Source organism: Geobacillus sp. FSL K6-3411 (genome assembly GCF_037965715.1).
Taxonomy (GTDB): domain Bacteria; phylum Bacillota; class Bacilli; order Bacillales; family Anoxybacillaceae; genus Geobacillus; species Geobacillus thermodenitrificans.
Genome location: NZ_CP150187.1, coordinates 951,627 through 1,065,696 on the forward strand (window position 1 = coordinate 951,627; position 114,070 = coordinate 1,065,696).

Annotated in this window: 107 protein-coding genes, 6 pseudogenes and 3 riboswitches (2 of these 116 only partly in view); of the genes and pseudogenes, 77 read left to right on the top strand and 36 right to left on the bottom strand. The window is 48.2% G+C overall.

Annotated elements, in window-relative coordinates:
* A protein-coding gene (locus NSQ22_RS04860) for a VC0807 family protein (RefSeq protein ID WP_008878870.1) crosses the window boundary here: on the top strand, nucleotides 1-221 show its 3' end. 406 nt of this gene lie to the left of the window's left edge; the window shows 221 of its 627 coding nt (coding positions 407-627); the start codon falls outside the window, past its left edge; it ends in the stop codon at nucleotides 219-221.
* A 186-nt stretch (nucleotides 222-407) separates the two neighbouring features.
* Here the strand turns inward: NSQ22_RS04860 and NSQ22_RS04865 are convergent, their stop codons facing one another.
* On the bottom strand, nucleotides 408-575 hold the full coding sequence (locus NSQ22_RS04865) for a hypothetical protein (protein ID WP_155121004.1): 168 nt from the start codon (nucleotides 573-575) through the stop codon (nucleotides 408-410).
* Between the two features lie 279 nt (nucleotides 576-854).
* Between NSQ22_RS04865 and NSQ22_RS04870 the strand changes: the two genes are divergently transcribed.
* The 5 genes from NSQ22_RS04870 to menC all read left to right on the top strand — a co-directional run bounded on the left by NSQ22_RS04870 (nucleotide 855) and on the right by menC (nucleotide 5,227).
* On the top strand, nucleotides 855-1,601 hold the full coding sequence (locus NSQ22_RS04870) for a threonine/serine exporter family protein (protein WP_008878868.1): 747 nt from the start codon (nucleotides 855-857) through the stop codon (nucleotides 1,599-1,601).
* A 19-nt stretch (nucleotides 1,602-1,620) separates the two neighbouring features.
* Nucleotides 1,621-2,046, top strand: a complete 426-nt coding sequence (locus NSQ22_RS04875) for a threonine/serine exporter family protein (protein WP_008878867.1) — start codon at nucleotides 1,621-1,623, stop codon at nucleotides 2,044-2,046.
* Between the two features lie 104 nt (nucleotides 2,047-2,150).
* Nucleotides 2,151-3,311, top strand: a complete 1,161-nt coding sequence (locus NSQ22_RS04880) for a M20 peptidase aminoacylase family protein (RefSeq protein ID WP_008878866.1) — start codon at nucleotides 2,151-2,153, stop codon at nucleotides 3,309-3,311.
* The gene (locus NSQ22_RS04885; protein ID WP_339264258.1) at nucleotides 3,286-4,110 is read left to right on the top strand and encodes a GNAT family N-acetyltransferase; all 825 of its coding nucleotides are present in this window, start codon (nucleotides 3,286-3,288) and stop codon (nucleotides 4,108-4,110) included. Before NSQ22_RS04880 ends, NSQ22_RS04885 begins: the two co-directional genes overlap by 26 nt.
* Nucleotides 4,100-5,227 (top strand): o-succinylbenzoate synthase, encoded by a 1,128-nt coding sequence (menC, locus tag NSQ22_RS04890; protein WP_339264259.1) that lies wholly within the window; start codon nucleotides 4,100-4,102, stop codon nucleotides 5,225-5,227. Before NSQ22_RS04885 ends, menC begins: the two co-directional genes overlap by 11 nt.
* Nucleotides 5,228-5,437: 210 nt before the next feature.
* On the opposite strand, the gene NSQ22_RS04895 is transcribed toward menC, so the two are convergent.
* Together NSQ22_RS04895 and NSQ22_RS04900 are read right to left on the bottom strand one after the other, a co-directional pair.
* On the bottom strand, nucleotides 5,438-6,973 hold the full coding sequence (locus NSQ22_RS04895) for a cation acetate symporter (RefSeq protein ID WP_060475693.1): 1,536 nt from the start codon (nucleotides 6,971-6,973) through the stop codon (nucleotides 5,438-5,440).
* On the bottom strand, nucleotides 6,973-7,314 hold the full coding sequence (locus NSQ22_RS04900) for a DUF485 domain-containing protein (RefSeq protein ID WP_008878862.1): 342 nt from the start codon (nucleotides 7,312-7,314) through the stop codon (nucleotides 6,973-6,975). Before NSQ22_RS04900 ends, NSQ22_RS04895 begins: the two co-directional genes overlap by 1 nt.
* A gap of 317 nt (nucleotides 7,315-7,631) precedes the next feature.
* Between NSQ22_RS04900 and NSQ22_RS04905 the strand changes: the two genes are divergently transcribed.
* The 3 genes from NSQ22_RS04905 (at nucleotide 7,632) to NSQ22_RS04915 (ending at nucleotide 11,357) form a co-directional block, all read left to right on the top strand.
* Nucleotides 7,632-9,047, top strand: coding sequence for an amino acid permease (locus tag NSQ22_RS04905; RefSeq protein ID WP_060475694.1), 1,416 nt, complete (start codon nucleotides 7,632-7,634; stop codon nucleotides 9,045-9,047).
* A gap of 301 nt (nucleotides 9,048-9,348) precedes the next feature.
* Nucleotides 9,349-10,089 (top strand): RNA polymerase sigma factor SigI, encoded by a 741-nt coding sequence (gene sigI / locus NSQ22_RS04910; RefSeq protein WP_008878860.1) that lies wholly within the window; start codon nucleotides 9,349-9,351, stop codon nucleotides 10,087-10,089.
* Nucleotides 10,086-11,357, top strand: a complete 1,272-nt coding sequence (locus tag NSQ22_RS04915) for an anti-sigma factor domain-containing protein (protein WP_035499080.1) — start codon at nucleotides 10,086-10,088, stop codon at nucleotides 11,355-11,357. Before sigI ends, NSQ22_RS04915 begins: the two co-directional genes overlap by 4 nt.
* Nucleotides 11,358-11,369: 12 nt before the next feature.
* On the opposite strand, the gene NSQ22_RS04920 is transcribed toward NSQ22_RS04915, so the two are convergent.
* Complete coding sequence (locus NSQ22_RS04920) at nucleotides 11,370-11,570, bottom strand: alpha/beta-type small acid-soluble spore protein (RefSeq protein ID WP_029760354.1); 201 nt, start codon at nucleotides 11,568-11,570, stop codon at nucleotides 11,370-11,372.
* Nucleotides 11,571-11,747: 177 nt separating this feature from the next.
* On the opposite strand from NSQ22_RS04920, the gene NSQ22_RS04925 reads away from it, so the two are divergent.
* The 8 genes from NSQ22_RS04925 (at nucleotide 11,748) to NSQ22_RS04960 (ending at nucleotide 19,149) form a co-directional block, all read left to right on the top strand.
* Nucleotides 11,748-12,764 (top strand): LacI family DNA-binding transcriptional regulator, encoded by a 1,017-nt coding sequence (locus NSQ22_RS04925; protein ID WP_008878857.1) that lies wholly within the window; start codon nucleotides 11,748-11,750, stop codon nucleotides 12,762-12,764.
* Between the two features lie 183 nt (nucleotides 12,765-12,947).
* Nucleotides 12,948-15,044 (top strand): amylo-alpha-1,6-glucosidase, encoded by a 2,097-nt coding sequence (locus tag NSQ22_RS04930; RefSeq protein ID WP_008878856.1) that lies wholly within the window; start codon nucleotides 12,948-12,950, stop codon nucleotides 15,042-15,044.
* 60 nt (nucleotides 15,045-15,104) lie between these two features.
* Nucleotides 15,105-16,370, top strand: coding sequence for an ABC transporter substrate-binding protein (locus tag NSQ22_RS04935; RefSeq protein WP_008878855.1), 1,266 nt, complete (start codon nucleotides 15,105-15,107; stop codon nucleotides 16,368-16,370).
* A 125-nt stretch (nucleotides 16,371-16,495) separates the two neighbouring features.
* Complete coding sequence (locus NSQ22_RS04940) at nucleotides 16,496-17,395, top strand: sugar ABC transporter permease (RefSeq protein ID WP_060475696.1); 900 nt, start codon at nucleotides 16,496-16,498, stop codon at nucleotides 17,393-17,395.
* A 14-nt stretch (nucleotides 17,396-17,409) separates the two neighbouring features.
* Nucleotides 17,410-18,237: a carbohydrate ABC transporter permease gene (locus NSQ22_RS04945; protein ID WP_008878853.1), complete on the top strand. Its 828-nt coding sequence runs from the start codon at nucleotides 17,410-17,412 to the stop codon at nucleotides 18,235-18,237.
* A gap of 447 nt (nucleotides 18,238-18,684) precedes the next feature.
* Nucleotides 18,685-18,837 (top strand): hypothetical protein, encoded by a 153-nt coding sequence (locus NSQ22_RS04950; protein WP_008878852.1) that lies wholly within the window; start codon nucleotides 18,685-18,687, stop codon nucleotides 18,835-18,837.
* Nucleotides 18,837-19,004, top strand: a complete 168-nt coding sequence (locus tag NSQ22_RS04955) for a hypothetical protein (RefSeq protein WP_029760356.1) — start codon at nucleotides 18,837-18,839, stop codon at nucleotides 19,002-19,004. Before NSQ22_RS04950 ends, NSQ22_RS04955 begins: the two co-directional genes overlap by 1 nt.
* Nucleotides 18,997-19,149: a hypothetical protein gene (locus NSQ22_RS04960; RefSeq protein WP_190300622.1), complete on the top strand. Its 153-nt coding sequence runs from the start codon at nucleotides 18,997-18,999 to the stop codon at nucleotides 19,147-19,149. The genes NSQ22_RS04955 and NSQ22_RS04960 overlap by 8 nt, the downstream gene beginning before the upstream one ends.
* Nucleotides 19,150-19,539: 390 nt before the next feature.
* Here NSQ22_RS04960 and NSQ22_RS04965 read toward each other — a convergent pair whose 3' ends face one another.
* Nucleotides 19,540-21,312: a B12-binding domain-containing radical SAM protein gene (locus tag NSQ22_RS04965; RefSeq protein ID WP_081157181.1), complete on the bottom strand. Its 1,773-nt coding sequence runs from the start codon at nucleotides 21,310-21,312 to the stop codon at nucleotides 19,540-19,542.
* 193 nt (nucleotides 21,313-21,505) lie between these two features.
* Between NSQ22_RS04965 and NSQ22_RS04970 the strand changes: the two genes are divergently transcribed.
* Together NSQ22_RS04970 and NSQ22_RS04975 are read left to right on the top strand one after the other, a co-directional pair.
* Nucleotides 21,506-23,722 (top strand): PAS domain-containing sensor histidine kinase, encoded by a 2,217-nt coding sequence (locus NSQ22_RS04970; RefSeq protein ID WP_008878848.1) that lies wholly within the window; start codon nucleotides 21,506-21,508, stop codon nucleotides 23,720-23,722.
* Nucleotides 23,712-24,203, top strand: coding sequence for a methylated-DNA--[protein]-cysteine S-methyltransferase (locus NSQ22_RS04975; protein ID WP_029760359.1), 492 nt, complete (start codon nucleotides 23,712-23,714; stop codon nucleotides 24,201-24,203). Before NSQ22_RS04970 ends, NSQ22_RS04975 begins: the two co-directional genes overlap by 11 nt.
* A gap of 80 nt (nucleotides 24,204-24,283) precedes the next feature.
* Here NSQ22_RS04975 and NSQ22_RS04980 read toward each other — a convergent pair whose 3' ends face one another.
* The 6 genes from NSQ22_RS04980 to NSQ22_RS05005 all read right to left on the bottom strand — a co-directional run bounded on the left by NSQ22_RS04980 (nucleotide 24,284) and on the right by NSQ22_RS05005 (nucleotide 31,414).
* Entirely contained in the window at nucleotides 24,284-25,297 is a 1,014-nt protein-coding gene (locus NSQ22_RS04980) for an ABC transporter permease (RefSeq protein ID WP_008878846.1), read from the bottom strand.
* Nucleotides 25,239-26,789 (bottom strand): sugar ABC transporter ATP-binding protein, encoded by a 1,551-nt coding sequence (locus tag NSQ22_RS04985; protein WP_081157179.1) that lies wholly within the window; start codon nucleotides 26,787-26,789, stop codon nucleotides 25,239-25,241. Before NSQ22_RS04985 ends, NSQ22_RS04980 begins: the two co-directional genes overlap by 59 nt.
* Nucleotides 26,786-27,934, bottom strand: coding sequence for a sugar ABC transporter substrate-binding protein (locus NSQ22_RS04990; protein ID WP_081157178.1), 1,149 nt, complete (start codon nucleotides 27,932-27,934; stop codon nucleotides 26,786-26,788). Before NSQ22_RS04990 ends, NSQ22_RS04985 begins: the two co-directional genes overlap by 4 nt.
* Nucleotides 27,921-28,988 (bottom strand): S-methyl-5-thioribose-1-phosphate isomerase, encoded by a 1,068-nt coding sequence (mtnA, locus tag NSQ22_RS04995; RefSeq protein WP_008878842.1) that lies wholly within the window; start codon nucleotides 28,986-28,988, stop codon nucleotides 27,921-27,923. Before mtnA ends, NSQ22_RS04990 begins: the two co-directional genes overlap by 14 nt.
* A gap of 74 nt (nucleotides 28,989-29,062) precedes the next feature.
* On the bottom strand, nucleotides 29,063-30,253 hold the full coding sequence (gene mtnK / locus NSQ22_RS05000; RefSeq protein WP_011887033.1) for an S-methyl-5-thioribose kinase: 1,191 nt from the start codon (nucleotides 30,251-30,253) through the stop codon (nucleotides 29,063-29,065).
* A gap of 83 nt (nucleotides 30,254-30,336) precedes the next feature.
* A riboswitch (SAM riboswitch) is annotated at nucleotides 30,337-30,504 on the bottom strand.
* 94 nt (nucleotides 30,505-30,598) lie between these two features.
* Nucleotides 30,599-31,414, bottom strand: a complete 816-nt coding sequence (locus NSQ22_RS05005; protein ID WP_029760362.1) for a carbon-nitrogen family hydrolase — start codon at nucleotides 31,412-31,414, stop codon at nucleotides 30,599-30,601.
* A 99-nt stretch (nucleotides 31,415-31,513) separates the two neighbouring features.
* Between NSQ22_RS05005 and NSQ22_RS05010 the strand changes: the two genes are divergently transcribed.
* The 5 genes from NSQ22_RS05010 (at nucleotide 31,514) to NSQ22_RS05030 (ending at nucleotide 36,067) form a co-directional block, all read left to right on the top strand.
* A complete protein-coding gene (locus NSQ22_RS05010) occupies nucleotides 31,514-32,689 on the top strand; it encodes a pyridoxal phosphate-dependent aminotransferase (protein WP_100660343.1) in 1,176 nt (391 codons plus the stop codon).
* 97 nt (nucleotides 32,690-32,786) lie between these two features.
* A riboswitch (SAM riboswitch) is annotated at nucleotides 32,787-32,893 on the top strand.
* Nucleotides 32,894-32,962: 69 nt separating this feature from the next.
* The gene (gene mtnW / locus NSQ22_RS05015; RefSeq protein WP_060475700.1) at nucleotides 32,963-34,204 is read left to right on the top strand and encodes a 2,3-diketo-5-methylthiopentyl-1-phosphate enolase; all 1,242 of its coding nucleotides are present in this window, start codon (nucleotides 32,963-32,965) and stop codon (nucleotides 34,202-34,204) included.
* Nucleotides 34,201-34,863, top strand: a complete 663-nt coding sequence (gene mtnX, locus NSQ22_RS05020; protein ID WP_011887037.1) for a 2-hydroxy-3-keto-5-methylthiopentenyl-1-phosphate phosphatase — start codon at nucleotides 34,201-34,203, stop codon at nucleotides 34,861-34,863. Before mtnW ends, mtnX begins: the two co-directional genes overlap by 4 nt.
* Nucleotides 34,860-35,495, top strand: coding sequence for a methylthioribulose 1-phosphate dehydratase (locus NSQ22_RS05025; RefSeq protein WP_060475702.1), 636 nt, complete (start codon nucleotides 34,860-34,862; stop codon nucleotides 35,493-35,495). The genes mtnX and NSQ22_RS05025 overlap by 4 nt, the downstream gene beginning before the upstream one ends.
* A gap of 29 nt (nucleotides 35,496-35,524) precedes the next feature.
* Nucleotides 35,525-36,067 carry a cupin domain-containing protein gene (locus tag NSQ22_RS05030; protein WP_008878834.1) on the top strand — a complete coding sequence of 181 codons (543 nt, stop codon included), beginning with the start codon at nucleotides 35,525-35,527 and terminating at the stop codon, nucleotides 36,065-36,067.
* Nucleotides 36,068-36,212: 145 nt separating this feature from the next.
* Here NSQ22_RS05030 and NSQ22_RS05035 read toward each other — a convergent pair whose 3' ends face one another.
* On the bottom strand, nucleotides 36,213-36,944 hold the full coding sequence (locus NSQ22_RS05035; RefSeq protein ID WP_008878833.1) for a ZIP family metal transporter: 732 nt from the start codon (nucleotides 36,942-36,944) through the stop codon (nucleotides 36,213-36,215).
* A 215-nt stretch (nucleotides 36,945-37,159) separates the two neighbouring features.
* Here NSQ22_RS05035 and NSQ22_RS05040 point away from each other — a divergent pair, with 215 nt between their 5' ends.
* Nucleotides 37,160-37,621, top strand: coding sequence for a MarR family transcriptional regulator (locus NSQ22_RS05040; protein WP_008878832.1), 462 nt, complete (start codon nucleotides 37,160-37,162; stop codon nucleotides 37,619-37,621).
* 209 nt (nucleotides 37,622-37,830) lie between these two features.
* Complete coding sequence (locus NSQ22_RS05045; RefSeq protein WP_008878831.1) at nucleotides 37,831-38,034, top strand: PduL/EutD family phosphate acyltransferase; 204 nt, start codon at nucleotides 37,831-37,833, stop codon at nucleotides 38,032-38,034.
* A gap of 61 nt (nucleotides 38,035-38,095) precedes the next feature.
* On the opposite strand, the gene NSQ22_RS05050 is transcribed toward NSQ22_RS05045, so the two are convergent.
* The 3 genes from NSQ22_RS05050 to NSQ22_RS05060 all read right to left on the bottom strand — a co-directional run bounded on the left by NSQ22_RS05050 (nucleotide 38,096) and on the right by NSQ22_RS05060 (nucleotide 42,227).
* On the bottom strand, nucleotides 38,096-38,647 hold the full coding sequence (locus NSQ22_RS05050; protein ID WP_008878830.1) for a short-chain dehydrogenase: 552 nt from the start codon (nucleotides 38,645-38,647) through the stop codon (nucleotides 38,096-38,098).
* Nucleotides 38,648-38,665: 18 nt separating this feature from the next.
* Complete coding sequence (locus tag NSQ22_RS05055) at nucleotides 38,666-40,684, bottom strand: S9 family peptidase (RefSeq protein ID WP_339264273.1); 2,019 nt, start codon at nucleotides 40,682-40,684, stop codon at nucleotides 38,666-38,668.
* A 118-nt stretch (nucleotides 40,685-40,802) separates the two neighbouring features.
* Nucleotides 40,803-42,227, bottom strand: a complete 1,425-nt coding sequence (locus NSQ22_RS05060; protein ID WP_081157174.1) for an amino acid permease — start codon at nucleotides 42,225-42,227, stop codon at nucleotides 40,803-40,805.
* 88 nt (nucleotides 42,228-42,315) lie between these two features.
* Nucleotides 42,316-42,494, bottom strand: a riboswitch (Lysine riboswitch).
* Between the two features lie 393 nt (nucleotides 42,495-42,887).
* Here NSQ22_RS05060 and NSQ22_RS05065 point away from each other — a divergent pair.
* From NSQ22_RS05065 to NSQ22_RS05085, 5 genes are all read left to right on the top strand, one after another.
* Entirely contained in the window at nucleotides 42,888-44,582 is a 1,695-nt protein-coding gene (locus NSQ22_RS05065) for a M3 family oligoendopeptidase (RefSeq protein ID WP_081157173.1), read from the top strand.
* 96 nt (nucleotides 44,583-44,678) lie between these two features.
* Nucleotides 44,679-45,197: a GNAT family N-acetyltransferase gene (locus tag NSQ22_RS05070; RefSeq protein WP_060475706.1), complete on the top strand. Its 519-nt coding sequence runs from the start codon at nucleotides 44,679-44,681 to the stop codon at nucleotides 45,195-45,197.
* Between the two features lie 133 nt (nucleotides 45,198-45,330).
* The gene (gene ccmA / locus NSQ22_RS05075; protein ID WP_008878823.1) at nucleotides 45,331-46,059 is read left to right on the top strand and encodes a heme ABC exporter ATP-binding protein CcmA; all 729 of its coding nucleotides are present in this window, start codon (nucleotides 45,331-45,333) and stop codon (nucleotides 46,057-46,059) included.
* Nucleotides 46,056-47,081 carry an ABC transporter permease gene (locus NSQ22_RS05080; RefSeq protein ID WP_008878822.1) on the top strand — a complete coding sequence of 342 codons (1,026 nt, stop codon included), beginning with the start codon at nucleotides 46,056-46,058 and terminating at the stop codon, nucleotides 47,079-47,081. Before ccmA ends, NSQ22_RS05080 begins: the two co-directional genes overlap by 4 nt.
* An 11-nt stretch (nucleotides 47,082-47,092) precedes the next feature.
* On the top strand, nucleotides 47,093-47,746 hold the full coding sequence (locus NSQ22_RS05085) for a TetR/AcrR family transcriptional regulator (RefSeq protein ID WP_008878821.1): 654 nt from the start codon (nucleotides 47,093-47,095) through the stop codon (nucleotides 47,744-47,746).
* A gap of 366 nt (nucleotides 47,747-48,112) precedes the next feature.
* Here the strand turns inward: NSQ22_RS05085 and NSQ22_RS05090 are convergent, their stop codons facing one another.
* Nucleotides 48,113-50,248 (bottom strand): ATP-dependent Clp protease ATP-binding subunit, encoded by a 2,136-nt coding sequence (locus NSQ22_RS05090; protein ID WP_008878820.1) that lies wholly within the window; start codon nucleotides 50,246-50,248, stop codon nucleotides 48,113-48,115.
* 284 nt (nucleotides 50,249-50,532) lie between these two features.
* Here NSQ22_RS05090 and NSQ22_RS05095 point away from each other — a divergent pair, with 284 nt between their 5' ends.
* The 11 genes from NSQ22_RS05095 to NSQ22_RS05145 all read left to right on the top strand — a co-directional run bounded on the left by NSQ22_RS05095 (nucleotide 50,533) and on the right by NSQ22_RS05145 (nucleotide 59,831).
* Nucleotides 50,533-51,276, top strand: coding sequence for a FixH family protein (locus tag NSQ22_RS05095; RefSeq protein ID WP_008878819.1), 744 nt, complete (start codon nucleotides 50,533-50,535; stop codon nucleotides 51,274-51,276).
* Between the two features lie 111 nt (nucleotides 51,277-51,387).
* Nucleotides 51,388-52,425, top strand: coding sequence for a membrane protein (locus NSQ22_RS05100; protein ID WP_008878818.1), 1,038 nt, complete (start codon nucleotides 51,388-51,390; stop codon nucleotides 52,423-52,425).
* Between the two features lie 78 nt (nucleotides 52,426-52,503).
* Nucleotides 52,504-52,692 (top strand): hypothetical protein, encoded by a 189-nt coding sequence (locus NSQ22_RS05105; protein WP_011887047.1) that lies wholly within the window; start codon nucleotides 52,504-52,506, stop codon nucleotides 52,690-52,692.
* A gap of 95 nt (nucleotides 52,693-52,787) precedes the next feature.
* Nucleotides 52,788-54,299 carry a spore germination protein gene (locus tag NSQ22_RS05110; RefSeq protein ID WP_041264294.1) on the top strand — a complete coding sequence of 504 codons (1,512 nt, stop codon included), beginning with the start codon at nucleotides 52,788-52,790 and terminating at the stop codon, nucleotides 54,297-54,299.
* Between the two features lie 12 nt (nucleotides 54,300-54,311).
* Nucleotides 54,312-55,397 carry a Ger(x)C family spore germination protein gene (locus NSQ22_RS05115; protein WP_029760374.1) on the top strand — a complete coding sequence of 362 codons (1,086 nt, stop codon included), beginning with the start codon at nucleotides 54,312-54,314 and terminating at the stop codon, nucleotides 55,395-55,397.
* A 26-nt stretch (nucleotides 55,398-55,423) separates the two neighbouring features.
* A complete protein-coding gene (locus NSQ22_RS05120; protein WP_008878814.1) occupies nucleotides 55,424-56,536 on the top strand; it encodes a GerAB/ArcD/ProY family transporter in 1,113 nt (370 codons plus the stop codon).
* A gap of 170 nt (nucleotides 56,537-56,706) precedes the next feature.
* Nucleotides 56,707-57,378 carry a 7-cyano-7-deazaguanine synthase QueC gene (queC, locus tag NSQ22_RS05125; protein ID WP_011887050.1) on the top strand — a complete coding sequence of 224 codons (672 nt, stop codon included), beginning with the start codon at nucleotides 56,707-56,709 and terminating at the stop codon, nucleotides 57,376-57,378.
* Nucleotides 57,375-57,812 carry a 6-carboxytetrahydropterin synthase QueD gene (gene queD / locus NSQ22_RS05130; RefSeq protein ID WP_008878812.1) on the top strand — a complete coding sequence of 146 codons (438 nt, stop codon included), beginning with the start codon at nucleotides 57,375-57,377 and terminating at the stop codon, nucleotides 57,810-57,812. Before queC ends, queD begins: the two co-directional genes overlap by 4 nt.
* Nucleotides 57,812-58,546: a 7-carboxy-7-deazaguanine synthase QueE gene (gene queE / locus NSQ22_RS05135; RefSeq protein WP_008878811.1), complete on the top strand. Its 735-nt coding sequence runs from the start codon at nucleotides 57,812-57,814 to the stop codon at nucleotides 58,544-58,546. The genes queD and queE overlap by 1 nt, the downstream gene beginning before the upstream one ends.
* Before the next feature lie 48 nt (nucleotides 58,547-58,594).
* On the top strand, nucleotides 58,595-59,092 hold the full coding sequence (gene queF, locus NSQ22_RS05140; protein WP_008878810.1) for a preQ(1) synthase: 498 nt from the start codon (nucleotides 58,595-58,597) through the stop codon (nucleotides 59,090-59,092).
* A 52-nt stretch (nucleotides 59,093-59,144) separates the two neighbouring features.
* Entirely contained in the window at nucleotides 59,145-59,831 is a 687-nt protein-coding gene (locus NSQ22_RS05145; protein ID WP_049756677.1) for an oxidoreductase, read from the top strand.
* A gap of 28 nt (nucleotides 59,832-59,859) precedes the next feature.
* Here NSQ22_RS05145 and NSQ22_RS05150 read toward each other — a convergent pair whose 3' ends face one another.
* Nucleotides 59,860-60,039, bottom strand: coding sequence for a DUF2187 family protein (locus NSQ22_RS05150; RefSeq protein ID WP_013145942.1), 180 nt, complete (start codon nucleotides 60,037-60,039; stop codon nucleotides 59,860-59,862).
* A gap of 435 nt (nucleotides 60,040-60,474) precedes the next feature.
* On the opposite strand from NSQ22_RS05150, the gene NSQ22_RS05155 reads away from it, so the two are divergent.
* The 4 genes from NSQ22_RS05155 (at nucleotide 60,475) to NSQ22_RS05170 (ending at nucleotide 64,615) form a co-directional block, all read left to right on the top strand.
* Complete coding sequence (locus tag NSQ22_RS05155) at nucleotides 60,475-61,611, top strand: tyrosine-type recombinase/integrase (protein ID WP_042409702.1); 1,137 nt, start codon at nucleotides 60,475-60,477, stop codon at nucleotides 61,609-61,611.
* Nucleotides 61,608-63,716: a tyrosine-type recombinase/integrase gene (locus NSQ22_RS05160; protein WP_042409700.1), complete on the top strand. Its 2,109-nt coding sequence runs from the start codon at nucleotides 61,608-61,610 to the stop codon at nucleotides 63,714-63,716. Before NSQ22_RS05155 ends, NSQ22_RS05160 begins: the two co-directional genes overlap by 4 nt.
* Complete coding sequence (locus tag NSQ22_RS05165; protein WP_042409697.1) at nucleotides 63,709-64,089, top strand: DUF6262 family protein; 381 nt, start codon at nucleotides 63,709-63,711, stop codon at nucleotides 64,087-64,089. Before NSQ22_RS05160 ends, NSQ22_RS05165 begins: the two co-directional genes overlap by 8 nt.
* Nucleotides 64,090-64,243: 154 nt before the next feature.
* Nucleotides 64,244-64,615 carry a DUF3888 domain-containing protein gene (locus NSQ22_RS05170; protein ID WP_052510034.1) on the top strand — a complete coding sequence of 124 codons (372 nt, stop codon included), beginning with the start codon at nucleotides 64,244-64,246 and terminating at the stop codon, nucleotides 64,613-64,615.
* A gap of 96 nt (nucleotides 64,616-64,711) precedes the next feature.
* Here the strand turns inward: NSQ22_RS05170 and NSQ22_RS05175 are convergent, their stop codons facing one another.
* The 3 genes and pseudogenes from NSQ22_RS05175 to istA (NSQ22_RS05185) form a co-directional block, all read right to left on the bottom strand.
* Nucleotides 64,712-65,521, bottom strand: coding sequence for a hypothetical protein (locus NSQ22_RS05175; protein ID WP_223812827.1), 810 nt, complete (start codon nucleotides 65,519-65,521; stop codon nucleotides 64,712-64,714).
* A gap of 362 nt (nucleotides 65,522-65,883) precedes the next feature.
* A pseudogene (gene istB, locus NSQ22_RS05180) lies at nucleotides 65,884-66,641 on the bottom strand (IS21-like element helper ATPase IstB).
* Nucleotides 66,634-67,923: an IS21 family transposase gene (gene istA, locus NSQ22_RS05185; protein ID WP_108437782.1), complete on the bottom strand. Its 1,290-nt coding sequence runs from the start codon at nucleotides 67,921-67,923 to the stop codon at nucleotides 66,634-66,636. Before istA (NSQ22_RS05185) ends, istB (NSQ22_RS05180) begins: the two are co-directional and overlap by 8 nt.
* Before the next feature lie 340 nt (nucleotides 67,924-68,263).
* On the opposite strand from istA (NSQ22_RS05185), the gene NSQ22_RS05190 reads away from it, so the two are divergent.
* The 3 genes from NSQ22_RS05190 (at nucleotide 68,264) to NSQ22_RS05200 (ending at nucleotide 69,408) form a co-directional block, all read left to right on the top strand.
* Entirely contained in the window at nucleotides 68,264-68,722 is a 459-nt protein-coding gene (locus NSQ22_RS05190) for a LytTR family DNA-binding domain-containing protein (protein ID WP_015864899.1), read from the top strand.
* The gene (locus NSQ22_RS05195; RefSeq protein WP_015864898.1) at nucleotides 68,719-69,129 is read left to right on the top strand and encodes a DUF3021 domain-containing protein; all 411 of its coding nucleotides are present in this window, start codon (nucleotides 68,719-68,721) and stop codon (nucleotides 69,127-69,129) included. Before NSQ22_RS05190 ends, NSQ22_RS05195 begins: the two co-directional genes overlap by 4 nt.
* Before the next feature lie 114 nt (nucleotides 69,130-69,243).
* Nucleotides 69,244-69,408: a hypothetical protein gene (locus tag NSQ22_RS05200; RefSeq protein ID WP_015864897.1), complete on the top strand. Its 165-nt coding sequence runs from the start codon at nucleotides 69,244-69,246 to the stop codon at nucleotides 69,406-69,408.
* 311 nt (nucleotides 69,409-69,719) lie between these two features.
* Here the strand turns inward: NSQ22_RS05200 and NSQ22_RS05205 are convergent, their stop codons facing one another.
* From NSQ22_RS05205 to istA (NSQ22_RS05215), 3 genes and pseudogenes are all read right to left on the bottom strand, one after another.
* The gene (locus NSQ22_RS05205; RefSeq protein ID WP_015375695.1) at nucleotides 69,720-70,853 is read right to left on the bottom strand and encodes an IS4-like element IS5377 family transposase; all 1,134 of its coding nucleotides are present in this window, start codon (nucleotides 70,851-70,853) and stop codon (nucleotides 69,720-69,722) included.
* 411 nt (nucleotides 70,854-71,264) lie between these two features.
* A complete protein-coding gene (istB, locus tag NSQ22_RS05210; protein WP_009361858.1) occupies nucleotides 71,265-72,020 on the bottom strand; it encodes an IS21-like element IS5376 family helper ATPase IstB in 756 nt (251 codons plus the stop codon).
* A pseudogene (gene istA, locus NSQ22_RS05215) lies at nucleotides 72,017-73,024 on the bottom strand (IS21-like element IS5376 family transposase); the annotation flags it as partial. The pseudogene istA (NSQ22_RS05215) and the gene istB (NSQ22_RS05210), both read right to left, overlap by 4 nt.
* Before the next feature lie 121 nt (nucleotides 73,025-73,145).
* Between istA (NSQ22_RS05215) and istA (NSQ22_RS05220) the strand changes: the two are divergent.
* The 3 genes from istA (NSQ22_RS05220) (at nucleotide 73,146) to NSQ22_RS05230 (ending at nucleotide 76,290) form a co-directional block, all read left to right on the top strand.
* Nucleotides 73,146-74,735: an IS21 family transposase gene (gene istA / locus NSQ22_RS05220; protein ID WP_311088183.1), complete on the top strand. Its 1,590-nt coding sequence runs from the start codon at nucleotides 73,146-73,148 to the stop codon at nucleotides 74,733-74,735.
* A complete protein-coding gene (gene istB, locus NSQ22_RS05225; RefSeq protein WP_081157650.1) occupies nucleotides 74,732-75,496 on the top strand; it encodes an IS21-like element helper ATPase IstB in 765 nt (254 codons plus the stop codon). The genes istA (NSQ22_RS05220) and istB (NSQ22_RS05225) overlap by 4 nt, the downstream gene beginning before the upstream one ends.
* Before the next feature lie 443 nt (nucleotides 75,497-75,939).
* Entirely contained in the window at nucleotides 75,940-76,290 is a 351-nt protein-coding gene (locus NSQ22_RS05230) for a DUF3221 domain-containing protein (RefSeq protein ID WP_008881771.1), read from the top strand.
* A gap of 158 nt (nucleotides 76,291-76,448) precedes the next feature.
* On the opposite strand, the pseudogene NSQ22_RS05235 reads toward NSQ22_RS05230, so the two are convergent.
* From NSQ22_RS05235 to NSQ22_RS05250, 4 genes and pseudogenes are all read right to left on the bottom strand, one after another.
* Nucleotides 76,449-77,549, bottom strand: a pseudogene (locus tag NSQ22_RS05235) (IS1634 family transposase); the annotation flags it as partial.
* Nucleotides 77,550-78,200: 651 nt separating this feature from the next.
* Nucleotides 78,201-79,001 carry an AAA family ATPase gene (locus tag NSQ22_RS05240; protein WP_011230382.1) on the bottom strand — a complete coding sequence of 267 codons (801 nt, stop codon included), beginning with the start codon at nucleotides 78,999-79,001 and terminating at the stop codon, nucleotides 78,201-78,203.
* Nucleotides 78,994-80,247 (bottom strand): IS481 family transposase, encoded by a 1,254-nt coding sequence (locus NSQ22_RS05245; RefSeq protein WP_021292743.1) that lies wholly within the window; start codon nucleotides 80,245-80,247, stop codon nucleotides 78,994-78,996. Before NSQ22_RS05245 ends, NSQ22_RS05240 begins: the two co-directional genes overlap by 8 nt.
* Nucleotides 80,248-80,387: 140 nt before the next feature.
* Entirely contained in the window at nucleotides 80,388-81,023 is a 636-nt protein-coding gene (locus NSQ22_RS05250; protein WP_339264282.1) for a DUF6431 domain-containing protein, read from the bottom strand.
* Between the two features lie 16 nt (nucleotides 81,024-81,039).
* Here NSQ22_RS05250 and NSQ22_RS05255 point away from each other — a divergent pair, with 16 nt between their 5' ends.
* From NSQ22_RS05255 to NSQ22_RS05270, 4 genes and pseudogenes are all read left to right on the top strand, one after another.
* The gene (locus NSQ22_RS05255; RefSeq protein ID WP_339264284.1) at nucleotides 81,040-82,275 is read left to right on the top strand and encodes an IS256 family transposase; all 1,236 of its coding nucleotides are present in this window, start codon (nucleotides 81,040-81,042) and stop codon (nucleotides 82,273-82,275) included.
* Between the two features lie 216 nt (nucleotides 82,276-82,491).
* Nucleotides 82,492-82,941, top strand: a pseudogene (locus tag NSQ22_RS05260) (transposase); the annotation flags it as partial.
* Nucleotides 82,934-83,314 (top strand): DUF6262 family protein, encoded by a 381-nt coding sequence (locus NSQ22_RS05265; RefSeq protein ID WP_008881762.1) that lies wholly within the window; start codon nucleotides 82,934-82,936, stop codon nucleotides 83,312-83,314. The pseudogene NSQ22_RS05260 and the gene NSQ22_RS05265, both read left to right, overlap by 8 nt.
* 91 nt (nucleotides 83,315-83,405) lie before the next feature.
* A complete protein-coding gene (locus NSQ22_RS05270; protein ID WP_087959914.1) occupies nucleotides 83,406-83,831 on the top strand; it encodes a GNAT family N-acetyltransferase in 426 nt (141 codons plus the stop codon).
* A gap of 211 nt (nucleotides 83,832-84,042) precedes the next feature.
* Here NSQ22_RS05270 and NSQ22_RS05275 read toward each other — a convergent pair whose 3' ends face one another.
* Nucleotides 84,043-84,630 carry a cell wall hydrolase gene (locus NSQ22_RS05275; RefSeq protein WP_008878807.1) on the bottom strand — a complete coding sequence of 196 codons (588 nt, stop codon included), beginning with the start codon at nucleotides 84,628-84,630 and terminating at the stop codon, nucleotides 84,043-84,045.
* A 193-nt stretch (nucleotides 84,631-84,823) separates the two neighbouring features.
* A complete protein-coding gene (locus NSQ22_RS05280; protein ID WP_008878806.1) occupies nucleotides 84,824-85,018 on the bottom strand; it encodes a hypothetical protein in 195 nt (64 codons plus the stop codon).
* A gap of 170 nt (nucleotides 85,019-85,188) precedes the next feature.
* Between NSQ22_RS05280 and NSQ22_RS05285 the strand changes: the two genes are divergently transcribed.
* The 4 genes from NSQ22_RS05285 (at nucleotide 85,189) to NSQ22_RS05300 (ending at nucleotide 88,497) form a co-directional block, all read left to right on the top strand.
* A complete protein-coding gene (locus NSQ22_RS05285; protein WP_060475710.1) occupies nucleotides 85,189-85,833 on the top strand; it encodes a hypothetical protein in 645 nt (214 codons plus the stop codon).
* Nucleotides 85,834-86,101: 268 nt separating this feature from the next.
* Nucleotides 86,102-86,851: a glucose 1-dehydrogenase gene (locus NSQ22_RS05290; RefSeq protein ID WP_035499108.1), complete on the top strand. Its 750-nt coding sequence runs from the start codon at nucleotides 86,102-86,104 to the stop codon at nucleotides 86,849-86,851.
* Nucleotides 86,852-86,918: 67 nt separating this feature from the next.
* A complete protein-coding gene (locus NSQ22_RS05295; protein ID WP_008878803.1) occupies nucleotides 86,919-87,164 on the top strand; it encodes a YueH family protein in 246 nt (81 codons plus the stop codon).
* A 55-nt stretch (nucleotides 87,165-87,219) separates the two neighbouring features.
* On the top strand, nucleotides 87,220-88,497 hold the full coding sequence (locus tag NSQ22_RS05300; protein ID WP_081157282.1) for an ATP-binding protein: 1,278 nt from the start codon (nucleotides 87,220-87,222) through the stop codon (nucleotides 88,495-88,497).
* Nucleotides 88,498-88,554: 57 nt separating this feature from the next.
* On the opposite strand, the gene NSQ22_RS05305 is transcribed toward NSQ22_RS05300, so the two are convergent.
* The 3 genes from NSQ22_RS05305 to NSQ22_RS05315 all read right to left on the bottom strand — a co-directional run bounded on the left by NSQ22_RS05305 (nucleotide 88,555) and on the right by NSQ22_RS05315 (nucleotide 90,178).
* Nucleotides 88,555-89,193, bottom strand: coding sequence for a nitroreductase family protein (locus NSQ22_RS05305; RefSeq protein ID WP_008878801.1), 639 nt, complete (start codon nucleotides 89,191-89,193; stop codon nucleotides 88,555-88,557).
* 65 nt (nucleotides 89,194-89,258) lie between these two features.
* A complete protein-coding gene (locus tag NSQ22_RS05310) occupies nucleotides 89,259-89,387 on the bottom strand; it encodes a hypothetical protein (protein WP_008878800.1) in 129 nt (42 codons plus the stop codon).
* A complete protein-coding gene (locus NSQ22_RS05315) occupies nucleotides 89,357-90,178 on the bottom strand; it encodes an alpha/beta hydrolase (RefSeq protein ID WP_008878799.1) in 822 nt (273 codons plus the stop codon). The genes NSQ22_RS05310 and NSQ22_RS05315 overlap by 31 nt, the downstream gene beginning before the upstream one ends.
* Before the next feature lie 158 nt (nucleotides 90,179-90,336).
* Between NSQ22_RS05315 and NSQ22_RS05320 the strand changes: the two genes are divergently transcribed.
* The 4 genes from NSQ22_RS05320 to ptsP all read left to right on the top strand — a co-directional run bounded on the left by NSQ22_RS05320 (nucleotide 90,337) and on the right by ptsP (nucleotide 95,545).
* On the top strand, nucleotides 90,337-91,194 hold the full coding sequence (locus NSQ22_RS05320) for a transcription antiterminator (protein ID WP_008878798.1): 858 nt from the start codon (nucleotides 90,337-90,339) through the stop codon (nucleotides 91,192-91,194).
* 239 nt (nucleotides 91,195-91,433) lie between these two features.
* Nucleotides 91,434-93,449 (top strand): glucose-specific PTS transporter subunit IIBC, encoded by a 2,016-nt coding sequence (gene ptsG, locus NSQ22_RS05325; RefSeq protein WP_081157281.1) that lies wholly within the window; start codon nucleotides 91,434-91,436, stop codon nucleotides 93,447-93,449.
* A gap of 111 nt (nucleotides 93,450-93,560) precedes the next feature.
* Nucleotides 93,561-93,824: a phosphocarrier protein HPr gene (locus NSQ22_RS05330; RefSeq protein ID WP_008878796.1), complete on the top strand. Its 264-nt coding sequence runs from the start codon at nucleotides 93,561-93,563 to the stop codon at nucleotides 93,822-93,824.
* A complete protein-coding gene (gene ptsP / locus NSQ22_RS05335; RefSeq protein ID WP_008878795.1) occupies nucleotides 93,824-95,545 on the top strand; it encodes a phosphoenolpyruvate--protein phosphotransferase in 1,722 nt (573 codons plus the stop codon). The genes NSQ22_RS05330 and ptsP overlap by 1 nt, the downstream gene beginning before the upstream one ends.
* A gap of 46 nt (nucleotides 95,546-95,591) precedes the next feature.
* On the opposite strand, the gene yyaC is transcribed toward ptsP, so the two are convergent.
* The 4 genes and pseudogenes from yyaC to NSQ22_RS05355 all read right to left on the bottom strand — a co-directional run bounded on the left by yyaC (nucleotide 95,592) and on the right by NSQ22_RS05355 (nucleotide 98,521).
* Complete coding sequence (yyaC, locus tag NSQ22_RS05340) at nucleotides 95,592-96,143, bottom strand: spore protease YyaC (protein WP_008878794.1); 552 nt, start codon at nucleotides 96,141-96,143, stop codon at nucleotides 95,592-95,594.
* Nucleotides 96,144-96,302: 159 nt separating this feature from the next.
* A complete protein-coding gene (locus tag NSQ22_RS05345) occupies nucleotides 96,303-96,599 on the bottom strand; it encodes a hypothetical protein (protein ID WP_008878793.1) in 297 nt (98 codons plus the stop codon).
* A gap of 163 nt (nucleotides 96,600-96,762) precedes the next feature.
* A pseudogene (locus tag NSQ22_RS05350) lies at nucleotides 96,763-98,240 on the bottom strand (IS1182 family transposase).
* 83 nt (nucleotides 98,241-98,323) lie between these two features.
* Nucleotides 98,324-98,521, bottom strand: a complete 198-nt coding sequence (locus NSQ22_RS05355; protein WP_008878792.1) for a YbxH family protein — start codon at nucleotides 98,519-98,521, stop codon at nucleotides 98,324-98,326.
* 163 nt (nucleotides 98,522-98,684) lie between these two features.
* Between NSQ22_RS05355 and NSQ22_RS05360 the strand changes: the two genes are divergently transcribed.
* The 13 genes and pseudogenes from NSQ22_RS05360 to NSQ22_RS05420 form a co-directional block, all read left to right on the top strand.
* Complete coding sequence (locus NSQ22_RS05360) at nucleotides 98,685-100,661, top strand: methyl-accepting chemotaxis protein (RefSeq protein ID WP_008878791.1); 1,977 nt, start codon at nucleotides 98,685-98,687, stop codon at nucleotides 100,659-100,661.
* A 361-nt stretch (nucleotides 100,662-101,022) separates the two neighbouring features.
* Nucleotides 101,023-103,875 (top strand): 2-oxoglutarate dehydrogenase E1 component, encoded by a 2,853-nt coding sequence (locus tag NSQ22_RS05365; RefSeq protein WP_029760381.1) that lies wholly within the window; start codon nucleotides 101,023-101,025, stop codon nucleotides 103,873-103,875.
* A 32-nt stretch (nucleotides 103,876-103,907) separates the two neighbouring features.
* Nucleotides 103,908-105,191 carry a 2-oxoglutarate dehydrogenase complex dihydrolipoyllysine-residue succinyltransferase gene (gene odhB / locus NSQ22_RS05370; protein ID WP_029760382.1) on the top strand — a complete coding sequence of 428 codons (1,284 nt, stop codon included), beginning with the start codon at nucleotides 103,908-103,910 and terminating at the stop codon, nucleotides 105,189-105,191.
* A 118-nt stretch (nucleotides 105,192-105,309) separates the two neighbouring features.
* Complete coding sequence (locus NSQ22_RS05375) at nucleotides 105,310-105,540, top strand: hypothetical protein (protein ID WP_171355320.1); 231 nt, start codon at nucleotides 105,310-105,312, stop codon at nucleotides 105,538-105,540.
* 97 nt (nucleotides 105,541-105,637) lie between these two features.
* Nucleotides 105,638-106,423, top strand: coding sequence for an SDR family oxidoreductase (locus tag NSQ22_RS05380; RefSeq protein ID WP_011887063.1), 786 nt, complete (start codon nucleotides 105,638-105,640; stop codon nucleotides 106,421-106,423).
* A 112-nt stretch (nucleotides 106,424-106,535) separates the two neighbouring features.
* Nucleotides 106,536-107,441, top strand: a pseudogene (locus NSQ22_RS05385) (NAD(P)-dependent oxidoreductase); the annotation flags it as partial.
* Between the two features lie 128 nt (nucleotides 107,442-107,569).
* Nucleotides 107,570-108,778, top strand: coding sequence for an acyl-CoA dehydrogenase (locus NSQ22_RS05390; RefSeq protein ID WP_008878784.1), 1,209 nt, complete (start codon nucleotides 107,570-107,572; stop codon nucleotides 108,776-108,778).
* A gap of 22 nt (nucleotides 108,779-108,800) precedes the next feature.
* Entirely contained in the window at nucleotides 108,801-109,583 is a 783-nt protein-coding gene (locus tag NSQ22_RS05395; RefSeq protein WP_008878783.1) for an SDR family oxidoreductase, read from the top strand.
* A gap of 21 nt (nucleotides 109,584-109,604) precedes the next feature.
* Nucleotides 109,605-111,224 carry a long-chain fatty acid--CoA ligase gene (locus tag NSQ22_RS05400; protein WP_008878782.1) on the top strand — a complete coding sequence of 540 codons (1,620 nt, stop codon included), beginning with the start codon at nucleotides 109,605-109,607 and terminating at the stop codon, nucleotides 111,222-111,224.
* Nucleotides 111,225-111,320: 96 nt separating this feature from the next.
* Nucleotides 111,321-111,896: a TetR/AcrR family transcriptional regulator gene (locus NSQ22_RS05405; protein ID WP_008878781.1), complete on the top strand. Its 576-nt coding sequence runs from the start codon at nucleotides 111,321-111,323 to the stop codon at nucleotides 111,894-111,896.
* 52 nt (nucleotides 111,897-111,948) lie between these two features.
* The gene (locus tag NSQ22_RS05410; protein ID WP_008878780.1) at nucleotides 111,949-113,007 is read left to right on the top strand and encodes a phosphotransferase family protein; all 1,059 of its coding nucleotides are present in this window, start codon (nucleotides 111,949-111,951) and stop codon (nucleotides 113,005-113,007) included.
* Between the two features lie 9 nt (nucleotides 113,008-113,016).
* Nucleotides 113,017-113,799, top strand: a complete 783-nt coding sequence (locus NSQ22_RS05415) for a 2-phosphosulfolactate phosphatase (protein ID WP_171355324.1) — start codon at nucleotides 113,017-113,019, stop codon at nucleotides 113,797-113,799.
* Nucleotides 113,796-114,070, top strand: the beginning of a protein-coding gene (locus NSQ22_RS05420) for a quinone oxidoreductase (protein ID WP_008878778.1). Its footprint extends 700 nt past the window's final position; 275 of the gene's 975 nt are visible here — the first part of the coding sequence; the start codon lies at nucleotides 113,796-113,798; its stop codon lies beyond the right edge, outside the window. The genes NSQ22_RS05415 and NSQ22_RS05420 overlap by 4 nt, the downstream gene beginning before the upstream one ends.

Consider the following 114,070-nt stretch of genomic DNA (forward strand, 5'->3'; position numbering starts at 1 on the left):
TCCCGCTTTTTCAATGGATCACCGTTGGCTTTGCCTTACGCGATGGACTGCTGGCGGCGATTAAGGCGCATTTGATCGTTCGTTATGGCGTCGAAGCGTTTGACCGTGCGATTGTGATTCGAGAAGTCATTGGTTGGGGGATTACGATTCTCTGTATGTTGGGGTTTGTCCGCATCTCGAAGATCCTCTCGAACCGTGACACTCCCCATTATCCGGCATGAATGTAGATGAGAGAACTAAAGCATTGGAGAGAAAAACAGAGGAGAAGGAGGCAGTACTATACATAGATATAGATAAAAAGCTGTGTTCGATGCGTTTGGGAAACAATCGTTGCTTTAACTTTATTTTCTTCTTTGTTTTCTCGCTTTCGTAAGGGATGATTTTGTGCTGGTGTTCGTTTGCTCATTTCAGTGACGTCTTCCTGACAATGCTGGTACAGTGGCGAGCTTTTCTGTACCCGTTTCAGGAGCAGATCGCGCACCTCCATTTTTCGACTCTTCCGTTTCGCTAGTTGTCAGTATCACTTTATTGTCTGTTTCTTCTACTTCAGCTTGTTTTGTCAGCCGTTTTTCCATTTTGGCTTTCAGCTTTTGCTTCGCTTTGTCAATGGTGTACTTCTTTGGAGGGCAAGTTTAGCAAAAAAAGAAACCATGGGGCTCTGTTCGCCGTTTGGCAAGTAACAACTTATTTGGTATAATGGGGGCAAGTTTATTGAAAATGGTGCGTAAGCCACGACTCCTGCCAATCGATTTGGTAGGAGTTTGTTTTTGCTATCAACGCCTAATGAGGCTAAGAAAGCGGGATGGAACGCCCGCTGCCTGTCGTCTTTGCAAGTGGAAAGGAGTATATCGGTGATGACGGAGCGGATTGATGAGGTTATGGAGATTTGCTTACTGGCGGGAAAATTGATGCTCGAAAGCGGTGGAGAGACGTATCGAGTTGAAGATACTATGACGCGTATTGCCGCTTCGTTTGGCATGTCACGCTCCCACGGCTATGTCACACCAACGGCCATCATTTTTTCCATTGAAGGGACGGACTCAACGAGACTGATCCGCATTTCCGATCGTTCGACTGATTTGGCGAAAGTGGCGGTCGTGAACGATATTTCTCGGCGCATCAGCCGCGGCGAATTGACGCTGGAAGAGGCGCGCAAGGAGCTCGAGGAAGTCAGACGCGCCCCAATGAGTTACCCTCTTTGGCAGCAAACCGCCGCTGCAGCGTTAGCGAGTGCCTGTTTTGCGTCATTGATTGGAGGAGGGATGGTTCACTTTTTTCCATCGCTTTTTTCCGGAGGGGTGGCGTTTTGGTGTTTTGAAATGGTGCATCGGTTCGTGAAAATCCGGTTTTTCGCGGAATTTTTTGCTGCTTTTGTTGCAGGAGGTCTCGTATTGTTAATGGTACAGGCCGGATTTGGAGGGGATATCGGGAAAATGATCATCGGCTCTGTGCTGCCACTTGTTCCAGGGTTGGCCATTACGAACGCGGTGCGTGACTTAATGGCCGGCCATCTCATCGCCGGGTTGTCTCGCGGGGCCGAAGCGTTTTTGACGGCGTTTGCGATTGGCACCGGCATCGCCTTTGTTTTATCCATTCGATGATGTGATGGGAGTATAGATCATGGTCGTTATGCAGCTGCTACTTAGCTTTTTTGCGTCGATGTTGTTTGGCATCATTTTTAATATTCCGCCGCAGCTATTGCTGCATAGCGGGTTTGTTGGGATGAGCGGATGGACGGTCTATATGTTGACCGTACGTTCGGGCGTAGACAGTGTGATTGCAACGTTTATGGCTGCGTTTTTCGTTGCCTTTTTAAGCAATGCGTTTGCCCGGCGCTATCGAGCGCCGGCGACCATTTTTATCGTTCCCGGCATTCTTCCGCTCGTGCCAGGTGGAACGGCATTTGAGGCGATGCGCCATGTCGTCATCAACGACTATAATGCGGCGATTCCGTTGGCGGTGAAGGCATTCATGATTTCCGGTGCGATTGCGATGGGGCTCATTTTTTCCGAGGTCGTCAACCAATTGGTGAAGCGTCGCCATTAATTATTTTTCTGAATCACTTGCCTATCGTTATATTTGCTTGTTTGAATATTATAATCTAAGTATAATTATGCTTTCATGTGGATTGGAAAGAGCGGGGGAGAGGAATGAAAGAAATCATTGGGCAGATGAAAGCGGAGCTATGGAGTATTTTTGACTATCTTCATCGTCATCCGGAAATTAGTTGGGAAGAATGGGGAACAACGGAATTTGTTCGCCGGGAGTTGGAACGCGAAGGGTATCGGGTGTGGACGTTTGCCGATTGTCCGGGCGTGGTGGCAGAAATCGGCGATGGGCCGTTTATGGTTGGCGTGCGCAGTGATATGGATGCTCTTTGGCAAGAGGTAAACGGTGTTTGGCAGCCGAATCATGCGTGCGGACATGACGCCCATATGACGATCGTGTTGGGGGTGGCGAAGCTGCTTCGCCGCATCGGCTATGAGCCGCCGGGGACGCTTCGGTTTTTGTTCCAGCCAGCTGAAGAGAAAGGTACAGGGGCGTTGAAGCTGATTGAAAAGGGAGCGGTCGATGGAATGTCGTTTTTGTACGGCGTTCATTTGCGACCGGTTCAAGAAGTCAAGAGCGGGTATGCGACACCGGCAATCATTCACGGGGCAGCCCAATGCATCGAAGGGCGGATTCGCGGTATGGCAGCGCACGCGGCGCGGCCTCATTTAGGTGTGAATGTCATTGAAGTCGGCAGTGCCATCGTGCAGGAGCTCGGCAAAATCCATGTTGACCCACAAGTACCAGCAACGATCAAAATGACGAGGTTTCATGCGGGGGAAAAAGATGTGAACACGATTCCAGATTACGCTGAGTTCTCCTTGGACTTGCGAGCGCAGACGAACGAGGCGATGGAGCAGCTCGTCGAAAGGTTGCGCCGTGTGGTCAACGGAGTCGCTGCTATTTACGGGGCTGAGATTGAGCTTGATGAACGGACGCGAATCGTCGCCGCCAACCCTGACTTGGATGCCAAGAGGCTCATGGAAGAGGCGATCATCGCTGTTCTAGGGGAGGAGAAATGTATTCCGCCAGTCATCACATCCGGCGGGGAAGATTTCCATTTTTACGCATTTAAAAAACCGGAGTTGAAAACGACGATGCTCGGGTTAGGCTGCGACTTACGCCCGGGGCTTCACCACCCGCAGATGACATTCCAACGTGACGATTTACTTTCCGGCATTGAGATTTTGGCGCGGACGGTCATCAATACGTTTGCGCTACAAGGAGAGAAAGAACGTGTCTCTATCACTGCAAATCATTGAAACGATAGAGCAACTAAAAGAAATGGCTGAGCTGGAAGCGGACATTTGGGGGACGACGCCGATCCCGCTTCATCAAACGTTGACAGTGGCAAAAAACGGTGGCATTGTGATCGGGGCGTACGTGGACGGGAAGCTTGTCGGCTTTGTCTACAGTTTCCCGGGAATGCAAAACGGGGAAGTATATCTTTGTTCGCATATGATGGGAATTGCGGCCTCATTTCGCGACCAAGGCATCGGCTATCGTTTGAAAATGAGGCAGGCGGAAGAAGCGCGGCGGCTCGGCTATCGGAGCATCCGTTGGACGTACGATCCATTGCAAAGCCGCAACGGCTATTTAAACTTGGTGAAGCTTGGGGCCGTTGGCATCGAGTATGTGGAAAATTGTTACGGGGAGATGGACGATGCGCTGAATGGCCAGCTGCCGTCCGACCGTTTCATTGTCGAATGGCGGCTTGATGAACGTCCGAATAGAACGTGGAACCCGGCCAAGGGACTAGTGGTGCTTGAGGCAGAGGCAACGACTGACGGCCTGTGGCGGCCAGTGCTGAAGGACATTGATGAAACAGCAACGCCATTCTTGCTGACTGCTATTCCGCTTGATTTTTCGCAACTAAAGGAGCGGAGTCTTTCATTAGCGCTTGAGTGGCGCCTAGCGACACGCTCCTTGTTTGCCCGGTTGCTCGCTGAAGGCTGGGTTGCTATTCATGCCATGCGCGGCGAAGGGGAACCGGTTATGCACTACATATGGGGACGCCGGAATAAGTGGTTAGGGGAAAAGGGGGAAAGTAATGAGGGTTGAAATTGATTACATCATTTTACGTTACTTGCAAATGGAGCTGAAAGCACCGTTTACGACCAGTTTTGGTACGTTTCAAACAAAAGAATTTATTTTAGTGGAAGCAGTCGACAGCAACGGTGTCTCAGGATGGGGCGAATCGGTGGCATTTTCCGCTCCGTGGTATAGTGAGGAAACGGTAAAAACGAACTGGCATATGCTTGAGGATTTTCTTATCCCACTGGCATTTGCCGAGCCGATCGATCATCCGAGTGAACTATCAAAACGGTTTGGGGCGATCCGCCAAAACCATATGGCGAAAGCCGCGCTCGAAGGTGCGGTATGGGATTTGTACGCCAAGCGGCTTGGCGTTCCGCTTTATCAGGCATTGGGTGGAACGAAAAGGGAAATTGAAGTTGGTGTCAGCATCGGCATTCAGCCGACGATAGATGAGTTGCTTCGGGTTATTGAACGGTATGTAACCCAAGGATATCGGCGAATGAAGGTGAAAATCAAGCCGGGCTGGGACGTTGAGGTCATTCGTGAAGTGCGGCGTGTGTTTCCAGACGTGCCGCTCATGGCAGATGCCAATTCAGCGTACACACTTGCTGATGTGGAGCGGCTGAAAGCACTCGATGAATTCGGACTGATGATGATCGAACAACCGCTTGCGGCTGACGATCTCGTTGATCATGCCCAGCTGCAGCCGCTTCTGAAGACGCCGATTTGCCTTGATGAAAGTATCCGCTCATTCGACGATGCGCGCAAGGCGCTTCATCTTGGCAGTTGTCGCATCATCAATATGAAAATTGGACGCATCGGCGGACTGCAGGAGGCAAAACACATTCATGATCTTTGCCGTGAGCACGGCGTTCCGGTTTGGTGCGGTGGCATGTTGGAAGCGGGCGTTGGGCGCGCTCACAATATCGCCATTACGACTTTGGAAAACTTCACCCTTCCCGGCGACACAGCGGCATCTTCCCATTACTGGGAGCGGGATATTATTGTTCCGGAGGTCGAAGTGCATAACGGCTTGATTCGCGTACCGGACGCCCCGGGTATCGGTTATGAAGTCGACCGCCGCCAAGTCGAGCGGTACACGCAATTTGCCAAAGTATATCGCCGTTCGCTGCCGGCATAAAGAAGGAGGCTGACCCTAAAAACCGCTTCTCCTTAAACGGAAAGTATTGATACAAGAAGGATGTCTTGCCGCTTGCAGGACATCCTTGCTCGTTGTTCATTATGCTGAACGGATGCTTCGGACTAAGAGATGCGGCGAACCGTTTGCTGTTTCAGAAGATGTGTCCAAAAAAATAGGGAAACCAGCGGCCATGCCGGCTTCCCCGTTGTGTTACACCCGCCCGATTCCAGTATTTGCTTTGACGAGGATTTCGGTAAATTTCTTTTCGTCTGCTTTTTTCGATGAAACGAGTGTGCCGATGATAGCGCCGATAAAACCGAGCGGAATGGAAATAATGCCCGGATTGGAAAGTTTAAAGAGCGGCTCGCCGACAAAAATGGCAGCTCCCGGTTCCGGTGACCAGACGTTCGGGCTGAAGAAGACAAGCAACAGGGCGCTAATCAAGCCAACGAGCATTCCGGTAATTGCCCCTGTCGTATTAAAGCGGCGCCAGAAGATCGTAAAGACGATCGTCGGCAAGTTGGCGCTTGCGGCGACGGCAAATGCGAGTGACACAAGGAAGGCGACGTTCATTTTTTGAGCAAAGAGCGCTAACAAAATCGACAATACTGAGACGCCGATCGATGCCCAGCGGGCGGCAAGCATTTGTTCTTTTTCCGTCGCTTGGCCGCGCCGGATGATGTGGCTGTAAAAGTCATGAGCGAATGCGGAAGCAGCTGACAAAACAAGACCGGCGACAACAGCCAAAATCGTCGCAAAAGCAACAGCGGCAACAAAAGCGAATAAGAAATCTCCGCCAAGCGCCTCAGCTAACAGCGGAGCCGCCATATTGCCGGCAGGGTCAGCGGCGATGATTTTGTCATGACCAACGAACGCGGCGGCGCCAAACCCTAAAAAGATAGTTAATACATAAAAAATACCGATGATCCATGTCGCATAAACGACTGATTTACGCGCAGTCGGCGCATCTTTGACAGTGAAGAAGCGGATCAAAATGTGCGGGAGCCCAGCTGTTCCTAAAACGAGTGCTAGGTTTAGCGAGATCGTGTCCAGTGGATTTTTAAACTTGTTGCCTGGGGTTAAAAATGCATCGCCAAGCGGTGTTGCTGTTTTTAACTGATGGAACATTTTAGCGATGCTGAAGTCGAATTTTCCAAAGACGATTAAGGAAATGATAAATGTACCGATCATCAACAGGACCGCTTTGATGATCTGCACCCAGCTTGTCGCTGTCATGCCGCCGAACACGACATACACGGTCATTAAAATACCGACGATCAAGACAGAATAAATGTAATCGATCCCGAGTAGGAGCTTAATAAGGCCGCCGGCCCCGACAAGCTGTGCGATCATATAAAAAGTTGAGATGGCGATCGTATTCAAAGCGGCGACACCGCGCACTTTTTTATCGTCAAAACGAGCGGCGATCATATCGGCCATCGTGTACTTGCCAAGGTTGCGAAGGGGTTCAGCGACGATATATAAGACGACAAGATAGGCGACAAGGAATCCGATGCTGTAAAAGAAGCCGTCAAACCCGGCTAGGGCGATCATGCCAGCAATGCCTAAAAAGGAAGCAGCAGACATATAGTCGCCAGCGATGGCGAGCCCATTTTGCCAGCCGGTCAAGCTGCTGTCAGCGGTGTAAAATTCGCTTGTCGTTTTCGTTCGTTTCGAAGCATAGTACGTAATGACAAGCGTCAAGGCGACGATGACAAGGAAGAGGAAAAAGGCTAATCCGTTCATTAGACGTTTCCTCCTTCCTTCGCTTCTTGCTTCATTTGTTCGACGATTTCGTCAAACTTGGCGGCCCGTTTCGAATAAAGGATGCATAAAGCCCAAGTCATCACAAATTGTGCGAAAGCAAACAGCCAAGCCCAACTAACCGGTCCAATTGCTGGCGCATTGAGCACGTTTGAGTATGACGTTAATATCGGAAGGGTGAAGTAAAAGGCGAAGAAAAAGATCGTCGCTGGAATAATGAAGGCTTTTTTCTCTTGAATGAGCCCACGAAACATAGCGGATTGGGCGAGCGCTTCATAATCGACACCTGGCCGTTCGGCAAAGGATTGTTTTTTCACTGCCATATAAATCCCTCCTTATCTTAATTGAAGCGTTTTCAAAAAAGGGAACAACATAATACGGGATAGAAGCAGCGGATCCCCCTTTCTTGTCACAAATTTGTCACACAATTAATTATATATTTATCTGAAAAGTTTGTAAATTGATTTTTTTGTTATTGCTGTAAATATTTTTTTGCTTTATCGCATAAAACGAAAAAAATATTTTGCTGTTTTTCTTATTTTCGCACTTTACAAAAAAACAAGGATCATGTAGAATGCTAACTGTGTTCATTGATTAAATTCGACATTTTTCTGCAAAAAGCGACAAGGAGAGACATTTGATGAATTTGTTTCGTAAAAAACCGATTCAGGCGCTTTTAAACGAATCGGGGGTGAAAGGAGCCTCGCTGCGGAAAGAATTAAGTGCATTCGACTTAACGATGCTTGGCATCGGTGCCATTATCGGAACAGGCATTTTCGTCCTGACCGGGGTGGCAGCGGCGGAGCATGCCGGTCCAGCGCTCGTTCTTTCGTTTGCTTTATCTGCGTTGGCGTGCGTCTTCGCAGCGCTTTGTTACGCAGAATTTGCTTCGACCGTACCGGTTTCGGGAAGTGCGTACACATATAGTTATGCTGCGTTCGGTGAACTGATCGCCTGGATTTTAGGCTGGGATTTGATTTTAGAGTACGGAGTTGCTTCATCGGCAGTCGCCGCCGGGTGGTCCGGCTATTTCCAAGGGTTGCTTGCCGGGTTTGGCATTGAGTTGCCGAAGGCACTCACGAGCGCATATGACCCGGAGAAAGGGACAATCATCGATTTGCCGGCCATTTTCATTGTTTTGTTCATTACGATTTTATTGAACATGGGCGCGAAAAAATCGGCCCGCTTCAATGCGATTATCGTTTTCGTAAAAGTGGCTGTCATCTTGCTTTTCTTGGCGGTCGGTGTTTGGTATGTTAAGCCAGAAAACTGGACGCCGTTTATGCCGTATGGGTTTGCAGGCGTTGCGACCGGAGCCGCGACGGTGTTTTTCGCTTATATCGGTTTTGATGCGGTGTCAACAGCGGCGGAAGAAGTGCGCAATCCACAGCGCAATATGCCAATTGGCATCATCGTCTCATTGCTTGTTTGCACGTTATTGTATATCGCCGTTTCGCTCGTGTTGACAGGCATCGTTCCATACGACCAATTGAACGTGAAAAACCCGGTGGCGTTCGCATTAAGCTACATCCAGCAAGACTGGGTCGCTGGCTTTATTTCGCTCGGAGCGATTGCTGGCATTACGACGGTGTTGCTCGTCATGCTTTACGGGCAGACGCGCCTCTTTTATGCGATCAGTCGCGACGGCTTATTGCCAAAAGTATTTGCCCGCATTAGCCCGACCCGCCAAATACCGTATGTTAACACATGGCTGACAGGTGCAGCTGTTTCGGTATTTGCCGGTGTCATCCCGTTGAACAAACTGGCGGAACTGACGAACATTGGAACGCTCTTTGCCTTTATTACCGTTTCAATTGGTGTTCTCGTTTTGCGCAAAACACAGCCAGACTTAAAGCGGGCGTTCCGTGTTCCGTTCGTGCCGTTCGTCCCGATTTTAGCGGTCTTGTTCTGCGGCTACTTAGTTCTTCAGCTCCCAGCAACGACATGGATCGGTTTTGTTTCCTGGTTGTTAATCGGTTTGGTGATTTACTTTGCTTACGGGCGTAAGCATAGCGTGCTCAATGAAACGGCTGAGAGCGAAGAAAAAGTTGGCTGATTGGCCAAATAAAAAAGCAAGGGCTTTTCTGAACAGATGTTCGGAAAAGCCCCTTTTTTGTTCGCTTAGAGGATGAATGGCAGCGAAATTGTGTGTTCCATAAATAGGAAGTCTAGGGGTGGAAAGGGGGAAACCAGCCGTTTGACAAGAGGGAGGCTCATAAACAAGGTTCACGATTCAATCCCGTTAGGCTCCCGCTTGGAATAATTTTTTTCTTGAATGACGGCCATATTTCCCTTACGATATACGAAATAGTGTATAAGGAAGCGTCAGTCCGTCTTGTATAAGCGGGGTGAAATCGATGTTTGGCACATTATTAAAAAAAAGAGAGAGAACGCTTGAACGGACGGTTGCGGAAATTCAACAAGGGAATGAAGCGCTGCGCAATGAACTCATCCAACAATATAAGCCGTTTATCGCTAAAACGGTCTCGGGCGTGTGCAAGCGATTCATTCATGAAGAAGATGACGAAGCGAGCATCGGATTGATCGCTTTTAATGAGGCGATTGAAAAATATGCGCCACATAAAGGAGGCTCCTTCCTCTCATTTGCCGAACTGCTCATTAAACGGCGCCTTATCGATTATATTCGGAAAGAGGCGAGAATACGAGATGCAGTATGGTATACGGAGGATAGAGAAGACGGTGAGCAAACGGCGCAAGCGTACTTGGACGCTAAGCTTTCTGTCGATGAATTTTACAAGCAAATCGAACAGGAGCAGCGTCGCGAAGAAATCATCCATTACCAGCAAGTGCTGAAACAATTCGGCATTCACTTTCACGATTTAGTTGAACATTCGCCAAAACATAAAGACGCCCGCCTAAATGCCATCCGTGTAGCCCAGCTGCTTGTGGAGAACGAGGACTTGCTCGGTCTGTTGTTTCAAAAAAAACAGCTACCGATCAAACAGCTGGAAACGATGGCGTCCGTCAGCCGCAAAACTATAGAGAGAAACAGAAAATACATTATTGCGGTCGCGGTCATTTTGGCGGGCGATTATATTTACTTGAAGGACTATATAAAAGGGGTGCTACCATCGTGAAGAAGGGGATTGTGCTGGAATTGGACGAAGAGTTTGTCACCGTGTTGACGCCGGAGGGGGAATTTCTTCGGTTAAAAAAGGAAGGAGATTGTGAAGTTGGAGAAGAGATTGAAGCGAGGGCGGTAAAAAAAACATTTCTATTTCACCGTCGTTCGTTTCAATATGCGGTGGTGAGCGCGTTAGCAGCTGCCGTCCTGCTTGTCATCACTTGGATTCAATGGCCTTCCGACGCGGTGTGCGCATATATGTCGATCGACATTAATCCGAGCATTGAAACTGGGGTCGACGATGAACTGCGCGTGTTGACACTAAAGGCGTATAATGAAGAAGGGAAACATGTAATCGCAGCGCTCACTTCATGGAAACATGAGCCGTTTTCTGCTGTGGCGAAACAAATCATTGAATTAAGCGAAAAAAAGGGATATTTAAAGGAAGGCGGAGAAGTGCTTATTGCAACAGTAGAGAAAGAGCATAACGATTCTTCGGCTCGGAAGTTGTCCGCTGAACTCGCTGAAATCCAGCGGTCGGTAGCGAACGAACGGATCGTTATCACAACGGTGAACAGCACGATGGAAGTGCGCAACCGAGCGGCAAAACAAGGAATGACAACCGGGAAACTATTGCAAATCCAGAAAAAAGCAAAACCGTCTTCGTCCACATCCGCCAAGCCGAATAAAGAGAAAGAGGAAGTCGGAAAGAAAGAATCCGCTACGTCGAACAAGGAGAAAGGGCAAGGTGGAAAGAAGGAATCTACTAAGTCGAACAAAGAAAAGCAACAGGACGGAAAGAAGGAATCCGCTAAGCCGAATAAAGAGAAAGGGCGAGTAGCAAAGAACGAATACGCCAAGTCGAGCAAAGAGAAAGAACAAGGCGGAAAGAAGGAAAAGGAAGCGTTGTCACTAAAAGGACAAAAACTAGAGCAACTGCCGCAAATGAAACAGAGGCATAGCGAACAGAAAGCAAATCAACAGAAAAAAGAAAAACAGCCGCCACACGAGTGGAAAAACTCCGGCTTAGAAAAACATAGTTCCCCTTCGGGCGAAGAAATTTCTCTGAAAGGGAAAAACAGTTCCCCTTCTGATAAAGAAATTTCTTTGAAAGGGAAAAACTATGAAAACGCCCGTCCGTCGCGGCCGGGCGATCATCATGCAAACAAAAAGGCGGTGAATAGCCAGCAGGATCGCAACGACAACAAAGATCGCCACAAGCTGGCGAACGTTCACCGCCAACCGAAAAGCATAGATTCCAAAATGAAAAAAGTCGAGTGATGACGCTCGGCTTTATTCTGTTTTTCGGCCTGCCAGCTGGCTTTGGGCTTGAGCAACAAGCCGTTTTGTAATTTCCCCGCCGACGGAACCGTTGGCGCGCGAAACAGTGCCAGCCCCGAGCTGTACGCCAAATTCTTGAGCGATTTCGTATTTAATTTGTTCCAATGCTTGTTCAATGCCTGGAACAAGCAGTTTGTTGCTTCCACGTGCCATCATTCTTGCCTCCTTTGTCATGTTTAAGTGTGGCATCATTAGTATGAGCAAACCGTTAGTGGGCTATAGGTGGCAATTAAAGGGAGGATTTGTTGTGAAAAAATTATTGCAAACGTTTTCGGTTCACGGTTATAATAAAATTAACAACAGGATCCGAAACGTTTTGGAGGAATAGCAGTGACAACGATTAAAGATATTGCCAAAGCGGCAGGAGTTTCGATTACTACCGTTTCACGTGCGTTAAACGGTTATTCCGATGTGAATGAAAACACGAGACAAAAGATCATTGATATCGCTAGGCAACTAAACTACATCCCGAATACGCTCGCACGCGGGCTTGTGATGAATAAATCGAAAACGATCGGATTGCTCGTTTCCGGACTGACGAAGGAAAGCGCCAAGGACAATTTTACGTTTGAGGTGCTAGCAGGTGTCAACGAATATGTCAGTGAAGTCGATTATGATATGGTGCTGTTCAGTACGACGTCGACGAAACAGCGGGAAAAAACGTACACCCAACTTTGCCGGGAGCGCCGTGTCGACGGAGCGATTTTGCAGGGGATTCGCACCGATGACCCATACTTGCACGAGGTCGTGGAGAGCGATATTCCGTGCGTTTTAATCGATATTCCAATCGAGTCGCGGACGGTTGGTTATGTCACAACAGATAATGTACTTGGGGCGAAAAAGGCGGTGCGCCATTTAATTGAACTCGGCCATAAACGAATTGCTATGATTAACGGCTATGAATACGCTTTTGTGAGCGAACAGCGATTGAAAGGATTCAAGGAGGCCCTGCTTGAAGCTGGGTTGCCGGTGCGGGAATACTGGATTGCCAATGGGGCGTTTCGTGAAGAAATTGCTGAGCAGGAAGCGTTGAGGCTGCTTCAACACTACCCAGAAATAACGGCGTTCTTTTGCGCCAGCGATTTAATGGCGCTAGGCGTGATTAAAGCAGTAAAACGGCTTGGAAAGCGAGTGCCGGATGATGTTGCGGTCATCGGTTATGACGACATTATTTTAGCCTCATATTCCTCGCCTTCGCTGTCAACCATCGCACAGGATAAGTTCGCTATGGGGTATGAAGCTGCCAAGTTGCTCATCGCTATGCTGGAAGGAAAGGCGGATTCGCATATCAAAATTTTACAAACGGAGCTAAAAGCTCGGGAATCGACAGTCAAGGGAATCAAGTAGTCGCCGTGTTATTGGTGACGGAAGGAGGGAAAAGATTTTTTTTGCGAAAAACCGAAAACGTTTCGGATAAAAAAGGGAATAGATCCATTAATTAAAACGCTTTCTCAACCATTTCCTTTTTATTTATTCCCGAAACGTTTTCGGGATGATAGAAAGTAGAAAACATCAACGGGAGGAAGCAAGATGGATTACCGTGTGATTAAGGAAAATGATTTATTTTTATTAACAGACCGTGAGGGGAATATTCCGGAGCACCATCCGTACGGACTAGGTTTATACACGAAAGACACTCGTTTTTTAAGCAAATGGGATTTACGCATTAACGGGAAAAAGCCGGTTTTGCTGTCGTCCGACGCTGCGGAAAATTATGTTGCCACGATTTTATTGACGAACCCGCATATAGAGGAAAACGGGGAATTGGTATTATGGCGGGAATCAGTTGAAATTGAGCGAAAGCGCTTCATATATGGTGACGTTCTCTATGAAACGATGAAACTAAGAAGCTATCATCCAAAGCCGGTACAGTTTGAAATCAGTGTACATATGGATGCTGATTTTGCTGACATGTTTATCGTCCGCGGGTTTCAGAGCGGGGAAGTTGGAAAGCGGACGGGGCAGACGATCGGCGATCGCACGTTAACGTTTGGCTATGTAGGAGCTGACGGGATTAAGCGGTCGACACAAGTCGCCTGGGATCGGCCAGAAAAGGCAGTGTTTGAGCACGGGGAAATTTTGTTTCATTTTCATCTCCAGCATGGAGAAGAGCAAACGGTCACCTTTACCATTACGCCACATATCGGCGGGGAGGAAAGGAAACAACCTGTTCCATTGGAGGAGGCATTTTGCCGCCTAAAAGAATCATACTGCCGCTGGGAGGAAAAAACAGCGAAAATCACAACGGATGATCACCGACTTGACCGCTTGGTACGCCGTGGAATCGCCGATTTGCGAGTGCTGTTGACCGATTTAGGATACGGACAGTTTCCTGTGGCTGGGTTGCCGTGGTTTGGTGTCCCGTTTGGCCGTGATAGCCTGATCGCAGCACTGCAGCTTTTGCCGTTCAACCATGAGGTCGCCAAGGGAACGTTGCTGACGATGGCCCGATATCAAGGGAAAAAGAATGACCCATGGCGGGACGAGCAGCCGGGAAAAATCATGCATGAAATTCGGTTTGGCGAGCTGGCTAATACGAATCAAATTCCGTTTACCCCTTACTATGGAACGATTGATGCTACACCACTGTTTTTAGTGTTGCTGGCCGAGTATGTAAAATGGACGGGAGATTTTGCTCTTGTCGGTCAACTGCGTGAACATATTGAGGCAGCGCTCGCTTGGATTGATCAGTATGGTGACCGCGACGGGGATTTGTTTGTTGAGTATCATCAGCAATCGAGCAAAGGGATTGCTAACCAAGGGTGGAAAGATTCGGGGGACTCGATTGTCCACCGAAACGGTGAATACGCTCGCTCACCGATTGCCCTTGTTGAAGTGCAAGGGTATGTATACCAAGCAAAAACAGCGCTTGCTGATATTTTTGAGCATCTCGGCGAACTCGAGCGGGCTAAAGAGTTGCGTCATCAGGCGAAAGCATTGAAAGAGCGGTTTGACGAGCAGTTTTGGATGGAAGATGTGCAATTTTACGCCATTGCTTTAGACGAAAAGAAAGAACAAGTTGGTACGGTGACGTCAAACCCTGGACACGTGCTGTTGTCGGGAATGCTGAATGAAGAGCGGGCCGAGGCGGTTGTCCGGATGCTTTTATCTAAGAAGATGTTTTCTGGCTATGGAATTCGGACGATGGGAGAAGGCGAAGCCGGATACAATCCGATTAGTTATCATAACGGAAGCGTATGGCCGCATGACAACAGCTTGATTTTGCTTGGACTCAGTAAGCTAGGCAAGCGGCATGAGGCGAAGACCGTAATTCAAGGGTTGACGGAGGCGGCGAACTACTTTGAATATGATCGGCTTCCAGAGCTGTTTTGTGGATATGGAAGCTCGGCTGGGAAGCCGGTTCGCTATCCGGTCGCCTGCTCGCCGCAGGCATGGGCGGCCGGAACACCGTTAGTGTTTATTCAGGCTTTACTAGGATTGTTCCCAAATGCGCTCGAAAAGAAAATTTATTTGTCGCCGATGCTGCTTGATACGATGAACATGTTGCGGGTGGAAAACATCTCGATCGGCGGCGGACGGTTGTCATTGACCGTTATGCGTGAGAAGGAAACGTTCAACGTCCAAATCGATGAAAATACGACAGGCTGGGATATTGTTATTCGTTAACAACAGGGAAAGAAGCTTCTTTCCCTGTGAATATAAACCATTTTTTAGGGGGTTGTTTACATGGGGAAAACAAAGTGGATGGCAACGCTAGGCATTGCGACGCTACTGTTTGGCAGTCTTTTGGCCGGATGCGGAGGCGAAAAAAGTGAGCAGGCAAACGGGGGGAACAAGCAAGGAGAAAAGGTGGAAGTGACATTGGCTGGCTGGGGTGGCAACCCAAGCGAGCAAAAGTTGTTGCAGCAAACGATTGATGATTTTGAGAAAAAACACCCTGATATTAAAGTCAAATATGAAGTGATCGCCGATCAGTATATGGATGTCATTAAAACCCGTTTATCGGGAGGACAAGGGCCAGATGTGTTTTATCTCGATGCATTTGAAGCGCCGGCATTAATTGAAACAGGAGCGCTCGAACCGCTCGACGAATATGTGACCGATGAGTTTGATATTGACGATTTTGAAAAGCCGATGCTCGATGCATTTAAGGGGGAAGACGGCAAAATTTACGGATTCCCGAAAGATTATTCGACGTTAGCCTTGTTTTACAATAAAAAAATGTTAGAAGAAGCAGGCGTCGAAGTGCCGAAAACGTGGGATGAGCTGAGAGAAGCAGCGAAAAAGCTGACGAAAGGAAAAGACGTATATGGGTTTGGCGTTGCTCCGGAATTGGCTCGTTTATACTACATTGCTGAGTCGAAAGGTGGCAAAGTCGTCACGGACAACAAAGCAAGTTTTGCTGATTCTAAGGTTGTCGATGCGCTCCAACCGATCGTTGATATGCACTTGAAAGATAAAACGGCAGCTCAGCCGAACGAAGTTGGAGCAACATGGGGCGGCGAGATGTTCGGCCAAGGTAAGGCTGCTATGGTGATTGAAGGAAACTGGGCGATTCCGTTTTTGCAAGATACATTCCCGAACTTAGAATTCGGAACGGCGGAACTCCCGACGATCAACGGCAAAAAAGCAACGATGGCGTATACAGTAGCCTATGTGATGAATAAAGATTCACAAAAGAAAGAAGCAGCTTGGAAACTCATCTCCTATTTGACCGGGAAAGAAGGAATGAAAACGTGGACAAGCAAGGGATACGCTTTGCCGACGCGTAAATCGGTCGCTGCTGAACTTGGATTTGATAAAGATCCGTTGCGGGCGGCATTAGTGGCCGGAGCACCATACGCTACTGTATGGCAAAACGGAACGAATTTACCGATTATTGTGAATAACTTCAACAACCAGTTTGTCAGTGCTTTCTTAGGGGAGCGCCCGCTTGCTGATGCATTGAAAGAAGCAGAAAAAACGGCGAACAGCGAAATCGAAAGTCAATAAATGAAAAAAAGCCTCCGGCGGAAAACAGCTTCTGCCGGAGAGCTGTTCCTTTCTTTCTAACAGCGGCTTTGTGGCCGCGTTAGAAAGAGGGGAATAGCGATTCGATTGCAAGGGGATGAAAAAGGATGAAGCAGACATTCACGAAAAAAATGTGGCGGGAAACAGGATCGGCTTATTTTCTGTTATCTCCGGCTTTATTTGTGCTTCTTTTATTCATTATCGGCCCGATCGTGTTCGCAGTTTTTTTGGCATTTCATAAAGTGCAATTGTTAGGAACGACATCGTTCGAGTTCGTCGGACTCGATAACTTCGTCCGCATAGCTAACGATACGAGGGCGAAAATCGCGCTATGGAACACGCTGAAATATGTAGCGATTGTCGTTCCGTGTCAAACGATTTTAGCGCTTGTGTTAGCCGCTACTTTAAACGCCGGGTTGAAAGGGCAAAAATTTTTCCGCATCGTTTACTTTTTACCGACCCTGACTTCTTCAGCAGTATTGACCCTTATTTTCATGTGGATGTACAACCAAAACGGCTTCATTAACCATGTGCTTGAAGCGGTTGGGTTGCCGACGTACAATTGGCTCGGCGATCCGGACGTCGCTTTAAATGCGATCATGATCATGAACATTTGGTCAACGGCCCCGTACTTTATGGTCATTTATTTGGCGGCATTGCAAGATATTCCAGATTCCTTGTACGAGGCAGCCGAATTAGACGGGGCCAACGCTTGGCAGAAGTTTTGGCACATCACTGTTCCGTATTTGCGCCCGGTCACATCGTTTGTTGTGGTTATGGGGCTGATCGGTACTTTCCAATTGTTTGATCAATCGTACATTTTCTCAGCCGGTTCTGGCGGGCCGAACAATTCTACATTAACTGTTGTGCTTCTTATTTACCAATATGCGTTTAAAACGTTAGGAACGATGGGATACGCTGCTGCGTTGGCATTTGCATTGGCCATCATTATTTTAATCGCGACATTAATCCAGCGGAAGCTATCGAAAGAGGAGTCCCTTTATTAAGGAGTTGAGGACGAATGAAAAGAAAAATAGGAATTGGGAAAGCGCTGCTGTATGTTGTACTTGTTATGTATGCGATCATTACGCTGATTCCGTTTTTATGGGCGCTGTCTTCCTCGTTTAAGACGCTTGAGGAAATTGTCAGTGGAACCATGTCGTTTGTTCCAAAACAGTTCACGCTGGATAATTACAAGCAAATTTTTGTTGAGCAGGATCTATTCCCACGTTGGTTGTTAAACAGTGTCATTATCGCCGTGGCAGTGACCATACTCAATTTATTGTTTAATTCCATGGCTGGCTATGCCTTAGCGCGGCTGCAGTTTCCTGGGAGAAAACCGCTGTTTTTGATCATTTTAGCTGTCTTAATGATTCCCGCCCAAGTGACGATGATTCCAAACTATTTGATTTTAAAACAGCTCGGCTGGTTAAACTCGTATCAAGGAATGATCGTGCCGACGATGATTAACGCTACTTTTATTTTCATGATGCGGCAGTTTTTTATCAATTTCCCGAAGGAATTGGAAGAGGCAGCGGAGCTTGATGGGCTTGGCCGGTTCGGGATCTTTTTCCGGATCGTGCTGCCGCTTGCTCGCCCGGCACTGGCGGCTCAGGCTATTTTCGTCTTTATGGGCTCGTGGAATGATTTTATGCGTCCGCTTATTATTTTGTCCGATCCGCAATTGTTTACATTGCCGCTTGGCTTGAACAGCTTCAAAGGACAATACATCAGCTATTGGAACTACATCATGGCTGCCTCGATGGTATTTACGTTGCCGGTGTTGGTCATTTATGCGTTTTTCAATCGGTATTTCATCAAAGGAATTTCGTTTACGGGCGGGAAATAAGAATGGTTTTGTTTCCGTGCGCACATTGAAGAAAGAAGGGTTCGCGTATAGGGCTGTCGGCAAAGGTTTCCTTGGCCTTTGCCGACAGCTTTTTTTCATGCAGCATATGCGTTGAAAAGACGAGCATTATATAAATTTCATCAGGAAAGGAAATGAAGCGATGGAATGGACGATGTGGCTGCCAAGATAGGCGGAGAGGACGGGGATGGACGGCTGCGTTTGTTGGTGGATTCATTCATCCTGAAACCGCCGAAGGGAAAGAAAAGGAAAACCGTAACATGCCAAGGCAGTGAAGATGTCACGGGCAAACGAAAACCAAATCCGAACATGTGAAAAATGGTTGATGAAAAGAAAGACAGCGGCATGAAAGCCGTGCTGAAGCCGTCGCGGTGCATAAAGCATGCTTGGCCGAGGCACGATAAGAAAAAATGTGGAAGGAGGATCGATGTGACTGACATCTCATTCCCGGTTGCCCGTCTCCATGACGGGACGCTTCGCCAGTTGCAACAACTGGAACAGCGGCTGCGCGAAGAGACGGGAGAAGAAATTGTGCTTGTCGCTTATCAACGGAAAACGATGGACGAAGGGAGAACGAAATGATGGTGAAACGGAAAGTGAAATTTGACGCAGCGAAAAACAATAATAAAACGCCGACTGAAAGCTTGCCAGATACGGAATTTGCCGCGCAATACGCCGGCGAAGAAGACATGATTCGCGGTGCGAATCGCAATTCGAAAAAAGGACGCCAAGGAGGCGGCGATGGGTAAAGAGCAAAAAGGGCGGACTGCCCAACGAAATGAAGAAATGGCGTTTGAATGGGGCGATTTTGCTGCTCATCAGCCCATTTGGCTCATGGAAGAGCAAAAACAGGCGAAGAAAAAGGAAACAAAAAAGGAAGAGACGTCACGATGAAGAGGCTGTCTGCCAGCTGCTTTTACAGCGGGACAAGGGAAAAAGAAGAGCGCCGGTGCCGGCGTTCTTTTTTCATTTGCGATCATGGGCAACTTCTGTTTATGAGTTGATTGAACCTGGCAAAGCAGCAACAACGATAGTGGGATGCGACCTCGCCTATTTCGAGTAAGGAAAACGATTCGTCATCTTTTTATCATCTCGAGCCGAGAAAACGTCTACTTCTTGGGGCGAGTATAGGGGGGGAACGGGTTCAATGGCAAAGAAAGGCACTGACATCCCCCCTAGCCGTACGGAAACGAAGGATTGTCAGTGCCTGTTCACTGTCTGCCGTTTTTGATGGGCAGACGGAATGGTATGAAATGAAGCCAAGGGCCGTTTAGTTCCTCCGGTTTAAGCCGACGTGAAAGAAGCCGACAATGAGGAAAGCGGCACGGAAAACATGGTCGCACCGGCACCGGACGGGTCAAAGTAGGCGACGATGACAGTTGGCGTAAGCGAAAGCTGCTTTTTAGAAATGTAGAGGCCGACATCGACCGGCACGATTTCAACGACCGTATGTTTAAACAGCTCTTTTTCTCCGAGCCCAAGGGCGGCGAAGTCCGCCCCGAGCACCTCAGGGCGCTCAAGCAACGTCCGGTAGACGGCTGTGCGCGTCGTTTTCTCTGTTTTTTCGTCCCACCACGGCTTGCGCGGCTTATATTTTTGATTGCGCAAGTAGTCGTATTTCATGAGCGATTCGGCGACAGGTAAGGCGTCTGGTACCGACGTACGTAAAAACTCATAGAGGCGGCGGAACAAGTCTTCTAACTGATGACCGATGCGCGCCCAGCCGCGTTCATCCCAATATGTTCCAAACTGCTGGAAGAAGTCAAACGGTGACGGGAAGACGTCGGTTACTAAATATTCGATCGTTTCATCCATCCGATGGGCGTTCCAATACTTTTCGAGCACATCTTCCACTTGCTTGATGCGGATGACGTCATCAAAAGACAAAACGTTGTTGCGAAGCACTTCATACGGCGCATGATCCATATATACATAGCCGTATTCATGAGCGCGCAGGCGCAACCCAGTGCCGCGCAGCAGTTTCAAAAACCCAAGCTGCAGTTCTTCCGGACGGAGGGCGAATACGTCATTGAACGTCTTCCGAAACGAGTCATAATCTTCTTCCGGCAGCCCGGCGATCAAATCTAAGTGCTGGGTAATTTTTCCCCCCTCTTTAATCATCGTCACCGTCCGCGACAGTTTCGCGAAGTTTTGCTTGCGCATGATGAGACGGTTCACTTCATCGTTCGTTGACTGAACGCCGATTTCAAAGCGGAATAGTCCCGGTGGCGCCTCGTTGTTTAAAAACTCGATCACCTCAGGACGCATAATGTCGGCGGTAATTTCAAACTGAAACACCGTCCCCGGCACGTGCTCGTCAATTAAAAAGCGGAACATATCCATCGCATAGCTGCGGCTGATGTTGAACGTCCGATCGACAAACTTGATCGTCCGCGCCCCGTGCTGCATTAAATAACGCAAGTCATCTTTGATTTTTTCGCGGTCAAAATAGCGGACACCAACCTCGATGGACGACAGGCAAAATTGGCAGCTGAACGGGCAGCCGCGGCTTGTCTCGACATAAACGATCCGGTTCGGAAGATGCGGAAGATCTTCGGGAAAGCGAAACGGCGACGGCATGTCGGCAAGGCGGATTTTATTCCGTTGCGGGTTGACGACGATGCGATCTCCGTCACGAAACGCCAGTCCAGCGACATCGCTCACGTTCCCATCGCCGTTTAAGGCGAACAGCAGCTGTTTAAACGTTTCTTCTCCTTCACCGGTGACGATAAAATCGAATTCCGGCACTCGCTCCATCCATTCGCGCACATCATAAGACACTTCCGGCCCACCAACGACGACCGTCACGTCCGGCGCCACTTTTTTTAACATTTTTACGACTTTGATCGTTTCTTCAATGTTCCAAATGTAACAGCTGAAGCCGACGACATCCGGTTGTTGCTGATACAAATCAGCAACGATGTTCATCGCTGGGTCTTTAATCGTATATTCAACAAGCTTGACGTCAAACTCCGGCTGGGCGTATGCTTTTAAATAGCGAATGGCTAAATTCATATGAATGTATTTGGCATTTAATGTCGTACAGACAACGTTCATCGTAGCAAAACTCCTTTTCATCGTACTAACCCCACATTATAATGCAGTTTAGCCAAATGAAAAAGAAGAAAAAACTTGTCGAACATTGAGGAAAAGATTTTTGAAAAATCTTCGTGAATGGAGGAAGGAGTAAATTTTTCCACATAGAATATATATTAGTTGATATGGTTTCAATGGACAAGGAGAGATCAATATGGCCCAAAGCCTTTCTCCCCGTGAAGAACAAAATTCGACACAAGATGTGCGGTTGCTTGAAGAGGAAAACCGACGCTTAAAAGAACGGTTGAACAGCTATTCGATCATTTTTGAGAGGTCGCTTGATGCGATTGTCATTTTAAATAAAAACGGCGAGTTTGTCGATGTGAACGAAGCAGCGTGCAAGCTGTTTGAAATGGACAAGTTTGACTTGATTGGTCGTTCCTTCTCTTCATTTTTAGAGCTCGTTCCGCCGGATATTTTGTTGTTTCAGCGCTCCATGCTACAAAAGTTCGGTTCGTTTAGCGATGAATTGCTCATCAAGTTGCCGGATGACAAGGTGAAACATGTTGAATTTTCGATGAAAAAGGATGTCTTTAACGAATTTGATTTGGTGATGATGCGCGACGTTTCGGCTCATAAGGCGCTCGAGCGCGAGCGAATCATTCATGAATTTTTGTTTCGAGACGTCTTTAACCGAGCGGTCGATGGCATCGTCATTTTCGATGAGTTCGGTCGGTTTATCGACGTCAATCCGGCATTTTCAATGAGCTTGAATTTGGAAAAAGGAAAGCTGCTGAATTTGTCGTTTCAGCAGTTTGTTGCCCGCGAATGTGCTGATGAGTTTGCCCGTCTGTTGTCGGAAGTGAAGGAAAAAGGAACGGCCAAAGGCGAGCTGTCGTTGGTTCGCCTTGACGGAACGGTGAAAATGTTTGAGCTGACGGCAACGTCGAACGTTTACAGCGGCTTTTACATGGCCATTATGCGCGATGTGACTGAACGGAAAAACATGGAGATTAAATTGCAAAAAAGTGAAGAACGATTCCGGGCCATTTTCGAGCAAGCGCATGAAGCGATTATCATTTGGGATGATTTCGGTTACATACTCAACGCCAATCCAGCGGCGAGCCGGACGTTTGAGCTGCCTTTGAACTTGCTTGTACGCCGCAATTTGCTTGATTTTGTGCAATATGGGGATGAAAAGGTGAAGCGCATTTTCAGCGAGTTCCGGCGCAAAGGAGAAATTCGCGATGAATTAACGTTCCATATGCCGAACGGTGAGGATAAGCAGCTTGAGTTTACGATGAAAAAAGGGGCGATCGACGGCTATCATTTGACGATTTTCCGCAATGTGAGCGAGCGGCGGAAAATCGAGCGCGAGCTGCGTGAAAGTGAGCAAAAGTTCCGCAGCATTTTCGACCATGCGATGGACGGCATTTTGTTATGGGATGAGAAGCATCGCATCATTGACGCTAATCCAATTGCCTGCGAATTTTTTTCCGCCACAAAAGAAGCGTTGCTCGGTCAAACGGTGATGGAACTTGTTCCAGAGCGGGCGCGCCGCCAGCTGAATAAGCTCTTTGTACAATGTGAACGTGCAGGCGAGGCGAGTGGGGAAGTTGAATTTTCCGATGAAGGAAAAGAGAAAATCGTTGAGTTTTCATTGAAAAAAGAAGTCATTCCTGGCGTAGGGATGATGAGATTTCGCGATGTCACAGAGCGTAAAGAAATGGAGCTGCAGCTGCGCAAATCGGATACGCTCAATGTTGTTGGTGAATTGGCTGCGGGCATCGCTCACGAAATCCGCAATCCGATGACGGCATTAAAAGGCTTTATCCAACTGTTGCAAGGAAGCGTTGGCGGCGATTATTCGATGTATTTTAATGTCATTATGTCGGAATTGAAGCGGATCGAGTCAATCATCACCGAGTTTCTCGTCTTGGCCAAACCCCAGGCGGTGCAATACAAGCAAAATGACATTTGCAAAATTATGCAGGATACGATCGATTTAATCAGCGCTCAGGCGATGATGCATAATGTGCAAATCATTGCCGATTTCGAGCGCGGTCTGCCTCCGGTGTATTGCGAGCCGAACCAGTTGAAGCAAGTGTTTATCAATATTTTGAAAAACGCCATTGAAGTGATGCCGAAGGGCGGGGACATTACGGTGCGCATCGCCCGTACTGGACGTCATGTGCGCATTTCAATCACCGACCAAGGGTGCGGTATTCCGAAAGATAAAATTAAAAAGCTCGGTGAGCCATTTTATACGACAAAAGAGCGCGGCACTGGACTCGGCTTGATGGTCAGCTATAAAATTATTGAAGAACACCGAGGGAAAATTGACGTCGAAAGCGAAGTTGGCGTCGGCACGACATTTCATATTACGCTGCCGATCGAACGAACGGAAAGAGAGGATAACGATGACAATTGACTATGCGGTATACCGTTCAGAGTTGCTCGGCGATATCTATATTGCTTCTGATGGCGACGCGATTGTGAAAGTCGAACTGTTTCCGGAAGAATGGCGCGCGTTTGCAAGCGAGCATCCGGTTGTAGAAAGCCGGTCACCGCTTCTTGAACGCGCGCTTGCACAGTTGGACGAATATTTCCACGGTCGCCGCCAAACGTTTGATTTTCCAGTTAAATGGCATGGGACGGTTTTCCAACAGGAGGTGTGGACGGCGCTTTGTCGCATTCCATATGGAGAAACGGCGACATACGCCGATATTGCGATGCAGATTGGTCGCCCGAAAGCGGTACGCGCCGTCGGACAGGCGAATCGGGCGAATGAACTAGCCATTGTTGTTCCGTGCCATCGTGTGATCGGCAAAAACGGCGCCTTGACCGGCTATGCTGGAAGCCGCACCGATGTGAAAGCGAAGCTATTGGAGCTGGAGCGGCGCTGTAAATAGGGCGGAAGGGCCGGGGATGAAGCATGGAAAATAAAAAATGCCGCCCCCGGGACTTGAACCTACAGGGGCGGGACCGGGGATTATTTTTTTTGCCAATGTGACAGAGCGAGGGCGCCGACTAAAATGGCGCCTTTAATAATGTCTTGAGCGTAGTACGGGACGTTCATCATCGTCAAGCCGTTTAACAATACCCCCATCAAAATTGAGCCGAACAACGTACCGATGACATTCGGCTTGCCGGCGCCAAAGACGGAAAAGCCGATGTAGGCGGCGGCGACGCCATCCATCAAAAACGAAGCACCGGCTGATACTTGACCAGTGCCGATACGCGAGGCAAGCACAATGCCCCCTAAAGCAGCGAAAAAGCCGCTAATGACGTACGCATACGTCCGGTAACGGTTCACTGGAATGCCTGACAGCCTTGCCGCTTCTCGGTTTTCCCCGGTCAAATAAAAGAGGCGTCCCGGTTTTGTGTATGTCAAAAACAAATGGGCGGCAATGACAACGAACAGCATCAGCAAAACGGAAAACGGGATGCCGAACAACTCTCCTTGGCCGATAAATAAAAAGGAAGGAATGAATTTGCCCGGCGCCGTACCGCCGTCTGGCAGCGGCATGTCGTTGTAAATGGAAAATCCTTTCGTATAGGTGAGCTGCACGCCGTTAATGGCGTACATGGTTGCTAAGGTCGCGAGCAAATCAGGCAATTTGAACTTGACGATCAATAGCGAATTAAGCAGCCCGACGGCGATACCGAGTAAAAGCGGAACGAGCAACGTAACGAAAATTTCTTGGCGGTACAAAACGAGCGCCGCTGCACTGGCGATGGTCGCGAGACTTACCGTCGAGCCGACCGATAAATCGAAGCCGTCAACGATCAGCGAAAAGGTAATGCCGATCGCTACGAGTGTCACGATCGAAATCGAGCGCAAAATGTCGCTGAAGTTTTCATACGTAAAAAACTGGTCTTGTGTGATGCCAAAATAGGCGATCACGGCTAAAATGGCCAACAGTGTGCCATGTTTATACAAAAACTCAAGAGTAGACAACACCGCTTTTTTCGACGGTGTCGCGGAAACGGCCGGCTGGGCCATCGATCTCACCTCCGCTGCAATAATAAACAAGCTGCTCATAGGTTAATTCAGCGGCCGGCAGACGGGCGAGCAGCCGGCCGTCTACCATGATATAAATCGTGTCGCAAACTTCTAGCAGCTCACGAAATTCACTTGAAAAGTACAGCACGGTTTTCCCCTCATCAGCAAGAGTGCGGATAATGGAAAATACATCTTGTTTGGCATGAACATCGATTCCTTTCGTAGGTTCATCGAATAAAAAGACACGCGCGTTCGTGTTTAGCCATTTGCCGATCACGACTTTTTGCTGGTTGCCGCCGCTCAAATGGCGGACGGCGATGGATGGTGATGGCGGATGGATGCCGAGTGAGCGAACGAGCCCATTGGCTGCGTCCGTTTCTTTCATCCGACTGATCCATTGCCAATGCGACAGCCAAGAAAGGAGGCGGACGGTTAAATTCGTCTGCACCGACTCAGACAAAAACAGCCCTTGTTTGCGCCGTTCTTCTGGGATCAGGCAAAGACCGGCGGCAATCGCTTCATATGGCGACGAAAATGTATAGTGTTGGCCGTCAAGCTGCCATTCGCCAGACGTTTTCCGGTGGGCGACGAGACTTTCAGCGAGCTCTGTTTTGCCGGCGCCGACCAAACCGGCGATGCCGACAATTTCGCCGCGATGGGCGTATATATCGACCGTTGTGCTCGTTTTGTCGATCTTGATTCCGCGGGCGGCAAAGGCGATCTCGCTTCCGTACGTACGCGCTTGTTTTGCAGTGGCGGCCTGTTTTGTCCCGGTCATGTGAAGGACGATGTCTTCAAGCGACTGGCTTCCGGCAGCGCCTTGATAGACGATGCGTCCATCGCGCAAAATCGTTAGTCGATCGGCGATTTCCTGCACCTCTTTGAGCTTATGAGAAATATAAATAAAGCCGACTCCCTGCTGTTTCAGTTCATGAATGATGGCAAACAGCCGCTTTGTTTCCGCCTCACTTAACGCGGCGGTCGGTTCGTCCAAAATGATGTAGCGCGCGTTTGATGACAATACTTTCGCCAGCACGATGAGCTGCTTTTCATGGAGTGAACAGTCACGCACGAGCTTCGTCGGTGGAATGGAAAGGCCGACACGGTGAAGAAGTGCGGCGGCCCACTTCTTTTCTTCGCGCAGCGAGCGGATGGGATGGTGTTTGACGTCAGCTAGTTCATCAGCTGCTAAGTTTTCGTAAATCGGCAAGCCGGGAAACAGCGCCGTGTCAACTTCCTGGACGACAAGGCCAATGCCCGCCTGCTTCGCCTCACGCGGCGACGAAAACGCGCACGGGGTGCCGTCGATCGTGATGGTGCCGGCGTCCGGCAGAATGGCGCCGGCTAAAATGTTCATGAGCGTGCTTTTGCCAGCACCATTCATGCCTAAAAGGGCGTGAACTTCGCCCGGACGGACGTCAAAGTTCACGCCGTTAAGCACGCGCACCGTGCCAAACGCTTTTTCAATGGCCTTCATTGACAAGCCGCTCATTTTTGGCTCACCTGAGCTTCTAGTGTTTTCATCCACGGCGAGATGGCGATATTCGATTGTCCCCAGCTTGGGATGTATTGCGAGAGCTCGCCCATTGATATTTGTTTGTCCGGCAGATCGGATCGTTTCACTAAGTGCGGTTCAAGTGAGTAAATGTTCGGCGTTTTTTCACCAGCGATTTTTTGATAGGCGAAGCGTACTTGAACGCGACCGACTTCGGCTGGATCGGTAGCGGTCGTCGCCACCCACGGGCTGTTCGATTTTTGAATCATTTGCAAGTCTTCATCGCTTAGATCAATGCTGTACACTTTAATTTCCGTGCGCCCGGCTTGTTCGATGGCGCGCGTTGCTCCTTTGGCGAACTCGTCCCATGTGGCGAAAACGGCGTCGATGTCGCCCTTATTCGGATATTTTTTCAAAATGGCCTCCATTTGTGTTTGTGTGTCTAAGGCGGTGTTAGCGCTCGCTGTGCCGAACTTGGCGACTTCTTTAATGTTTGGGTAGCGTTTTTTAAATGCGTCGTAAATGACATGGCGTCGCTCCATTGGCGTAAAACCGCCGACCCAAATCGTGACGATTTTGCCTTCGCCGTTTAAGTCTTCCGCAAGTGTTTTTAACGTCTTCCAAGCGAGGCTATAGTCGTCTTGGTCGATGACGGTGACGCCCGGAATGTTCAAATCATTGTCAAATGCTACGACCGGGATGCCTTTTTCAACTGCTTTTTTCACGGGACCTTCGAGCGCGTCGGCGCGGCCGTGGTCAAGCAAAATAGCATCGACGTTTTGCGTAATGGCCGTCTCGACATAAGAGGCCATCTTCGTTAAATCGTTATCGGCATTATAAATTTGCACTTCACCGCCGAACTTTTGCACTTGTTCTTTCACGCCGGCGATGTATTGTGATGAGAACGTCCCGATCGACATCTGCATAATGGCGGCGATTTTCACTGGCTGTTTCAGTTTTTCTGGGATGGCGGCCTCTTCACTGCTTGTGGCTGCTGTTTTGTCAACGGTTGTTTCATTATTCGTTGCCTTCGTTTCATTGGCCGGCTTTGCGCTCATTGCGTCTTGCTCATTTGTGCAGCCCGCTAAGACAAAGAACATGGCCAAGAAAAGAAGGAACGATGAGATTTTAAGCTGTTTCATGGTGCTCCTCCTTTGCAACTAACGATGGCAGCTCCGTTTCATAGTCTCCGTAGACGATGCCTTTTTCGGTAATGATGGCGGTAATGAGTTCGTTTGGTGTGACATCAAACGCCGGGTTGTATACGTTGACGCCTTCCGGGGCGATGCGCACCCCGTTTAGATGGGTCACTTCATCTGGATGACGCTCTTCAATTGGGATATCCGTCCCTGTTTTCGTCGCCAGGTCGATCGTTGACAGCGGGGCAGCGACGTAAAACGGGATGCCAAACGATTGGGCGAGCAAGGCGAGGCCAAATGTGCCGATTTTATTCGCTGTATCGCCGTTTTGTGCGATCCGGTCAGCGCCGACGATAATAGCATTAATGTTTTTCGCCTTGATCGTTTGTGCGGCCATATTGTCAGTAATGAGCGTCACATCGACACCTGCTTGCATGAGTTCCCAGGCGGTCAGACGAGCTCCTTGCAAGACAGGCCGCGTTTCCAAGGCATAGACGGACAACTCAATCCCTTTTTCTTTTGCCAAATAAAATGGGGCGAGTGCCGTTCCGTAGCGGGCGGTGGCGATCGAGCCAGCGTTGCAGATGGTCATGATTCGATCGCCTCGATGAAAAAGAGACAAGGCATGCTCGCCGATGCGACGGCACACATCTTCATCTTCGATTTGAATGCGGATCGCTTCGTGAACGAGTGTTGTTTTTGCTTCGTTGACGGAAGCGGCGCTTTTAGCGGCGGCAACGAGCCGATCAAGCGCCCAAAACAAATTGACGGCCGTCGGGCGAGCACTCGCCAAATAATCGCGGTCTTGTTTTAAACGGCGCTGAAACTCGTCGACGGATTCGGTTTCGTAGCGGGAAGCAGCAAGCGCCAAGCCATAGGCGGCGGTGATGCCGATCGCCGGTGCCCCGCGCACTTTCAGTGTCACGATCGCGTCATGTACATCTTCGAGCGTATGCAAGTCGAGATATTCAGTTACCGACGGCAGCTTTTGTTGATTTAAAATCGTCACATGCGTTTCGTGCCATTCAACTGAGCGCGGGATAGCAAATGTGCTCATCGTCGTCTTCCTTTCCTTGTACATGTTTCAGTTTGCCTGGAGTGGTGTTGAACAGCCGTCTTGAGAGAGTGGTGTTATCGTTCCGTCTCGACAAACAGCCGGCGGAAGTCTTCCGTTCCGTCTAGTTCGGCGCGTTCAACGATCAGGCGGCGGCCAAGGCGAAGCGCGTGTCGCTTTGCCGCAAGCCGTTCGTCTTTTTGCTCAATGCCGTCAAGATCGGCAACATGGGCGAGGCCGATCGTCCGACGGATGACTTCGCAGCCGGCAAAGCCGACGGCGTCGATGAACGTTTGCCGCAGCACATCGTCAAGCAGGCCGGGCGTTGCGGCATACGTTTCGACACTTTCGGTGCGCCAAAGCTCCGAGAACACGGACGTAAAGACAGCCCATGTTCGGTCGATGTGATCAAAGAGCGGACGGCGCTCTGATTCAGGGCGGGACAACGCATTTAACAGCAAGTTGGCGATAAAGTGGCCAAGGTCAAACCCGATCGGGCCGTAAAAGGCGAATTCCGGGTCGATCACTTTCGTTTCGTCATCACTGGCGAAAATGCTGCCAGTATGTAAATCACCATGCAGCAATACATCAGCTTCGGTTAAAAATTTGCGCTTCAGCTTCGCTGCTTCGAGATGGAGACGGTCGTCGTTCCAAAGTGTTTCCACATCCAGGTGCAATTCGTCTTCAAAATTGTTCGAGTCATGGTCGAAAAACGGATCGGTAAAGACGAGATCTTCCGTAATTTTGCACAGCTCCGGATTGACAAAACTTTGTGCCAATTTCTTTTTCTCTTGTTGGTTCATGCCGAAATCAGACGTGTAAAACGCCGTTTTGGCAATGAATTCACCGATATGCCTAGACAGAAGCGGATACGTTTTCCCTTCAATCAGCCCTTTGCGGGCGATTTGTAAATAGGACAAATCTTCCATCACCGTAATGGCGAGCGATTCGTCAGAATAGTAGACTTTTGGCACATATTGTGGTACGTAGCTGGCAAACGTGCGCAGTGCGTTGCTCTCAATGACCGCACGCTTTAATGTGAGCGGCCAGCTTTCACCGACGACTTTCGCGTACGGCAGCGCTTGCTTAATGATGATGCCTTGCTTTGTTTCTTGGTCGACGACGTGAAACACTAAGTTTAAGTTGCCGTCGCCGATCTCACGGCATAAAAGCGGTGTTCCGTCGCGGAACAAGCCGAGGCGGACGGCGAGGGCGGTCGCTTTTTGTTCGGTGAGCGGTTCGTAAGCAGATGATTGGATAATCGCCATTTTCACGTTCCCCCTTTAGTTTTGGCAAATAAAAAACCTCTTTCGCATACGGAAAGAGGCTTGAAGATTCTCGGTCTTCGCGCCTCTTATCTTCCAGAAAGACGTCTGTCTTTCCGGTGGACTTAGCACCGTGCCCTGCGGAAGCGGATCGCTTCCGGCGCCGCTTATGCGTGCGCCCTATCTCACGATAGCATTACGGTCGGTTGCTGGGCTTCATTGGGCCAGTTCCCTCAGCCAACTCTTGATAAGAGTACCGAATCTGCTTATTTAGTTTTTGGAATTTTTGTGATGTTGGCAATTGTTCGGTTGCTTGATTCGAATAATACAGCTTAAGCAGGCCGATTGTCAATACGTTTTAAAAAATTTTTTTGCCGTCTCTTCATAAAGGCGCGGCCGGCGGTCAGCAAATACGGGGATGCGCGAACGAACATCTCTGACGAGAGCCGGGTCGATGTCGGCTAGAAGGATGCCTGGGTCCTCATCCGCCTCAGCGAGGATTTCCCCCCATGGATCGATGATGAGCGAATGGCCAGCAAAGACGTTGTTTGGGTCGCTTCCGGCTCGATTGCAGGCGACCACATAGCATTGGTTTTCGATCGCCCGCGCCATCAGCAACGTCCTCCAATGGTGAAGGCGAGGAAGCGGCCATTCGGCGACAACAAACAACAATTCGGCTCCAGACAAGGCATGGGTGCGAATCCATTCCGGAAAACGGATGTCATAGCAAATGACCCCGGCACACGACAACTCATCAAGCGAAAACAAGCCTGGCTCGTTTCCTGACTGCAAATGCAAATGCTCATCCATCAGCTGAAACAAATGAACTTTGCTATATTCCTTGATGATTTGGCCGTTTCGATTGGCGACAATCATTGTGTTCGTTACGCCGGCGTCCGTTTTTTTAGCGACTGAGCCGGCCACAAAATGGATGCCGTATGTTTGTGCCAATCGGGAGGCGAACGTTTTCGCCCGTTCGGCATTGTCATCAGCGATTTCATCTAAGCGCGTCAAGTCATAACCGGTCGTCCACAGCTCCGGAAGAACGATGATATCGGCTCCTTCTTTGACGGCGAGTTCCACGGCTTTTTCGGCTTGCTGTTCGTTTTTTTGCGGGTCACCAAACGCGATATCCAATTGGAGGCAAGCGATGCGGATGGTCATTGTTTTTCACCTCAATGAAAAAATTTACTTTACATTTTGCTTTTTACGATATATGATTTTGCACTAGAATTTCAAGAAATTTTTGAGAAGGTGTGGGCGATGACGACCGAATTTCCTTTTTCCGAACTGCTTGAACAGTTGCCGAAGCAATTTTTTGCTTCGCTTGTCGCCAAAGTGGGAGCGAAAATAAAGGCCGGGCACGATGTCATTAATTTAGGGCAAGGCAATCCGGATCAGCCGACGCCTGGCCATATTGTTGAGGCGATGCAACAGGCAGTGGCCAATCCAAAATACCATAAATATTCGCCGTTTCAAGGTTACTCATTTTTGAAAAAAGCAGTCGCTGCGTTTTATGCGCGTGAGTACGGGGTTGATGTGGATCCAACCCGCGAGGTAGCCATTTTGTTTGGCGGTAAGGCTGGTCTTGTTGAGCTGCCGCTTTGCCTCGTCAATCCGGGCGATGTGGTGCTTGTCCCGGATCCGGGCTATCCGGACTACTGGTCCGGGATCGCGCTCGCCCGCGCACGGATGGAAATGATGCCGCTTATCGCCGAGCAGCAATTTTTGCCTGATTACAGTGCCATTCCGGCAGCGGTCGCTGATCAGGCCAAACTGATGTTTTTGAACTATCCGAACAACCCGACCGGGGCGACGGCGACGAAAGAGTTTTTTGCTGAAACAGTGGCGTTCGCCGCTAAGTACGGCATTGCTGTTGTGCATGATTTCGCCTACGGGGCGATCGGTTTTGATGGCAAAAAGCCGGTCAGCTTTCTCGAAGTTGATGGGGCGAAAGAGGTCGGTGTTGAAATTTACACGTTTTCCAAAACGTACAATATGGCCGGTTGGCGTGTCGCGTTTGCCGTTGGCAACGAGCAGATCATCCGGGCGATTGAGCTGTTGCAAGATCATTTGTATGTCAGTTTGTTCGGCGCTGTTCAAGAGGCGGCTGCCGCGGCGCTTCTCGGTCCGCAAGATTGCGTCACGGAGCTCGTCGCATTGTATGAAGCGCGCCGCAATACGTTCATTTCTGCCTTGCACCGCATCGGTTGGGAGGCGCCGGCACCGTCTGGATCGTTTTTCGCTTGGCTTCCCGTACCGAAAGGATTATCGTCCGCTGAGTTTGCCGACATACTGCTTGAACGCGTACACGTGGCGGTCGCCCCGGGCATCGGTTTTGGCAAGCACGGCGAAGGCTATGTGCGCGTTGGTCTGTTGACAGATGAGGCGCGTCTTGTCGAAGCAGCTGAACGGATCGGGCGTCTCGGGCTGTTTTGAAAAAAATGATTGACAACAGCGGCAGAGGCTGTCATAATTCAAAGTACATTTGCCATACTCGACAAAATTGTTTGACAAGTTCATAAATACGCAATGATTCTTATCAAGAGTAGGCGGAGGGACGAGCCCGATGAAGCCCGGCAACCGGCTTGGCATATCAAGCACGGTGCTAATTCTTGCAGCGGAAACGCTGAGAGATAAGAAGAGTGCCATGGAAGAATGATGCCTCTTCTTAGTGAAGAGGCTTTTTTCTTTAGGAAAGAGGGATGAATGATGAGCACAGTGATTGCCACGTATTTGCTGCATGACGAGAAAGACATTCGCAAAAAAGCAGAAGGGATTGCGCTCGGCTTGACGGTCGGCACATGGACGGATTTGCCGGCATTAGAGCAAGAGCAGCTTCGCAAACATAAGGGAGAAGTCGTCGGGATTAAAGAACTTGGGGAAAGCGGTCCGGCGAACGAGTATTTCGGCAAGCGACTGAAGCGGGCGATCGTCAAAATTGCTTACCCGACGGTCAACTTTAGTGCTGATTTACCAGCGCTCTTGGCAACGACGTTTGGCAAACTGTCGCTTGATGGTGAAGTGAGGTTGCTTGATCTTGAGCTTTCGGACGAATGGAAACGGCATTTTCCGGGACCGCGTTTTGGCATTGCCGGTATTCGTGAAAAAGTCGGGGTATATGACCGCCCGCTATTGATGAGCATTTTTAAAGGTATCATCGGCCGCGATTTGGCGTATTTGACGTCCGAATTAAAGAAACAGGCACTTGGCGGCGTCGACTTAGTGAAAGATGACGAAATTTTATTTGACAATGAGTTGTTGCCGTTTGAAAAGCGGATCACCGCGGGCAAGGCGGCGCTCCAAGAAGTGTATGAACAAACAGGCAAACGGACGCTGTACGCCGTCAACTTGACCGGCAAAACGTTTGAACTGAAAGAGAAAGCGAAACGGGCAGCCGAGCTTGGCGCTGATGTGCTCTTGTTTAACGTGTTCACCTATGGGCTTGATGTTTTGCAAGGGTTGCGCGAGGACGAGAATATCAACGTGCCGATCATGGCTCACCCGGCGTTTAGCGGTGCCATGACGCCGTCTGAGTTTTACGGGGTCGCCCCGTCGCTGCTGCTCGGAAAGTTTTTGCGGCTTGCGGGAGCTGATTTTGTCTTGTTCCCATCGCCATATGGCAGCGTCGCGCTTGAGCGTGAACAGGCGCTTGGCATTGCTCGGGCGCTCACCGATGAACAAGAGCCGTTTGCGCGCGCGTTTCCGGTACCGTCGGCCGGCATTCATCCGGGGCTCGTGCCGCTTCTAGTCCGCGATTTCGGTCTTGACTGCATTGTCAACGCTGGCGGCGGCATTCACGGCCATCCGGACGGGGCGATCGGCGGTGGGCAGGCGTTTCGTGCTGCCATTGATGCGGCTCTTGCCGGCCGTCTGCTCCGCGAAGCAGCGAAAGAAAACGAGGCGTTGCAAAAAGCGATCGACCGCTGGGGCGCGATTGAGGTGGAAGCATGAAAAAACAGCTTGTTCTCTTTTGTGATTTTGACGGGACGATTACAGAAAATGACAACATCATTGCGATTATGAAGCAGTTTGCTCCACCGGAGTGGGAAGCGCTGAAAGACGACATTCTCGCTGAGCGCCTCTCGGTTCAAGAAGGGGTCGGAAAGATGTTTTCCCTCCTTCCGTCGGCGTTGAAAGACGAGATCGTTGACTTTTTGCTTAGCACCGCCCGCCTGCGCGAAGGCTTTCGAGAGTTTGTCGCATTTACGAAAGAGAAAGGCATTCCGCTCTATATTGTGAGTGGCGGCATCGACTTTTTTGTCTATCCAATGCTAGACGGACTGATCGACAAAGAACGCATTTTTTGCAATGGCTCCGATTTCAGCAGCGAGATGATTCGCATCACATGGCCACACGCGTGCGACGGTAAGTGCCAAAACGGCTGCGGCTGTTGCAAGCCGTCACTTCTTCGAAAGCTCGCCCGTCCGGACGGGTATCATGTCGTCATTGGTGATTCGATTACCGACTTGGCAGTGGCGAAGCAAGCGGATTACGTGCTGGCGCGCGATTTCTTGCTTAAGAAATGTCAAGAGCTCGATTTGCCGCATGCACCGTTTACGACATTTTTTGATGTGGTGGATCATTTGCAGCGGCTGGAGGTGATCGCATGAGCATTATGTTGAAAAAATGGAATGAACTTGCGGAAGTGAAAGCTGAGCTCGCCGCCCGTGATTGGTTTTTTGCGACAAGCGGCAATTTGTCGCTCAAAGTGACCGATGCCCCGTTGACGTTCCTTGTCACCGCAAGCGGCAAAGATAAACGGAAGCAGACAAGCGAAGATTTTCTGCTCATCGACGCCGATGGAAAACCGGTGGAAGACACGCATTTGAAGCCGTCGGCGGAGACGCTTTTGCACGTCGAGGTTTATCGGCGGACGAATGCCGGCTGCGTCTTGCACGTTCATACGGTCGACAATAACATCATTTCCGACGTGTACGCTCAAAACAGGGAAGTAGTCTTTTCTGGTCAAGAAATTATTAAGGCGTTTGGCATCTGGGAAGAAAATGCGGAAGTGCGCATTCCGATCATTGACAATTACGCCGACATCCCGACTTTGGCTAATGAATTTGCCAAGCATATCGACGGTGATACGGGGGCTGTTTTGATCCAAAACCACGGTATTACCGTTTGGGGTCGTGATGCGTTTGAAGCGAAAAAACATTTGGAAGCGTGGGAGTTTTTGTTCAGCTGGCAGGTGAAGCGGCTATTATTACAACGGGTCGCTGTGCCGCTAGTTGACTAACCAATATATTTTTAAAGGGGGATTTGACGATGGCAGTGATTAAAGTGAAAAAAACGGGCCAAGTGATTGAAGGGGAAGACAATGTCCGCGCTTTTTTAAACAGCCAAGGTGTTTTGTATGAGCATTGGGATATTACAAAACTACCGGAGCATTTACGCGACAAATATGTGCTCACTGACGAAGAAAAAGAGGAAATTTTGGCGACGTTTAAAGATGAGATCGAAGACTTGGCGGCGCGTCGTGGCTACAAAACATGGGATATCGTCGCCCTGTCTGATGCGACTCCAAACTTGGAAGAGCTGCTGAAAAAATTTGAGCAAGTGCATATCCACACAGAGGATGAAGTGCGCGCCATTACGGCCGGTCACGGCATTTTCATCATCAAAGGAGACAAAGAAACCGGTTATTTTGACGTCGAGTTGGAAGCGGGCGATGTCATTTCTGTGCCGGAAGGAAATCCGCATTACTTCACATTGATGGATGACCGCCAAGTTGTTGCTGTCCGGTTATTTATTGATCCGTCCGGTTGGGTCGCCCATCCGTACGAAGAAAAAGAAGAAGTGAATTCATAATAGTTGAGAGGCTCCCGCAACAAGATGCCTTTTCTAGTTATCTAGGTAGACATGGAAAAAGCTGCCTGCTTTCCATCGTCTTCATAAAAGCGCATATAAAAAAGGGGTGTCCCGTTTGTCTTTAGGGCACCCTCTCTTTTTTTGATCAAAACGATTGCGTTAAAAAAATCATGAATACAATGCCGATAATAAATGCATATGTCGATGTCCGTTCGTTTCCATCGCCATGGCTTTCGGGAATGAGCTCTTTATAAATAATAAACAGCATAGCCCCAGCGGCAAACGCCAATCCGTACGGGACTAAACCGCGGAAGAGGGAGGTTAAATAAAAACCGAGCAGCGATGTGACGATTTCGACCGCTCCTGTCAACGTGGCAATAAGAAATGCTTTCAAGCGACTAATTTGTTGATGAACTAAAAATAAGGCGACTAAAAATCCTTCCGGCGCGTTTTGCAAACCGATGGCCAATGCGATCAAATTGCCGGTCGTCGCGGCATCGGATGCGTAGCTGACCCCAACGGACAACCCTTCAGGAAGATTGTGCATCGTAATGGCAGCGATAATGAGCATCGCTTTTTCGTCAAACTGTAAGCCATGTTTTGTATGTTCCAAGTCGATATGGGGAACAGTCATCTCGAGCAACGTTAAGATGAGCACACCTGCCGCCAGGCCGATTACGAGTGCTCCCAAGCCGCCGGTTTTTAACGCTTCGGGAATGAGACTTTCCATCGAGGCTGCCATCATAATGCCAGCGGAAAACGCTAGCAGTATATCACGCCAGCGGTGGGTGAGTGATTTAGCCAAAAACAAAATCGGCACGGCGCCAAGTCCTGTCGATAAGGCAGAAAGCACGCTGCCGACCAACACCTGGTTCATTCAATTCCCCCCTCATCATCCTTTACTTTTTCATATGCAATGATCATATAAATGTGACAATCGCCCAAGCGCCTTCATATAATAAATTATCATAACGAATTGGGAAGACGGTGGCGAGCAAAATGCATAGGTAGCTAGCAAAAACGGTTGCTTGTCTGTTTGCCGTTTCGGTATAATGCAAGTAAGAAATGGTCAAATGTAAAGGGTTGAATGCCATGGAACAGAAAGAACAAGAACTTGAGCAATCATTAAAGCTGTTTATTGTACTGTCACGGGCGTATCGTGCTGTCAGTGACCAAGTGAACAAATCGATCTGTTCGTGCGGGGTGAATCCGACTGAGTTTGCGGTGTTAGAACTGTTATACCATAAAGGCGACCAGCCGCTCCAGCAAATCGGTGAAAAAATTTTGCTCGCTAGCGGCAGCATCACTTACGTTGTCGACAAACTTGAAAACAAAGGGCTGATCGTCCGTCGTGCTTGTGAACGAGACCGGCGCGTCACGTATGCATCGATTACGGAAGAAGGTCGGCGGTTTATTGAGCGCGTCTTTCCCAAGCATGCAGAAAAAATTCATGAAACGATATCAGCGCTCACAGCGGAGGAGAAAGAGCAGGCGATCACTTTGCTAAAAAAATTAGGATATGGGGCGAAAAACGCCCAGCAAAACAGAGACTGACAGTTCGTCGGTCTCTTTCATTTTTGTTAAAAATGCGAAATATGGCGACTCTGTTCGTGGAAGACGTCGAACTGACAGTGCTCAAGCCGTTGTCGCACTGCCTGTTTGCTTGTCGGGGATACTGAGGGAACGCCAGGAATGACGATTCATGGGCTGAATGGAACGGTGACGGCAGACAAGGGGTCATCATTGCCAAGCGCCACATTCATATGACGTCGAAAGATACGGAAACGTTTAGCGTCCGCGACAAGCAAGTCATGAAAGTGAAAACGCAAGAGGAGCGCGCTCTCATTTTTGACGAAGTGACCGTCCGCGTCAGTGAAGACTTTGCGTTACATATGCACATTGAAAACGGTGAAGAGAACGCGGCCGGTTTAAAAACGGGTGATTACGTGAAGTTGCTTCCATCGTGAAATCATCCGCAGCAATGGGAGATAAGGCGCCCTCTCGGGACGAACGAGAGGGAGCCTCCCGTTAACGCGGGCGCTTCTTCTCTGATCGATCTAGGGTGCCGACCAGATGAAACGGCGTATCACGCCGAATGGCATCAATGACGCCGTCGCTGATTTCTTGATGGGTGAGCCAGCGCGAACCGTGTTCTTCCACGACAAAACCGAGCTGAACTTGCCGATAAAGACAAGCGGCAGGCAAACAGAGTTCCGCTTTCGCCTCGGCTGGATCGGCGCGGCTGCCGAGCACGTGAAACAAACGCCAAGGGCCGGGATGTCTGCTATTTTTTTGGATGACGGTCGGAAGCGCCTGTTTTCCGTCCGTATGGACCCACGCAATGATGAGATCAAAAGTTCCGTTTTTTTGGATGGTCCGAGAAATCAGAGAACAAAGCGCTTCTTGGTCGCGATAATCAACAAGAAGCGGGGTGATGGATGCCGTCTGTCCAGCACAGTCGATGAGCTGCTTCATCCGTGCGTAGCGGCGGGCGATGACAGACACATAATATCCTTCCCGCACAAGCCAAAGCGACACATCAGCCAACATACCTGTCCCACCGATGACAAGGGCGTGCATGGCATGTCTCCTTTCGGATTAATCCCGTGGTCCTTTCAAATAGTGATCAAACCAACCAACGATTTGGTGAAGCCGCTCGAGGCGAAGCGCCGGGTTCCCGGTGCGTGACAAATCATGGTTGGCGTCCGGGAAGCGGACGAGCTTTGTTTCTTGCCCGAGTTGTTTCAATGCGATAAACAACTGTTCCGCCTGCTCGATCGGGCAGCGATAGTCATGCTCGCTATGCAAAATTAAAAGCGGCGTGCGCACATTTTTGACGTACTTGAGCGGCGAATGATGCCAAAGCCGCTCAGCGTCTTCCCAGACGTCGCACCCGACTTCCCATTTCGTGAAAAAGTAGCCGATGTCGCTCACACCGGCGAAGCTGAGCCAGTTGGAAATCGAGCGCTGGGTAACAGCGGCCCGGAAGCGATTGGTGTGCCCGACGATCCAGTTCGTCATAAACCCGCCGTAGCTGCCGCCGGTAACGCCAAGACGTGTCTCGTCAATAAAGGCAAACTGCTTGATGGCGGCGTCCACACCGGCCATAATGTCTTCATAATCCATGCCGCCGTAATCGCCGCGCACGGCATTGACAAACGATTGGCCGTATCCATGGCTTCCGCGTGGGTTCGTAAACAGCACGGCGTAGCCGGAAGAAGCGAGCAGCTGGAACTCATGGAAAAACGTAAATCCGTACATTGTATGTGGTCCGCCGTGAATTTCGACGACAAGTGGAGCTTTTTCCACGTCGCCGAGCCTCGGTGGCTTCATGATCCAACCTTGAATGTCCCAACCGTCCGTTGATTGATAAGTAAACGGTTCGGCATCGGCGAACGTGACTTCGTTCTCGAGCTCTTCATTGACCCTAGTGAGCCGCGTTTTTGCGCCGCTTTCAAGTGAGATGGTATACAAATCTCCAATCATCGTTGGCTCGCTAATCGCGGCAACGGCCTGCTGTTCATTCGGATGAATGGCGAGGCCGTACACATGAAAGTCCCCTTCGATGATCGGCACGATAGGTCCATCAAGCGGGACGAAATATACATTGACGCGCCCACGTTGTGAGGCGGTGACGTATAGGCCGGTTCCATCGCGTTTCCAAATCGGGCCAGGACCTTTTGCATCGGCGTGTGTATCGCCGACCATCGCATCGCCGAGATGAACGTCCCAGTCGGCGGTCAGCACCCGTTTCGTTCCACGCTCCGGCTCAAAAACGTAAAGCTGGTGAATCGTCGCCCCGAGATAAGCTAAATCATGGCCGATGGCGGCGAGCTTTGTTCCGTCCGGCGACCAAGCGAGCGAGGTGAATGTGCCGCTTCCCTTCGTCAAATTTGTTTCCGCTTTCGATTCGAGATCAAGCAACACAATGTCACGTGTAAAGGTTGTGTCCGGATCTTCGTTTCGGTTGGCCACAAAGGCAAGCGTCCGTCCATTGGGCGAAATCGCAAACGAACCGATTTCCTCCTCGCGGCTCGTCAACGCTTCCGTTTTTCCTGATGTTGCATCGATGCACACGAGCACCGCCTGTTTGCCGTCAAGAAAACCTGATGCGTCTGATTTGTAATAGAGCCGCTCCACCACGTGCGGTTTCAGGTCAGCTGGCTTCGTTTCCTTTTTTTTCGGCTCTTCGCGGTCGTCGATCGTTTCGTTGTCGCCAAGCGTCGTCAAAGCGATAAGAAACGTCCCGTCCGGCGCCCAAACGTAATCGCGCACCCCGTTTTTGAAAAACGTTAGCTGGCGCGCTTCGCCGCCGTCAGCCGGCAACAGCCAAAGCTGTGTGTGTCCGGAGCGATCGGACAAAAACGCGATCGTTTTGCTGTCCGGGGAAAAGCGCGGCCTCGTGTCGCGCCAGCGGCCGAACGTCCATTGGCGGATGGCTCCGTCTTCGGTCCATATGTATAGATGGGAGCGGTATTGTTTTTCCTCATCGATCGATTTTTGCACGAACACGCCGTGCGTTCCGTCCGACGCATAGTGCGGATCGCGCACCGAGCGGAGGCGAAGTAGATCTTCTACAGTCACGCCGCGGTGTTTCAGCGGTTGTCCATTGTTCATGAGCGACCTCCTCTTTCCATTAAGTAAAGTTAGGATGGTATCTTATTTCGTGTTTCGAAAGAAAAATCCTGCCGGCAAATAAAAAACGAACGTCCCATTGATGGACGTTCGTTGTTCGTTACGCTGATAATTTTTCTTTTTCGTTTGTTTGCTGCGCCGCTTTTTTCACTTGCGGGTAGAAGATCACGCCGCTAGCCAACAAGGCGACGCCGAGCAGGAACGTTTTCATGTCCGCCGTGCCAGCGATGACGACCCAGATCGAATAGACGGTTGCAAAAACAGCGATAATCCCATCACCTAGCCGCCCGCGCGCTGCCTCATATGTTTCCCCAGTGAGCACGAGCTTCAGCTGGAAGACGGAAGCGATCAAATACGGAACGAGATAGGCGAGCGTAGCGATGTAAATGACAAAGTCGAATGCAGCCGCTATCGAATTGGAAATGGTCGAGAAAATGAACAGCTGGGCTGCTAAGTTTGATAGTAGTAGCGAGAAGTTTGGTACGCGTCTTTTGTTTTCTCGTAAAAATGCCGGCATAAACATCCCTTGTTTTGCCGCTTGGTATGGCACTTCAGCGCTCAACAAAATCCAGCCGAGCGTCGAACCGATCAAGCTGATGAGCCCAAGCCCAGCGAGCACGTAGCCGCCGATTGGGCCGATGATGGCGACAATGGCATCAACGAGCGGTTTGTCCGATTGAATGAGCTTGTCTTGCGGCAAGACGCCCATCACCAGAATGCTGATGCCGATATAAATGACTAAAGAGATCAAGAGACCGGCGATCGTTGCTCGCTTCACATCTGCCTGTTTGCGCGCCCGCGCGGCGAACACCATCGCCGATTCAACGCCAATGAATGCCCAAAGCGCCGATAAAGCGGCATTGTTGATTTGCCCGAGCAGGCCGAGCGGCTGGCCATTCCCGTCATAACGTGGGGCGTCAAGCGGACCGACGATCGCTCTGTCAAAAGCGAATAAGGCAATGACAATAAACAGGAAAAAGCCGAGCACTTTCGCCGCTGTCGCAGCAAAATTCAACTTGCCGGCACCTTCTACACCTTGCAAAATAATGACGTGCGTCACCCAAAGAAGCACCGTGCAGATGATGAATGTCAGTAAATTCCCAAGCTTTAACGTAAATGAACCCATCACGAGTACTGTTTTGTCGCTTGTTAGCACGGGGAAAAATGTCGACAAGTAGCTTGCCAACGTCGTGATAATGGCAACGTTTCCCGCAAAGTTACCGACCCAATAGCCCCATGACGACATAAAACCAGATAAAATCGACAAGTTCGAACCTTTTGGGAACAGCTCTTTCGCGTAAATTTGCGGCCCGCCGCTCAAGTTCGGTTTGCGGATCGCTAAGTTGCCGAACACCAGCGCCGTCGCTAAGACACCAGCGCCGGTCAATAGCCAAGCGAACATGACACCAAGGGGACTGGCCGCCTCGGCTAGTGAACGCGGCAGCATAAAAATGCCGGATCCGACCATATTGCCAACGACTAACGCCGTTAGCACCCAAAATCCAAGTTGTCGGTTGTTGTTCAAGATGGAAAACTCCTTTCTTCGCCAAAGGTAAACAATAAAAAAAGCACCCATATTGTTTCAACGGGTGCATTACACGTCCGCATCCAACGAATGCGATAGCGCTCCATCGTTCTAGAACGATGGCAGTCCTGCACCTGTTCGGCCGCAGGCCCAGCTTGCGCCGCCGGAGCGCGTCGCAAACTTCGGCGATGAATCCTTTCATTTCGCTTCATCAGTGCTCCAGCCTCAGCGAAACTACTTTTATTCATCGCAACCTCTATCCCATTGAAGTGGAGAGGGGTATGTTGTTGTCGACATTATATTACTTAATTCAACAAAAAACGTCAATATGTTTTTGTTGGAAAGAATGGGACGAGATGTTGAATATTCATGCATCCTCTTTCTTTTTTACATAATAATTAACTAATTTTTATTAATTTCTTGTTATGAAAACACCGGTGCCAATAAGGAATAGTCCCATCAGCCCCGATAAAGGTTTTGAGCTGATGTAGTATAAAATAGAAATGGATTTAAGAAGTTGGAAAAAGAGGAGATTTTTCAACTCTGACGAATATACAATGTGGTTGATGAAACATGGGAAAGATCCATTCCAATCGGGTGCATCTGTTCCCGCTGTTATATTCCGTGAAAAGGTGATCATGAAAGAAAAGGGGATGAATGATGAAGTTTTCCGAGTTTCGTTATGAGCGGCCTGACATTGATCAGCTGCAGGCATCGTTTCAAGATGCGCTCGATTCGTTCCGACGCGCAGGGAGCGCTGCCTTGCAGCACGAGGCGATGAAGCGGATCAATGAACTGCGCCGCCGCTACAGCACGATGGCGAACCTTTGCCATATCCGCCACACGATTGATACGAACGACGAATTTTATAAAAAAGAGCAAGACTTTTTTGATGAAACTGAACCGGTTGTCAAGGGACTCGTGAATGACTATTACCGTGATCTTGTCGCTTCGCCGTTTCGCGCAGAGCTTGAAGAGACGTGGGGGAAACAGTTGTTTGCCTTGGCGGAGACGCAGCTGAAAACATATGCCCCGGCGATTATGGAGGATTTGCAAAAAGAAAATAAACTGGCAAGCGAATATACAAAGCTGATCGCGTCGGCAAAAATTATGTTTGAAGGTGAAGAGCGGACGCTCGCGCAGCTGCAGCCGTTTGTTGAATCACCGGACCGCACGATGCGTAAGCGTGCGAGCGAAGCACGGTTTTCATTTTTCACGGACCATGAAAAAGAGCTCGATGAACTGTATGATGAACTCGTTCATATCCGTACTGCGATCGCCCAAAAATTAGGATTTCAAAACTTCATCGAACTCGGTTATGCCCGCTTAGGCCGAACGGATTACAACGCCAAAATGGTTGCGAACTTTCGTCGGCAAGTGAAAGCACACATCGTCCCACTGGCATCTAAGCTACGCGAGCGCCAACGGCGGCGCATCAAAGTCAATAAGCTTTACTATTATGATGAGCCATTTATGTTTCCGACCGGCAACCCGGCACCAAAGGGGGACGCAGCTTGGATCATCGAAAACGGGCGGCGTATGTATGAAGAGCTGTCTCCGGAAACCGGTGTTTTCTTCCGTTATATGGTTGAACATGAATTAATGGATCTCGTCGCCAAAAAAGGAAAAGCGAGTGGCGGTTATTGCACGTATATCGATGATTACCAAGCGCCGTTTATTTTCTCGAATTTCACTGGAACATCCGGCGACATTGACGTATTGACCCATGAAGCTGGTCATGCGTTCCAAGTGTATGAAAGCCGTCATTACGACATTCCAGAATACAACTGGCCGACGCTCGAAGCGTGTGAAATTCACTCGATGAGCATGGAATTTTTCACATGGCCGTGGATGGAGCTGTTTTTCGCCGAGGACGCCGATAAATATCGGTTCGCTCATTTGAGCGATGCGCTCTTGTTTTTGCCGTATGGTGTCGCAGTCGATGAATTCCAGCATGCTGTCTATGAGAATCCGGACATGACGCCAACCGAGCGGAAGAACGTATGGCGCAACATCGAAAAGGCGTATTTACCGACAAGGGATTATGCTGGATACGATTACCTTGAGCACGGCGGCTTTTGGCAGCGGCAAGGGCACATTTACACCGATCCATTTTATTACATTGACTATACTCTCGCCCAAGTGTGTGCATTCCAGTTTTGGAAACGAGCGCAGGACGATAAGGATTCTGCGTGGCGCGACTATGTGGCGCTTTGCCGGTTAGGCGGCAGCCGGCCGTTTACTGAGCTTGTTAAAAGCGCTCATCTGATATCGCCGTTTGCGGATGGCGCGGTCGCATCAGTTGTCAGCCACATTGAGCGTTGGCTTGACAGTGTCGATGATGAAGCGCTGTAAAGGGAGGCAAGGAAAAGAAGGCGGGCGGAACTGTACCGTTTCGCCTTTTTCGTTAAGATGAAAACATTTCAGCTAGGGGAACGGAGGGGGAGAACGATGATCCGCAAAGCGACACTGGCCGATGCGGCGGCGATCGCTTCCGTTCACGTTGAAAGTTGGAAGACGACGTATGGCGGCATCGTGCCAGCGACGTATTTGGAGACGTTATCCTTGGAAGAAAAACAAGCGTTATGGGAGAAAGTGCTCAGCCAATCGGATCATTCTGTATTTGTCGTCCAAGAAAATGAGCGCGTCGTCGGGTTTGTCTCTGGCGGCTCAAATCGAATGACCGATGGGCCAACAGCAAAATATGATGGCGAGCTGTACGCGATTTACTTGCTTAAAGAGGCGCAAGGAAAAGGACTCGGCCATCAGCTCGTTCAAACGTTAGTCAGTGATTTGAAACAAAAAGGAATTCATTCGATGGTCGTCTGGGTGCTCGCCGACAACCCGTCGCGCCACTTTTACGAACGGCTTGGCGGTGAAAAGATCGCCGAAGAAGAGGTGGAAATCGGCGGAAAAGCGTTATGGGAGTGGTGCTACGGCTGGCAAGACATCAAGACGATGAAATCGTAAACAGGCTGCCGAACGGTCGGCAGCTAAAACATTTTTATATTGTGAGTGATTACTCACTTCACAAAGGTGGTCGTTCTCTTGTATACTATTAGTGAGTGATTACTCACTAATATAAATTAAGGAGAGGAGAAGCATGGCTGCCGATCCATGTATTCAAGTTGAGCATGTCTCGAAGCGGTTTGGAAAAAAGATTGTTATTGACGATGTGTCCCTAAATGTCCATGCGGGGGAAATTTTCGGCCTGCTTGGTCCATCGGGAGCGGGCAAGACGACATTGGTGCGCATGATCGCCGGCATCGATCAAGCAAGCGAAGGAGCGGTTCGTGTGCTCGGTGCGGATATGCCGGAGCTTACAACGATGAAGCGTATTGGATTTATGGCTCAGTCCGATGCGCTGTACGGGGAGTTGACCGCGCTAGAAAACATGCAATTTTTTGCTTCTATCTATGGATTGAGAGGGAAAAAGAAAAAAGAACGAATCGATGACATGCTGGAGCTCGTCAACTTGGCAGATGATCGGAAGAAGCCGGTACACCAATACTCGGGTGGGATGAAACGGCGGTTGTCGTTAGCAATCGCCTTGCTTCACGAACCGGAAGTGCTTATTTTGGATGAGCCGACAGTCGGCATCGATCCAGTGTTACGTCAGTCCATTTGGGCAGAACTCAAGCAGATTCAAAAGCGTGGCACCGCGATCGTTGTGACGACACATATCATGGATGAGGCGGAAAAGTGCGGACGGCTTGGCATGATTCGTGATGGCCGGTTGCTTGCCGTTGGGCGCCCGGACGAGTTAAAGAGCGAAACTAAGTCGCAAACGCTCGAACAGGCATTTTTACATTTCGGGGGTGTCCATCAATGAGAGTGATGGCGATTGTCGTTCGCATCATCCACCAGTTTTTCCGCGACAAACGGACGTTGGCGCTCATGATTGTCGCGCCGATGTTCGTCTTGTTGTTAATGGATTTCGTGTTTAATGGCGAAGAATACACACCGGTGATTGCTGTCAGCGACAACGTGCCTGATGCAGTTGTTGACAAGCTGAAAGAAGCGGGAGCGAACGTGAAAGAGCTGTCGGCAAAACAAGCGCGAAAACAACTGGACGATCAAGAGATTGACGCATGGCTTAACATGAACGGAAGCGCTCCGCACATTACGCTCGAAGGAAGCGACCCGACCGCCAATCAGGCGGCGCTGGCCACGGTGCAAAAGGCGTTCCAGTCGATGGTGCCCACCCCCTCATTTCAACTGAAAACAACGTATTGGCACGGGTCAAGCGACATGGCGTCTTTCGATTATTTCGGTCCAGTGTTGATTGGTGTTTTCATCTTCTTTTTCGTCTTTTTGATTGCCGGGGTGTCATTTTTGCGTGAGCGGACGAACGGGACGCTCGAGCGGCTCATGGCGACGCCACTGCGGCGCTGGGAGATAGTCGCCGGTTATATGATCGGATTTGGGCTGTTTACGACCGTTCAAGCCAGCTTGATTTCGTGGTTTGCTATTGATGTGCTTGACATGATGATGGAAGGTTCATTCGGGTATGTGCTGATTATTACGTTTTTGCTAGCGATGACGGCGCTTGCACTTGGGATGCTGTTATCAGCGTTTGCCAACAGCGAGCTGCAAATGATGCAGTTTATCCCGCTTGTTGTTATTCCGCAAGTGTTTTTCTCTGGTTTGTTCAACCTTGATACAATGGAAGAATGGCTGCGTTCACTGAGTGTCGTCATGCCGCTTACGTACGGGGCAAACGCGTTGCGCGACATTATGGTGCGCGGCCAAGGATGGAGTACGATCGCTGCTGACATATACGTGCTGCTTGGGTTTACGGTGTTGTTTATGGTATTAAATGTAGTAGCGTTGAAAAAATATCGCAAGCTGTAAGGGGTAGAACAATGAGCGAGCATTCATGGATTCACGAGCTGCTGCAAATAGATGGAACAAAAGAAAAGTTCAGCGAAAAGCAATTAAAAATTTTGGAAGCTGCCGTCGAAATGTTTGCCGAGAAAGGGTATGCGGCGACTTCGACGAGCGAAATTGCCAAAAAGGCCGGGGTGGCGGAAGGAACGATCTTCCGCCATTATAAGACAAAAAAGGACTTGTTGTTAGCCATCGTCACGCCGACATTATTTAAGTCTGTTGCTCCGTTTTTAGCGAAAGAATTTGTCCGTGAAGTGTTTGACAACGAATATGAGACGTACGAACAGTTTTTGCGTACGTTGTTATCGAATCGCTACGCTTTTGTGAAAAAATATTTGCCGGCGATTCGTATACTTTGGCAGGAAGTAGCGTTTCATTCTGAAATTAAACAATGCTTTCGACACGTGTTTACAGAGCATGTGTATCCGAAATTTGCCCGCATTGTCCGCCATTTTCAAGAAAAAGGGGAGTTGGCCGAGCTCCCTGTTGATTCTGTCATCCGTTTGACGATCACATCGTTTGCCGGTTTTTTAGCTACCCGTTTTCTTTTTTTGCCGGAGCATCATTGGGACGATGAGGCCGAGATGGAACGGACGATCCGCGTGTTGATGAACGGTCTGCGGCGCTAGACAGCCGGCTTCCGCATGAGAAGCCGGCTTAGCCTTGTTCTTCCACATAGTGGAGGAGGACTTCTAAAAACGGTTTGAAATCATTTAATAATGGCTTAAAGTTCAACGGTGGGGAGTCATGGACGGCGATGTTACGGAATCCGACTGACTATTTGCTGATGGAACGAGAGAGCATTCGATATTTTTAAGCAAAACGAACGCATCACGGTTATGCTGTGGCGGAGCGTATGAAGGTTGGGTACACAATCCCTCAATTCAAAACCTTTTAGGAGTGAAGAAGAGGTAGTTGACTACAATTTTTATAGATGTAATGTGCAAAAAACCGTCTCACCTTGAAAACGAGGTGAGACGGTGTTCACAAGATGGTTATGATGCGATTTGCGCTACAATGGCGCCGTCGTTGACGTCGACGCGGATCGTGTGCACCGGTTGGTTCGCGTCAAGCAGGCAGTCAGCGATGTTGTCTTCGACATGTTCTTGAATGACGCGGCGGAGCGGACGGGCGCCGAAGGCTGGATGATAGCCGAGTTCGGCCAGTTTTTCTTTCGCCGCTTCGGTCACTTTGAGTTCGATGCCTTGTTCGCGCATCGCTGTTTTGACGTCATCGAGCATCAAGTCGACAATTTGAAGCAAATGCGCTTTTTCAAGCGGCTTGAACTCGATAATGGCGTCGAAGCGGTTTAAGAATTCCGGCTTGAAGTAGGCGCTCAGAGAGTCGAGAATGCTTGAAGCGCCACCGCTTTGTTTTTCAAAGCCGACGGTGATTTTTTTGTCGGTTACACCAGCGTTGCTTGTTGCGATGATGACTGTGTCTTTGAAGCTGACGGTGCGGCCTTGACTGTCGGTCAAGCGGCCGTCTTCTAAAATTTGCAGGAAGATGTGCTGAACATCCGGGTGCGCTTTTTCAATCTCGTCAAGCAAGATGATGCTGTATGGATTGCGGCGCACTTTCTCCGTCAGCTGGCCGGCTTCTTCAAAGCCGACATAGCCTGGCGGCGAGCCGATCAGTTTTGAGACCGAATGTTTTTCCATGTATTCACTCATATCAAGGCGTATCATGCTATCTTTTGTGCCGAACAGCTCCTCGGCGAGCGTTTTGGCAAGCTCCGTTTTCCCGACGCCGGTCGGACCGACGAACAAGAACGAACCGACTGGGCGGTGTTTCGCTTTCAAGCCGGCGCGGCTGCGACGAATCGCTTTGGCGACTTTTTTCACTGCTTCTGCTTGGCCGATCACTTTTTTCGCCAAATTGTCTTCAAGATGTTTCATTTTTTCTTTTTCATCAGCTTGCAGCTTGCCGACCGGGATGCCTGTTTTGTCAGCGATGATCCGCTCGATGTCGGCGACATCCACAACAGGGTGCTCTTGGGTGACGCCTTGTTCGAGTTGTTTCTCAAGCTTCAGCTCTTCATCGCGCAGTTTTGCCGCCAGTTCATAGTTTTCTTCTTTAGCTGCTTGATCCTTTTCTTTCGCGATTTGCATCAACCGCTCTTGCAATTGTTTCTCATCGGTCGGTCCGAGACGCAAGTTCGCTTTCGAGCCGGCTTCATCAAGCAAATCGATCGCCTTATCCGGGAGGAAGCGGTCTTGGATATAGCGGTGCGCAAGTTTGACGCACGCTTCGATCGCTTCATCCGTATAGCGGACATGATGGAATTGTTCGTATTTTGGCTGGATGCCTCTTAAGATGGCAATTGCTTCGTCAACGGTCGGCTCGTGGACGATGACCGGTTGGAAACGGCGCTCAAGGGCGGCGTCTTTTTCAATTTGCCGGTATTCTTTCAATGTTGTCGCCCCGACGACTTGCAGCTCACCACGGGCGAGCGCCGGCTTCAAAATGTTGCCGGCGTCCATCGACCCTTCGGCAGCGCCGGCACCGACGAGCAGATGAATTTCGTCGATGAACAAGATGATGTTTTTCCGCTCTTGCAGTTCGGTGATGAGCCGTTTCATCCGCTCTTCAAATTGACCGCGGATGCCGGTGTTGGCGACGAGCGATGCAACATCAAGCAAGTACACTTCTTTGTTCAACAGTTTTTCTGGCACTTGCCCTTCGCCAATCTTCAGAGCAAGCCCTTCGACGATGGCTGTTTTTCCGACGCCCGGCTCTCCGATCAAAACCGGGTTGTTTTTGTTGCGGCGGTTTAAAATTTCAATGACACGTGCGATTTCTTTGTCGCGGCCGATGACTGGGTCAATCAAGCCCGCCTTAGCCATTTGTGTCAAGTTGCGGCCGAATTGATCCAAAAATCCACCGCCGTGGCGCTGCGGACGTTTGGCTGCTGTTTCTGGTCCGACTGCTTGAGCGTTGGCCGTCGCAAAGTGGTCGGTGAACCAGTCATCGAATGAAAACGGCGAAAAGCCGAAGTTTATCGGAATCGACAATTGTTGTTTTTGCTTTTCATAGCATGTATGGCAAAGATGAAGTTGTTTTTTCTCACCGTTCCATTGTAAGTTGACAAACACTGTTGCTTCCCGTTGTTGGCATGCTTGACAACGCATAAGGCATACCTCCTTTTTTACGGTTTGACTTTGACTTTCTTTGACTTTCTGATTTTATTATACTTTGACCTTTTTTGACTTTCAAGTATTTTTTACAAAAAAATTGTTATCATGATGAAATGTTTTTGAAAAAATGGTGAATACTAATGTAGGTGCGATAAAACTATGATAAAGTGAAAAACAGAAAAAAGTAGAAGGTGCTTGTGGCTGGCGCTTGCAGCGGGGGAGATGGGGAGACCTGTTTATACTATTTATAAAGCTATGAAAGAAGGAGAAGGATGAGAATGAGAAGACGTCTGTTTTTCGTGATGGTCGCGGTGCTTACCGCTATCATCATCGCAGCTTGCTCGAACAACAACGAACAAGCGGAAACGCCGGCGATGCTTGAAGTGAAAATGGATGTGCCGGATCACATCGATGTGAACAAGCCGACGAAGCTCGCCTGTGTGGTGACATATGGCGGCGAAAAAGTCGAGGATGCAAGCGAAGTGAAATTTGAAGTATGGAAACATGGGAATGGCGATCGGGAAATGCTGGAAGCGAAGCATGATGGCAATGGGCGTTATTCGGTGACGAAAACGTTCACGGAAGCGGGAACGTATTCTGTTGTTGCCCATGTGACAGCTCGTGACATGCATAATATGCCGAAACAAGATATCGTGGTTGGGAATCCGGAACAGGCCTCAGCTGCAGGGTCAAGCTCTGATGATCAAGCAAATAAGGAAGAAGGCCATCATCACGGCAGTGATGTTTCCATGTCATTATCTTCCCATTCGTTCGAAGCTGGAAAGCCGGTGACGTTAGGGGTTCGGATCACGAAAGATGGAAAGGCGCTCACGAACGCCACCGTTCGTTTTGAAATTTGGCAGGCGGAGAATAAGCACGAATTTATCGATGCGAGCGAAAAAGGAAATGGCGAATATGAGGCAGTGGCCACGTTTGCGAACAAAGGGACGTACTCGGTAAAAGTGCACGTCGAAGCAAGCGCACTGCATGAACATCAAGTGAAACAAGTGACCGTCAACTGATGAAGGATGCCAAAGAAAGGCATCCTTTTTTCTTCCCTTTCGTCTTTCTTGTCCACGTTAGACATATATATAGCAATAAACAGCGGACAAGAGAGAAGGAGAGGGCAGACAATGCATGGGAAGGAATGGTTGGAGGCTTGGCAAATCGCCGCTGTCTATATCGGTACGGTCATTGGTGCGGGGTTTGCGACCGGCCGGGAAATTATCGAATTTTTCACCCAGTACGGAGCAGTAGGGACAGTCGGTGTAGCCGTGAGTGGCCTCTTGTTTACATGGGGCGGCATGCGCCTGATGGTGATGGCACGCCGTATCGGGGCGTCATCGTACGATGAACTGAACCGGTATTTATTCGGGAGGATGGTAAGTCCGTTCGTGACGCTTGTCATGACGGTCATGCTCGCTGGGGTGACGGCGGTGATGATCGCCGGAGCGGGGGCGGTGTTTGAAGAACAGCTTGGCTGGGCGCGGCAGACAGGTGTTGCGCTGACCCTCGTTTTGGCGTTTGTCATTATGTTATTTGACCGCAAAGGCCTATTTGGCATCAATGTGTTTGTGGTGCCGATGATCATGTTGTTCAGTGTGGTCGTCTTCATTAAGACGGTGATGGCCGGGGAGCTGTGCCGCCCGGACATGGTAGCGGCGGACTATTCTTTGAAGGCGGTATTGTCGCCGTTTTCGTATGCGGCGTTTAATTTGGCAATGGCTCAAGCCGTACTCGTCCCTGTCGCCTGTGAGGCAACAAACGAACGGGCGGTAAAGAGGGGGGCGCTTTTAGGCGGGATCGTGCTGACCGTTTTGTTGCTGCTGAATCATACGGTGCTGTTGTCGTTTCCGCACAAGAACGGGTATGATATTCCAATGGCAGAGGTCGTCCATACGTTTTTTGCCGTTTTGTATTGGTTTTATGTTTTTGTCATTTACGGAGAAATTTTTACATCGATTATTGGCGGTCTATTCGGACTTGAACGGCAAGTGCGCATTTGGGTGCCGCTCCGCGGAAAATGGCTTGCCGTATTGCTTGTCTCACTATTTATGGCTGTGAGTCCGTTTCGCTACGGGGAGCTGCTGTCGTTTATTTATCCGCTATTTGGCTATATCAGTCTCGTCTTGTTATGGCTTCTTTGGCGACGGCAGCTGCCGCGTCAATAAATAAGCCCTTTCGTCTCCGGCGATTCCCTGTTTCAGGGGGGGAGGTGAAAGGGCCTCAATTTTTTAGCAACGCTCTTTTTGAAAAAAGAGATTGGCGTGTTGATTGGAAAATCTCTCATCAACGCAACGTCATGGGCGAAAGCGGGCGATCATCGTTTCCAAATCGCGCGACGCCGCAGTGTTTCCGCTGTTTCCATCACTTTTTTCAATGCCTGTCTCGCCCGTCGTCGTTTCGCCAGCTCACTCGTTTGTGGATTCCCCTTTTAGAATATTCTGTCTAATCAATGAGGAATGTGAGGAATGCATAAAAATGTTCTCACATTGGAAGACTATGCCGTAAACGGAAAGGCGAGGGGATAGCCGTGAGCTTTTTATCATTTTTCAAAAAGAAAAAGCATCCGTCACAGCTAACAATGCCGCAATTATGGGAAAAGCTCCGGCGATCCAGTGATTTTGTCGAAGTGTCGTTTGTGGTTGGACGCAAGGAGCTATCGGTTTACTATTTTGATTCGCTCGTAGACCCGAAAGTGCTGCAGGAAAATATTCTTTGTCATCTGCAAAATGATCTTTCTCGCCGTCCGGATGTTCAGTTGGAAGATTTACAGCAAATCGTTCCGATTCAACGCATTGAAGTGAGCGAGGATCCGGCGGCGATCGAGGAAAAAGTACTGAAAGGGTTTGTTGTCGTCAGCTTTCGAGAACAGCCGGGCAAGGCGGCGCTCATCAGTGCGGCGAACGAAAATCTAGGGCTGCGGGAAAACAACGATACGGAAAACGAATTTAGCGTCGTCGGACCGAAAGTCGGGTTTGTCGAAAATATCGGCACGAACTTGCATCTTCTCCGCCGACAAATCGTAACGCCGAATCTTGTGTTTCGTGAAATGATGATCGGCTCGGTGTCAAAAACGAAAGTTGTGATTGCCTATATTGACGGCGTGGCGAACCCGGAAACGATCCGAACGATGACACAGCGAATTGAAGCCATTGATTTTGACGTTGTGTTTGATAATGCGATCATCGATCAGATCATCGCCGATAATTCAAAGACGCCATTTCCGCTCTTCCTCTCCACCGAGCGAATCGACCGAGCTGTTTATGCGCTCGTATCAGGACAAGTCGCGGTGTTTTGCGACGGTTCACCGTATGCGATCATCGGCCCGTCCACGTTTTTTGATTTCTTTACTTCGCCGGAAGACTATTCTTTGCCGTGGGTGCTCGGCTCATTTTTCCGGCTTATCCGCTTTTTCGGTGTTATGTTTTCCATCTTGGCATCACCGGTTTATATCGCGGTATTGACGTACCATTATGAAATGATTCCGGAAGACTTGCTTGGTCCGATCATTTATTCGCGCTCGAACGTTCCGTTTCCGCCAGTGCTTGAAGTATTGTTTTTGGAGATTACGATTGAGCTGCTGCGCGAGGCAGGGGCGCGTCTGCCGACGAAAGTCGCACAGACGCTCGGTATCGTCGGCGGGATTGTTATCGGGCAGGCGACGGTGGATGCCGGGCTGGCGAGCACGATTTTGCTCATTGTCGTCGCTTTAGCGGCGCTCGCCTCGTTTACGACGCCAATTTTTAAAATGTCAAATTCGATTCGGTTTATCCGATTCCCGTTTATTTTGTTTGCCGCATGTTGGGGAGGGATCGGAATCGCCTTCGCCGTCTGCGGACTGCTTATTCATTTAGGGCGGCTTCAGTCGCTTGGTTATCCATACTTAGTGCCGTTTTATCCGTTGCGCGTGCGCAACTTCCGCGATACGTTCGTCCGCTCGCCATACAGTATGACAGCGGAGCGGCCGACGTTTTTCCGCCCGCAGTCGCGGTTTCGCTATGACCCGGAAAATGCTAAGCAAAAGCGCGATATTGATGAGTAAGGTGTGATGGGGATGAAACGTTGGCTCGCATGTTTGCTAGGGTTGCTGTTGCTTGGCGGCTGTGCGAAATCGCGGCCGATCGATCAAATTCAAATTATCCAACAGATGGGCTATGATTTTAAGGATGATCAATATATCGGCACCGCCGTCTACCCGACGTTTAAACAAGGGCCGATGACGAAACCGAATATGTTGACGACTTCATCACCCACCGTCTACGATTTAATCCCACGCTTGTCGGCGAAATCGGCGCTGCCGATCGAAGAAGGGCAGCTGCGGCTCATTTTATTCGGAAAGCAGTTTGCCGAACGGGGGATCGAACAAATTACTCATAGTCTTGCGCGCAATAACAAAGTTGGCAGTCATTTGTTCCTTGGTGTAGCGGAAGGAAGTGCGAAGGAGCTGTTAGACATTACGGCAAAAACGACATTGAGCGATACGTTGTATTTACCGAATCTCATTAAGCAAAATGAACAGTCAATGAACTTGCCAAAGACGAACTTACACTTGTTTTTGTACCGATATTTTTCTCCGGGAAGCGATCCGTTTTTACCCTATTTTGAAAAAAAGGGCGGGTTCGTCAAGTTAGAAGGAGTGGCGTTGTTTCGTGATGGCCGATATGTCGGACATGTGGATTTGCGGGATTCTTTTTTGATGAAAATTTTGTTAGGGGAAACGAAAAACGGCGTCTATCAGCTAAAGGTTGGGGAGCGTGGCAAACAAGGTGAAGATCGAGTGATGTTGCAAAATTTATGGGCGAAACCGACTTATAAATGGAGGCGGGATGGAGACCGTCATGTGCTGGATGTATTTGTTCACATTCATGCTTCGGTAAGAGATTATCCGTCATGGCTTGATGAACCGGGAGCCAATTTGTTTACCGATGTAAAAAAGAAAATGGAAAAAGAATTGGAACAAGATATGCGTCGGCTGTTTCACTATTTTCAGGAAAAACGCATTGATCCGATGGGCATCGGCGACTTTGTGCGCAGCGTCACGAGACGGTGGGATCGCGAATCGTTTTATCGTGAATATCCAGATTTAGATATTCGTCCACACGTGACGGTGGACATTATCCATACAGGAATTGGTGAATAAAACGGGGATCATGAGGAGGGATAACGATGAAACAAACGCTCGATGAACGATTTCTCATCTCCCCGTTTCTTGTTTTTTTTATCGTTCATGCAACCCAAGTCGGTGTCGGGATGCTTGGTTTTCAGCGGCCACTAATGGAAGATGCGGGGCAAGATGCTTGGATGGCTGTATTATTGGCTGGATTGGCTACGCACGTGCTCATTTGGCTGATGTATCGTCTGCTTGCCTATTCCCCATCCGGCGGCGATATTGTATCGCTTCATAAGCATTATTTCGGGCGTTGGTTCGGCGGGGTGTTAAGCATCGGTTTGTTGGCTTATTACGCCCTAGCAGCGTTTACGGTGCTTCAATCATATATTGAAATTATTAAAGTATGGATGTTCCCGCTGATGGGCGCATGGCAGTTCAGCCTCATTTTTTTAATGTTGACGTATTACGTCATTTCCGGCGGTTTTCGTGTCGTCGCTGGCCTATGCTTTTGGGGAGTTGTCATCCCGCTGGCGACGATATTTCCGATGATGGCTTTTGCGTTCGAATATGCACAATATCGGAACTTATTGCCGGTGTTGGACCATTCGCCCACACAAATCTTAAAAGCTGTCAACGATATGGCGTTTCAATATTTAGGGTTTGAAGTGCTGCTTATGTATTACCCATTTTTAAAAAATGCCCCGTCATCGCAAAAGTGGGCGCATGCTTCCAACGTATTGACAATATTCCTTTATTTGGTCGTCATACTTATCTCCATCATTTTTTACAACAAAGAACAGATCGCTCATATTACATGGCCGACGTTGACGCTTGCCAAAATTCCGGAAGTGCCATTTATTGAACGGATGGAATATATCGTCATTTCGATTTATGTGCTTGTGGTGTTTCCGAACCTTGTCGTCGCTGTTTGGGCGATGGCGCGCGTGGTCAAACAGCTGTTTTCCATCAGACAGCGCCGGTCATTGCCGGTGTTGATCGCCTGCTTGTTTATCGGGACGTTGTTTTTTGAAGAGAAAAGCGATATCGAACGGTTCATACAATGGACGTCTAAAAGCGGGCTTTTCCTCATAGGGGTTTATATTCCACTTCTGTACGTGTATGTATGGGTAGTGGAAAAAGTGAAAAAATCTCTACAACAAAAGCAGTAGTTATGTTATAGTAAAAAAGGAAACAGAAGAATACAATTCCGTACGCTCGTACGGGAGAGGTTTCTAGCAAAACCCTCTATAAAAAACTAGGGACGGCTGTATCCTAGGGGTATGGCCTTTTTTGTTTTGGAAACCTCTTCTTCTGTCGATTCAGAAGGAGGTTAGTCAAGATGAAAATGAATGAAGAAAAGGCGGTCGTCGTCTTTAGCGGCGGCCAAGACAGTACGACGTGTTTGTTTTGGGCAAAAAAGCAGTTTGCGGAAGTCGAAGCGGTGACGTTTGATTATGGCCAACGCCATCGCCGAGAAATCGAAGTCGCCGCATCGATTGCCGATGAGCTTGGTGTCCGCCACACGGTGCTTGATATGTCGCTTCTTGGACAGTTGGCGCCAAATGCCCTAACACGCGGCGAGATCGCTATTGAACAAAAGGAAGGCGAACTGCCGACAACGTTTGTGGATGGGCGCAATTTATTGTTTTTATCGTTCGCTGCGGTGCTTGCTAAGCAACGAGGGGCTCGCCATATTGTTACCGGTGTATGTGAAACGGATTTTAGCGGCTATCCGGATTGCCGCGACATCTTTATCAAATCGCTGAATGTGACACTGAATTTGGCGATGGATTATCCGTTTGTCATTCATACACCGCTCATGTGGTTGACGAAAGCGGAAACGTGGAAACTAGCTGATGAGCTTGGGGCGCTTGAATTCGTCCGAACGAAGACGCTGACGTGCTATAACGGCGTGATCGCCGATGGCTGCGGCGAATGCCCGGCGTGCGTGTTGCGCAAGCGCGGGTTGGAGGAGTATTTGCAGGAAAAAGCGGGGGTGAAGGCGCGATGATCTATCAGCTCTACCCGCAGGTGGCCCATCCGTACCGTTATGAGCTGAACAAAGATATGCACATCGCTGCTGCTCATTTTATCCCGCACGAAGCGGCTGGGAGCTGCGCCAATGTGCACGGGCATACGTACGTCGTCAATGTGACGGTTGCCGGCGACGAGCTGGATGAGAGCGGCTTTTTAGTCAATTTCCAAATGTTAAAGAAGCTTATCCATGGAAAATTGGATCACACGCTGCTCAATGATCATACCGATTGGTTTGACCGCCATGACCCGAACCGGTTTCCAACGACGGAAGTGGTAGCGCGCACGATTTATGAAACGATTCAACGTTATTTAGATACGCTGCCGCATAAACCGAAATGTTTACAAGTATTTGTCCGTGAAACACCGACCAGTTATGTCATTTACCGCCCGAAAGTGGGGGAACGGTAGTGGCTCGTACGATTCCGGTATTAGAGATTTTCGGGCCGACGATCCAAGGAGAAGGGATGGTAATCGGCCAAAAGACGATGTTCGTCCGCACCGCCGGCTGCGATTACCGCTGCCGTTGGTGTGATTCAGCCTTCACGTGGGACGGGTCGGCGAAAGAAGAGATCGAACAGCTGACGGCAGAAGATATTTGGCAGCGGCTTGAAGCCATTGGCGGTCGTCGCTTCCGCCATGTGACGATTTCAGGCGGCAACCCGCTTCTGCTCGCCGCTCTTGGTGAGCTCGTTGCGCTCCTTCATGAAAAAGGGGTACAAGTGGCGGTCGAGACGCAAGGGAGCCGCTGGCAAGATTGGTTGCTTGACGTTGACGATGTCACCATTTCCCCGAAGCCGCCAAGTTCGGGGATGGATACCGACTGGGCGATGCTCGATTCCATCATCAGGAAGCTGCTGGCTGATCAAAATCGGACGCGGCGTGTTAGTCTGAAAGTTGTCGTCTTCGATGAAGCGGATTTGGCGTATGCGAAAGAAGTGCATCGCCGTTACCCGGGAGTTCCATTTTATTTGCAGACCGGCAACGCCGATGTCGAGGCGCTCGATACGAATGCGCTTCGCATGAAGCTTTTTGACCAGCTTGATTGGCTAGTGGAACGGGTGGCTCAATCAGATGAGCTGAATGACGTTCATGTGTTGCCGCAACTGCACACGCTTCTTTGGGGAACGAAGCGCGGTGTCTAAAGCCGCACGCTGGTCCATCACGAAATGATAAAGAAGGAGGAATGACCAATGAATGGAAGGAAAGACGAAGAATTGAAAGACTTGACGCTGCTTGGCAATCAAGGGACAACGTATTCGTTTACGTACGATCCCAATCTTCTTGAAGTGTTTGACAACAAACATCCTGACCGGGATTATTTCGTGAAGTTCAATTGTCCGGAGTTTACGAGTCTATGTCCAAAAACTCGCCAACCGGACTTTGCGACGATTTACATTAGTTATATTCCGGACAAAAAATGCGTCGAAAGCAAGTCGCTGAAACTTTATTTGTTTAGTTTCCGCAACCATGGCGATTTTCACGAAGACTGTGTCAACATCATTATGAACGATTTAATCAACGTGATGGAACCGCGCTACATTGAAGTATGGGGCAAATTCACCCCGCGCGGCGGCATTTCGATCGACCCGTATTGCAACTGGGGGCGCCCGGGGACGAAATACGAAAAAATGGCCGAGTATCGGCTGCTCAACCATGACCTATACCCAGAAAAAATCGATAACCGCTAAAGCCGGCAAAAAATGAGGTGGTTTTTTCGCCAAAACTCATATATAATGGACAATGAATTTTTGCTTGGAGGTTTTGGCGTTGGAGCGAAGAACAGCTCTTTTGCTTGGAGCGAGCGGTTTGGTGGGCAGCGAACTGCTGGCGTTACTGTTGCAATCGGATTTATACCGGCAAGTGACTATTTTCGTTCGCACCCCGCTGCCGTTGGAACATGAAAAGCTGCAGCAAGTTGTGGTCGATTTTGCGCGGCTTGAGTCGTATGAACGGTATTTTAATGTTGACGATGTGTTTTGCTGTCTCGGAACGACGCGTAAAAAGGCGAAAACAAGGCAGCAATTCATTCAAGTCGACTATGAATATACACTGCGTGCCGCGGCGTTGGCGGAAAAATGCCGGGCGAAAAGTTTTTTGACCGTCTCTTCGATCGGCGCCAACCCGTGTTCGCCGTTTTTTTATCAGCGCGTCAAAGGGGAAACGGAAGAGGCGTTGCAGCGGCTGTCCATTCCGTCGCTCCATATTTTCCGCCCGTCGCTGCTTGTCGGCAAGCGCCGGGAGTTCCGCCTCGGCGAGACGCTCGCCGGATGGCTGTTATGCCGGCTGCCGTTTTTGTTTGTCGGCAAGTGGAAAAAATATAAGCCGGTCGATGCCAGCCAGCTTGCGTTGGCCATGTTTTACCGGGCGGCATCGGCAGCAAACGGCGTCCATATATATGAATGCGATGAATTAGCCCGCATTTCATAATAAAAAGAGGCTCATAGCAGCCTCTTTTTTATTCGATGATCTTGTAGTTTTTATGATTGACGACTGTCCGTTCTTGCAAATCAAGCTCACGGTAGTTTTCCATATATGTCAAATCCACGATGACCGAGTTTTCGTTCACTTTTTCCACAATGCCGCGTAATCCATTTTTAAATTCAATAATATCTCCGACTTTCGCTTTTTTTATCATCATCATCATTCTCCTTTTAAACAAATAGTGGTGAACCCAATGGATTGCCAACCGAGCCGACCGGCACGCCTGCCATTGTCAGCAGCGCTAGCCCCCTGAGAGACTCGGTGCTTTTCTACTAGTTTGCCCTATTTTTATGCACAAGTAAAGCCTTTTCTTTCCTAAAATTTAATATTTTTAAAAAAACAAGGGGCGAAGTCTTAACTATACTATAATGATTAGAGGATATTATGTTCAGTATAAGGACATATATCCTCTTTTTTCATACATAATAGATTCATTATATAGATATTGAAAATATGGTCTATTATGTATACTTATAGGCAAAACATATTTTTGTTTTAAAAGAGGTGGAGGACATAGCCCACAGCGGGAGGCGTAGCGAGGTCTTTCGACCGAGCGTAAAAAAGAAAAGATATTAGGTGGTGAAGATCTATGAGGGTGCAAGAGGTTTTCTTAGAGAATAACATTAGATACATATTAGTGGATGAAAAAGGATTTCCTGTGATTCCTGTGGTAAAGTATCTGAAGTATTTAGATACAACAGGGAAAAGCAGGAATACACTGAAGACCTACTGTTATGCGTTAAAGCAGTATTTTGTGTTTTTACAGGAAAAGAAGAAGGATTACAGGAAAGTTCGTTTAGAGGACTTGGTGGAGTTTGTCGCATGGTTGAGGAATCCATATGAAAGCACAAAGGTGACTCCCCTCCAACCTGTGAAAGCAAAGAAAACAGAAAAAACGATTAATCTGACGATTACAGCCGTCACCAATTTTTATGACTATTTGTATCGAAATGAGGAACTTCCAAATGATCTGGTCGATAAGTTGATGAAGCAAGATTTTACAGGAGGAAGAACCAGATACAAGGATTTTCTGTATCATGTCAATAAAAATAAGCCTTCTAACCGTCATATTCTGAAGGTCAAAGAGCCAAGAAAAAAGCTGAAAGTTTTAACGAAAGAAGAAGTACAACAATTGATAAAAGCAACCACTAACATCCGAGATAGATTGTTAATTCAATTGCTTTTTGAAACAGGATTGCGAATTGGTGAGGTGCTTTCTCTATTCATTGAGGATTTTATTTTTGATCATAAGAACGGACATCGGATTCGTTTAGTCCATCGAGGGGAACTGGAGAACGGAGCAAAACTAAAAACAGGGGAACGGGAAATTTATGTTTCCCAAGCCTTAATGGATTTGTTGGATGATTACTTGTATGAGGTAGTGGATGAATTGGACTTCAATACAAATTTCTTGTTTATCAAATTGCGCGGCAAGAACGTAGGTCAACCCATGACCTATAGCGATGTAGAAGCCTTATTTAAGCGATTGAAAAAGAAAACAGGGATCCATGTTCATCCTCACCTTTTACGCCATACACACGCTACCATGTACTACCAACAAACGAAAGATATTAAACAAGTACAAGAACGATTAGGACATTCTCAAATCCAAACCACGATCAATTTGTATCTCCATCCTTCGGATGAAGAAATCCGTAAGAATTGGGAGAAGGCACAACATGCGTTTGACATCACAAAAAAATCTGGAAAGGATTCGATCGAATGAATATTCAACAACACCCTATTCATCAATTAAGTTTCCATGAACGTTTACAGCAAGAGTTATCAACCTATACCGAAAAAACCATCCATGAAGACGGCTCGATAACTACCAAAGTTGAACCAAATCCATATTTTTTAGTCAATGATAAATGGGACATTAATGTAATAGGAACTATTTCTAACTTCAAAGAACAATTTTCAAACTATAAGGATACACATAGATATATTCTATTTCAAGTGAAAAGCCCATCTGTCAACTTGGAAATTAAGTATGTGTTCTACCATAAGTTATTTCGGGATGAATGGAGTTTAACAACTGTTTGGATTGGACTGGCTGCAATTCTTCGAAAATTGACCGCCTTCCTAAATGCAAAGTACCCCACCTTATATTCTCTACTTGATTTGGAGATAAATCAAGTAGAGCGAGAATGGTTGCTTTGGTTAACCGAGCAAAGGATTAAAACACAAAAAATTAAAAAACATTATTATGGTGAACGCACAGTTAAATCACAAACAGCAACCATTTTACGAGTCTTACAAACGAAGCTTTTTGAATTAACTGACAATCGTGAAGAATGGGAAAAAGACCGATGGGATGTAAGGGTCCTACATGATAAGTATGGGATTGAGTACAACAAAAGTAAGTCTGACCATTACATTGACTTCACCAAGTTTGAAAACATGAACATACGTCAGCAAGTAAAACAGTATATCAAGCAACGCTTATTAAGTAAAAACCGTTTCGCTTGGAGTAGCGCAATAAACTATTTTACCAATTTACTAAAATTCTTCTCTTTCTTGTTTTCTTTAGAACCGACTTGGAATGATTTAAGTGGGTTAAAGCGTTCCCATATGGAACAGTACATTCAATGGTTGCATGAATATGCGGAAAGCAACTTAAAGCAAAAGAATGCGCATCCTGAACGCTATATATCATATGCCCTATATATCGTAGGAAGGTTTCTTGAAGACATTCAACGATATGGATACGATATCGCTCCCGAAACTAATGTAAATTTGTTAATTTTCCCAGAAGACAAACCAAAACCAAAGAAGAAATCCATTGACCAAATTGACTATATTCCTGATTATGTGTTGGAGCAACTATTCACTCATATCAATCATCTTCACAAAGATATTCAGACTATAATATGGGTAGCCTTTAAAACAGGATTGCGGATTTCCGATGTACTAGGCTTAACACAAGATTGTTTAGTCAAACTAAACGGAAAATATTATATCGAGACCGATATTGAAAAAACCTACGTAAAAGGACATCGGATTCCGATTGATGAAGAATTAGCCAATATTCTTGCGGTATTGATTGATAAATCCATAAAAAATAGCAATGACGACAACAATCCTGAAAAATTTATTTTCGTTCGTTATCGAGGTTCCCGCAAAGGAAAACCATTTAGTCAAGCTTTCATTCGGTATGAACTAAATAAATTAGCAAAAACCAAGAATATTATAGACGAAAACGGTCATGTCTTTCATTTTAAAACACATCAATTCCGCCATACCTATGCGGTCAAAATGTTAAATAGTGGAGTCGATATTTTAACGGTTCAAGAATTATTAGCACATGCTTCACCTGAAATGACCCTGCGATACGCTAAGTTATTAGACGATACCAAGCGTAAAGCATTTGAGGAAGCAATAAAACAAGGTGTATTTAGTTTTGACCTAAATGGGGAGGTTCGGGAAGTAAAACCTAATAAGGATATTCCAGAAGATATCTTGGAAACATTGTGGCGTGATCATAAATTGAATGCGATTGATAATCCATACGGAACTTGTCACGCAAGAATCAACGGAAATTGTCCGTATGCCGAAGAACCACCATGTCTAACATGTAACGGTGGAAGCCCATGTAAGGACTTAGCCATCGGTTTTTCTGATTTGGATATACAGAAGTATGAATTATTAATCAAAACAACCACAAAAACGATAGAAGCTTTGGAACAGCGTGGCAGGAATGATATCGCTGAAAAGAATAAAAGGAATTTAGAGCGTTACGAGAAAATCTTAAACACCATTAAAGAAGGCAATATCATCTTTGGGCGATTAGAACGAATCAAACGAAAGCAAGGTGTTTCCAATGGCTAACTATGACCGTAGAGAGCATTTGAAAGCCATTCATGCCTCCAGAAAGGCTCTCACCTATCAAAAGGTCGATGAAGCCATTAAAAGGCTCATACGAGCCAATGAGAGCATTAATTTTAATAGCGTAGCAAATGAAGCAGGGGTAGCGAAAGCAACACTTTACAACCATTCTGAACTGCGTGAGCGTATTGAAACCTTACGCCAACAACAAGCACAAGCTCCTACTGCGAAACAAATAAAGCGAGAAATGAATGAGAGCAACAAAGACGCTCTTATTGAATCGTTGAAACGAAAAATCAAAAAGTTAGAAGACGAAAACAAGCAATTACGGGAACAGTTAAAATTAGCTTACGCAGAGGTATATAAGAAGTTATAGTAACAAAAGGGAACATTGTTTCCTTTCTTCTTCAACTAACGGTCAAGTTAGTTGAAGGAGAATTTATTATATTTAGAAGATTTTGAAGGCGAATTAACCAAAATAAATCATCTTTTTTAGGGGAGGCTATCTAAAAAAGGAGGTAGCTTTTTATATGAAACGGATTCTAATTTCACTTGTTATATGTTTATTATTCTGGAATTTATCATTGTCCTACCAAGTTGTAGCAAAGACTAATATTACTGGCGAGGAAAAACATACTGATTTTTATGATGCTTTGTTAGTTTTATTAGACCCATATGCGAGGAAAGCAATAAACAACAAGTACCCATCTCGCAGTTATGGGTTATGGAATGCAGAAATATTAGAAGTGAATCGGAAAACTGAAGGATATTCTCAATATGACTTTACAATAAAGGTTAAATATGATACTTATACAGGTCCTCATAATCCACCAGAAGGTCCAGTCATTCTAACTTTTGATGTAAAGTTAGATAGGGTTACTGTAACTAAGGTTGAAGGATGATTTTTGAAATCGTTTTGTTTAAGCTAACGGGATGCTTTAGTTGAATAAGAAAGGACATTACATATTAGTCATATACAATATGTAATGTCCTTTTATTTACTTATATTTCTTTAATTTAGGTCTTGATAAACTTTTTTGAGGAAAGGTCCTTGCGTCGATAAAAGGAGGGCTTAAGTCAACTCCCCAAGCATGGTAGTAAAGTTGCTCCCCTATTACCCCAAATCGCTTTCGTAGACGATCCAAAGAACTGTTTGCCACGTCTCCAAGCGTATACATTCCCATATTGTTCAGATGTTTCTCCATTCGGCTGCCAATACCCCAGACTTCCCGTAACGGAACCGGCCATAACTTTTTCGGTACTTCTTCATATGTACATTCCGCGATGCCTTGTTTTTTTGCGTATACATCAAGCACGACTTTGCTGATGAAACGGTTCGGGCCGATACCAATGCAAGATGGCAGACCGAATTGATTCCAGATCGCGCTTCGTATTTTTTGCGCTGCTTCCTTGGGAGATCCATGTAGTTTTTCCGTACCGTCTAGGGTTATCCAGCTCTCATCAACGCTGTATGTGAGAATCGCTTCAAAAGGGACAAAGGTAGAAAACAGTTCTGTAATTTGCACACTGATTTCTAAATATCGCTTCATGCGAGCGTTAAAAATATGGATATGGCGACGGCAAGGCACTTCATATAGACGGCTTCCTGTTCTGATTCCGTAATCTTGCTTCATTTTTGGAGACGCGGCCAGAACCACGCTCCCGCTCCGATTTTTATCAGAAACAACGACAACATAATCTTCAAGAGGATCCAGTCCATGATCGACGCATTCGCAGCTGGCATAGAAGCTCTTCATATCGATACATAAAATTTTATTTTTTGGCAGACAAGAAATATCAAGCAACATCGACGCAAGGACCTCCTTTTAGGAACATATGTTCCATTTACGAATATATGTTCTTATATTTTGTTAAAAAAGTCAAGCGGAAACCGGGAAAAGAAGGAGATAAGAAGGAAGAGGGGGGAGACAAAAATAAAAAGACCGGATTGCTCCGGTCTTTACAGCTTGTTGACTTTGATGAAATTATTATTAAAAAAATTAGCCCAAAATGTAAAGAACACTTTACATTTTGTTCTTAATATAATATTAACCCGTAGTGCTAGTTGAGCGCTAAAGCTCAACTAGCACCACGGGTAGTAGAGATCTTTCACTATGTGTAAATGTCAAGATAAACATGTACACTTTTGACTGTTTAAGAATGTACATTTTTACTCGTTTTCTTTTTCTCTTTCTAAGTGATTTTTTATTCGATATGAATCCCCTACAATATTAATCACGGTCGCGTGATGTAAAATACGATCTAGGATGGCATTGGCTAGCTTTGAATCTTGAAATACCTCCCCCAATCCTTAAAATTGGCATTGGTAGTAAATATCGTGCTTTTCTTTTCATACCGTAAATCAATCAACTGGAAAAACAATTTTGCATCTTCTCTGTCAATCGGCAAATAGCCAATCTCATCAATGATTAATAGCTTGTATTTTCCATAATGTTTTAAACGATTGTCTAAACGATTTTCCATTTTCGCTTTCTTCAATTGTAAAATCAGTTCGTGACATTTAATGAAATACGTACTTGTCCGCTTTTTGGCAGCTGCGATTCCAATCGCAGTCGCCAAGTGGGTTTTTCCAACGCCACTTGGACCTAAAAAAACAATATTTTCATTCTCTTCAATAAACCGTAATGTCGTAAAATCTAGAATCTGTTGTTTATTGATTGAAGGCTGAAAGTCAAAATCGAAATCTTTTAATTCCTTTAGGTGAGGGAAAGCCCCCACCTTAACCATCGAGTTAATCATATTTCTTTCACGCATATCAATTTCATAATTCGTTAATTTTACTAGTGTATCAACGAACGACAGCTGATTTTTCGTACTAAAATCAATGGTTTCATTCAGGTGACAAATCATTTGTTTTAACTTGAGATACTCTAAGTTTTGAATTAATTGTTGATAACTACTATTCATTTTTATACACCTCATGAATCGCAAGTAAATTCTTCTTGGCTAGCTCATCAATATCCGGGTGATGAGGTAATCCCCTCGACAAGGTTTCGATGTAATGTTCTTGTTTATAATTCAGTTTTATTGAACTAATCCTATGTTGAGTAATCAAATGCATGTTATAATAAACGTAAATATGGTCATCATACACTTGTAATCCAACTGTTTTTCCTTTGTATTCAGCAGGGACGGAATATTGATTCCCTTTATAGGTAACCATTCCCGCTGAATTGACTTTTACAAGTGTATGTTTGATTTTGTAAGAATCTCTTATTTCATTCCTTGGCAGGGGTTGTAAGAGATTCTTTTCTTGTTCAAAGGCTAAGATAGGGATTTTTCCCGTTCCTTGATGATAGCTATGATTGATCCGTTCACAAAGGGATTGAACAAAATTCTGAAGTTCCTCATATGAAAATTGACCTTGATAGGCATGAATTTCATCGATTAGCTTCATCGTGGCTTCCACTTTCCCTTTGGTATAAGGCCTACCGGCTTTACACGGATGAATGTCAAATCCGCAATCTTTGGCAAATTGATCAAACCGTTCATTGACCACCCCTTTCGAATACTCCGTTCTCGCTTCATCCATGACGGTCTTCATATTGTCAAAGACAATGGTTTTCGGCACGCCTCCAATCTTTTCAAACGTCTCCATCAAAAAGGACATCAACACACTCTGCGATTTTGAAAGTGTTAATAAAAAAGTTCGAAATCGTGAATGAGACAGAAGAAATACCCCTATATTAACGTTTAATATTTCCCCTTCTTTCGTTACGTATCGAATATTTTCTTTCCAATCAAATTGCGCTTGTTCTCCAGGTTCCGTTTCATAACGAACGACCTGACCAACCGGTTTTGTCCGTTTACCCTCAGAAAAATATGCTTGAAACTCTGGTTTCCGAGAAATATAGGCCCGAAAGGCTGATTGGGAACATTCTAAGCCGTGATTGTCTTTCAAGTACTGCCAAAGAACCCGTTTATAATAAAAAATTTGTTTCGATTCTTTTGAAAGCAATTGAGAAATCACATCGTAGTATTTATCAATCTTAGACCCTCTTTTTCGTGTCTTTTTTGGGATAAGACCATTCAAATATTTATCAATCGTCCTCCTATCTACATTGAGATCTCGTGCTAATTGACTCTTATTAATTTTCATTCCCAAACTCTCCATAAGGGTTTTAAATTTTGGCAAATCTGATAAACTATGAATTTCAATCTCTGTTGTGATTTTCAAATTTACATGCACACCATTTCACCTCGAAATCAGTATGCATGTTAAAATCAAAATTGTACATTCTTATCCAATCACTTTTGTACATTCTTAAACTAGCATTTATACACTATGTCGTAAATAAAGGAAAAAATCAATCGCCGTGCTAGGTGGTCTTTTTGGGCCAGATCGTCCAGTTTTATCGAAGTTTCGGTATAGCGCCGAGGTGGGAGAGGTTCATGTATCGTATGCATTTCAAGGGACGATTTTTGCCGGATGGGATGGAAAAACAACCTTTTACCTTTATCATGAAGACAACAGCTAGCATAACGAATACAATTTAATAAAAAAGATGAATGTAAAGGAGGCGGGCAGAATGAAAGTGTCTTTGGATATTGACAGCGATTACGATGAGACAATCGTGACCATTCACTGTAAGGAAGTAGATGACACGATTAAAGAAATTCTTGATTTTTTAAAAGGGATGGAGACGGAATTTATTGTCGGAAAAAATGGTGATATGCATTATATATTAAAGCCAAATGAGATCCATTTTTTTCGTGCTCATGGGGATAGCATCGAGGCGGTGACAGCCGAGGGAACATTTAAATTGAAGGAAAAGCTGTATGAGCTCGAAAAATTGCTTCCCTCTAACAAGTTTGTTCGCATTTCTAAGTCGGTCATTGTAAATCTCTATGAGTTGAGCCGGTTTGAAGCATCGTTCAATGGCACTCTATGCGTTTATTTTAAATCAGGAGTGAAAGAGTACGTTTCTCGACGTTATGTTCATGCCATCAAAAAAGCATTAAAAATGAATAGGGGGAAAAAAGAATGAAAAAATTCTTATACAGAAGCATCATCGGGATATTGATCGGTTCCTTTATCGCAGTAGTGGTAACTAGCTCTATCATCTATTTCGGTCATTTCCCTGTCATTAATGGTGAAGAATTTATAAAAAACTCATTTGGGAGCATATTTTGTGGATGGTTTTTTGCCGTATCTTCGCTTTATTTTGAATTAGAATCGCTCCGTCTGTCGCAACAAACGGCATTGCACTTTGTTACAGTAATTGTTTTATATTTTATCCTGTCCTTGGGAATTGGGTGGATCCCGTTTGATTTGAAAAACATCCTTATTTCAGCAGCTATATTTATTGTAGTCTATTTAGTTATATGGGGTTGCTACTATTTATATTTCAAAAACTTAGCAAATCAAATGAATGAAGATTTAGAGAAAATATAAATAAATATCCCCTTCAGTCAGGATCGGATTTTCACAGTTTGGTCCTTTGTTTGCTGATGCGGATAAAAAAACATTAATAATAAAAGTGAAATAGGAGAGGAGTTGAAATGAACAATGGCAAACAAGCAAATGACTGCAGATGAAATTTTGGAAGCGATCCAAAAAATGAGCAATGAAGAACGTTGGAAATTGCTTGATAAGATGTACGACCTGTATTATTCCAAAGAGCATTTGATAATAAAAGCAAAACGTAAATATTTAGAAGAGGACGACTATTGACGAGCAAGCCTAAGCTAATTGCCTAGGCTTTTCTTTTTTTGTTCATTATGAAATTTATTACATTAATGTTATATATTTTACAATATTAAATCATTTTGCTTTCATTTATACTAAACTCGTATATTTATATTATTTTAACCCGTGGTGCTAGATAAAATCAGACAAGCATAAAAATAGCCCTTGCATGAGGATCTCCTTAAAATGAAAGTGCGACCAAACATTTAAAAGGAGAATTCACATGCAAGAGCACTTTCATTTTACAACAGATCGAGCCAAACTTCAAAAACAATATGTATCGACACGAGTGTTGATTATCCAAAATTATACATACGCCTTCCATAAATTTGGGCATACTCAAACAAAGCAGCGGCCATCCCGGATTTCCAATCGAGAGGAAGCTGCCCAGAGAAAAAACGGCGAACGAACGAAATGAAGGAAAGAGAGACGTTCGTCTGTTTTTTGGTTTGATCATACAGCCATCGCAGCAACACATACGCGATGAACGCCGCAAACAGTTGGTTGTATACCGCATTTTCCGTCGTGCCAAACAAGGTCGGGACATTCAGATATTGCTTCACCCAACGGAAAAAGACCTCAACAGTCCAACGTTGTTGGTACATGTCGGCAATGGTTTCCGCAGACGCATGGAAGAGGTTCGTCACGACCCGAATGTCGCGGCCATTCGCATCTCGAAAGATCACCACCCGGTGACGCTTGGTGGAGCGGCATTGTTTCGTCCCCAACTGGCACGTGAAGTCGGCTTGAACCGATGAGGATGTGCTGGAAAGGCGTTTCAAGCTTTTTTTCTGATGAAGTTCGATGTTGTCCTTCATCCGAATGACAAAGAGCTGATGCTGCTCCACAAATCGATCGAGGCGTTCGATTTTGAAATACGCCCGGTCTTCCACCAGCACTTGTTGAGCGTTCGTCAACTGTTCTCCCACCGGGCCATCATGACGCAGTCCGATGGTTTCCACCACGTCTGCCGGCAACGAGGATTCCGGCGAATACGCGACGTGCAGCTTCACTCCGGCGCGTTCGCCGTGATACGGCGCCCATGGCAGGCGGTTTTTCCCGACCGTGACGGTCGTCGAATCCACCACCCGAAGCGGTTTGGGAAACCGAAGCGAACGGCGGGTTTGGCGGTTGCACTTGGAAATGATCAACGCCAACAAGCGTTTCATGATGTCATAGGGAACTTCTTTCGCTTTCTTGGATACAGTTGAATAATGGAATCGCGGCAATCCATACAGAGGCCCCACATCGGCTCCGTGGCGAAAGCTTTTCCATTGATGCATGGCGGCCAGCAGGAAGAAGTGAATCAACTCGCGCAACGTAAAGGTTCGAGACGAATCACGATACCCAACCGCTTCGGCAATCAGTTGAATCTCTTCATCCGAAACAAGTTTTTGCATCAAATTCGGGAGTGTGGTATGCTTGTTCATAGAGAGCACCTCCTGGGTTTGTTTGTGTCGCTACTCACATTCTACAGGAAAGGTGCTCTTTTTTCTATACCCTTTGGATTTTATTGGATAATCAACACGCCTGATAAGATAATAACTTTTTTAATAGTCACTCTTGTTGTTATGTCAAGAAAACGGACACGTTAAACAGAGAGAAATATCTGTAGCTGAATTTATGCAGCTACTTTTCCCTGGTTAGAGTAATATGCAAATTCAAATTCACATGGCGATACATAGCTAAGAATTGAATGATTTCTTTTGTGGTTGTAAAAGCATTAGATGTACTCAAAAATTGCTTGTTTCGCTTCTGTTCGCGTGCGGAATCGATTCAAATGTCAAGGCCGATTATTTTTTCCCCAAAATCGCCGGTTTAAAATTCCCCAGAAGGACCTTTCATTGATCCTTCTGTTTTTCTTGTTGGATCCTCTTTTCCCGTAATCGATAGCTTTCCCCCTTTAGGTTGAAAATGATGGAATGATGCAGTAATCGATCTAACATCGCTGTCGCCAAAACCGAGTCTCCCACGATTTCTCCCCATTCCCCGAAGCTTTTGTTGGAGGTGAGGATAATCGGGGCATGCTCGTACCGACGAGCGATCACTTGAAATAAGTAATGAGCGCTGTTCGGGTCCAGTTTTAGGTACCCCATTTCATCAATAATGAGAACGGTTGGCTTCACAAAGACACGAAGCTTTTTCTCCAACTTTCCTTCCTGGTCGGCTCTTCTTAACTGATTGACCAAATCGTGAGCGGTAATAAAATACGTTTTATACCCTCTTGCGATCGCCTCCATTCCAATCGAAATTGCCAGATGTGTCTTTCCAATCCCCGGTGGACCGAGAAAGAGGATATTTTCTTTCCGGTCAATAAAGGACAACGTAAGCAGCTCTCGAATCCGGCGCTCATCCACCGAAGGCTGCGCGGTAAAATCAAACGTATCGATCGTCTTGCGATACGGCAGTTTGGACAGCTTGATGAGCGTTTGGATCGATCGTGCCTGTTTTTCGACGATTTCTGCCTCTAATAAGCGGAATAAAAACTCTGAATATGATATATTATGAGTAGAGGCGTATTCTGCCATGGCGGACCATCGCTCCGCCATGACAGGCAAATGGAGTTGGTGGCAATACTCGTGTATGCGTTCTTTCATGAGCTTTCCCCTCGCAGGAATGCGTCATAAACGGACAATGGACGAGTATCCACTTCCATCGAAACAGGCGAAATGGTGGCGGCCATTTCTGTCTGTTTCTTTTTTATTTTTTCAGCGAATGAAATCACTTTTTTCTGTTGGTCCACGTGAGAAATCTCCTTCCCTCGAAAGTACAATCGAATATCTCCATTTAATCGCTCCTTCACCAGAATTTCTTTGCCCGCATACTCCGCCGATAAGAGCCATTGCTCCCCTTTATACGAGAAACTGCCATCCCAATGCACTTTCCGATAGGAAAGATAGCTCGTATCGTAATCTTTCAACGGGAGAGGTTTGAGTGACTCCTCGGCCCAACGCTCTTGCGGAGAAATACCGGTAGTGGCGTTTGGCTTCCGATTCGCCACTTGATCGAGCCAATGATGTAAAAGGAAATTTAATTCTTCGATGCTTTCAAACGATGTTCCTACATAGAAGTGATCCATAATATACTGAATGGCTCGTTCGACTTTTCCCTTTGTCTGGGCCCGGTAGGGCCGGCATACTTTTGGAATAAATCCGTAGTAACTCGCAAATTCAGAAAATCGCTGATTCCATTTCACCACTCCTTGTTCTCGCCCGTCTGTAACGGTCTTCATATTGTCAAATAACACCTTCTTCGGAACCCCACCAAAGTACTTGAAGCTCTGAATCAGGCATTCCATTAAGTGCTCCTGGTCCTGGCTGGTCGTAAATACCGCGTATTTCATCCGCGAATAGCCTAACGTGGCCACAAATAGCGATAACTTGACTTTTCTCCCTTCGATCACGACCTCCCCAACTTCTTTCCAATCGACTTGCATTTGTTCGCCAGGAAGCGTTTCATAGCGAACGGTGTATTTCTTTTTGGCCGTCTCTCGGAAAGGTTTCATATAGTCTTTTAAAATCGTCTTTCCTCCCGTATAGCCCTGTTGTCGAATTTCAAAAAACAACTTTTCGCTATTAAACACCCCATCTTCTAACATCCTGTAACTGCTAAACTAAAATGGACAGAATCCGACAAATAAAATTGAACACTCATTTACCAATTTTACTCCGAACAGCTATGATAGATGTTGAATGCTATCTAGCTGTTGGAGGGATGGAAAGGTGGATAAGTGGGAAGTGTACATGGAAATTTATCAGCTCTTAAAGCAAGGATTTAGTAAAGCCACTATCGCTAAAAAATTAAACATATCCAGAACGACATTATATAACTATTTAAAACGTTCACCAGAGGAAATGACGATATGGCTGGCTTCTACGAAGCAGCGAAGAAAAAAGTTAGACCCTTACCGAGAGATTATTTTACATTGGATTCAGAAGCATCCAGATCTATCAGCGTCTCAAGTACAAGATTGGCTGGAGGAACAATATCCCGATCTCCGTGTGGGAGAAAGTACGGTCCGCAGCTATGTGAGGAATTTACGAGAGGAGTGGAACATCCCAAAAGAAACTTCTGTCCGCCAATATCAAGCAGTGCCAGATCCACCAATGGGTCACCAAGCGCAAGTCGATTTTGGAAAAGTCAAAGTAAAAAATCAACAAGGAAAGGATATCGTGTTATATTTTATCGCCTTTGTTCTTTCGCACTCCCGTTATAAATACATGGAGTGGCTGAATCGTCCTTTTACGACGAGAGATGTCATCCAAGCGCACGAGAATGCGTTCCAATGGTTTGGGGGAATCCCAAACGAACTGGTTTACGATCAGGACAACCTGATTGTGGTCAGCGAAAATGCCGGGGATCTCATTCTCACGGCCGAATTTGAAGCCTATCGGAGACAACGAAACTTGACTCTTCATGTATGTCGAAAGGCAGATCCGGAAAGTAAGGGGAAAATCGAAAACGTCGTAGGATTTATCAAACATAACTTTGCCAAACATCGGATCTTTACTACTATCGATGCATGGAATGAACAAGGATGGAATTGGCTGCGCCGAACAGGAAACGGCAGAGTTCATAATACGACAAAAAAGAGACCGGCCGATGTGTTCGAACTCGAAAAAGCACACTTACGACCGATCTCTCCATCATTGGACGTGACTGGTGTCCCCAAAACAAACCTTACCAACAGTATAACAAGGACGGTGAGAAAGGACAATACCATTCTGTACAAATCCAATCGATACACGGTTCCGTGCGGAACCTATACATCGTTTGGGAAAACGGTGCAAATCGTCATTCAAGAGGCAGAACAAGAACTCCTGATCTATGATTTGGAAACCGGGGAATACTTAGGGAAACACCCGATCACTCACGGCAAAGGGAAACTCATTCAAAACCGGAATCATCTGCGTGATCGAGCGAAAGGGATCGATGTGTATCTCGAGAGGATTGCCCATGAATTTGAAAATCCGGATGCGGCCAAGGAGTATCTCGAACGTATACGAAAAAACTATCCACGATATATACGGGATCAATTACAGCTCATTCAAAAGCAGCTGGCTCAATCTCCACTCTCTCTGTGCAGCCAAGCGCTGCAAAAATGTATGGAATTACAGTTGTATAGCGCCTCTGCATTTACAGATATGGTCGGTTACTTACAACGACAACATAGATGGAACACTTCCGACAAAGTCGTTTCAGTGAACCGAATTCAACCATTACGTGAGGGGAACCTTTCGGTTTTGGAAGCTCAACCAGCTGTCAGAAGCATCGAAGAATATATTGAGATTTTGGAGGGAAGAACGAAATGAGCCAGCTGGCGAAAGTACAAGAGTTATTGCGAACGTTGCGTTTGACAGAAACGGCTTTTCACCTGCCTGTACTAGTGAAACAAGCAGAAACAAACGAGATGACCTATCTTCGTTTTTTGTCCATAGTATTACAGTATGAACAAGATTGTCGGGAGAAAAAAGCACGGGAAAGGCGTCTAAAATGGGCAGCTTTCCCGTATTACAAGACATTGGACGAGTTTCAGCTGGATGAACAGCCATCACTGACAAAACGGCAATTTCATCAATTGCGGGAACTCGCATGGTTAGACCAACTTTTTAACTTAATTTTATTAGGACCGCCAGGTGTAGGGAAAACCCATTTAGCGATTGGACTTGGGATGGAGGCGATTGATCAAGGGTATAAAGTGACGTTTATTACCATGGGAGAGTTGATTCAAGCGTTAAAAACAGAAGAAATCACTCGCAAATCTCGAATTCGTCTTCAGCGTCTAAGAGAATCCAACCTCGTGATTATCGATGATCTCATGTTTATGGCGATGGATCAACGAGAAGCCAATTTGTTTTTCCATTTGATCAATGACTTGTACAATCAATCATCCATTATTTTAACGTCCAACAAGGGACCAAGTGAATGGGGAGAACTACTGGGGGATCCAGCGATCACTACAGCCGTATTAGATAGAATTATTCATCGGGCAGAGGTGATTCATTTAAACGGAGACAGCTATCGCATGAAGCATAGAATTTCCATTTTCAGCGATGAAACTGTTCAAAATTAATGAGCAAAAAGTGTTCAATTTTACTTGACGGTTACATGCAATTGAGAACAGTATAAAATGAGTGAAAATCCAGAGGAATTCCAAAGGGAAATTACGGTGATAATTGCAATAACCATTATTATTGAAAAACCACCGATTAACAGAACAGTTGCTCTTGAAATTCAAATTAGAGGTATTTAGCCAGCTACTCCCAGAACCGAACCCCCCTCCAAAATTTTTATTTGTTACTTTATGATTATCTCCGCAATGGTCGTGGTAGCGAATAACGATGTCATTGGAGAAGATAATGACATCCTTTGGGAAATACCTAGGAATTGGGCTCACTGAATATGCTGAATATGTATTACTATAAAATGCTCTGTTATCTTGGGAAGGGAAAACTATGGATCTATAGAAGATAGACCATTATATAACACAAAATATAAAAGCTAGGAGGCAAGCGTATGGAAAGATATATTTTAGTGAGTACTATTTTAGGTCTTATATTATTATTATTTTTCTTTAGCGAATATAGAACTAACCAATCTCTTAATCAAGAAGCTACTTTGGAAGGTTTTATAATTATGAAAGAAGGGGAAGTATATTTAGTTGAAGATCCAGATTTTGTTCAGGAAGACGCAAACAAATTAACAATACAGGAATTAAGAAGAAAATATAATATGAGTAAGTTATTAATTAAGGGGTTTGGTACTTTGAGGGGAATAGAAAATGGACAAAAAGTAAAAGTGTGGTATTCAGAGATTTTAGAATCGTATCCGGGCAAAGTCGAAGTTATAAAGATTGAACCTATGTAATTATAATTTTCAAAATAATTGAAATATATGAACTATTTGGTTATAATAACTTTGAAAAATTCATAACCCGAGTTCGACAGTCACTAGGCAAACAAAATGCCTCTCGCCCCTTGATACAAAAGGGATCGGAGGCATTTGGGCACACTTCGGGCGTGTATCTAGGTGCGAGGGTGGATGCCTAGAATCTTTGGAGGAGGTTCCAGCCCTAGAGCCGCAAGGAATAGCGCTTGTTTGGCCGTCAGTTCGGTTCGTTGATAAAGGTCGCCGTTTTTTGAAGAAAAATGTCCAAGCATGAGACGCTCGCATTCGTCTCTTACTTTCGGCCACGATTCATGAGTTCGGATCTCCACGATCCGAACCAGCAAGAGAGCCAGCCAACTGAGCAGCACATGCGCCCGGATACGGTCTTCCAAGCGATGATACATGGGGCGCAGCTCGAGTGTTGATTTCAACGTCCGAAAGGCCTGCTCGATATCCACCAGTTGCTTATACCCGAGCGCGACATCCTCGGCAGACAAGGTGTCATCGGAGGTTCGGATGAGATATTTGCCATCGTACGTTTCCGCTTCACGAACCGCTTGCTTGTCGATGCGAAGCGTTCCATCCTTCAATTGACGCAAGTATTTTCCGTAGGACGGATGGGAACGCAGCCGGCAGGTGGCCTTATGATGAGCTTCATTGGGGAGTTGGCGAAGCCCCTCCAACTCCTCTTTCAGCGATTCGAGCAGCTTTTCCCGTTCCTTGCGTTGGCGTTCGGCTTCGCTGGGATTGTACACGAGAACATAGCGCTGACGCGCTTCTCCGTCGCCCACGATGATTTCTTTGATATGCAAGTTCTCGCGAACTTGTTGGTAGCGCCCGCGACGGTTTAGGGCCTCTTCGACGGCGGCTTTGCCGGACCGCATTTTTTCGCCGACAATGTAGTGTCCCCCGGCCTGTTGCAAGATTCGCAAATTCTCTTCAGACGAAAATCCGCGGTCCATCACGCTGATCACACGCCCAAGCTTCCAGCCAATCAAGTCTTGTTTCACCTGTTTGATGACCGTCATATCCATCGTATTGCCAGGCCATACCCAAGCGCGAATGGGGACTCCTTCCCGGGTAACGGCCAGTCCAATGACGATTTGGACCAAATCGGGACGCTTATCTTTGGAAAACCCCTGCTTTCGAAGCGATTCTCCTTCTGGTGTTTCGGATGGATCCACTTCGAAGTACGACGAAGTCGTATCAAAGTAAATCCCGAGTTCGACAGTGACTAGGCAAACAAATCGCCTCCCAGCCCTTGATACAGAAGGGCTGAGAGGCAATTGGGCATACTTCTAGCGTGTATCTAGGAGCGAGGATGAATGTCTAGGATCTTCAGAGGAGGCTCCAGCCCTAGAGCCACAGAGGTTTTCCTTTGTTTGGTCGTGATCTTTGTACACTGATAGAGGTCACGATATTTTGAAGAAAAATGTCCTAACGTGGAGCGCTGACATTTGTCTCTTACTTTCGGCCACGATTTTACTCTCGATTCGGATCAAGAGGAGGATTAGACCGTGGAGAAGCACGTGAGCATAGATGCAATCCTCCAATTGATGGTACATTGACAGTAACCACGGTTACCCATCGAATGTACATGTCTATATTATAAACAAAAAAACTTTATATTAAAAGGATTAAATTATAAAGCGTGTGCCTATGAAATTCGGCGTTTTTTCCTAGGTTAACCACCGCTAAACCCTTGATATAACGGCATTTCTGGCATTTTCATTTGCCTAAAATGGGCCTCAAACTGTCGAACTCGGGTTCCGGATTTTGCACATTCTTTCGGAACGTTTGCACGCTCTTTCAGATGAAGATTTCCAGCGCGCCTGATGGACCGATGGAAAAGAAAAAGCACAAAAGAGGCCGATTCGGCCCCTTTCATGCTAATACCCCATTTCCTCTGCGGCCATGCGCACCACTTCTTCGTCAATGGCGTCCTTTTTCAGCTGATACCCGTATAACAGGCACGTCGTGGCCAACGTGTTGATCACCCGAGGCCATCCCCGCGACTGCAGGGCAATCGCCTCTAACGCCGATGGGGTGAAGATCGGGTGCTTCGCCCCGGCCTGTTTCATCCGATGCTTGATGTAGCCCGCCACCTCTTCCTTCTCCAGCGGCCCCATCCGGTATCGCATGATGATCCGCTGGTCGAGAGGGCGGTGCTGATTGAGCCGCAGCTTCCCCTGTAAATGGGGCAGCCCGGCCAAAATCAAGACAAATGGGTTGGTCGAATCCATCTCAAAGTTGAACAAGATCGCGATGTCCTGTAAAAATGCATCCTTCGCTAAATGCATCTCGTCCAAAATGAACACCGGCGTGATCCGCCGTTCATGATACAATCGCTCGATCGCCTGCTGGATTTGGCGGAAGAGGTCTACCTTGCGGTACTTCGGTTCCTCTCCTAATCCCAAGGCCAAACCACGGTAAAAATCCATCACGCCTCCGGTGGATAACGGAAAGTAGACGACATGATACAATGATGGATTCAATGACTCTTTCAGCGCCCGAAGGGCGAACGTCTTGCCCGCCCCTGGCTCTCCGATTAACAGCCCGATCCCCCGGGTTCGTTTCACGTACTCCAGCGCCCGCAACGCTTCCTGAAACGGCGCCCCTTGATACGCCTCGGACGGGTCTGTTTCTTTCGCAAACGGCTCCCGCGAAAGGGAGTAAAACGATTTATACACCGTGTTCTCCCTCCTTCGCCGGAATCGCCGCAAACGGGGACCGATGGCGTTTTACATAGGCGTTGTCCTCCAAACGAACCCGAACGGCCTCCGCCACCTTCCTTCCATCTTCGTACACATAGACGCCCCGTTCGTCATAGCGGAGTTCAATCGATTGCCCAATGAACCGGGGCGGCACTTCATACAGCTGCTTGTTCAAGGTGATCGTTCCATCGGCTTTGACCTTGCGGTGCTCCCGCTTCAGAAAAATCGCATCCAGCCAATCGCTATCTTCGATGAACGACACGAGATGCACTTGCGATTGAAACACCTCATGCGGCGTTTTTCCGTCCAGCGAGGCGTGCGGTTTTCGATGATACTCCTCTTCAAGCCACCTCCAAAAGCGCTCGTTCAGCTCTTCGAGCGACTTCGGGGGATCCAACTCCAGCAGCGGATAAAACCGCGTCTGTACGGTGCGGAAGAACCGTTCGATTTTCCCTTTGCTTTGCGGGTCATACGGCTGGGTGTGGATGAGCGTAATTCCCATCTCGGCGCACGCATACTGCAGCACCTCGGATCGATAAATTTTCCCGTTGTCCGAGTAAATGCGCTTCGGCTTCCCGCAACGAAGCACCGCTTCCTTCGTGACGATCCGCAGCCCGTCAAACTTCTCCGAAGGGAAAAACTGCGCGTACGGCACAAACCGCGAGCAGTCATCGATATAGGCGATCAAAAACGTTTTCTGGGCTTTCCCATTGACTCGAATCGTTGGTCCATGGGATAAGTCCCCTTGCCAAAGCTCATTGATCTGGTCATACGCAAAGCGCTTTCGCTCCGGCATGGGCAAGATTTCTTTCCCGACAAGGTTGTGTTTTTTCAACAATCGGTATATAGTAAAGTAAGAGGTATGATTTTCTGGGATTTCCCCCTGCTCGATCAGGTGTTCGTAGAACACCGTCACGGGCATGGTGGGATGTTCTTTTCTTAGGGCTAAAATATGATCCTCATCATCGGGCGACAGACGCCTTGAGTGGCCGCGGTCCGAACGGCGCTTCGGCTTTAAGGCGTCAAAGCCCCCTTTTTTGTATCGGGTGCACCAATCGAGGATCGTCTTGGCTGCGATTCGTTTGTCGCCCTGGTGGGGAACATGGTGCACTCGCTCGCTCACCTCTTTCAGATACGTCTTCGGTTCCACCTGCCCATTCACCAACGGAGCGATTAGCCCGTACCGAAACAGGGCAATGTCGTGTCTCATCGACTCATCCATTCGAATCTCCTCCTTGTCTCACTTGGAATCAGGACCGTTCCGGTCCGTCTGCCCTTATCGTACCGGATCGCTTTTTCTCCGTCGATAGGAAAGGTTTGTGGGAACCTCAACTATTTCCAATTTAGGATATGTATGTAAAATCAGGATCCCATTTGATTCGCAAAAGGGTGTCGGAATCCGTCCTCCCACATGTCTCTGATGACCGAATAGAGACCGTGTTTCTCCAACGTCCGGATCCACCAGGAAGCCCGTTCCTTTTCTTTTTTCACGATAGGGCCTATGATCCTCCACCGCCTCGCAAAAAAGCTGTGAAGGCTTGATAGGTTTCGGCAGAACCGCCGGACATAAAAGATGATGCCGTCCTTTGTCGGGAGAAACGGAGCCCGGTTCGTCCCCTCGGTCAATCCCAACTGCTCTTTCACGACTTGCCATATGGCGGACAACGTATACTGAAAATACGGGAGGAGAAAGGAAGGCAGCACACTCACCGTCTTCAAGCATTCCCGACAGCGATACCGGACAATCCAAATGCGATAATCACCATGTGGGGTCAATGCGTTTCGCTCATAGTAACCGTGGCGGTGCAACGGGCGCTTGGCCCGGCAATGCGGACACTTTTTCAGAAGAGGGAAGTCGTTTTCTTTTCCACGCTCTGCATACGTTTGGACGTCAATGCCAAAGTTAAGTCCATATAATTGTGTAAAAAGGGAAATAGAAAAAGAGCCATGTTGCTTCCCCTTTGGTAGAATAAACAGTGGACCAAAAACACCAAACATAAGGAGGAATGCAACCATGGCTCAATATCATATTACCCTAAATGATGAACTTTTGCACGGGTTATTCACCAGAGATGAGGGATTAGCTAAGCTATTGGAACAAGTCCTCAATCAAATCCTCGAGGCACAAGTAGAAGAACAGCTGGGAGCTCGCCGTTATGAACGAACGGAAGAACGAAAAGGCTATCGAAACGGTTCGTATCCACGCCAGCTGACGACCCGGGTGGGACGGTTGACCTTGCGCGTTCCACGGACAAGAGATGGGGAGTTCTCTACGGAACTGTTCCAACGGTATCAACGGAGCGAACAAGCACTGGTACTGGCACTAATGGAAATGGTGGTAAACGGGGTGTCTACCCGAAAAATCACTCAAATCACGGAGGAATTATGCGGCACTTCGTTTTCCAAGTCCACGGTCTCCTCACCGTGCAAGGGACTGGATCCGATTATCCAAGACTGGAATTACCGTTCCCTTCATGAACACGTGTATCCGTTTGTGCTAGTAGATGCTATTTATACGAAAGTCCGGGAGGATGGACGAGTACGCTCCAGAGCCGTGTTGATCGCTACAGGAGTGAATGAGGAAGGATATCGAGAAATTCTTGGCCTGCAAATCGGAAACAGTGAATCGGAGTCCAGCTGGAGCGAGTTCTTCGGATGGCTGAAAGACCGGGGACTCCGGGGAGTGGACTTGATCATCTCGGATCAGCACGGTGGGCTGGTGCAAGCCATTGAAAAGCATTTCCAAGGCGCTACATGGCAACGATGCCAGACACATTTTATTCGCAATATCCTCGATGCCGCACCAAAGTATATGCAGGATGCCTTGCTCGAGGAGATTCGTGGGATTCTTCATGCTCCAAATAAGCAAACGGCCCGGCTGTTATTGGAACAAGTGCTGGCCAAATGGGAAGAAAAAGCCCCAAAAGCCATGCAAATCCTCGAAGAGGGATTCGAAGACGCCACCGCCGTATTGGACTATCCGGACCGTTATCGTCGGCGTCTGCGCACGACCAACGGAGTGGAACGGCTGAACGAAGAAATTCGTCGCAGAGAACGGGTCATCCGCATCTTTCCGAACCGGGAATCGGTGTATCGCCTCGTTGGTGCCGTGTTGATCGAAATCGATGAAAAATGGATGTCAGGGCGCAAATACTTGGATATGGCTGAATATTGGAAGTGGCGGAAAACGAAAAAGCAAGGAGTCCGATCGGTGAATCAGGAGGCTCCGGCGATCAAGAGAGTGGGATAACCTCTACGCCGTGTCAAGGAGAACGTGGAATACCGGAGCGAAGCGAGGATATGCCGCGAAAGCTCCTTGACACGCCTGTTCCTTGACAACATGATCATTTGTCCGGGAAGGCGACCGGCAGGGAGACTTGCCGGTCTTACCTACCATACGTCAAGTCATCAGGTCCATGTTGTCTATCAAAGGGGAATTTACACAATAATTTGGACTTGACCAGCGATAAAACAAGGTTTATTTAGTTTTGACTTGAATGGTGAGGTTCGAGAAGTAAAACCCGATGAAGATATTCCAACTGATATTTTGGAAACGTTATGGCGTGACCATAAGTTGAATGCGATTGATAATCCATATGGAACTTGTCACGCAAGAATCAATGGAAAATGTCCGTTTGCGGCAGAACCACCATGCCTGACATGTAACGGTGGCAGCCCATGTAAAGATTTAGCTATCGGTTTTTCTGAGTTGGATATACAAAAGTATGAATTATTAATCAAAACAACCACAAAAACAATAGAAGCTTTGGAACAACGTGGCAGACATGACATGGTTGAAAAAAATAAAAAGAATTTAGAACGTTACGAGAAAATTTTGAGCACCATTAAAGAAGGAAATATCATCTTTGGGCGATTAGAACGAATCAAACGAAAGCAAGGTGTTTCCAATGGCTAACTATGACCGTAGAGAACAATTGAAAGCCATTCACGCTGCAAGAAAGGCTCTCACCTATCAAAAAGTCGAAAAAGCCATTAAAAGGCTCATACGAGCCAATGAGAGCATTAATTTTAATAGCGTAGCAAAGGAAGCAGGGGTAGCGAAAGCGACACTTTACAACCATCCTGAACTGCGTGAGCGTATTGAAACCTTACGCCAACAACAAGCACAAGCTCCTACTGCGAAACAAATAAAGCGAGAAATGAATGAGAGCAACAAAGACGCTCTTATTGAATCGTTGAAACGAAAAATCAAAAAGTTAGAAGACGAAAACAAGCAATTACGGGAACAGTTAAAAGTAGCTTACGCAGAGGTTTATAAAAAGTTTTAGTTTGATGAGAACGGTGTTCTCATCACTTGGTCAACTATCGAGGCAGTATGCTTAACTAAGATAGTTCGTCAAAAAGGAGGTTTTGATTTTTTTGGAACATATAACAATAGCCAAATTGAATGAATTAGATGAGATAGTAAGAATCGATGCGGAAGTTATTGGAGACGAAAGCAGAAGAACATACATAAAGAAAGCAATTGAACAAGGGTGTTGTTTAGTCGCTAAAGTTAACAGGTCAATTGTTGGTTTTTTGGTTTACAACACTCATTTTTTTGAATGTAGTTTTATCTCATTAGTTGTTGTAAAACCTTCAGAAAGAAGAAAAGGATATGCGAAATCACTAATCAAGTATTTTGAAAATATATCTCCAACGGAAAAGATTTTTTCTTCAACGAATCAATCTAATGAGAGAATGCACAGGGTATTCTTATCACTTGGATATAGTAAGAGTGGTTTTATTGATAATCTGGATGAAGGAGACCCTGAAATAATTTACTTTAAACAACTCAAAAAATAACTCTCTTACTTATCTCCCATGGAAGAACGAATGAACTTCCATCATCTGTGGCGCTACGAAGCGATGCATGGGCGGCTAACGGGTGGAATTAGTTCAATCCAAAATAAAAAAGGTAAGCAAACATATTATACATGACTAATATGTGCTTACCTTTATTTTTTTAGCATTTTTTAATTTTAGGTCTTGATAAATTTTCACCCCTTGTTTTTGTTTACTTAGCGAACACATGGTTGCCGATGACAACAGTCACCGGGCGGGAGCGCAGCCAGTTGCTTTTCGCCGTTTTCGGATTATAGAAATAGAGCGAGCCGTTTCCTAAACCGCGAAAAGCAAGTGCTTCTTCAACGGCGCGATACGCCTCGTGGTCAGCTGGTTTGTTGATCGTTCCGTTTGCCACGGGCGTGAAGGCATAATGGCCGCCAGAGCGCTCATAAATGACTTCGCGAATCGAATTTGGAAAATCAGGATGATCGACGCGGTTGAGCACGACCGTCGCCACAGCCACCTTCCCAGCATATGGTTCTCCCTTCGCTTCGGCATGAACGAGACGGGCAAGCAAATCTTTTTCCGCCGCTGTAATGCTAGTAGTATTCGGGATAACAAGTTTTTCGCCAGGATATAGTAAATCGCCTTTGCGATTTGTTTGTTTCAATTGTTTCAGTGGCACACCATATTGTTTCGCAATGTTCCAAAGCGTATCGCCGCGTTTGACCGTATGGACCTTTGCGGCATCGGCGTGGCCAGCAAAGAAAAACGTTCCACACAATATCGCGAGCACCCATGCCTTTCCTCTTTTCATCCTCATCCCTCCTCTCGTAAACTCGGTACTAGAGTAACAAGGATGGCGCTGTTGTTCATTATCTAAATGATGGAAAAAAGCGTGAAACATTGATACAACTAGTTTCATAGAAAGAGTGGAAAATTCTTCGCCAAAAGAAAGATCCGGCCTTCAGGAACAGAAAGCCGGATGTTGATCAATGAAAACAAACAAGTCAGCTGCGCGGGGTGTCCATGTAATGGTAGAGAACGTGGCCGCCGCGCTGGGCGATACCGCGAAAATGTTTAAAATCAGGCTGTTCGATGAGCACAGCTCGAAACGTAAGGAAGTCCTCTTTCTTTACTAACAGCTCAGCAATGACACCGTTGCGCAACTCGGCGATTTGTTTGGCTGCTAGTGCTTTGTCCATCACATCCCCCCAAGCATTCACTGAATCTTGTTGTCCATATTCATCATAGCGCAAATCATCTTGTGGGATAAATACCTATATTTTTGCCGGGCAAACACCCTTTACTTGTTCCGACATACAATATGGATGGGTACGCGCCCCGATAATCTGAGCAAGAAAGGGAGAGGACAATGAGTCAATGGGATTCGTATAATGATCCGTTTCTGAACGACTCCAGTCATGGCGATGAGGCTGAACGGATCGACAATAATATGCCGCCGATGGCGCCAATGCCAACTGGAGCGATGCCAACAGGGGTGATGCCGATGGCATATTATCCACCGGTCGTGCCGCACGGGTATTGGTGTCCGCCGATGACGCTGCCGGCACCACTTGTCAGCCCGGCCCACCTTGATCACAAGGATGAGTTTGACAGCCCTGATATGATGCCTCCGGCGCCGCCGCTTCACTTAGGAACGATGCCCAATGTAGCTCCGGCTTCCGTCTCACCGATGGGTGAGAACGAAAATGTCCCGCCGCTGTCACTTGGTGGCGCCGCTGCTCCGTACGATATGGTTGCTCCGCATATGGGGGCGGAACCGAATGTCGCCGGTATGACATCTGAAGCCGTTCCGAATGTGATGCCAAGCATGACACCGGGTGTTTTGCCTAGCATGATGCCAGGTCACGCTCCGTGTGTACCAATGTGCCATCCACCAGTCGCACCGATGCCCTACGCCCCGGTCGTGCCACATGGCGGCTATTGTGGCACACCGCAGCCAGGGATGGCTCCGTATGTGCCCGGTTTCCCAATGCCGTACGGCCCATATCGGTAAGCCGCTAAAAAGACCGCTTGACCGCGGTCTTTTTTTATGGAAAATCGCTTTTCCACCTAGATTGTCGGGTGCCACCGCTAGAAAAAAGTCTCCCATTGCTTTGCTTTCGTTACAAACTTTGCATCAACGGTTCGAATCCCCCAACGCTCTTATATGGCATCCATATATTTCCGTTACTGTTGGTGGTATAATAAAGAGGCCATTTTCGTGTGAAACGAAGAAAGAATATTAGAACATGCTAAAGAGGAGAGAAAGGGGAATGGACAAAATGGTCGGAGAACGGAAAACGGTAATTGTCACCGGCGGAGCGAACGGAATCGGCAAGGCGATTGCGGAGATGTTCGCAAAACAGGGAGCGAATGTTGTGATTGCGGACGTTGATGCGAAAAATGGGGAAGCGATCGTTGAGCGGCTGCGAGCCGACGGACGGAATGCTGTATTTGTGGAGGCAGACGTGCGGAATGAGGCTGACATTAAGCGATTGATAGAGGAAGCTGCCCGCCGCTTTGGCCGCATCGATAATTTAATCAACAATGCGGGCGTCTCGCGTTGGAAATCGCCGTACGAGTTGACCGTGGATGAGTGGGATGACGTGCTGGCAACGAATTTGCGCAGCGCCTTTTTGGCTTCCCGTGAAGCGGCAAAATATATGCGACGCAACCCTAAAGGTGGGGCGATCGTCAACATCGCCTCGACAAGAGCACTTATGTCCGAGCCGAATTCGGAGGCGTACGCGGCATCCAAAGGCGGCCTCATCGCTCTCACCCATGCGTTGGCCGTGTCGCTTTCCGACGATCGCATTCGTGTCAACTGCATCAGCCCTGGCTGGATTGAAACGGGCGATTACGCGAAATTGCGGGATGTTGACCATCGACAGCACCCGGCCGGCCGCGTCGGCAAGCCAGACGATATCGCTCGCGCCTGCCTTTATTTATGTGATGAAGAAAACGATTTTATTACCGGAGTAAACCTCGTCATCGATGGAGGGATGACGAGGAAAATGATTTATATTGAGTAGGCGTTGGGTGTTTGCTAAAATAAATAAAATGGAGACGGCTTATTAGCGAAAAGGTGGGGATGGAACGATGAAAATCCGTAAAACGCCGCTAGTTGACGGACAAGCTCCGGCTCATGTATATATTTATGAAAACCGAAAAGAGGAATATATCGTTCTAGCCATTCCGGCGCTCGAGTGGTCATTTTCGTTCTCTTATGAGGAGGAAGCGGAGGCAGTGGCACAGCGGCTTGAGATATCGCTACAAAAACAGCTCGGCCATGAACGCGCGGTCATGTTGGCCGACCGGTTGCTCGGATGGGCGCGAGAGATGTAGACCAGCGGATGGCGCGGCCGCCACTGACTTTGTATGTTAGGGGTTCGATGACAAAGTGTTAAACAAATCAAAAGTCATGGCAATTTACGTTACAGGTAGTGTTTTATGGCTAACTGTCACCGACTCCCTGCTCAATGTGCTGACGGTCAGCCGCGGCGTGTACGTTGCGCTTAGCGCCGCCAAAGGGACGGTCTTTATTTTTCTGTCGGTCGTGTTCTTATATCAGCTGCTAAAAAAACACGAACAGCTTGTGAAAGTGGAAGAAAATGAACAGCAGTTGTTGAAGCTCATTAACTCGATGCCCGACTTTGTTTGTTTTAAAGACAGCGAAGGGCGGTGGCTGCGCGTCAATGATTTCGGTCGGCGGCTTTACCATCTCGAGCATATTGATTATGTCGGAAAAACGGATCGCGAGCTTGGCGAACTCGTACCCTTTTTCAAAGATGCGTTTGAGCAGTGTATCGAATCGGATCGCGAGGCGTGGGAAATCGGGGCGTTGACGCGCCGCGAGGAGTCGCTCGAGACGCCGGATGGGGAACTGAAGACATTTGATGTCATTAAAGTGCCGCTGTTTGAAGAAAACGGTGCGCGAAAAGGATTGTTAACGATCGGGCGCGACATTACCCAACAAAAGCGCACCGAGGAGTTGCTGCTGAAAAAAGAGAAGCTGTCGGTGCTCGGAGAGCTAGCAGCTGGCATTGCTCATGAAATTCGCAATCCGCTTACCTCACTGAAAGGCTTTATGCAAGTGATGCAAGAAACGCGTGAAGTGAATGATGACCACGTGCGCATTATGCTGAGTGAACTTGGCCGCGTCAACCAAATCGTCAGCGAGCTGCTTGTGCTGGCTAAGCCGCAAAGTCCTGATTACCGGCCGTTTTTGTTGGAAGAGGCCATTTCGTATGTTATTAACCTCATCGGTCATGAGGCGACATTAAATAACGTTTCCATTTCCGTTCGTAACAACGCGCCAAAAGCTTGCGTGTATGGCGACCAAAACCAAATTGTTCAAGTGCTTTTAAACGTTATGAAAAACGCTATTGAAGCAATGCCGAATGGAGGAAACTTGCATGTCCATGTTTCTGAAGCTGAAAGTCTGATCCGTTTGGACATTGCTGACACTGGCATCGGTATTTCGAAAGAGCGGTTGCAAAAAATCGGTGAGCCATTTTTTACTTTGAAAGAAAAAGGAATGGGGCTTGGACTGACAACAAGCATGAAAATTGTCCAAGAACATAAAGGGACAATGCAGATTGAAAGTGAAGTTGGAAAAGGAACGGTCGTCCACTTGACGTTTCCGTCCGGGTATGTGTTTGTAGACGCGAATGACTAGCAGAAGATGACATCCTAGAAACAGGCGTTCCCAAATGGTGTGGGAACGCCTGCTTTGCTATTGCTCCACCCACGTCGACAAGGTCTCGATGGGCAACCGGATTGAATGGTGGGCAGGGGCAGCCGCCTTGCCGATCGTGATAAGCAACGTCGGCACATAGCGGTTTGAAATGTGAAACTCCTCTTTGAGCCGTTCGGGGTTAAATCCGCCGATCGGACATGTCGCCCAGCCTTTCGCCGTTGCCGCCAGCATGAGCTGCATTGCGGCGAAGGCGGTGTTTTGAAACGCAGCGTCACGGGCGTATTGCTCGTTGGCATACGCTGTCTCAATTTGCTTAGCGAGCTGCTGCTTTACCTCTTCGGTCATCGTCCCTTCGCGAACGAGTGGGTCATAAACGGCATCTGTATTCTGGTTCGCCTCCAAATCACCAAGCACAACGATCACAGCAGAGGCATCAACGATTTGTTGTTGGCCATAAGCGATCGGTTGCAACCGTCGTTGTGCCTCTTTGCCGTGGATGACGAGAAAGTGCCATGGCTGCAAATTCCAAGCAGACGGTGCTTTCGCGGCAGCCGTGAGAATGGCACGCAGCTCATCTTTGCTGATCGTCGCGTTGGCGTCATATTGACGGACGGATTTTCGTTCCTCAATGACAGCAAACAAGTCTTTCATGATTGGCGTCATACCAACTGTCATGATCATTCCCCCTTTTTGTGAGGTATGCAAGGGTGTCCCGCTGTTTTTCGGCCATCTCGCTGTCGTTACGAGCGGTTTTTCTTTGCTTGCTTCGCCGTATCGATGCTGTCTTTTGCCATTTCTGCTTCCGCCTTCGAGACAGTCGGATTGGCTACTTCTTGGCTTACTTTATTTTGTCTTCCTTTTTTGGACATGCATGTTCCTCCTTTCGTTCAAGTGATTTCCGCCGACTGTACACCCGTAAGATGTTGTTTAATTCACAGCTATGTTTGGTCGGGATTTGATGGCGGGCCCGATCGATGAACACGACGTCAGCATGCGGTACATAACGGCGGAACATGGCGATATAGGGATGGATGTAATAGTCGCGTGCGCCATAAATAAGCAACAAGGGGGCTTGAAGGGAAGACAGCTGCTTCGTGCAACAGTAGACAAGTCCGGCACGGTATGCGGTGTCTAAATCCCGTTTGTTAGCCCGCCGAACGTACTGCTTGAGCAGCTTCCGTTCGTGTCGGCTTGTTGCATGTCCGATGGCGAGTACCGAGGAGATTAAAGATAAGGCACCTAGTTTGGCGGCTGAAATGCCAAGCAAAAACTCGCCGTACAAAAGTGGAGTGCACACTTCAGGAAACCCACCGATTAAAATGACCTGTTCGACGTACTGTGGATAGCGAAGCGCGAAATCAAGTGCGATTGATCCGCCATTCGAATAGCCGCAAATGATGGCACGCTCGATGCCAAGGAAGCGGAGCAATACGGAGACGTCGTCTGCAAGCAGCGGGACGGTAATCGGCACGTCTGATGGGCTGCTTCTCCCATTCCCGCGCATATCGCACAAAATAAGGCGAAAATGGCGGGCAAGCGGCTCCTGTTGGCGAAAAATGACGTGTCCCAGCCCCGGAGGGTGGATAAATAAAAGCGGCGGTCCTTCCCCTTTTTCCTCATAATAAAGGCGGACGCGCTCATTAATGGAAACGTATGGCATATCAATCCCCCTCTCTTGGCACTCTATAGTATGGAAAGAAGGGCGTCGTCCCATCCAAAAAAACGCCATCTTTTTTTCGTTGAGCGGCGGGGTGTTTCCGGTTTATAATTAGTCGCGTAATGAATAACGGGCCATTGCCGCGGAAAGGAGGGAGCTTGATGGAACAGTCGTTTCGTGTAGAAAAAGCGCTCAATAACAATGTGTTAATCGCTTCCCATCCAGCGTATGGCGAAGTCGTCTTGCTTGGTAAAGGGATCGGCTTCGGCAAAAAAAAGGGGGACGAAATTGCTGAGAGCACTGTAGAAAAATGCTTTGTTCTCAAAAATGAACGTGAACAAGAGCAATACAAAAAACTGCTCCCTGAACTGAGCGAAGAGTTTATCGCCCTCATGAATGAGGTGATTCAACATATTAAGCAGCGTGTCGGCGTGCCATTAAACGAGCACATTCACGTTGCACTGACCGATCATATCGCGTTTACACTAAAGCGACTTGAACAAGGATTAGACGTCAAAAATCCGTTTTTGGTCGAGACGAAAAGTTTGTATCCGCTTGAGTACGAAATCGCGGCTGAAGTCGCCGAGCTGATTGGGGATAAGCTCGGGGTCGCACTGCCGGAAGGAGAAGTGGGCTTCATCACCCTCCATATTCATAGCGCTATTTCAAAACAAAGCTTGGCAGAAGCTAATCAATATTCCCAGCTCATCGCTAAGCTTGTCGAGATTGTCGAACAGCAGCTTGGCGTCGACATCGATCGTGAGAGTATCCACTATTTGCGTTTCGTTCGTCATTTGCGCTACGCGATCGATCGGCTGAAAAAAGGAGAAAAAGTCGAAGAACCAAAAAATTTGTCGAAAATCTTGAAAGAGGCTTACCCGCTATGCTATAATCTAGCATGGAAGTTAGTTAAAGTCATGCAGCAAACGCTTCAACTGCCGGCTGACGACGCCGAGGCAGTCTATTTGACGCTGCATTTGCAGCGGCTGGCGGAAAAAAAGAGTGGCACAACAATATAACATTGTCTCGCTTTACGTGTTACTGATTCGATCAGGCATGAGTAAAGAGAGCGAAACAGGACGGCAACGACCGGAATTTTGTATTCAGGTTGTTGTAAGCGTTCTTTTTGTCTCTCTTTATTCATGCCTTTTTTATTGCCACTGGTTGTCCGAAAAATGATCGCCCGTCTATTTTTCAGTACATGAATCTGCCGTTTGCTGCAAAACTTAAGAAAAGGAAGTTGAAGGAGGTCGTAAGGATGAAACAAGCGTTTGGCACGCTGCAAAGGGTCGGGAAAGCGCTTATGCTCCCGGTGGCGATCCTGCCGGCAGCAGGGATTTTGTTAGCCATCGGTAACGCTTTGAAAAACCCAGCGCTCACCGACAAAATTCCGGCGTTAAAAGCCGACTGGGTTGTGTTAATCTCAAACGTTATGGAACAGGCGGGCGGCATTGTTTTCTCTAACTTGTCGCTCTTGTTTGCCGTCGGTGTAGCGATCGGTCTCGCCGGCGGGGAAGGGGTCGCCGGATTAGCGGCGATCATCGGCTACTTAATTATGAACGTCACAATGAGCGTTGTTTTAAATGTGAACGCCGATATGGTTGGTAACGACCCATCATTTGCCAACATTCTCGGCATTCCGACGCTGCAAACGGGCGTCTTCGGCGGGATTATCGTCGGGATTTTGGCCGCTTATATGTACAATAAATACTTTAACATCGAACTGCCGCAATATCTCGGCTTTTTCGCCGGCAAACGATTCGTGCCGATTGTGACAGCGGCTTCTGCCGTCGTGCTTGGCATTATCATGACGTTTATCTGGCCGCCGATTCAGCACGGATTAAATGCGTTCTCGCACAATATGATTGATACAAACAAAACGGTTGCCGCGTTTATTTTCGGTGTTATCGAACGTGCGTTGATCCCGTTTGGACTCCACCATATTTTTTATTCGCCGTTTTGGTTTGAGTTTGGCGAATATGTAAATAAGGCTGGTCAAATTATACGCGGCGACCAAAAAATCTTTTTCGAGCAGCTGAAAGACGGAGTGGAGCTGACGGCTGGCACGTTTATGACCGGGAAGTTTCCATTCATGATGTTTGGCCTTCCGGCTGCAGCCCTCGCTATTTATCATGAAGCGCGCCCGGAAAACAAAAAAATCGTCGCTGGTATCATGGGCTCAGCAGCGCTGACATCGTTTTTAACTGGGATTACTGAACCGATCGAGTTTTCGTTTTTGTTCGTCGCTCCGGCGCTGTTTGCCATCCATTGCGTTTTTGCCGGGCTATCGTTTATGATCATGCACTTGTTGAACATCAAAATCGGGATGACGTTCTCTGGTGGGGTCATCGACTTCCTGCTGTTCGGTGTTCTGCCGAATCGGACGGCGTGGTGGCTCGTCATTCCGATTGGATTAGCGTTTGCAGTCATTTATTACTTCGGGTTCCGTTTTGCCATTCGCAAATGGAACTTGGCGACGCCAGGACGTGAAAAAACGGGCGATGAAACGCCAAAAGCTGAAGCGGCCACTGGTGATTTGCCGTATGAAGTGCTTGCGGCTCTTGGCGGAAAGGAAAACATCGAACATTTGGATGCATGTATTACGCGCTTACGCGTATCGGTCCGTGACATCGGCCAAGTCAATAAAGACCGGCTGAAAGAGCTCGGCGCTGCTGGTGTGCTCGAAGTCGGCAACAACGTGCAAGCGATCTTCGGCCCGAAATCGGATATCTTAAAAGGACAAATTCATGATATTATGCAAGGAAAAGTGCCGACAAAAGTGAAAGAAGAGCCGAAGGAAGAGACGCCAGCTACGACTCAGGCGGAAGCGGTCGCTTCGCCGCTCGCTGGGGAAATCGTCCCGCTTGCTGATGTACCTGACCAAGTATTTTCGCAAAAAATGATGGGCGATGGTTTCGCCGTCATGCCAACGGATGGCACAGTCGTCTCCCCTGTCGATGGGAACATCATCAACGTGTTTCCGACGAAGCACGCCATTGGCATCAAGTCGGCTGGAGGACATGAAATTTTAATTCACTTCGGCATCGATACGGTGAAACTGAATGGTGAAGGATTTGAAGCGCTCGTCAAAGAAGGCGATGAAGTGAAAAAAGGACAGCCGATTTTGCGTGTTGATCTCGATTATGTGAAAAATAACGCACCATCCATCGTTACACCGGTGATTTTCACGAACTTGCAAGCTGGTCAGGCGGTGCACATCAAAAAGCAAGGCGCAGTCTCCCAAGGTGAAGACGGCGTCGTTGAAATCGGCTAAACCGCTTGTTAATCGTTGGTGCGGGGGGACAAGCATTTTCCGTTGCCTCCCCGCCCGTGTATTTGATATGATGACAAAGAAAAAAATAGTGAAGAAGGGGATTGATGAACGATGGAAAAAACGTTTAAAGTCACTTCAGACTCTGGCATCCATGCCCGCCCGGCGACCATTTTAGTGCAAACAGCCAGCAAATTTAACAGCGAAATTCAACTGGAGTACAACGGAAAAACGGTCAACTTGAAATCGATCATGGGCGTTATGTCGTTAGGCATTCCGAAAGGGGCAACGATTAAAATTACGGCAGAAGGGGCCGATGCAGCAGAGGCGATGGCAGCGTTAACGGATACGTTGGCGAAAGAAGGCCTTGCTCAGTAATGGAAAAAACCATCCATGGAATTGCTGCATCGAGCGGTATCGCCATTGCCAAGGCATACCGCTTAGAAACCCCTCATTTGGCGGCTGAAAAACGGCCGATCACTGACGCTGAGGCGGAAGTGGCGCGGCTCGAGGCGGCGGTCGCCAAGGCGAAAGAAGAGCTTGAGATGATTAAACAGCACGCCTTAGAGAAACTCGGTGAAGACAAAGCCGCCATTTTTGCTGCCCATTTGCTTGTGCTTGATGATCCGGAACTGTTAAACCCGATTAAAGAAAAAATTAAAACGGAACAAGTGAATGCCGAGTATGCGCTTGACGAGACCGCATCGTTTTTCATTTCCATGTTTGAAGGCATGGACAATGAATATATGAAAGAGAGAGCTGCTGACATCCGCGATGTAACGAAGCGAGTTCTCGCCCATTTGCTCGGCGTTGCCATCTCCAACCCAAGCCTGATTTCCGAAGAGGTCGTCATCATTGCTGAAGATTTGACACCATCCGATACGGCGCAGCTGAATCGACAGTATGTCAAAGGATTTGCGACCGACATCGGTGGACGGACATCGCACTCGGCCATTATGGCCCGCTCGCTCGAAATTCCGGCTGTCGTCGGCACGAAGACGGTAACAGCGGAAGTGAAAAACGGCGACATTGTCGTCATCGACGGGCTTGATGGACAAGTCGTTGTCAATCCGTCGCCGGAGCTGCTCGCTCATTATGAAGAAAAGCAAGCCCGCTATGAAGCGCAAAAAGCGGAATGGGCAAAACTCGTTCATGAGCCGACAGTGACGGCTGACGGTGTACATGTCGAGCTGGCAGCCAACATTGGCACACCGGACGATGTAAAAGGGGTGCTTGCTAACGGGGCGGAAGGCATCGGTTTGTACCGGACGGAGTTTTTATATATGGGCCGCCCGGAACTGCCGACAGAGGAAGAGCAGTTCGTCGCCTACAAAACGGTGCTTGAGCAAATGAAGGGCAAGCCGGTCGTCGTCCGCACGCTTGACATCGGCGGTGATAAAGAGCTACCATATTTAAACTTGCCGAAAGAAATGAACCCGTTTTTAGGGTTCCGTGCGATCCGTCTTTGCTTGGAAATGCAGGAGATGTTCCGCACTCAGCTGCGTGCCCTGCTGCGGGCGAGCGTGCATGGCAATTTGAAAATTATGTTTCCGATGATTGCCACGCTCGACGAATTCCGTCAGGCGAAAGCGATTTTGCTCGAAGAAAAAGAGGCGCTCCTGCGTCAAGGCACGCCAGTCGCCGATGACATTGAAGTCGGCATGATGGTCGAGATTCCGGCTGCTGCCGTTATGGCGGATCAGTTTGCAAAAGAAGTGGATTTCTTCAGCATTGGCACGAACGACTTAATCCAATATACGATGGCCGCCGACCGAATGAATGAGCGTGTCTCGTATTTGTATCAACCGTACAATCCGGCCATTTTGCGGCTTATCAGCCATGTGATTGATGCTGCCCACCGCGAAGGAAAATGGGTCGGTATGTGCGGGGAAATGGCTGGCGACCCGATTGCAATTCCGATTTTGCTTGCCCTCGGACTTGACGAGTTCAGCATGAGCGCCACCTCGATTTTACCGGCGCGCGCTCAGCTGAAACAGCTGTCAAAAGAAGAGGCAACTCGCATCAAAGAGAAGGTTCTGTCGCTCGGAACAGCCGAGGACGTTGTGGCCTTTGTCAAACAAACATTTTCTCTTGCTTAAATGAAGGCGTGGCAACGTTTGTGTTGCCGCGCTTTTTCGTGTTGCTTTATGCCAACAACGGGGCAGATGTTTCGTAGCCATAGCGTTGCCTGATGGTGAGGGAAAGGCCGATGGCGATGACTTTCGCCATTTGATAAACAATGTGTAAATTCGTATACGGAAGTGCGCTCACATCAGCCGTGTCCTCTATCATGACCCCCATGATGCTGATGTCGCCGATACGCGGCAGCGATTTACCAAGCGCCGTTCCGGGAGCGAGCGCGCCGGGGAGAATGGCGATCGTATGTACAAACGGACGTGGGCCAACAATGCTGTCAATGGCCAATATGTAGGAATCATCTTTGTTTTGCAACTGTTGGTGCACCTGACGGATGTTCGTCGCATCGACTGGCTGCTGCAGTGTACCGATCACTGTCAAATGATCCGGATAAGCATTTTCAAGCAGCGTGCCAACAAACGGACCTAAACTGTCCCCGTTAATGCGGTTGCTGCCGATGCAAACAACGGTCAGATGGCGGACATGCGCCGGTAGCAGAGAAAAGAGCTCATTGCGAATAAGTAAAGGAGCGAGCGGATCGTTGTAGAAAATCGGTTTCATCGATGACGATTCCTTTCTATCTATGTTCTCCTTTTCTTATTCGCGGCCGCTGCCAGTGACTCCTTTCTTTTCGTAATTGTAAATTTTTTACAATTTTACTTAAATGGGTGTTCTATTTCATGAACATCGCATGATTGAGGGGGTTTTTCATCTTCTAAATCATTGCAAACCATTGCAAGCGGTGTACGTCCGCAGCAAAGCAAAAACGTAATGGATTGAATCTTTTAGCTTACTGACGATTCCTTTGTTCCTCCATTCTTCTAGGAGCAGTTCGTTTATATGGTTGATGTAATCAGGCATCCATCTGCCTCCAAGGCGAATGACAACTTCATCCATCGATTGCATGAGCCACTTAACGCGGGCCCAGCTTCCAGTACGGTAGGGAAATCCAATGTCAATGACAGAAAACGTATTGCCGTTAGGATGATGGTCGTGAATATCACCTCCGTCGGTCATTTCTTACCATAAATCATTAGCATGGCTAGGATCGAAGTCGAGGATGGGTCCGGTCATCGCTCCGATAAAACGGTTCTTGTATATACCGCTCCTCCTTGCTTTCGTTATGCCCCATCATAATCTGAACGCTAGAAAAAACGCCAAGAAAAGAAAACAGCCGCTGTTAGCGGCTGTGCAGACTGTTGACAAAATGGGTTTCAGACGAATGTCTGAAACCCATTTTGTTCCATAAATAGACTATGTTTTCAAAAAAAGTGGGTAGGATGGGAAGCCATGCAAAGGAAAAGAAAGGGCGGTGCTTCGCCTTCCATAGGTAATTCGCCAGTTTTTTTAAATTCATGGCAGCACAAACAAGCATCGCCTGCGCCTCATTTTTTTCCAATCCCCGGTAATGCGTCCAGCGCAGACCATGCTTCTCTTTCATATCGGCGAAATCCCGTTCAATCGTCTCTTTTCGGAGGGCATAGAGTTCCCGGTATTCCGGAACATACCGCAAATGCTCTGCTTCTTCATAGTAGTCCTGCCATACGTGGCGAGTGACTACTTTGGTGTAGCTCTTGCTTTGCGTGCACTGATGAAGATACGGACAGCTTCGGCACACCGCCGGGTCCGATTTGTATTCCCGGTACCCTTCCCGATTCGTAGTAGAGTAAGATAGAACTTGATCATTGGGGCATAGATAACAATCAAAATATTCGTCATACACAAAATCTGATTTCCGAAAGAATCCATCTTTTGTTTTCGGGCGAGTGTACGGCCAAATCGGCTTTACCCCTTGTTCGAGTAAATACTTGGCAATGGCAGGAGTTTTATATCCTGCGTCTACACACACGGCTTCCGGACATGATTGGATTTCCCGTTTCACTCGTTCGAACAGCACAAAAAACGCTTGACTGTCATGGACGTTGGCTGCCGTCACGTAGGTCTGTAGAATCCATCCGTTGCGATCACAAGCTGTATGATACGAATAGGCAAACACTCGCTCCCGTTCATTTTTCACCAACAGTCCGCTCTCCGGATCCGTTTTGCTTACTTTTACTTCCCGTTTTTTTTTTTCTCAGATGGCAACGGCGATTTTCCATGAGCGATCCGATCCCGTTCGATTTCTTTTTCGAGTTCCTGTTGGTAGGCTTTGGCTTCGACTTCTGCCATTTCCGTTGTAAACTTCTTTTTATTGGCGCTTGCTTTGACATGAGTGGAGTCTACGTACAAGACACTCGAATCTACCAATCCGTGTTCAAAGGCTTCTTTTAAAATCCGTGAAAAAATTTGATGGAATACATCCGTTCCAGCGAAACGACGCGCATAGTTTTTACTTGGCGTCGAGTGATGAGGAACGGGATCATGAAGACTAAGTCCTAAAAACCAACGGTAGGCGACGTTGGTTCGGATTTGTTCGACGGTTTCACGCATGGAGCGAATCCCAAATACATACTGAATCAAATACATTTTAAACAACATCACTGGATCAATGCTCGGACGTCCATGATCAGGAGAGTAGAGATCTTTCACCACATCATAGATAAAAGAAAAATCAATGGCCGCATCCAGCTTTCTTACCAAGTGATCCTCTGGAACCAGATCATCCAGTTTCACCGTGGTTTCGGTATAGCGCCCATCTTCTTGGTGTGGCCGAAGCATCGTTCCTTTCCTCCATTTCTCCCTCGTCTTACCTTCATAATAAAACAGCTTGTCGACTTTGTCGACAAGCTGAACAGCCGCTGTTAGCGGCTGTGGGCATGTTGTTCAACGTATTTGCTGACCAACGCTTCGATTTGTTGTTCATCCGGCTTTTCGCCGTGAAATGGAAACACAATTTCCTCAATAAATTCACCGTCACGGTAAACATGAAGCGCTCCTTTTTGCAACAGGACACTATATTCAATTTCGAATACATAGCCTTCATGTTCGATTGCCCCCATCGCTGTTCACCTGCCTATTTTTATTGTTCCGCCTGCCGCCTCTTGCTATGTATGAATTAAGAAGCTAATCCTATGGACGGAGGACTATCGTCCTTTTATAATGGAATGTAGTTCAATAAAATGTAGTTCGATGAAACCAGGGGACAGAGGGGAGAAGTAGGGAGTGTTTCGAACATTACGCAGCAAGTTAATTGTTTTGATGGCGCTATTATTGATTCTTTCGTTGGCGGCCACGCAGTTCGTCGGCATGATGCAAATGAGGAAACTCGTTGACGCTGATGTCAAGCAACGAGCACAGTCGGCACTCGACGGGTTGCTCGGCGATATTCGTACGAGCTTTCAAAGCGAGGAGAACAGCTTAGTACAGTTTAGTGAATCGCCGTCAGCTATGCAAATGATTCAAGATGAAAAAGCATGGTTGCAGCTTGAAAAGCAGTTCCGTACGTTTTTGCGCATTCATAAAAATGTGCAGTACATCTATATCGGCACGGAGCAGAAGAAAATGTACATTACGCCGACGGCGGAGTTTCCGGACGGATACGATCCGACAAGCCGCCCGTGGTATAAAGAAGCGATGGAACGCCCGGACCAAGTCGTGTGGACAGAGCCGTACGTCGATGCCATTACAGGTAAACATGTCGTGACATTGGCTAAGGCAGTGAGTGAAAATGGCCGCGTTTCTGCTGTCATCGGTATTGATATGTCGCTCGATACGGTGACGAGAATGGTCAACGCGAGCGATGTCGGTTATCACGGCTACCCGGTGTTGTTTGATTCAAAAGGAATGGCGATCGTCCATCCAGAGCATAAAGGGAAAAATATGGCGAAAAACGCGACTGTTCGCTATATGCTTGAACGTGAAAAAGGAATGTGGCAATACGAGGAAGATGGCGAACAACGGGTCATATATTTCACAACGATTCCAGAGCTTGGATGGAAAGTCGGCGCTGTTTATAAGAAAGCGGACTTATCAGCGATGAGCCGTTCAGTTGGGATGAACATGCTCGTCATTACAGTGATCGCGCTGATTGTAGCATTTGTCGCTGTTTACTTTTTAGCGCGTTCGATTACGAAACCGATTGTCGTCTTGCAAGAGCAGGTCGAAAAGGCGGCGTCTGGTGATTTGACGGTGCAGGCGCGTGTGACAGCAAAAGATGAGATTGGTCGCCTCGCTCGCCATTTCAACGACATGATCGAGCATATGCGCGTGCTGATCGGTGAAGTGAACCGATCGGTAAATGAATTAGCGGCTTCAGCTGACCATTTAAGCGCCGTCTCCGAAGAAACGATGGCAACGAGCGAACAAGTGGCGAAAGCGATCGGTGAGATTGCGAAAGGGACGACCGATCAAGCTGGAAGCCTTGATACGATCAATGAGCAGACGTCAGCGTTGTCACAGCAAATTGAATCGGTCACAAGTGCGACAGTTGGCATGGAATCATTGTCGGATGACACGAAAACGGCCAGTTATGATGGGTTGGAGCATTTAAATATCTTGCAGCTGAAATCGGAGGAAGCGAAACAAGAGCTGTCCGCAGTAGAAAACGTCATTAACGATCTAGTGAAAAAAATGGATGAAATTGATGGGGTTATCCAAACAATTACCGCCATTTCCGGACAGACGAACTTGCTTGCGTTAAACGCCAGCATTGAGGCGGCGCGCGCCGGCGAGCATGGCAAAGGATTTGCCGTTGTCGCTGACGAGGTGCGCAAACTGGCGGAACAATCAGCAAAAGCGACAGAAATGATCCATGCGACCATTGCGGCCATTCAGCAGCAAGCGGCATTGGCGATCGAGGCCGTCGGCCGTTCCAAACAGGCGTACAACAAACAGCGGGAAGCGGTGCATACGACCGGTGATTTGTTCGTAAAAATCACTAGCATGATGGAACAATTGACAGACGCGCTCGCTGCTGTGATGGAAGAAGCAAAGCGGATGAACAGAAGCAAAGATGACGTGGTCGGCGCGATGCAAAACATTGCCGCCATCGCCCAACAGTCAGCGGCAGCGGCAGAAGAAGTGGCTGCTTCGGCCGATGACCAGTTGCAGGCGCTGGCGACGGTGACCGAATCGGCAGGATCGTTAAACGAGATGAGCCAGCAATTGAAGCAGCTCGTGGAAAAATTCAAGCTCTCGTAAGAAAGCGCAGCTTTTGTTCGGCTGCGCTTTTCCATTGGTGCCGACGGGCTGTAGCTGGTAGTTGGACCGCCTCTCAAGCAGCAGGAGGCGGCGTTGCCTGTAGGTCATAGCCATGTTCCCATCAATTTGTTAACAATATATTTTCTATTCATACTATTCATATAATGATAATGAGTGGAATTTTTTTAAGTTTCTGCGTCGATTTTAGTGAATAATAGTGCTAAAATAAACAGTGAAAACGTTTATATAGTTATTTTGTTGTCCATTCGGGAATAATGGTAGCCAATGGGGACGCGGCGTCTTGATAACCGCTGTCCGCTTGACCCGAGGGACACGAAAATTAGTTGGAGGTTTTTTCACGATGGCAAAACAGACGAACTACGCTCAACCGTGGAGCCAGTTTTACGGGCCGAACCTCGGCTATGTCATCGAAATGTATGAGCAGTACCTCGATGACCCAGACAGCGTCGACCCGGAACTAAAACAACTGTTTGAACAGTGGGGAGCGCCGGTCGTCGAGGAACCGGTTTCTCCTGCGGATCCCGAAGCGACGCAGACGCATCAAACGTTCCGGCTGCCTGAGACACCAACTGTATTTAGCAAACTTGTCGCCGCCGTCAAACTGGCGGACAGCATTCGCCATTATGGCCATCTGGCCGCCGATACGAACCCAATCGTTAAAAAGGAGAAAAAGTTGCGCCGTCTCGAACTAGATGAGTATGATTTGACAGAAGAAGATTTAAAGCGCATTCCGGTCGCATTTCTTTGTCCACATGCGCCGGCGCACGTTAAAAACGGTTGGGATGCCATTTTGCACTTGCGTAAAATCTATACAGATAAAATCGCCTTTGAATTCTCGCAAGTACATAATTTAGAGGAAAGGAACTGGCTCATCCAGCAAATCGAGTCTGGAGCGTACTATCCGAGCTTGGCGAACAAAGAGCGGGTCGCTTTGCTGCGTCGCCTGACGGAAGTAGAGGGGTTTGAAAAGTTCATTCATCGGACATATGTCGGGCAAAAGCGGTTTTCGATTGAGGGTCTTGACTCCATGGTACCGCTTCTCGATGAACTTGTCCGTCAAGCGATTGAGCATGAGATTGATGCTGTCAACATCGGCATGGCGCACCGCGGCCGGCTAAACGTGCTCGCCCATGTGCTCGGTAAGCCGTATGAAATGATTTTCGCTGAGTTTCAGCATGCAGAAAGCAAAAACTTTATTCCGTCCGAAGGGGCGGTGGCCATCACCTACGGCTGGACGGGTGACGTGAAATACCATTTGGGAGCGGCGCGCCGTCTGCGCAATAAAAGCGCGCATACGATGCGAATTACGCTCGCCAACAACCCGAGCCATCTTGAAGTTGTGAATCCGGTCGTGCTCGGCTACACGCGCGCTGCACAAGAAGACCGGACGAAGCCAGGCGTGCCGGAGCAAAAGGTAGACGCCTCGTTTGCTATTTTAATTCATGGCGATGCTGCCTTCCCGGGGCAAGGTGTTGTGGCTGAGACGCTCAACTTAAGCCAGTTGCGCGGCTATACGACCGGCGGGGCAATTCATATTATCGCCAACAACATGATCGGCTTTACGACGGAAAGTTACGATTCCCGTTCGACAACGTATGCTTCCGATATGGCGAAAGGGTTTGAGGTGCCGATTGTGCACGTCAACGCCGATGATCCGGAGGCTTGTTTAGCAGCGGCAAGCTTGGCGTTTGCATATCGCCAGCGATTTAAAAAAGATTTTGTTATCGACTTGATCGGTTATCGCCGCTTCGGCCATAACGAGATGGATGAGCCGATGGCGACGAATCCGCTCATGTATAGCATCATTCACCAGCATCCGACCGTGCGGCAGCTGTATGCGCAAAAATTGATTGATAAGGGCATCATCGCTGAGCGGGAAGTCGAAGAAATGGAGCAGGAAGTGGCCGAACGGTTGAAAATTGCCTATGAGCGGGTGCCGAAAAACGAAGAGGAACTCGATTTCATTATGGATCCACCGAAACCGGTCGTCGACCGGCTGCCGGAAGTAAAAACAGGTGTGGCAAAAGACGTGCTTCACCGCATCAATGAGGAGCTACTCGAGTTCCCGGCTGACTTCCATGTCTTTAACAAGCTTGAGCGCATCTTAAAACGACGCAGCAATGTATTTGCGCAAAACGGCAAAATCGACTGGGCGCATGCGGAAACGTTGGCGTTTGCCACGATTTTGCAAGACGGCGTGCCGATCCGCCTCACCGGCCAAGATTCGCAGCGCGGCACGTTTGCCCAACGCCATTTAGTGCTGCACGACGTGAAAACTGGAAAAGAGTATGTTCCGCTTCATCATATCAGCGGTGCAAAAGCTTCGTTTGTCGTTTACAACAGCCCATTGACTGAAGCGGCCGTGCTCGGTTATGAATACGGATACAACGTGTACGCACCGGAAACACTTGTGCTTTGGGAAGCGCAGTTCGGCGATTTTGCGAATATGGCGCAAGTGATGTTTGACCAGTTTATCTCGTCCGGCCGGGCGAAATGGGGACAAAAATCTGGGCTCGTTATGCTCTTGCCGCACGGTTATGAAGGGCAAGGGCCGGAACATTCCAGCGGCCGTATCGAGCGGTTTTTACAGTTGGCGGCAGAAAACAACTGGACGGTCGCCAACTTATCGACGGCGGCGCAGTATTTCCATATTTTGCGCCGGCAAGCGGCGTTGCTGAAAAAAGAAGAAGTGCGCCCGCTCGTCCTAATGACACCGAAAAGCTTGCTCCGTCATCCGCTTGCATCATCCGAAGCTGAAGCGCTTGTTCAAGGTGCATTCTCACCGGTGCTCGAACAGCCAGGATTGGGCGTTGACGCCAGCAAGGTCGAGCGGATCGTGTTTGGTACTGGCAAACTGATGATTGATTTAGCGGAACAAATCGGCAAAATGGATGGGCTTGATTGGCTGCACGTCGTCCGTGTCGAAGAGCTGTATCCGTTTCCAGAAGAGGCCGTGCAAGCTATTATCGCCCGCTATCCGAATGTAAAAGAGCTTGTTTGGGTACAAGAGGAACCGAAAAACATGGGCGCTTGGATGTATATGGAACCGCGCCTGCGAGCCATCGCTCCAGAGGGCGTCGATGTCAGCTATATCGGGCGACGTCGGCGAGCGAGCCCGGCAGAGGGCGATCCGGTCGTCCATCGGAAAGAACAGGAGCGCATTATCCGCTGTGCATTAACGAAACATGAATGATGACTAACGGAATATTTGAGGAGGGCATCAACGTGGCTGAGATCAAAGTCCCAGAACTAGCAGAGTCCATCACCGAAGGTACGATCGCTCAATGGCTGAAAAAGCCGGGCGACTATGTGGAAAAAGGTGAATCGGTTTGTGAGTTAGAAACAGATAAAGTGAACGTCGAAATTATGGCCGAAGAGTCGGGAGTTTTGCAGCAATTGTTGGCGAACGAAGGTGACACGGTCGCTGTCGGCCAAGCGATCGCCATTATCGGCGAGGGGGCGGCTTCGGCACCGACTGCTGCTCCGCAGGCTGCGCAGCCAACTGACGAAACACCAACCGTGCCGGCTGACCGCGCCGAGCAACAAGCACCGCAACCGGTCGCTGTCGCCCAAGCACCGGGCCAACGTCCAGTCGCTTCGCCGGCCGCTCGAAAAATGGCGCGTGAGAAAGGGATTGATTTGACGCAAGTGCCGACCGTTGATCCGCTTGGACGCGTCCGCAAGCAAGACGTGGCTTCATTTGCCGCTCAACCAGCAGCTGGTTCACAAGCAGCGCCGCAACCGGCTCCAACGGCTGCGCCGGTTTCTGCGCCAACACAGGCTTCTGCGCCGTCAGCGGAAAGCGGCAAGCTGGTCATCCGTGAAAAAATGTCGCGCCGCCGGCAAACGATCGCCAAGCGATTGCTTGAAGTTTCGCAATCGACTGCGATGTTGACGACGTTCAATGAAATCGACATGTCAGCCGTTATGGAATTGCGCAAGCGGAAAAAAGACAAGTTTTTAGAAGAGCATGACGTCCGCCTTGGCTTTATGTCGTTTTTCGTCAAAGCGACGGTGGCAGCGCTGAAAAAATATCCATACGTCAACGCGGAAATTCAAGGCGATGAAATTTTGCTGAAAAAATATTACGACATCGGCGTGGCTGTTTCGACCGATGAAGGGCTTGTTGTCCCGGTTGTGCGTGACTGTGACCGGAAAAACTTCGCTGAAATTGAGCGAGACATCGCTGAATTAGCGGCGAAAGCGCGCAGCAACAAACTGTCGCTTGCCGATTTGCAAGGCGGTACGTTTACAATCACCAACGGCGGTGTATTCGGCTCGCTTCTTTCGACTCCGCTCTTGAACGGGCCGCAAGTTGGTATTTTAGGGATGCATTCGATCAAACTGCGTCCGGTAGCTATTGATGAGGAGCGGATTGAAAACCGGCCGATGATGTATGTCGCTCTGTCGTACGATCACCGCATCATTGATGGCAAAGAAGCAGTTGGGTTCTTAAAAACAGTGAAAGACTTGATCGAAAATCCAGAAGATTTATTGCTTGAAAGTTAATGCGGAAAAAGGAGCCTGCAGCATGCAGGCTCCACGTTTTTTATCGTCTAAATGGCACGTTGTACCGAATGAACTTTCCTGTTTTACGGAAAACTACCGTCAAAAAGGAGAGAAGCATATGCCAGAGCGTGGACGAAACGACCACCCGCATGAGTTTCACCAAGATGGTGCCCGCGAAAGCATCATCAATGATGCGACTGCCGATGGTGCCAAGGCAATCGGGGTGCGAAGTGATGCAGACCCTCTGCGGGAGGCCAACCCTGGTCCGTTCCATGTTGACCACCTTGAAGTGGAAGAAGGAATGAAGCGATTTCGGGCGTTAATGGAAGGGAAAAAAGTGATTCGCTAGGCGAATCGCTTTTTTCATGAATCAGTCAAGAAGGAAAATGGCGAACAAACGCGAATACTGTTATTTGTTATGACTATTTTTCCGGGGGGATTATATAATGGAGTTCGGATTGGCGGGAAAAACGGCGCTTGTCGCTGCATCGAGCCAAGGGCTTGGCAAAGCGATTGCCCGAGCGCTTGTGCTGGAAGGAGCAAACGTGATGATTACAAGCCGAAATGAGGAAAAGCTGCAGGAAGTCGCCGAGGAGCTTAACAGTTTACATAAGGGACGCGTTGCTTATACGCGCACCGATGTGACGAAAGCGGATGACATCCGCCAACTGGTCGCCAAAACTGTGGAGACGTTTGGAACGATCGATTTACTTGTTAACAACGCCGGCGGCCCTCCGGCGGGAACGTTCGAAACAATCAGCGACAAAGACTGGCAATATGCGTTCGAGCTCAATTTACTGAGCTATATTCGGTTGATTCGCGAAGCGTTGCCTTATCTAAAGAAAAAAGGCGGTAAAATTGTCAATATCGCCTCGTCGTCCATCAAAGAGCCTATTCCGGGGCTCATCCTGTCCAATACGTTCCGCACTGGGATCATCGGGTTGACGAAAACGCTTGCAACGGAGTTCGCGCCTGATAATATTTTGATCAACACAGTCGCACCTGGACGGATTGCTACGGAACGGGTAGCTTTCTTAGACAAGGTGAACGCTGAAAAGCTCGGCATTACGAAAGAAGAAATGGAAGCGCGCATGAGAAGCGCCATTCCGCTCGGCCGTTACGGAACCCCTGAGGAGTTTGCCAACGTTGTCGTCTTTTTGCTGTCAGATGCAAATACGTACGTCACCGGGCAAGCATTGATCGTAGATGGCGGCATGGTGAAGGCCATTTAGAAGGCTTGTGATTCAAGGTACGACAAGGATTGTTTAAATGGAGAAACTGTTTTGAATCTATCATTCTGCCGTTCTTAAGAATCGTTGAGTAGCAGGAGACGGTTATGTTCGCCAGATGTTTTGGCAAAACGAACAGAAAGGGAGAGACAGCATGAAAACAATCGGATTTATCGGCCTTGGTGTCATGGGGAAAAGCATGGCGCGTCATTTGTTAAAAGCGGGCTACCCGCTTCTTGTCCATACACGTACGAAGGAAAAGGCGCTCGACTTGCTTGAGGAAGGGGCGGTATGGAAGGAAACGGTCGCCGACTTGGCGCGGGAAGCGGACGTTGTCATGACAATGGTTGGCTACCCGCACGATGTCGAGCAAGTGTATTTCGGTGAGGGAGGCATTTTGGAGCAGGCGCGGCCGGGAACGTATGTCATCGATATGACAACTTCGACACCAACGCTAGCGCAAGCCATTTACGAAGCGGCAAAGCAAAAAGGCATTCACGCGTTGGATGCTCCGGTATCTGGTGGTGATATCGGCGCCCGTGAAGGAACGTTGACGATCATGGTCGGCGGCGATGAAGAGGTGTTTTTGGCGTGCAAACCGATTCTTGAGCATCTCGGCACGAACATCATCCTTCAAGGAAAAGCCGGGGCCGGCCAACATACGAAAATGTGTAACCAAATCGCCATTGCCACCAATATGATCGGTGTTTGCGAAGCGATGGCGTATGCGAAAAAGGCAGGGCTCGACCCATTTCGTGTGCTTGAAAGTATCGCCAAAGGAGCGGCAGGCAGTTGGTCATTAAGTAACTTAGCGCCGCGCATGCTCACCGGTGATTTTGCGCCCGGGTTTTACATTAAACATTTCATTAAGGATATGAAAATTGCGCTTGAAGAAGCTGAACGCATGAATTTGCCGCTTCCGGGACTAGCGCTCGCCAAATCGATGTACGAAGAGCTGGCGCAAGCAGGTGAGGAAAACAGCGGCACACAGGCGCTGTACAAGCGCTATGTTGAGAAGTAAGGGGCGGTTTTCGCCCCATTTTTTATGCTAAATATATTTATCAAAAAATATTGAATATTAATTCTTATCGAGGTATAGTAGAAGTAAGAATAACATACTAACCGGTTGGTATAAAGGGAGGGGAGGGCATGGACTTTTCCTATTCGCCGAAAGTCCAAGAGCTGATTAGAAAATTAAGCGCTTTCATGGAGGAGTATATTTATCCGAACGAAAAAGTGTACGAGGAGCAGCTGAATGCACAAGAGTCGAGATGGTCAGGCGTGCCACCGATCATCGAAGAGCTAAAGGAAAAAGCCAAAAAAGAAGGGCTTTGGAATTTGTTTTTGCCGGACAGCGAGTACGGAGCCGGCTTAACGAACGTCGAGTACGCACCGCTTTGCGAAATTATGGGCCGTTCCCTTATCGCTCCGGAAGTGTTCAACTGCAATGCGCCGGATACAGGCAACATGGAAGTGCTTGTCCGCTACGGTAGCGAGGAGCAAAAACAAAAATGGCTCGTTCCGCTCTTAAACGGGGAAATCCGCTCGTGCTTCTCAATGACCGAGCCAGATGTGGCGTCAAGCGATGCGACGAATATTCGTGCGTCGATCATCCGTGACGGTGACGAATATGTCATTACCGGACGGAAATGGTGGTCGTCCGGCGCCGGTGACCCGCGCTGCAAAGTGGCCATCGTCATGGGCAAAACGAACCCGGACGCCCCAAAACATGAACAGCAGTCGATGATCATCGTTCCACTCGATACACCAGGTGTGAAAATCGAACGGATGTTGCCGGTGTTTGGCTTTGATCATGCGCCGCACGGACATGCGGAGATTACATATGATCACGTGCGGGTGCCGAAAGAAAACATCATTTGGGGGGAAGGAAAAGGGTTCGCTATCGCCCAAGGAAGGCTCGGTCCAGGACGGATTCACCATTGCATGCGCCTCATTGGTGCGGCGGAACGAGCGCTTGAGCTCATGTGCCGGCGTGTGCAGTCGCGGGTAGCGTTCGGCAAGCCGCTCGCTGAGCATGGCGTGATCCGCGATTGGATCGCCCAGTCGCGCATCGAGATTGAGCAGGCGCGCCTGTTGACAATGAAAGCAGCGTACATGATGGATACAGTCGGTAACAAGGTTGCGCGTAAAGAAATTGCCATGATTAAAGTTGTCGCTCCAAATGTCGCCTTAAAAGTGATTGATCGCGCCATTCAAGCGTTCGGTGCCGCCGGGGTGAGCAACGACTTCCCGCTTGCCGCCATGTGGGCGAACTCGCGCACGCTCCGTCTCGCTGATGGGCCAGACGAAGTGCATAAAGAGCAAGTTGCAAAGCTTGAACTGCGTCAATATCAATAGCATGGGGGAGGAAGTGGCGTTCATGCATGTGCTCGACTTATTTAAAATTGGAGGAAAAACGGCCATCGTCACCGGTGGTGGGCGAGGTCTCGGTGAACAAATCGCCATCGGCCTCGCCGAAGCCGGGGCGAACGTCATCGTCTGCTCGCGCAAGGTGGAAGCGTGTGAGCAAGTAAAAGAAAAAATTGAACGGCTCGGCGTCCGCTCACTTGCTTTGCCGTGCGATGTAACGAACCCGGATGACGTAAAAAAGGTCGTCGAAACGACGGAAAAAGAATTTGGCGGCATTGATATTTTGGTCAACAACAGCGGAGCGACATGGGGGGCGCCGGTTGAGGAGATGCCGCTTGAAGCATGGCAAAAGGTAATGAACGTCAACGTCACTGGTACGTTTTTGATGAGCCAAGAGGTCGGCAAAGTGATGATTGCCAAGCAAACCGGAGGCGCCATCATCAATATCGCCTCTGTCGCTGGCCTTGGCGGCACGCATCCGGACATTTTAAATACGATTGGCTACAACACAAGCAAAGGGGCAGTCATTACGTTTACGCGCGATCTAGCTGCCAAATGGGGAAAACACGGTATTCGCGTCAATGCGGTCGCACCTGGCTTTTTCCCAACGAAAATGTCGCGTGTCGTCCTTGAGCGTGTCGGTCAAAAAGTGTTGGAACATACGCCGCTCGGCCGCTTTGGTGGTGAGGATGACTTAAAAGGCGCTGTCTTATTCCTCGCTTCGCCGGCATCCGCGTTTGTCACCGGCGCGCTCCTCGTCGTTGACGGCGGCAGTCATGCGTCTGGCATTTAACGAAAGTAAGGGGGAAAGCAAATGAGCGAAAAACGGGCCTTGTCTCTTTATCCGGAACATGTGTCATTTCATATTGACATTCCGGACAAAACGGTATGCGATGTGCTCCATGAGCGAGCAGCGCAATTTAGCAGCCATCCCGCGCTGACGTTTTACGGCAAAACGATCACGTATGCTGAGCTCGTTGCGGCGGTTAACCGCTTCGCCTCCAGTCTGCAGACGCTCGGAGTGCAAAAAGGCGACCGTGTCGCGATTATGCTGCCGAACTGTCCACAATACGTCATTGCGTACTATGGCATTTTACAGGCTGGCGCCATCGTCACCCAAGTGAATCCGATGCTCGTCGAGCGTGAACTGGCGTATGTGCTGAACGATTCCGGAGCTGAGACGATCATTATTTATGAACCGCTTTATCCGCGCCTCGCCGCAGTAAGAGAGGGGACGGCCATCAAGCGGGCGGTGACCGTTAGCTTCGGAGCGCCGTCCTCCGCTTCATTGGCCGCCGAAGACGTCACATTTGATGAGTTTCTCGCCGAAGGAAGCGGGCAAGTGCGTCCAGTGCCAATCGAACCGGCGCATGACGTCGCTGTACTGCAATACACGGGCGGAACGACAGGACGCTCGAAAGGGGCGATGCTCACCCATCGCAACATTTTCGCCAATGTTTTGCAATGTGCCGAATTTTTCAAAGGCACGTTTGAGATGGGAAAAGAGCGCTATTTAACTGTGATCCCACTCTTCCACGTCTTCGCCATGACTTCGGGAATGAACTTGGCCATTTATCAAGGAGCGGAAAACATTTTATTGCCGCGCTTTGAGCTGAAGGAGGTGCTCGAGACGATCCGAGACAAGCAGCCGACTGTGTTCCCCGGTGTGCCGACGATGTATGTTGCCATTACGAACACACCTGGAGTCGAACAATACGGCATCAGCAGTATTAAAACGTGCAACAGCGGCAGCGCACCGATGCCGCTGGAGCTCATGCGCGATTTTGAGGAAAAAACCGGGGCGGTCGTTCTCGAAGGGTACGGACTGTCCGAAGCATCCCCAGTGACGCACTGCAATCCACCGTTTGCTGCACGCAAGCCGGGGACAGTCGGCATCGGCATGCCACTTACTGAGTACAAAGTCGTCGATGTGGCGACGGGCACGCAAGAATTGCCGCCGGGTGAGGTCGGTGAACTCATCATCCGCGGTCCGCAAGTGATGAAGGGGTATTGGAACATGCCGGAGGAAACAGCGGTGACGCTGCGAGACGGATGGCTGTACACCGGAGATTTGGCTTCGATTGACGAGGAGGGGTACGTGACGATTGTCGACCGGAAAAAAGATATGATCATTGCCGGCGGCTATAACATTTATCCGCGTGAGGTCGAGGAAGTGCTGTATGAACATCCGGCCGTGAAAGAGGCGGTGGTGATCGGTGTGCCGGATTCGTATCGCGGCGAAACAGTGAAGGCGGTCATCGTCTTAAAAGACGGGCAACAGGCGAGCGAAGACGATATTATTCGGCATTGTAGGAAAAATCTAGCGTCCTATAAAGTGCCGCGCATCGTCGAGTTCCGTACCGAACTGCCGAAAACGAACGTTGGCAAAATTTTGCGTCGTGCTTTGCGCGAAGAGGCGTCTCGCCCGCAATGACGAAGGCGCAGTTGACGGCCAGGTCCCGAGCAGGCTTGGCCGTTTTATGGTAAAATAGCTGGCGGTGACTACATGTAAGGCAAGAGGTGGAAAGACATGAGGGAAAAAATTATCGCTGCCAGCATTGAATTATTTGAACAAAACGGGTTTAGCGAAACGTCGATTCAAGATATTGTCGATGCTCTCGGGGTGACGAAAGGGACGTTTTACTACTATTTCAAAAGCAAAGAAGAGCTGCTCATGGACATTCATCTTCGCTACATTGAAGGGCTGCTTAGCGAACAGGCGCGCATTATGAATGATGAGCAGCGGACGATGCGGGAAAAGTTGTACGCCATCGTTTATATGCTCATTCATAATGTCGAGCGGCAAGGAAGACAGGCGCGCATTTTTTTCCGTGAGATGAAGCATTTAAGCGAGGAACATTTGCAAAAAGTGAAAGAAAAGCGCGATTTGTTCCGCTATCATCTGCAGGCGTTAATTGAAGAAGGAATGAAAACTGGCGAACTGCGCCGCGATTTGTCGCCATCGATTGCTACCCTTACTGTGCTTGGGGCGGCCAATTGGAGCTATCATTGGTTTCGTCCGGACGGCGAGCTGACCGATGCTGAAGTGGCGAAACAAATGGTGACGATTTTGATTGAAGGAATGAGTGCGCCATATACTCGATAGACAAGTGAAACGGCGCACACCCAAACGCGTTCGTAAAGGGGGAGAGGGGAGATTGACCGCCATTATTCCGGTTCGCAAAGGGGAAGAACTGCCAGCCGAAAAGCTGGCTAAGTTTTTACGCACAGTGTTGCCGGATATACCGGACGGCGAGCTCGAGATCAAGCAATTTTCCGCCGGTCGGTCGAATTTAACGTATTTGCTTCGCTGCGGGGAATGGGAGGCGGTGCTGCGCCGCCCGCCGTTTGGCCCCGTGCCGCCGAAAGCGCACGATATGAAGCGGGAGAGCACATGGCTTGCTGAAATTCATCCACTGTTCCCATTGGCCCCGAAGCCATTCTACTTTTGTGAAGATGAATCGGTTATCGGCAGCCCGTTTTTTGTGATGGAGCGACGTCACGGCGTTGTGATTGACAGCGATTTCCCAGATGGCATCGACCCCACGGAAGACGTCTGCCGCGGCATTTCCGAGACGATGGTTGAGACGCTTGTCAACATTCATCAAATTGACTATACGAAAACGCGCCTTGTGCAGATAGTCAAGCCAGAAGGGTTTATGGAGCGGCAAGTGCACGGATGGATTCAACGCTACGAACGAGCGAAAACAGATGATGTTCCAGCGGCTGAGGCGCTTATGAAGTGGCTTGCTTCCCATATCCCGCCACAGCGGGAGGCGACGGTCATCCATTACGATTTTAAGCTGAATAACGCCTTGTTTGCTGAGGATGATGCAACGAAAATGGTTGGCTTGTTCGATTGGGAAATGTCGACTGTTGGCGACCCGCTTGCTGATTTGGCGGTGGCGATGAGTTATTGGGTTGAGGAAGACGACCCACCGCTTGTCAAGCAAGGTTTCGGCCGCGAGCCGGTCACCGTTCGGCCTGGCTTTTATACGCGTGAACAGTTTATTGCTGCGTATGCAGAAAAAAGCGGACGCGATGTTTCCGATATGCACGTTTATTTAACGTTTGCTTATTTTAAATTGGCCGTCATCTGTCAACAAATTTATTACCGCTATCGCCGCGGACAAACAAATGATGAGCGGTTTCGTCATTTCAACCAGTTTGTCGAGGCGCTCATTGAGCATGCGTGGCAGCTGGCGACAAGGCGGTGAGAGAGTATGATCACGAAAGTGCATGTTGTACTGCGCAAAGAAGATATTGACGAAACCGCACTTGCTGACGGTAAAGTGGCCGTTGTGTTTGATGTCTTGCTCGCGACGTCATCGATTACAGCGGCATTGGCTGCCGGCGCCCGCTCGGTCATTCCGGTGTATAGCGCCGCCGAAGCGAGAGAAGTCGGGCGGCGATTGCCTGACGGGAGCTACGAACTTGTCGGCGAAAGCGAAGGGCGGACGATCGTTGGCTTCCACCCGCCAGCGCCGCTGTTTTTGCAAACTGTTTGCCCGGGGAAAACGGTGGTGTTGTCGACGACGAACGGCACGGTGGCGCTTCGTAAGGCGATGCCAGCCCGCGCTGTGTATGCAGCGAGTTTGCTCAATAGCCCAGCAGTCGGCGAATATGTTTGCCGCTCACATCGGGAAGAGACGATTATCGCCATTTGTTCCGGCTCATCCGGCCGATTTTGTCTTGAGGATTTTTATGGCGCCGGCTATTTTGTTCATTGCCTGATTGAGCACGGAATCGCTGCTGCAGAGCTTTCCGACAGCGCCATGGCTGCTTGGCTGTTTTATCGGCAATATAGCGGTGAAAGAAGGGCGAAAGAAGTGCTGTCCTCCTCGCGTGTCGGGCGCTGGATGGCCGCTTACGGTCTCGAAAAGGAGATCGACTACATCAACCAGCATGGAGCTCTTTCTGTCGTTCCGAAACTTGAGTGTGAGTCGTTTGGACCGGAAATGCGTGATATGACGCAAACGAAAGTAGCGGGGGAGGGGAAACAACAATGAAAATGGTACAATTTACGGAATACGGCGGTCCAGATGTGCTTGAGGTGAAAGAGGTAGAACGCCCGTCGCCATCCGGTCGCCACGTGTTGATTGAGGCGGAGGCGATTGGCGTCAATTACGCCGATACAGCGAGACGAGAAGGACGCTACGTTGTACCGACACCGCTTCCATTCGTGCCTGGAACTGAAGTGGCCGGTGTCGTCCGTGAAGTTGGTCCGGACGTGCAGGCGATCCGCCCAGGGCAGCGCGTCGTCGCCTTAGTGGAGTCGGG

What these genes read in the sequence shown, in the direction of transcription:
- NSQ22_RS04865 (WP_155121004.1), bottom strand. Translation starts at nt 575, where the DNA reads ATGGAAAAACGGCTGACAAAACAAGCTGAAGTAGAAGAAACAGACAAT.
- NSQ22_RS04870 (WP_008878868.1), top strand. Translation starts at nt 855, where the DNA reads ATGACGGAGCGGATTGATGAGGTTATGGAGATTTGCTTACTGGCGGGA.
- NSQ22_RS04875 (WP_008878867.1), top strand. Translation starts at nt 1,621, where the DNA reads ATGGTCGTTATGCAGCTGCTACTTAGCTTTTTTGCGTCGATGTTGTTT.
- NSQ22_RS04880 (WP_008878866.1), top strand. Translation starts at nt 2,151, where the DNA reads ATGAAAGAAATCATTGGGCAGATGAAAGCGGAGCTATGGAGTATTTTT.
- menC (WP_339264259.1), top strand. Translation starts at nt 4,100, where the DNA reads ATGAGGGTTGAAATTGATTACATCATTTTACGTTACTTGCAAATGGAG.
- NSQ22_RS04895 (WP_060475693.1), bottom strand. Translation starts at nt 6,973, where the DNA reads ATGAACGGATTAGCCTTTTTCCTCTTCCTTGTCATCGTCGCCTTGACG.
- NSQ22_RS04900 (WP_008878862.1), bottom strand. Translation starts at nt 7,314, where the DNA reads ATGGCAGTGAAAAAACAATCCTTTGCCGAACGGCCAGGTGTCGATTAT.
- NSQ22_RS04905 (WP_060475694.1), top strand. Translation starts at nt 7,632, where the DNA reads ATGAATTTGTTTCGTAAAAAACCGATTCAGGCGCTTTTAAACGAATCG.
- sigI (WP_008878860.1), top strand. Translation starts at nt 9,349, where the DNA reads ATGTTTGGCACATTATTAAAAAAAAGAGAGAGAACGCTTGAACGGACG.
- NSQ22_RS04920 (WP_029760354.1), bottom strand. Translation starts at nt 11,570, where the DNA reads ATGGCACGTGGAAGCAACAAACTGCTTGTTCCAGGCATTGAACAAGCA.
- NSQ22_RS04930 (WP_008878856.1), top strand. Translation starts at nt 12,948, where the DNA reads ATGGATTACCGTGTGATTAAGGAAAATGATTTATTTTTATTAACAGAC.
- NSQ22_RS04935 (WP_008878855.1), top strand. Translation starts at nt 15,105, where the DNA reads ATGGGGAAAACAAAGTGGATGGCAACGCTAGGCATTGCGACGCTACTG.
- NSQ22_RS04940 (WP_060475696.1), top strand. Translation starts at nt 16,496, where the DNA reads ATGAAGCAGACATTCACGAAAAAAATGTGGCGGGAAACAGGATCGGCT.
- NSQ22_RS04945 (WP_008878853.1), top strand. Translation starts at nt 17,410, where the DNA reads ATGAAAAGAAAAATAGGAATTGGGAAAGCGCTGCTGTATGTTGTACTT.
- NSQ22_RS04955 (WP_029760356.1), top strand. Translation starts at nt 18,837, where the DNA reads ATGGTGAAACGGAAAGTGAAATTTGACGCAGCGAAAAACAATAATAAA.
- NSQ22_RS04960 (WP_190300622.1), top strand. Translation starts at nt 18,997, where the DNA reads ATGGGTAAAGAGCAAAAAGGGCGGACTGCCCAACGAAATGAAGAAATG.
- NSQ22_RS04965 (WP_081157181.1), bottom strand. Translation starts at nt 21,312, where the DNA reads ATGAACGTTGTCTGTACGACATTAAATGCCAAATACATTCATATGAAT.
- NSQ22_RS04970 (WP_008878848.1), top strand. Translation starts at nt 21,506, where the DNA reads ATGGCCCAAAGCCTTTCTCCCCGTGAAGAACAAAATTCGACACAAGAT.
- NSQ22_RS04975 (WP_029760359.1), top strand. Translation starts at nt 23,712, where the DNA reads ATGACAATTGACTATGCGGTATACCGTTCAGAGTTGCTCGGCGATATC.
- NSQ22_RS04980 (WP_008878846.1), bottom strand. Translation starts at nt 25,297, where the DNA reads ATGGCCCAGCCGGCCGTTTCCGCGACACCGTCGAAAAAAGCGGTGTTG.
- NSQ22_RS04985 (WP_081157179.1), bottom strand. Translation starts at nt 26,789, where the DNA reads ATGAGCGGCTTGTCAATGAAGGCCATTGAAAAAGCGTTTGGCACGGTG.
- NSQ22_RS04990 (WP_081157178.1), bottom strand. Translation starts at nt 27,934, where the DNA reads ATGAAACAGCTTAAAATCTCATCGTTCCTTCTTTTCTTGGCCATGTTC.
- mtnA (WP_008878842.1), bottom strand. Translation starts at nt 28,988, where the DNA reads ATGAGCACATTTGCTATCCCGCGCTCAGTTGAATGGCACGAAACGCAT.
- mtnK (WP_011887033.1), bottom strand. Translation starts at nt 30,253, where the DNA reads ATGGCGATTATCCAATCATCTGCTTACGAACCGCTCACCGAACAAAAA.
- NSQ22_RS05005 (WP_029760362.1), bottom strand. Translation starts at nt 31,414, where the DNA reads ATGACCATCCGCATCGCTTGCCTCCAATTGGATATCGCGTTTGGTGAC.
- NSQ22_RS05010 (WP_100660343.1), top strand. Translation starts at nt 31,514, where the DNA reads ATGACGACCGAATTTCCTTTTTCCGAACTGCTTGAACAGTTGCCGAAG.
- mtnW (WP_060475700.1), top strand. Translation starts at nt 32,963, where the DNA reads ATGAGCACAGTGATTGCCACGTATTTGCTGCATGACGAGAAAGACATT.
- mtnX (WP_011887037.1), top strand. Translation starts at nt 34,201, where the DNA reads ATGAAAAAACAGCTTGTTCTCTTTTGTGATTTTGACGGGACGATTACA.
- NSQ22_RS05025 (WP_060475702.1), top strand. Translation starts at nt 34,860, where the DNA reads ATGAGCATTATGTTGAAAAAATGGAATGAACTTGCGGAAGTGAAAGCT.
- NSQ22_RS05030 (WP_008878834.1), top strand. Translation starts at nt 35,525, where the DNA reads ATGGCAGTGATTAAAGTGAAAAAAACGGGCCAAGTGATTGAAGGGGAA.
- NSQ22_RS05035 (WP_008878833.1), bottom strand. Translation starts at nt 36,944, where the DNA reads ATGAACCAGGTGTTGGTCGGCAGCGTGCTTTCTGCCTTATCGACAGGA.
- NSQ22_RS05040 (WP_008878832.1), top strand. Translation starts at nt 37,160, where the DNA reads ATGGAACAGAAAGAACAAGAACTTGAGCAATCATTAAAGCTGTTTATT.
- NSQ22_RS05045 (WP_008878831.1), top strand. Translation starts at nt 37,831, where the DNA reads ATGACGTCGAAAGATACGGAAACGTTTAGCGTCCGCGACAAGCAAGTC.
- NSQ22_RS05050 (WP_008878830.1), bottom strand. Translation starts at nt 38,647, where the DNA reads ATGCACGCCCTTGTCATCGGTGGGACAGGTATGTTGGCTGATGTGTCG.
- NSQ22_RS05055 (WP_339264273.1), bottom strand. Translation starts at nt 40,684, where the DNA reads ATGAACAATGGACAACCGCTGAAACACCGCGGCGTGACTGTAGAAGAT.
- NSQ22_RS05065 (WP_081157173.1), top strand. Translation starts at nt 42,888, where the DNA reads ATGAAGTTTTCCGAGTTTCGTTATGAGCGGCCTGACATTGATCAGCTG.
- NSQ22_RS05070 (WP_060475706.1), top strand. Translation starts at nt 44,679, where the DNA reads ATGATCCGCAAAGCGACACTGGCCGATGCGGCGGCGATCGCTTCCGTT.
- ccmA (WP_008878823.1), top strand. Translation starts at nt 45,331, where the DNA reads ATGGCTGCCGATCCATGTATTCAAGTTGAGCATGTCTCGAAGCGGTTT.
- NSQ22_RS05080 (WP_008878822.1), top strand. Translation starts at nt 46,056, where the DNA reads ATGAGAGTGATGGCGATTGTCGTTCGCATCATCCACCAGTTTTTCCGC.
- NSQ22_RS05085 (WP_008878821.1), top strand. Translation starts at nt 47,093, where the DNA reads ATGAGCGAGCATTCATGGATTCACGAGCTGCTGCAAATAGATGGAACA.
- NSQ22_RS05090 (WP_008878820.1), bottom strand. Translation starts at nt 50,248, where the DNA reads ATGCGTTGTCAAGCATGCCAACAACGGGAAGCAACAGTGTTTGTCAAC.
- NSQ22_RS05095 (WP_008878819.1), top strand. Translation starts at nt 50,533, where the DNA reads ATGAGAAGACGTCTGTTTTTCGTGATGGTCGCGGTGCTTACCGCTATC.
- NSQ22_RS05100 (WP_008878818.1), top strand. Translation starts at nt 51,388, where the DNA reads ATGCATGGGAAGGAATGGTTGGAGGCTTGGCAAATCGCCGCTGTCTAT.
- NSQ22_RS05115 (WP_029760374.1), top strand. Translation starts at nt 54,312, where the DNA reads ATGAAACGTTGGCTCGCATGTTTGCTAGGGTTGCTGTTGCTTGGCGGC.
- NSQ22_RS05120 (WP_008878814.1), top strand. Translation starts at nt 55,424, where the DNA reads ATGAAACAAACGCTCGATGAACGATTTCTCATCTCCCCGTTTCTTGTT.
- queC (WP_011887050.1), top strand. Translation starts at nt 56,707, where the DNA reads ATGAAAATGAATGAAGAAAAGGCGGTCGTCGTCTTTAGCGGCGGCCAA.
- queD (WP_008878812.1), top strand. Translation starts at nt 57,375, where the DNA reads ATGATCTATCAGCTCTACCCGCAGGTGGCCCATCCGTACCGTTATGAG.
- queF (WP_008878810.1), top strand. Translation starts at nt 58,595, where the DNA reads ATGAATGGAAGGAAAGACGAAGAATTGAAAGACTTGACGCTGCTTGGC.
- NSQ22_RS05145 (WP_049756677.1), top strand. Translation starts at nt 59,145, where the DNA reads ATGAATTTTTGCTTGGAGGTTTTGGCGTTGGAGCGAAGAACAGCTCTT.
- NSQ22_RS05150 (WP_013145942.1), bottom strand. Translation starts at nt 60,039, where the DNA reads ATGATAAAAAAAGCGAAAGTCGGAGATATTATTGAATTTAAAAATGGA.
- NSQ22_RS05155 (WP_042409702.1), top strand. Translation starts at nt 60,475, where the DNA reads ATGAGGGTGCAAGAGGTTTTCTTAGAGAATAACATTAGATACATATTA.
- NSQ22_RS05160 (WP_042409700.1), top strand. Translation starts at nt 61,608, where the DNA reads ATGAATATTCAACAACACCCTATTCATCAATTAAGTTTCCATGAACGT.
- NSQ22_RS05165 (WP_042409697.1), top strand. Translation starts at nt 63,709, where the DNA reads ATGGCTAACTATGACCGTAGAGAGCATTTGAAAGCCATTCATGCCTCC.
- NSQ22_RS05170 (WP_052510034.1), top strand. Translation starts at nt 64,244, where the DNA reads ATGAAACGGATTCTAATTTCACTTGTTATATGTTTATTATTCTGGAAT.
- NSQ22_RS05175 (WP_223812827.1), bottom strand. Translation starts at nt 65,521, where the DNA reads ATGTTGCTTGATATTTCTTGTCTGCCAAAAAATAAAATTTTATGTATC.
- NSQ22_RS05190 (WP_015864899.1), top strand. Translation starts at nt 68,264, where the DNA reads ATGAAAGTGTCTTTGGATATTGACAGCGATTACGATGAGACAATCGTG.
- NSQ22_RS05195 (WP_015864898.1), top strand. Translation starts at nt 68,719, where the DNA reads ATGAAAAAATTCTTATACAGAAGCATCATCGGGATATTGATCGGTTCC.
- NSQ22_RS05200 (WP_015864897.1), top strand. Translation starts at nt 69,244, where the DNA reads ATGGCAAACAAGCAAATGACTGCAGATGAAATTTTGGAAGCGATCCAA.
- NSQ22_RS05205 (WP_015375695.1), bottom strand. Translation starts at nt 70,853, where the DNA reads ATGAACAAGCATACCACACTCCCGAATTTGATGCAAAAACTTGTTTCG.
- istB (WP_009361858.1), bottom strand. Translation starts at nt 72,020, where the DNA reads ATGAAAGAACGCATACACGAGTATTGCCACCAACTCCATTTGCCTGTC.
- istB (WP_081157650.1), top strand. Translation starts at nt 74,732, where the DNA reads ATGAGCCAGCTGGCGAAAGTACAAGAGTTATTGCGAACGTTGCGTTTG.
- NSQ22_RS05230 (WP_008881771.1), top strand. Translation starts at nt 75,940, where the DNA reads ATGGAAAGATATATTTTAGTGAGTACTATTTTAGGTCTTATATTATTA.
- NSQ22_RS05245 (WP_021292743.1), bottom strand. Translation starts at nt 80,247, where the DNA reads ATGGATGAGTCGATGAGACACGACATTGCCCTGTTTCGGTACGGGCTA.
- NSQ22_RS05250 (WP_339264282.1), bottom strand. Translation starts at nt 81,023, where the DNA reads ATGTTTGGTGTTTTTGGTCCACTGTTTATTCTACCAAAGGGGAAGCAA.
- NSQ22_RS05255 (WP_339264284.1), top strand. Translation starts at nt 81,040, where the DNA reads ATGGCTCAATATCATATTACCCTAAATGATGAACTTTTGCACGGGTTA.
- NSQ22_RS05265 (WP_008881762.1), top strand. Translation starts at nt 82,934, where the DNA reads ATGGCTAACTATGACCGTAGAGAACAATTGAAAGCCATTCACGCTGCA.
- NSQ22_RS05275 (WP_008878807.1), bottom strand. Translation starts at nt 84,630, where the DNA reads ATGAAAAGAGGAAAGGCATGGGTGCTCGCGATATTGTGTGGAACGTTT.
- NSQ22_RS05280 (WP_008878806.1), bottom strand. Translation starts at nt 85,018, where the DNA reads ATGGACAAAGCACTAGCAGCCAAACAAATCGCCGAGTTGCGCAACGGT.
- NSQ22_RS05285 (WP_060475710.1), top strand. Translation starts at nt 85,189, where the DNA reads ATGAGTCAATGGGATTCGTATAATGATCCGTTTCTGAACGACTCCAGT.
- NSQ22_RS05290 (WP_035499108.1), top strand. Translation starts at nt 86,102, where the DNA reads ATGGTCGGAGAACGGAAAACGGTAATTGTCACCGGCGGAGCGAACGGA.
- NSQ22_RS05295 (WP_008878803.1), top strand. Translation starts at nt 86,919, where the DNA reads ATGAAAATCCGTAAAACGCCGCTAGTTGACGGACAAGCTCCGGCTCAT.
- NSQ22_RS05305 (WP_008878801.1), bottom strand. Translation starts at nt 89,193, where the DNA reads ATGACAGTTGGTATGACGCCAATCATGAAAGACTTGTTTGCTGTCATT.
- NSQ22_RS05310 (WP_008878800.1), bottom strand. Translation starts at nt 89,387, where the DNA reads ATGTCCAAAAAAGGAAGACAAAATAAAGTAAGCCAAGAAGTAGCCAAT.
- NSQ22_RS05315 (WP_008878799.1), bottom strand. Translation starts at nt 90,178, where the DNA reads ATGCCATACGTTTCCATTAATGAGCGCGTCCGCCTTTATTATGAGGAA.
- NSQ22_RS05320 (WP_008878798.1), top strand. Translation starts at nt 90,337, where the DNA reads ATGGAACAGTCGTTTCGTGTAGAAAAAGCGCTCAATAACAATGTGTTA.
- ptsG (WP_081157281.1), top strand. Translation starts at nt 91,434, where the DNA reads ATGAAACAAGCGTTTGGCACGCTGCAAAGGGTCGGGAAAGCGCTTATG.
- NSQ22_RS05330 (WP_008878796.1), top strand. Translation starts at nt 93,561, where the DNA reads ATGGAAAAAACGTTTAAAGTCACTTCAGACTCTGGCATCCATGCCCGC.
- ptsP (WP_008878795.1), top strand. Translation starts at nt 93,824, where the DNA reads ATGGAAAAAACCATCCATGGAATTGCTGCATCGAGCGGTATCGCCATT.
- yyaC (WP_008878794.1), bottom strand. Translation starts at nt 96,143, where the DNA reads ATGAAACCGATTTTCTACAACGATCCGCTCGCTCCTTTACTTATTCGC.
- NSQ22_RS05345 (WP_008878793.1), bottom strand. Translation starts at nt 96,599, where the DNA reads ATGACCGACGGAGGTGATATTCACGACCATCATCCTAACGGCAATACG.
- NSQ22_RS05355 (WP_008878792.1), bottom strand. Translation starts at nt 98,521, where the DNA reads ATGGGGGCAATCGAACATGAAGGCTATGTATTCGAAATTGAATATAGT.
- NSQ22_RS05365 (WP_029760381.1), top strand. Translation starts at nt 101,023, where the DNA reads ATGGCAAAACAGACGAACTACGCTCAACCGTGGAGCCAGTTTTACGGG.
- NSQ22_RS05375 (WP_171355320.1), top strand. Translation starts at nt 105,310, where the DNA reads ATGCCAGAGCGTGGACGAAACGACCACCCGCATGAGTTTCACCAAGAT.
- NSQ22_RS05380 (WP_011887063.1), top strand. Translation starts at nt 105,638, where the DNA reads ATGGAGTTCGGATTGGCGGGAAAAACGGCGCTTGTCGCTGCATCGAGC.
- NSQ22_RS05390 (WP_008878784.1), top strand. Translation starts at nt 107,570, where the DNA reads ATGGACTTTTCCTATTCGCCGAAAGTCCAAGAGCTGATTAGAAAATTA.
- NSQ22_RS05395 (WP_008878783.1), top strand. Translation starts at nt 108,801, where the DNA reads ATGCATGTGCTCGACTTATTTAAAATTGGAGGAAAAACGGCCATCGTC.
- NSQ22_RS05400 (WP_008878782.1), top strand. Translation starts at nt 109,605, where the DNA reads ATGAGCGAAAAACGGGCCTTGTCTCTTTATCCGGAACATGTGTCATTT.
- NSQ22_RS05405 (WP_008878781.1), top strand. Translation starts at nt 111,321, where the DNA reads ATGAGGGAAAAAATTATCGCTGCCAGCATTGAATTATTTGAACAAAAC.